This window comes from Streptomyces sp. NBC_00510 (assembly GCA_036013505.1).
Taxonomy (GTDB): domain Bacteria; phylum Actinomycetota; class Actinomycetes; order Streptomycetales; family Streptomycetaceae; genus Actinacidiphila.
This window is the reverse complement of sequence record CP107851.1, coordinates 8,832,936-8,943,020: the sequence shown is the minus strand read 5'-3', so window position 1 is coordinate 8,943,020 and position 110,085 is coordinate 8,832,936. Positions and strand designations below refer to the sequence as shown.

Sequence of the window (110,085 nt, the reverse complement as noted above, 5' to 3'; positions counted from 1 at the left end):
TTGGCCCCGGTCGACGATCATCGCGTACCGGGGGGAAGCATGCGCAGGCTGACGTATTTCGTGGCGTCCACGATCGACGGTTTCGTGGCCGGGCCGGAGGGCGAGTACGACTTCCTCGCGGCCGTGGGCGACCACATGGAGACGGTCCTCGCCGAGTACCCGGAGACCCTGCCGGCGCAGGCCCGCGGCCCGCTGGGCATCGCCGACGCGCCGAACCGGCGGTTCGACACGGTGCTGATGGGCCGGGCCACCTACGAGGTGGGGCTGCCCTTCGGGCTGACCAGTCCCTATCCGCACCTGCGGCAGTACGTGGTGTCCGGGAGCATGACGGCGAGCCCGGACCCCGCGGTGGAGCTGGTCTCCGGTGATCCGCTGGAGTTCGTGCGCGGGCTGAAGCGGCGGGACGGGGCGGGCATCTGGCTGTGCGGGGGCGGCCGGCTGGCGGCCTCGCTGCGCCCGGAGATCGACGAGCTGGTCGTCAAGCTCAACCCCGTGGTCGCGGGCGCCGGTGTCCCGCTGTTCGCGGGCGGTTTCGCCCCGCAGGCGTACGACGTGACCGAGGTGCGGACGCACAAGAGCGGCGTGCTGATGGTGACGTACGCCCGCCGGGAGGACTGAGCGGCGTCCGGGGCGCCGCCACCCGGGAATCCCGCGCCGCGGTGGGCGTTGGACCAAAGGTGATCGCACCGCAGCTCCCCCCGATTCCGTTCTCGATCCTCGACCGCTCCCCCGTCCGCGAGGGCGCCGAGCCCGCGCAGGCGTTGCGGGACACGGTGTGGCTGGCAAGGCACGCCGAGGAACTGGGCTACCGGCGCTTCTGGGTGTCGGAGCACCACGGGGTGCCGGGCGTGGCGGGGTCCTCGCCGGCGGTGCTGGCCGCGGCGGTCGCCGCAGCCACGTCCCGGATCCGGGTGGGCACGGGCGGGGTCATGCTGCCCAACCACCGGCCGCTGGTGGTGGCGGAGCAGTTCGGGGTGCTGGAGTCGCTGTTCCCCGGGCGGATCGACATGGGGCTGGGGCGGTCGGTGGGCTTCACGGACGGAGTGCGCCGGGCGCTGGGACGCGACGCCCACGCCGCCGGGGACTTCGAGGAACTGCTGACGGAGCTGCTCGGTTACTTCACCGGCACGGCGGGCCCCGGCGCGGTGCACGCGCGGCCGCCGGAGGGGATGCGCGTCCCGGCGTTCGTGCTCGCCACGAGCGCGGGAGCGGCCACGGCGGCGGCCTTCGGGCTGCCCCTGGTGATCGCGGCGGTGCGGGGCGAGGAGCGCATGCGGGAGGCGATCGAGGACTACCGCGCGGCGTTCCGGCCCTCGGCGTGGGCGGCGCGGCCGTACGTCGTGGTGTCGACGACCGTGTCCGTCGCGGAGACGACGGAGGCCGCGCGGCGGCTGCTGGTGTCGGAGGCCTGGTCGCTGGCGCACTCACGTACGCACGGCGAATTCCCGCCGCTGGCGCCGCCGGACGAGGTGCTGACGAGGCCCATGACGGCGCGCGAGCGCGACGTGTTCGAGGGGACGCTGTCGGGGGGCGTCCACGGCACCGAGGACGAGGTGACGGCCGCGCTGTCGGGCCTGGTCGGACGTACCGGGGCGGACGAGGTACTGGTCACCACGGCCGGCTACGACCGGTCGGCGCTGCTGGACTCCCACCGCCGTCTGGCGCGGCTCGCGGGGCTGGGCGCACAGGCCGTGGCGGCGCGCTGACCGGTGGCCGGAAGGTGCCTGTGGTGATCGCCGCCGTCACGGCAGCCGAGGGAAGCGCCCGCGCCCCCAACTCGGCATCCACGGGCCGGTCATGGTCCGCGATCACGCCGACTTCCATGGCCCGCTGGGAGAGTTGCCGCTACCGGCTGGGCAACTCGTCCCGGTGCGACGGCTGCCGAAGCGGCGTCACGGCCACGGGAGGGACGTCAGGCGGTGGGGCCCTCGTACACGTCGTCGTTGCGGCCCTCGGCGAACTCCCACCACGACAGCGGCAGCCAGTCGCCGTCCACGAAGGCGTCGACGGCGGAGCCCCGTCCGCTGATGGCCACGCGCGTGCCCACCGGGTACACCGTGCCGGACAGGCCGGGCACGGGGACGAGCAGCGTTCCTGAGCGGTGGGCCATTCTTCCCGCCTTTCCTCGCGGTCAATCACAATTCGCCATATTCCACGTGAAGAATAGCTGGCTTGTCTCGCACTGCCCAAGGGGGGAGCATGAGAAATAGGTCACGTAAGCCGCGAATCAGACACCAATCGGAGGTGTCCACGTGAAGGCCGTCGTCTACAAAGGACCGTTCGAAGTAGCCGTCGAGGAAGTCGACAATCCACGCCTGCAGCACCCCAACGACGTGATCGTCAGGGTGACGTCGACCGCGATCTGCGGCTCCGACCTGCACATGTACGAGGGCCGGACCGCCGCGGAGCCCGGCATCGTGTTCGGCCACGAGAACCTGGGGATCATCGACCAGGCCGGCGAGGGTGTCACCACCCTCAAGCAGGGCGACCGCGTGGTCATGCCCTTCAACGTCGCCTGCGGATTCTGCAAGAACTGCTCGGCGGGTTTCACCGGCTACTGCCTGACGGTCAATCCGGGGTTCGCCGGAGGCGCTTACGGCTATGTGGCCATGGGCCCCTGGCCGGGCGGTCAGGCGGAATACGTGCGCGTACCGTACGCGGACTTCAACTGTCTGAAACTGCCGGAGGGCACCGCCAACGAGTCGGACTTCGTGCTCCTCGCCGACATCTTCCCGACCGGGTACCACGGCTGTGAGCTCGCCCAGGTCTCCCCCGGCGAGAGCGTCTCGGTGTACGGCGGCGGCCCGGTCGGGCTGATGGCCGCGTACTCGGCGATGCTGCGCGGGGCGGCCAAGGTGTTCGTCGTGGACCGCGTGCCGGAGCGGCTGCAGAAGGCCGAGGAGATCGGCGCGGTCCCGATCGACTTCACCAAGGGCAGTCCGGTGGACCAGATCAAGGAGCACACGAAGGGCGAGGGCACCGACAAGGGCGTCGACGCGGTCGGCTACCAGGCCCAGGCCGGCGGCGCGGGCCGCGAGGAGCCCGCGGCGGTGCTGAACTCTCTGATCGACACCGTGCGCCCCACCGGTGCGCTGGGCATCCCCGGCCTGTACGTGCCGTCCGACCCGGGCGGCCCGGACGAGCAGGCCAAGAGCGGCCGGCTGCTGGTCGCCATCGGCCGGCTCTTCGAGAAGGGCCTGCGGCTGGGCACCGGGCAGTGCAACGTCAAGCGCTACAACCGGCAGCTGCGCGACATGATCATCGAGGGCCGCGCCCGCCCGAGCTTCGTGGTCTCCCACGAGCTGCCCCTGACGGACGCCCCGTCGGCCTACGAGAAGTTCGACAAGCGCATCGAGGGCTACACCAAGGTCGTCCTCCACCCGGGTCAGGGCTGATCCGGCCTGCAAGCGCGGCGCCCGGGGTCCGGTCAGCAGCTCTCCGGGCCCTGGGCGTCGTAGGGCCCGGAGGGGCTGACCTCCTCCAGGGTGTACGTGTACAGGTCGAACTCCACCAACCCGTCCGCATGCGTGGTGACCCGCGGCGGGCGGGTCCCCGGATACCGGGAGGCGATGACGTCGGCGACCCTGTGGGCGGTCGCCGCGTCGGCAGCGGCGATGCGCACGTAGGCCACTCCCGGTTCGTACAGCGGTCCGAGTTGTCCGGTCATGCTGCTCCCCTTGTCCCTTCCGTCCGGCGGATTACCGCTGGAGACAGCCCGTTGGTCGTCGCGGTTGCCCGCGCGGGCCGGGTTCACTCGAAGATGTCAATGCGGGGGCTCAGGACAGCAGGAAGTCGGCCTTCCCGTCCTTGGCGCCCTGGATGAACATCCTGATCTCGTGGTCGGTGTAGATGAGGGCCGGCCCGTCGGGGTCGGTGGACTGCCGCAGCGCGACCCTGCCGTCGGCCAGTTTCATGGCCTCCACGCAACTTCCCCCGTTGCCGCCGCTCCACGGCTTGTGCCAGCCCTCGGTACCGAGGTCGACGGCGCGCATGCCGTTGTATATGCGGTCGTCCATGTGTGTCAGATCTCCTTGCGGATGCCATCGAGGATGGCTGCGGTGCTGTGTGCCGGCGCGGCTTGCGCGCACATCCGGTCGAGGGCCTCGAGGAACGCCGAGACGTCGTCCACGTCGTCCAGGTAGGCGGCGCCCACCAGGCTCTCGGTGAACACGACGTCCGGCAGTTCGCGGATCTGGAACCGGAAGATGTGGAAAGGCCCGTACATCGCCGGGTGCGGCCCGGCGTCGAATGGCATGATCTGCAGTCTCACCTGCGGCAACTCGCATGCCTCGGCCAGCCGGTCCAGCTGGGCGCGCATGACGCCGGGACTGCCGATGGGGCGGCGCAGCACGGTCTCGTCCATCACCACCCACAGCAGTGGGGCCTCGGGCCGGGCGATCAGCGCCTGCCGTTCCCGGCGGAGCGCGACCAGGCGCTCGAGTTCCTCCGTGGAGGCGCCCGGGCGGCCGGCCCTCAGCACGGCGCGGGCGTAGTCCTCGGTCTGCAGCAGGCCGGGGACGTAGTGCGGCTCGTAGGCGCGGATGATGGCCGCCTCGCCCTCGAGGCTGACGAAGGCGCTGAACCAGGACGGCAGGACGTCACGGTAACGGTGCCACCAGCCGGGGCGGTTGCCCTGCCGGGCGAGGTCGATGAAGGTCGCCGCCTCGACGGCGTCGACGCCGTACAGCGCCAGCAGCTTCTCCACGTACGGGATGCGCAGGCCGACCTCGGCCTTCTCCATCCGGCGCACGGTGGCATGGGTGACGTCCAGCTCGCGCGCGGCCTGTTCGTACGAGCAACCCGCCTTCTCCCGCAGGTCGTGGAGGCGTTTGCCGAGGATCACGCGGAGGACGGTCGGCGCCCCGCTCGCCTTCGCCTCACCCACGTCGCAACTCACGCATGGCAGCAGTGTGCCATGTCAGGAATGGAACCCACACCCTGATACTGGCGATTGTGCAATTTGCAGAATGACCCTTGCCTTCTGTGCAAGCAGTGGCCATAGTTGCGTGTGTGCTCTTTGCCATCAGCGCCCGGGACACCTTCCGGCTCCGACTGCCGGCGCAGGCCTCGTCGGTCGGCGTCGCGCGGCGCCAGGTGCGTTCCGCGCTGAGCGGATGGGGCCTGGAGGAGCTGGGCGACGACGCCGGCCTCGTGGTGAGCGAACTCTTCACCAACGCGGTCGTGCACAGCGGCAGCGACCACGTCGCGTGCCTGCTCTGGACGGCGGGCGGCAAGCTGCACATCGAGGTCGTCGACGAAGGGCGCGGGACCGCGGGTCCCCAGGCGCGCGCGGCCGCCGACGGCGACGAGAACGGTCGCGGGCTCGCCCTCGTCGCCCATTTGGCCGAAGGCTGGGGCGTACGCCCGCCGGCGCACGGCACCGGTCGCGCGGTGTGGGCGACCCTCTCCTGCGCCCGTCCCGGGGCGGTCCGGCGCAGCGGTTGAACACCGGGTGACGACCGCTCGGCGTCCGCGGGAAGAGTGGCCGTCGCCGCGGCGCGCCGAATTGGGATGGTGGCACCCCGCGTCCGGGCATAGGCTTCTCCCGACGGAAAGGCCCTCGGGGGAGCACCGACACCCCCTGCCTCCGCCCCGGGAGGAACCGCCCACCGCGGTCCCCGCCCGGTTCCGCAACCGGCGCCACCGCGTCCGCTCAGCCATCAGCCCGACCGGGCGGTCGGCGTCCGGCAGCGGCCGGGCCGGCGTCCGGCTCACCCGACACGAAGGAGTGCGCGGTGACACCCGAGAAGTCAAAGCGGAACCAGCTCCCCAAGGAGCCTGACGATCAACCCGCGCAACAGCGGGAGGTGCGGAACCTGGACGTCTGGGCCAGGTCGGCACCGATCCGACTGGCCGGCTACGAGGACGATCTGAACGAACCGCACATCCTGCGGAGCATCGACTGACCCTCCGGCACGGCCGGTTCACGGGCCGTACGGGCAACGAAGCCCGTACGGCCCCTGCCGTGTCCCGGGTCTCGCGGCGGCGTTTTCGGCCCGCTCAGCCCGCCGCGTCCACGGCGCCCACGGCGCGGCCGCCCGGCGGTTCGATGGCGTAGAGGTCCAGGACGTCGGGCGGTACGGCGCGGCCCGGTCCCCCGGCGCGCACCCACGCGACGATGTCGTCGAGGGCACCGGGATCGTTGACCAGGCCGAGCCAGACCGGCCGGCCGCCGGCCGCGCGCCCCTCCGGCGAGGGCTGCACGACGACGACGTTGGCCTGTTCGCACACGTCGAGGCACTCGGTGACGCGTACCCGGCAGACGCCGGCGAGTTCCCGCCGGAGCAGGTCGAGTTGCACGTCGTGGTCGACGCCGGGGACCTTCTCCGTACCGCAGCAGCAGTCGCGGCAGACGCTCACCGTGCAGGCGCCCTGCCGCGGCACACCACCGCTCACGTGAGGGTGATCCGCACGCCCACCGTGCCCTCGCGGCCGCGGCGCAGCCGACTGCCGAACAGAGTCAGCCTGCCGAGCAGACCGTACTTGCGGGCGACCAGGGAACGGTAGCGCTCGGTCTCCTGCGGTCCGAGGATCTCGGCGCGCGCGGGCACCTGCTCCCCGGTGGGGTTGCCGCGTACGTCGCAGGGGCCGACCAGCACGTCGGCGCGGTTGCGGATCCGCTTGACCTTGCCGGAGTCCGCCGCGGTCCAGGCGCCGACCGCCTCACCGTCGCCGACCACCCAGACCGGGGTGGCAACGCTACGGCCGTCCCGCCGGTAGGTGGTCACCAGTAGGTACTTGCCCGCCGCGAGCCGGGCGGACGCGCTGTCCTCGATCATGGACCAAGGCTACGCGGGAACGGCCTCCTCGGCCGGTGCCCGGAGCGTTTTGCCCAGGCACACGCTGAGCGGACTGTCCTTGTAGTGGCCGAACTTGGTCACCGGCGTGTAGCCGCAGGAAGCGTAGAGGGCGATCGCCTCCGGCTGCATCCGCCCCGTCTCCAGCACCATCCGGGTGCGGCCCGCCGCGGCGGCGCCGGTCTCCAGCGCGGCGAGCATCCGGCGTGCGAAGCCCCGGCCCCGGGCCTGCGGCACCACGTACATGCGCTTGACCTCGGCGTCGCCGTCCTCGAAGCCCTCCGGGGAGGCGTCCTGACCGCGCCAGCCCCCGGTCGCCACGGGGGCGCCGTCGAGGTAGCCGACCATGAACTCGCCCTGCGGGCCGTCGAAGTGGTCGGGGTCCATCGCCGTCTCGTCGGGGCCGCCGTACCGCACGACGTACTCCTGCTGCACCTGCTCGGTCAGCACCACGGCGTCGGGGTGGTCGTAGCGCGTCTTCCGGATCTCCACTCGCACATCGTACGGGTGTGCGGCCTACGCCCCGGTACGGGCACCCTCCGGCGGGCCGGTATCGTCCCCGTCATGCTCACCGTGACCACCGTGAACGTGAACGGGCTGCGCGCCGCGGCCAAGAAGGGCTTCCTCCCCTGGCTGGAGGCGACCACGGCCGACGTGGTGTGCCTGCAGGAGGTCCGCGCCGAGGCCGCGCAGCTGCCCGAGGAGGTCCGTGCCCCCGAGGGCTGGCACGTGCTCCACGCCCCGGCGGCCGCGAAGGGCCGGGCCGGGGTGTCCCTCTACTCGCGGCAGGAACCGTCCGCGAGCCGGATCGGGTTCGGCTCGGAGGAGTTCGACGGCTCCGGCCGCTACGCGGAGGTCGACCTGCCCGGCGTGACGGTCGCCAGCCTCTACCTCCCCTCGGGCGAGGTCGGCACGGAGCGGCAGGAGGAGAAGGAGCGCTTCATGGCGGCGTTCCTGGAGCACATGGTCAAGCTGCGGGAGAAGGCCGCCGCCGCCGGCCGCGAGGTGCTGATCTGCGGTGACTGGAACATCGCGCACACCGAGCGCGACCTGAGGAACTGGCGGGCCAACCAGAAGAACGCCGGCTTCCTCCCCGAGGAGCGGGCGTGGCTCTCCCGCGTCTACGACGAGGCCGGGTACACCGACGTCGTGCGCCACCTCACCCCGGAGGGCGAGGGCCCGTACACGTGGTGGTCCTACCGCGGCCGCGCCTTCGACAACGACAGCGGCTGGCGCATCGACCTCCACGTCGCGACCCGCGGCCTGGCGGCCCGGGCGGCGCAGACCCGGGTCGAGCGCGCGGACACCCACCCCGAGCGCTGGTCCGACCACGCGCCGGTGACGGTCGCCTACGATCTCGGCCGGTAGATCCTCCGGGGGCAGAAGGAACATGCGGCGGCACTGGCCGCGGGACGTCGAGCGCGCGGACCGTCCGGGCTTCGCCCTGGTCCGGTCCGCGGACGACCTGCTGTGGGGCGTGTGCGCGCGGGTGTCGGGGCTGCTCGTGGACCCGTACCGGCGCTCGACGTCCTGGACGGGCCGGGCACCGGATTCCTCGGTGACCTCTGGCTGAGCCCGCGGGACTGCGGGCGGCACGCCGCGCCGGATCCGTTCGACCACCCGCACGCGCCGTGGCGGCTGGAGGACGCGCGGATCACGGGTCACCGCCATCGCCCCGGCGCGCCCGCCGCGTGGGACGTGTTCCTGGACGCCGTCGACGGGTGGCCCGAACCGCCCGGCGAACCCTGCCTCGCGGCGGGGCTGCTGATCCACGACGGACACCGGGTCCTCGGCGTCTGCCGGGACGCCTCGGACGTCGTCCCGCCGGACGGTGAGCCGTCCCGGACGCCGCTGCGGCTGCTCGGCTGCGCGCCCGGCGCGGAGCTGCGGGCCGCCCTCGAAACCGGCACCCGCCGCTCCCTGCGCCTGGACGAGGCCAGGCTGGAGGTCCTCGGCGGCAGGGGCGAGGCCGTCCTGGACCGGTACGTGACCGCCGGGATCGCCGGGTGGCGGCCGTCGGCACTCGGCCTCGGGCTCGTCGACGTCGATCTCACCGACGGCGTGCGGGAGCCCTTCCCGGCTCGTGCCTGGGCGCTGTGGGACCGGTGGCTCGCCGGGCCCCCGGCGGAGTCCGGTACCTGGTCCGGGTATGCCACCCGTGAGCGGTCGTTGTGGCTGGGCCTCGTCCGGGACCGCGGCTGCACGGGCCCGCGTCCGGCGCGGCCCGCCGGGCTCGTGTACGACCTGGACGGCCGGTACGTCACCGACGAGCCCGGCCTCTACCTCGCGCTGGGTGAGGCGATGAACGGTCCGGGCGGCTACCTCGGCTGCAATGCGGACGCCCTGGCCGACTGCCTCCGCGGCGGCTTCGGGGTCACCACCCCGTGCACCCTGGTGTGGCGGGATTCCGCGGTCGCCCGGCGGGCGCTGGGCGTGACGCTGGACTCCCGCGGGGAGCCGGACAGCCGCTTCGGCGCAGTCCTGGAGGTGCTGGCCGAGGGCGGCGTGGAAGTCGCCCTCGCCTGAGGGCGCGGCGGCACCCGGTGCCGCCGTACGGGACCGCCGGAGGGCGCCGTCGCCGTATCGTCTAGTCAGCTGCCCTTTTCCGGAGGAGTCCCCATGGCGCCGCCCGTCGTCCGCTCTCTGCGCGAGCAGATCCGCGAGTTCATCGTGGACGGCATCGTCAGCGGGCGGTGGAAGCCCGGGGAGCGGATCGTCGAGCGGGGCATCGCCACCGAGCTGGAGGTCAGCCAGACGCCCGTGCGGGAGGCGCTGCGGGAGCTGGAGGTCATGCGGCTCATCGAGTCCGCCCCGAACAAGGGGGTGCGGGTGCGCCGGCTGACCGCCGGGGACCTGGAGGAGATCTACCCGGTGCGGGCGGGCCTGGAGCAGATCGCCGCGGAGCTGGCGGCGCCGCGCCTGCGGCACGACCTGTCGGCGCTGGAGGCCGAGGTCGCGCTGCTGCACGAGGCGGACGAGGAGGGCGACGCCGGGGCTCAGGTGCGGCACACCGTGGCGTTCCACCGCGAGCTGGTGCGCGCCTCCGGCAACAGCGTGCTGCTGCACACCTGGGAGTCGCTGGGCATCGAGGTGTGGACGGCGCTGTCGATCCGCTGGCTGGGCACCCGGCAGCGGCTGTACGCCGAGGAGCACCAGGCGGTGGTGGAGGCCTTCCGCAGGGACGATCCGCGGGTCGGCGAGCTGGTCAAGGAGCATGTGCTGGGCTGTGCCCCGCAGGGCGGCTGACGCCGGCCCGGAACACCCCCGCCCGGACCATCGGAGCTCCCCCTTTGTGACCCTCATCACAAGGTATTTGATCGATCATCGATCAGTCTTACTCTGTGAGACACGGGGACACCCCTGCCCGCACGGAACCAACTGGGAGGCGTTCACCATGACCGACGCCACGCTGAGCGCGCTCGATCACCTGCCGGACCCGGACCCGGAAGAGACCGGCGAATGGGCCGCCTCACTCGACGCGGTCACCCACGCCGCCGGCCCTGATCGCGCGGCGTACCTGATGCGCCGTACCTTCGACCACGCGCAGGCGTCCGGTCTCGCGGTGCCGTCGCTGCTGGAGACCGAGCACATCAACACCATCCCGACCGCCGCGGAGCCCGAGCTCCCCGGTGACCTGGAGATGGAGCGGCGCATCGCCGGATGGAACCGCTGGAACGCCGCCGCCATGGTGACCCGCGGCAGCCGCCTGGGCCTGGGCGGCCACATCGCCACCTTCGCCTCCGCGGCCTGGCTGTACGAGACCGGCTTCAACCACTTCTTCCGCGGCAAGGAGGGCGACGGCTCCGGCGACCAGCTGTACGTCCAGGGCCACGCCTCCCCCGGCATCTACGCCCGCGCTTTCCTCGACGGCCGGCTGACCGAGCGGCAGCTGGACAACTTCCGCCAGGAGGCCGGCGGCGACGGCCTGCCGTCCTACCCGCACCCGCGGCGGCTGCCCTGGCTGTGGGAGTTCCCGACCGTGTCGATGGGCCTCGGCCCGCTCGCCGCGATCCAGCAGGCGCGCTTCAACCGCTACCTGACCCACCGCGGCATCAAGGACACCTCCGGCTCGCACGTGTGGGCCTTCCTCGGCGACGGCGAGATGGACGAACCCGAGTCGACCGCCGCCCTCGGCCTCGCCGGCCGTGAGGGGCTGGACAACCTCACCTTCGTGATCAACTGCAACCTGCAGCGCCTCGACGGGCCGGTCCGCGCCAACTTCAAGATCGTCCAGGAGCTGGAGGCGAAGTTCCGTGCCGCCGGCTGGAACGTCGTCAAGTCGCTGTGGGGCTCCGCCTGGGACGAGCTGTTCGCCCTCGACACCACGGGCGCGCTCGTGCGGCGGCTGCGCGAGGTACCGGACGGGCAGTTCCAGACCTACGCCACCCGCGACGCCGCGTACATCCGCGAGCACTTCTTCGGCGCCGACCCGGCCCTGGCCGAGATGGCGAAGCTGCTGACGGACGCCAAGATCGCCGAGTGCTTCCACACCTCCCGCGGCGGCCACGAGCCGCGCAAGGTGTACGCCGCCTACCGCGCGGCCACCACGCACAAGGGCGCGCCGACCGTGATCCTCGCGCAGACCGTCAAGGGCTGGACGCTGGGTCGCGGTTTCGAGTCGCGCAACGCCAACCACCAGATGAAGAAGCTCACCCTCCCCGAGTTCCGCGCCATGCGCGACCTGCTCGAACTGCCCATCGCGGACAGCACGCTCGCCGGGGACCTGGTGCCGTACGCCCACCCGGGCGCCGACTCCCCCGAGGTGCGCTACCTGCAGGAGCGCCGCGCCGAGCTCGGCGGCCCCGCCCCGGCCCGCCGGGTGCACCCGGTGGCGCTCCCCGAGCCGTCCGCGAAGCCCTTCGAGGCCCTGGCCAAGGGCTCCGGCAGCCAGGAGATCGCGACCACGATGGCCCTGGTCCGGCTGATGAAGGACCTCATGCGGGAGAAGGAGAGCGGACGCCGCTGGGTGCCGATCGTCCCCGACGAGGCGCGCACCTTCGGCATGGAGTCGCTCTTCCCGAGCGCGGGCATCTACTCGCCGCTCGGCCAGACCTACGACCCGGTCGACCGCGACATGCTCCTGTACTACCGGGAGGCGGAGAACGGGCAGATCCTCAACGAGGGCATCACCGAGGCCGGTTCGATGGCCTCCTTCACCGCCGCGGCGACCTCGTACGCCACGCACGGCGAGCCGATGATCCCGCTGTACATCTTCTACTCGATGTTCGGCTGGCAGCGGACCGCCGACCAGATGTGGGCCCTCGCCGACCAGCTCGGCCGCGGCTTCCTGGTCGGGGCGACCGCGGGCCGCACGACGATGACGGGTGAGGGCCTGCAGCACGCCGACGGCCACTCGCACCTGATCGCGTCCACCAACCCGGCGGCGGTCTCGTACGACCCGGCCTTCGCCTACGAGGTCGGCGTCATCGTCCGCGAAGGCCTGCGCCGCATGTTCGGCCCGGACGCGGAGGACGTCTTCTACTACCTGACGGTCTACAACGAGCCCAAGATCCAGCCGGCCATGCCCACGGAGCCGGGCGTCGAGGAAGGCATCGTCAAGGGCCTGTACCGATTCCGCACCGCCGACACCGCCGGGCTGTCCGCCGACGCGCCGCGGCTGCAGCTGATGGCCTCCGGCACGGCGATCCACTGGGCCCTGGAGGCGCAGCAGCTGCTGGCCGCGGAGTGGGGCGTGGCGGCGGACGTGTGGTCGGCGACCTCCTGGAGCGAGCTGCGGCGCGGTGGTCTGGCGTACGACGCGGCCCGGCTGCGCGGCGAGGACGCCCCGCTCCCCCATGTGGCCCGTGTCCTGGAGGGCGCGCCGGGCCCGGTGCTGGCGGTGAGCGACTGGATGCGCGGGGTGCCGGACCAGATCAGCCAGTGGGTGCCGCAGGAGTGGCACTCGATCGGCACCGACGGCTTCGGCCTGTCGGACACGCGCGATGCGGCGCGCCGCCACTTCGGTGTGGACCCGCAGTCGGTGGTCGTCGCCGCGCTGGCCGCGCTCGCCAGGCGCGGCGAGGTCAAGCGGGAGACCGTGCAGGAGGCCCGGGAACGTTACGGGCTCTGAGCTCCCCGCTCCGCCCCGGGCGGGGGCATGAGGGCCGGGCACGCCGTCACAGGCGTGCCCGGCCCTCTTCCGTGTCCGCCCCCTCCGCCCCCTCCCCAGATACATAAGGCAGTGATATAAATTCCTTATGCATCTTCCCGACGACGACCTGGACCACCGCCACGCCGTCGACGTGGCGCGGGCCCTGGAGCGGCTGTACCGCATGCTGCGCAGGCTCAGCCAGCCGAGCGAGCTGTCGCTGACCACCGTGGCGACGCTGTCCACGCTGGAGCAGTCCGGCCCGCTCCGGCTGACCGAGCTGGCGACCCTGGAGGGCGTCACGCAGCCGGCGATGACCCAGGTCGTGTCACGACTGGCGGAGGCGGGACTGGCCGGTCGCGCGGCGGACCCCGCGGACGGGCGCGTGGTGCTCGTCCACATCACCGACGCCGGCCGGGAGGCCATCGCCCGGCGTCGCGCCGTGCGCGCCGAGCGGCTCGGGGAGTTGCTGGAACAGCTGAGCCCGTCCGAGCGGGCGGCCCTGGTGGCCGCGCTGCCGGCCGTGGAGGCACTGACCCGGCTGGGGCCGCCCCCGGCCTCGTCGAGCCTCGCCCAGCGGAGCAGTTGATCAGGCATCGGTTTCTACGTCGGAGCACCTTCATGACCGCGCATGCGCAATCGTCCCGTTCCGTGAATCCGTTCAAACAGCCGAAGGCCGTGTTCGCGGTCGCCTTCGCCTGTGTGGTCTCGTTCATGGGGATCGGCCTGGTCGACCCCATCCTGCCCGCGATATCGCAGCAACTGGACGCCACTCCGAGCCAGGTGACGCTGCTGTTCACCAGCTACCTGGTGGTGACCGCGGTCGCCATGCTCATCACCAACTGGGTCTCCAGCCGGATCGGCGCCAAGCGGACGCTGATCGCGGGCCTCGCCCTGATCGTGGTGTTCGCCGCACTGGCCGGCACCTCGGGGAGCATCGGCGGCATCGTCGGCTACCGGGCGGGCTGGGGCATCGGCAACGCGTTGTTCATCGCCACCTCCCTGGCGGTGATCGTGGCCTCCGCGAGCGGCGGCTTCGTGGGCGCGATCATCCTCTACGAGACGGCACTGGGCGTCGGCATCGCGGTGGGCCCGCTGCTCGGCGGCCTGCTGGGCAACGTGAGCTGGCGCGGCCCGTTCTACGGAGTCGCCGTCCTGATGGCCATCGCGCTGGTCGCCACCGTCGTCCTCGTGGAGCCGATCCCGTTGCCGGCCCGCAAGACCGGGCTGAGCGAGCCGCTGCGCGCGCTGCGCCACCGCGGCCTGCTGACGATGTCGCTCACGGCCCTCTGCTACAACTGGGCCTTCTTCACCGTGCTCGGCTACGCGCCCTTCCCGATGGGGCTCGGCGCGGTCCAGCTCGGCCTGGTCTTCACCGGCTGGGGCGCCCTCGTCGCGGTCTTCGCCGTCTTCGGGGCGCCGCGGCTGCAGGCCCGGCTGGGCATCGCGCGGACGCTGTACGCCAACCTCGCGCTGTTCGCCCTCACCGTGCTGGCCATCGCGATCTGGACCGACGACCGGACCGTGCTGATCGTCTGCGTGATCGTCGCCGGCGTCTTCATCGGCGTGAACAACACGGTCACCACCCAGGCCGTCATGACCGTCGCGCCCGTCGACCGCGCCGTCGCCTCCGCCGCGTACGGCTTCGTCCGCTTCATCGGCGGCGGTCTGGCGCCGTTCGCCGCGGGCAAGCTGGTCGAGGCCTTCGGGATCCACGTGCCGTTCTACATCGGCGCCGGGGCGCTCGTGCTGGGCATCGTGATCCTCTCCACGGCCCACGGGCTGCTCACGGAGGCCGAGAAGGTCCAGGCCGAACAGGTCGACGCCGCCCCGGAGCCCATCCCCGGGGCCGATGCCGCCCCCTCGCTGGTGCCGGTCGAGCACGAGGCCGCCGCGCACGACGACGCCGGCCGCGGCGCCATCGTCGCCGCCGTGGACGGTTCCCCGCACGCCGAGCGGGTCACCGCGGCCGCCGGCCGCCTCGCGACGATCAACGGCCGTACGGTGCACGTCGTCCACGTCGAGGAGGCCGCGGTCGCGGGTGACGCGGCCGCCGACGCGGAGGACCTGGAGTCCGCCCGGATCGCCGTCCGCAAGCACCTGGACCGGCTCGCCGCCCTCGGCATCCCGGCCGTCGGTCACGTGCTGCGGAACGCCACCGGCCACGGGGAGGTGGGCCGTATGGTCGCGGAGCACGCGGAGCGCACCGGGGCCCGCGCCATCGTCGTCGGGGCGCCCGCCCACGGCGGGCTGTCCGCGCTGCTGGACGCCGGCGCCGGACAGGCCCTGATGCGGTACGCGACCTGCGACGTCGTACTGATCAACCCGCGTTCGGCGGAGCTGGAGGCCGCGGCCTGATCCCACGGCGGAAGATCACGGTGGCCGCGCCATCGAAATACCGACAAACCCGACGTATGGTGGCCTGACGGTGCCATGTGCCGGGGGACGCGGTCACCGTGCCTCCCCATGATCGTGACGGCGGCGCCGGAGGCGGCCATGGCCGATCCCAAGGGCTTTCTCACCACCCCTCGCCGCACCCCCGCGCGGCGCCCCGTCTGCGAGCGCGTCGAGGACTGGCAGGAGGTCTACACCGGCCAGGGCCTGCTGCCGATCATCTCCGCGCAGGCCGGCCGCTGCATGGACTGCGGCATCCCGTTCTGCCACGACGCCTGCCCGCTGGGGAACATGATCCCCGACTGGAACGACCTGGTGTACCGCGAGGACTGGGCCGCCGCCGCGGAACGGCTGCACGCCACCAACAACTTCCCCGAGTTCACCGGTCGGCTGTGCCCGGCGCCCTGCGAGAGCGCCTGCGTCCTGACCATCAACGCCGACCCCGTCACGATCAAGAACGTCGAGGTCGCCATCGCCGATCGCGCGTGGGAGGACGGCCTCGCCCTCCCCCGTCCCCCCGAGCGGCACTCCGGCCTCACCGTCGCGGTGGTCGGCTCGGGGCCCGCCGGACTCGCCGCTGCCCAGCAGCTCACCCGGGTCGGCCACACGGTGACGGTCTACGAACGGGCGGACCGGCTCGGCGGCCTCCTGCGCTACGGCATACCGGAGTTCAAGATGGAGAAGCACCATCTGGACCGGCGCCTGGCGCAGATGCGCGCCGAGGGCACCCTCTTCCGCACCGAGGTCGAAGTGGGTGCCGACCTCGACGCGGAACGGGTCGTCGCCGAGCACGACGCGGTGCTCCTGGCGGTGGGCGCAACGGCATGGCGCGAGCTGCCGGTGCCCGGACGGGAACTGGCGGGCATCCACCAGGCGATGGAGTACCTGCCGCTGGCGAACCGCGTGCAGGAGGGCGACCTGACCGAGTCACCGGTCAGCGCCGAGGGCAAGGACGTCGTCATCGTCGGCGGCGGCGACACCGGCGCCGACTGCCTGGGCACCGTGCTCCGGCAGCACGCGGCCTCCGTCGTGCAGCTCGACATCAACCCCCTGCCGGGCGAGTACCGCCCCGAGCAGGAGCCGTGGCCGGTGTACCCGCACGTCTACCGGGTCTCCCCCGCCCACGAGGAGGCGCGTGAACTGGCCCGGCGCGGCGTCTGGGACCCGGCGGAGCACGGCGGTGTGCCGCTGCCCGGCCCGGAGGGCGACATCCGGGTGTTCTCCGCCTCGACCTTCCGCTTCGAGGGCGACGACGAAGGGCACGTACGGTCGCTGCACCTGGTCGGGGTGGAGCCGCGGCACCGCCGCCCGCAGCACGGCACCGAGCGCGTCATCCCCGCCCAGCTGGTGCTGCTGGCGCTGGGGTTCTCGGGGGCCGAACGCGACTGCGGGCTGGTGAACCAGCTCGGCCTGGAACTCGACCGGCGCGGCCACGTCGTCCGCGACGCCTGCTTCGCCACCGGGGTGGAGAAGGTCTTCGTCGCGGGCGACGCGGGCCGCGGTCAGTCGCTGATCGTCTGGGCGATCGCCGAGGGCCGGTCGGCCGCGGCGGCGGTCGACCGGTGGCTCACCGGCAGCACGTGCCTGCTGGCACCGATCACGCCGACGACCCGGCCGCTGGTGGCGTGACGGCGGCGGAACGCGGGCGCGGCTCGAAGCCCGCGGCGCGGTAGCAGGCGTCGATCATGCGCATCGACTCCACGGCGTCGTCGGCGTCCGTGGGCAGCGGGGCGCCGTCGCGCAGGGTCGCCGCGAACGCCTCCAGCTGGTAGGTGTACGACAGGCGCCTGCCCAGCTCCTCGACCCGCTCGCCGTCCGGCGTACGGACCACGACCCGGTCGTCCTGGTGCGGCAGCACGAAGCACGGCGCGGTGGCCTCGCCGCGGCTGCCGACGATGCGCCAGCTCATCTCCAGCGCCTCGGCGTCCATGTGGCAGCGGGCCGAGGCGGTGGCGCCGCCGGGGTACTCCAGGTCGGCGTCCAGCCATTCGTCGACACCCGGCGCCTTGGCGCGCTCCCCGCCGCGCGCGGCCACCAGGCGCGGGGCGCCGCCGGCCCACGGGGCCAGGGACCCCGCCGCGTGCAGGGAGTAGCAGCCCAGGTCCATCACGGCGCCGCCGGCCAGCGGCAGCGACCAGCGGGGGTCCTCGTCCGCGGGCGCGGGGATGTTGACCACGGCCTCCACGTGCCGCAGCTCGCCGAGCTCACCGGACTCCAGCAGCTCGTGCAGGCGCCGGGTGACCGGGTGGTAGAGGTAGTGGAACGCCTCCATGACGACCACGCCCGCCTTGGCGGCCGCGTCGCGCACCTCGACGGCCTCCTCGAGGTTGCTCGCGGAGGGCTTCTCGCTGAGGACGTGCTTGCCCGCCGCGATGGCGGCCAGGTTCCAGGGGCCGTGGAGACCGTTGGCGAGCGGGTTGTAGACGGCCTCGACCTCGGGGTCGGCGATGACGTCGGCGTACGAGTCCAGCACGCGCTCGACGCCGTGCTCGGCGGCGAAGTCCGCCGCCCGGGAGCGGTCGCGGGCGGCCATGGCGACCAGCCGGTGACCGGTCGTGCGGGCGGGGGCGGCGATGGCGGTCCCGGCGATGCGGGCGGCGCCGAGCACGCCGATGCGCAACGGTTCGGTGGTCATGCGGTGCGTACCTCTTCCATGACTGCGGGTCGGTGGTCCCCGTGGAACAACGTGCAGGCCTCGGCGATACATCCGGCCTCGACCCCGCCGGCGACGCTACACCGCGTAGGCGAACGGCCCGCGACGGCCTCGGGGAAACCGGGCCCGGGGGACCCACGTGCCCGGGGGGCAGCGGCGGGCCCCTGGCCGCCACCGCCACCGCCGTCGCCGCTGTCGCCCGCAGTCGCCGCGCCTCAGTCGAAGACGGGACCGGCGGTGCGGGTGCGCTTCATCTCGTAGAAGTCCGGCATGGAGGCGAGGACGATCGCGGCGTCCCAGAGGCGCCCTGCCTCCTCGCCCTTCGGGGCGGGGCTGACCACCGGGCCGAAGAACGCGGCCCTGCCGGCGTCCTGACCGGGCAGGGCGACGACGGGGCTGCCGACGTCCTCGCCGACCAGGTCGACGGCTTCCTGGTGGGAGGCGCGCACCAAGGCGTCGAAGGTGTCGGTGTCGCCGGCGTCCGCGAGGCTCTCGGGCAAGCCGACGTCGCGCAGCGCGGCCGCGATCGTCGGCTTGGTCCGGGGCTGCTGGTGCAGGTGGAAGCGGGTGCCCATGGCGGTGTACAAGGGCCCCGTCACCTCGGGTCCGTAGGCCTGCGAGGCCGCGGTCAGGACCCGGACCGGCGCCCATGCCAGGCCCATCAGTTCGCGTATGCGCTCCGGCAGTTGGTCGAGACGGTCCTCGTTGAGCACGGCCAGGCTCATCACGCGCCAAGTGACGTCGACCGGCCGGATCCTCTCGACCTCGAGCATCCAGCGCGAGGTCAGCCAGGTCCAGGGACACACGGGGTCAAGCCAAAAGTCGACGGCCGTACGGGGGCGGGATTCGTTCACGGGAGGGTCCAAACTCGGTCGCAGGAACCCTGGCGGAGGGGCCAGGGAGACGTCGGGCTCGCCTTGTTCACCGGTCGGCGGGGAAATCGGTGGATGCCGTGAGGTCGGCCCAGGCGGCGAGGTCCTCGCGGAGCAGCCGCTGCCCCTCTTCGACCAGACGCAGAGCGTCCGTGCCGAGGACGAGGTGGACCGGGGGGTTGTCGGCATCCAGGACCCGCAGCAGCGCCCGGGCGGCACGGGCCGGATCACCGGCCTGGTTGCCGCTCTTGGCCTGCCGGGCGGACCTGATGGGGTCGAACAGCGTGTCGTAGTCGGGGATGCTGCGCGGAACGCGGGTCATCGAGCGGCCCGCCCAGTCGGTGCGGAACGAGCCGAGCGCGAGGGAGGTGACGTGGATGCCGAAGCCGGCGACCTCCTGGGCCAGGGACGCGGCGATGCCCTCCATGGCGAACTTGCTCGCGCCGTAGAACGCGACTCCGGGGAGGGCGGTGAGGCCGGCCATGGACGAGAGCGTCACGATGTGCCCGCCGCGGCGCCGGCGCATGTGGGGCAGGACCGCCTTGATGACGGCGACGCTGCCGAAGACGTTGACCTCGAACTGCCGGCGGAGGTCCGCCATCGTCGACTCCTCGACGGTGCCCTCGAGGCCGTAGCCGGCGTTGCTGATCAGCACGTCGACGGGGCCGATGTTCCGTTCCACCTCGTCGACGAGGGGGACGACGGCCTGTTCGTCCGTCACGTCCAGCAGTCTGGCGATGGCACGACCCGGGGCCAGGGCCTCGAACTCGGCGATCCGCTCCGGTGCGCGGACCGTGCCGACGACCCGGTGACCGACGGTGAGCGCTTCCTGGGCGAAGGCGCGGCCGAGGCCGCCGCTGACACCGGTGATCAGAAACGTCTTGCTCTGGCCCTGAACGCTCATGGTGTTCCTGCTCCGAGGGAGGTGATGGAGACGAAGTAGACGATCGGTCTACTACAAGATAGGCGACCGGTCGGGGTGCGTCAAAGGCGCGGGGCCCATCCACCCCCTTGGCCCTGTCTCGGATCTGGGATACCGTCCCGGATGTGAGAGAACCCGCCCCCACGTCCGTCGAAACCCGCCTCGCCGCGCGTCTCGCCGAGCTGCGCGACGAGCGCGGCTGGTCCCTCGACGACCTCGCGACGCGCACCGGCATCAGCCGCTCGACGCTCTCCCGCCTCGAACGCGCCGAGATCAGCCCCACGGCCGCCCTCCTCGGGCGCCTGTGCACCGCGTACGGACGCACCATGTCCCGGCTGCTCGCCGAGGTCGAGAGCGGCGGCGAGCCCGCGCAGCTCGTACGCGCCGCCGACCAGCGCGTCTGGACCGACACCCCGTCCGGCTTCGAGCGCCGCTCCGTCTCACCCCCGCACCCCGGACTGCGCGCCGAGATCATCGAGGGGGTGCTGCGCCCCGGCGCGGACATCGCCTACGAAGGCCCACCCGTGGCAGGGCTCGAACACCACGTATGGCTGCGCGAGGGCGCCCTCGAGGTCACCGTCCAGGACCGCTCACACCACCTCGCCCCCGGCGACTGCCTCCGCTACCGCCTGTGGGGCACCTCCCGCTTCCGCTGCCCCGGCCCGGACCCCGCCCGCTACGCCGTCGTGGTCGTACTGCCATGAAGGACACCCGCACCCCCGCCCCCGTGCACGCCATCGCCCCGCTCTCCGCCGAAGCCCTGCTGGACTCCGCCGACGACCTCGCCGCCCTCCTCGTGGACGCCGTCGAGGGCGGCGCGTCCCTCGGCTTCGTGACCCCCTTCACCCACGCCGAGGCGGCCGCCTGGTGGCGCAACCGCGCCCACGCCGTCGCGGACGGCGGTCTCACCGTCTGGGCCGCCCGCGACACCGCGGGCGTCACCGGTACCGTCAGCCTCGCCCACGAGGGCAAGCCCAACGGCCGCCACCGCGCCGAGGTCCTCAAGCTCATCGTCCACCGCCGCGCCCGCGGCCACGGCCTCGGCCGCGCCCTCCTCACCGTCGCCGAACGCGCCGCGGCGGCCGCGGGCGCGGCCCTCCTGCTGCTCGACACCGAGACCGACAGCCCCGCAGAACAGCTCTACCGCAGCGCCGGCTGGACCCCGTACGGCACCGTCCCCGCCCACGCCGCGAACCCGGCGGGAGTGCTGCGGCCGACGACCTTCTTCTTCAAGGCGCCGGCGTCCGCACAGGAGGGCACGTCGAGCCACCGGCCGTAGGCCCGCGCGCCTCGCGCGCCGGCGCTGCGAGCGCGGATCCGCCGGTACGCGACCTCGCGGTGAACGGAAGGGCAAGGACGGGCGGGCAGCCGGCGAAGAACGGCCGAACCCGGCCGATCGGACGCAACCCTGCCCGGTCATCGCGCGTCTGGTCAGCGGCGTCGCATGGTTCGGCGCCCATCCGTCAGGACCAGAGGAGACTCCGTGTCACGTGCGTCGTGGCCCGCGGCAACTGCGACGCAGGCACCCCCACCACCGGCGGCGAACCCGGGAGCAGCGGTCCGCCCGGCCGCCGGAGCACCGCTGCGCCTGGACATCCAGGGGCTGCGCGCCCTCGCGGTCTCGCTGGTGGTGCTCTCGCACGCCGGAGTCCGGCGGCTGGCGGGCGGCTACATCGGGGTCGACGTCTTCTTCGTGATCTCGGGCTTCCTCATCACCTCGTTGCTGTTGCGTGAGCTGACCCGGAACGACCGCGTGTCGGTGCGGAAGTTCTACGCCCGCCGGGCGCTGCGGTTGCTCCCCGCGTCGACCCTCGTCGGGGTCGTCACGCTGGGCGGCGCCTGGCTGTACCTGTCGAAGGTCCGCTTCGCGGAGTACGTCGGGGATGCGCTCGGCAGCACCTTCTACGTGGTGAACCTCCGGCTGGCGAACTCCGGCACCAACTACCTCAACGCGGACAGCCCGCCGTCGCCGTTCCAGCACTTCTGGTCACTGGCGGTCGAGGAGCAGTTCTACCTGGTCTGGCCGCTACTGCTCTGGGCGAGCTGGAAACTCGCCCGGCGCCGGACCGGACTGCTGGCGGCGCCGCTCGCGGTGCTGTGCGCGCTCTCCTTCGCCCTGAACGTGTGGGTGACGGGCACCTCGGTGTCCTGGGCGTACTTCGGCTCGCACACCCGCTTCTGGGAACTCGGGGCCGGCGCGCTGCTCGCGCTCTTCGCGGGCCGGCTGGAGCGGTTGCCGGCCCGGGTGGCCGGGCCGCTGAGCTGGGCCGGGCTGGTGTCGCTGCCGGTGGCCGCGGTCTGGTTCGACGACGCCACGCCCTTCCCCGGGCCCTATGCGCTCGCGCCCGTGCTCGGCACCGTGCTGGTGCTGGCGGGCGGCTGTTCCCCCGCGCGGTACGGGGCCGGCGCGCTGTTGTCGCTGCGGCCGGTCACATGGGTCGGCGGCCTGTCGTACGGCTGGTACCTGTGGCACTGGCCGATGCTGGTGATCCTGCCGATGGCGTGGGAGCGGCCGGCGACCGTCGGCTTCGGCCTGGTGTGTGCGGCGATCTCCCTGCTGCTGGCCTGGGGGACGCTGCGTCTGGTCGAGAACCCGGTGCGGTTCCACCACGTCTTCCGCGGGCGTCACGCGCGGGCACTGGGGCTGGGCGCGGGGCTGACGGCGTGCGCCACGGCGGCGGCGCTGGTCGCGACGGCCTTCCCGCCGCCGATCGGTTCGGGCGCGGCGGCCCCGGAGTTGCGGGGCACGCTCACCGGGGTGGCCGACCCGCAGACACGTCTGACCGAGCTGCTGGAGGCGCCCGAACGCAGTCTGCCGGTCAATCTCACGCCCGGAATCACCAAGATCAAGGGGACCTTGTCCGCGGTCTACCGGGACGGCTGCCACATCGGTTACCAGAGCGTGGCGACTCCGTCGTGCGTCTACGGCGACCGGTCCGCGACGAAGACGGTCGTCCTCTTCGGGGACTCGCACGCGGCCCAGTGGTTCCCCGCGCTCGACCGGCTGGCCCGCGAGCGCCACTGGAGACTGGTCTCGCTGACCAAGGCGTCGTGCAAGGTCGCCACGGTCACCACGGTCTACCAGGGCGAGCCGTACACGTCCTGCGACCGGTGGCGCACGAAGGCACTGGCCCGGATCAGGTCCCTGAAGCCCGCGCTGGTGATCGCCTCCTCCTCGGACTCGGCCGACCTGGCCCGGCCGTCCGCCGACCCGCGCCGGCAGTGGACCGACGGTTTCGAGCGGACCTACCGGGAACTGGCGAAGAGCGGCGCCCAGGTGCTGGCCATCGAGGACACCCCCTGGCCGAAGGGGGACGCGGTCGACTGCGCGGGGACCCATCCGCAGGAGCTGGAGCGGTGCGCGTCCGAGATCGGGCAGGCGGTCAAGGATCCCGACAAGAAGCGGGAGATCACCGAAGCGGCGGCGGCCACCGGCGTCTCGGTGGTCGACCCGGCCCCCTGGCTGTGCGGCACCGGCGGCGACTGTCCCGTGGTGGTGGCCGACACCTTCGTCTACCGCGACGACAGCCACCTCACCGAGTCCTACGCCGAGGCCATCGCACCGGTGCTGGACCACGAGATGACCGCCCTCTACGGCACCGACCTGAGCCGGCACCCCGTGCGCCCGACCGGCCTGTAGGCCCTGTCCCCGCTCGGGAGTCAGGCGGGCAGGGTGAAGAGCCGGTACTCGGCGACCGTGGTGAACCCGAAGCGGCGGTAGAGGGGTTCACCGGTCGGGCTCGCGATGAGGGCGGCCAGGTGGGTGCCCCGGTCGTGGGCGACGCGGAGGGCGGCCGAGGTCAGTGCGGCGCCGATGCCGCGGCGGCGGCGGGACGCGGCGACGTGGACGAGGAAGACGCCGGCCACGTCGTGCGCCGTGATGAGCACCGTCGTGCCGACGACGTCACCGTCCAGCACGGCGGCGAGGCGGACGATGTCCGCGTTGTCCGCGCGCCGGGCCTCGGACCGGACGAGGCCGGGCTGCAGCTCGGGCGCGATGCCCATGGAGGTGCGGTACGTGCGGACCAGTTCGGCCAGCCGGTCCGGGGTCTCCACCGCCTCGACGACCAGACCGGCGGGAGGGTCCTGGGGGGCCGGGAGGTCCGGGGCGCGGTCGAGGGGCCGCACCATCAGGGGCAGGGCGCCGAGCGGGACCGCGCCGTGCCGGGTCAGGGCGGCGGGGGTGCCTTCGGGGCTGTCCGGGCCGGCCCACCACCACCAGGGGACGCCCGCGAGTTCGGTGCGCGCGGCGGTCACGGCCTGCGCGACCGCGTCCAGGGACCGTACCCGGACCACGCCGTTGAACTGCGGCGTGGCGAGACCGCTGCGATAGCGGTCGAGGTCGCCGTCAGCTCGCTGTGTCCGGCCCCACCCCGTCAAGTACTGGCGGAAGTTGGCGGTGACCCGTGCCAGTGCCTCCGTGCTCGCCGCGCCCAAGGCGTCTCCTTCGTCTGCGCTCTCGCTCAGGCATGGTGTCACACGTGTCACACGCCACAGCAGTGCGGTGACGGCCCTTCCTTGTCGGCGGTGACCTCCCCTTATGCTGGCGGGCATGAGCGAGGGACTGCTGGAACGGCGTGAGGGCCCGGCGGGCGACGGGGCGGCCTCCGAGGCGATGGTCGTGGTCGAGGACCTGGTGCGCACCTTCGGCACCGGGGACACCGCGGTGCACGCCCTGGGCGGGGTGTCCTTCTCCGTGGCCCGGGGTGAACTGGTCGCGCTCAAGGGCCGCTCGGGCTCAGGCAAGACGACCCTGCTGAACATCATCGGCGGCCTGGACCGCGCCGACGCCGGCCGCGTCACCGTCGACGGCACCGTCCTGAACGGCCTGGGCGAACGCGACCTGCTGGCCCTGCGCCGCGACCGCATGGGCTTCGTCTTCCAGTCCTTCGGCCTGCTGCCCATCCTCACCGCCGCCGAGAACGTCGGCGTCCCCCTGCGACTGCGCAACACCCCCCGCCGCGAACGCGAAGAACGCGTCGCCCTCCTGCTCTCCCTGGTCGGCCTCCAAGGCCACGCCGGCCAGCGCCCCGGCGAGATGTCCGGCGGCCAGCAGCAACGCGTCGCCATCGCCCGCGCCCTGGCCAACCGCCCCGCCCTGATCATCGCCGACGAACCCACCGGCCAGCTCGACGCCGACACCGGCCGCGCCGTCATGGAACTCCTGCGCGCCGTCGTCCACAGCGAAGGCGTCACCGCCCTCGTCGCCACCCACGACCCCCAACTCCTCGCCCTCGCCGACCGCGTCCTGGAACTGCGCGACGGCCACATCACCCCCACCGACTGACCCACGGCTTCCCCGAAGAGTGGGGACATCACGCCCCTCGGCGCGTAAATTGGGATACGAACGGTGCCCATCGGTCGGCACCATGTGCATCCGTGTGAACGCGGAACGCACGGAGGTGAGGGGATCACATGGCTTCGGTGACCCGGACGGCGCGGAACGTCGAGCACACCGCGGAGAGCCTCCATGAGGATCTGGTCCGTCTCGAGGCCCAGAGGCAGGCCCTGGAGAGGGAGCTCGCCGCGGTCGTGGCGCACCTCGGTTCGGTGCAGCGGGCCCTGGGCGCCCTCCAGGCGGTCATCCGCACCCCTGAGGCCGCCGCCCCCGTTCCTTCGGACGTGACGGCCCCTGCCGACACCGGCACGACGTACGGCAGGCTCACCGAGCAGATCATGGACTTCTTCGAGCAGGCCGGTGACACCGAGGTGCGTGCCCGCGACGTCGCCGCGGCCCTCGGGCGTGACGGCGACAGTGGCAGCATCAACGCCGTCCGGAGCACACTGGACCGCCTCGTGGGGGCGTCGCGCGTGGACCGTGCGGGCCGTGGCCTGTACCGGGCGCGCCGGGGGTAGGCCGCCTCCGGTCGGGGTTCGACATTCTTCGAACATTCGGGTTATCGTGACCCCATGGCGGACCAGCATTCCCACGAGGCGAGCGAGATGAGCCTGCCGCGCGTCCTCGCCGCGCTCAGCGATCCGACACGGATCGGGATCGTGCGTGTGCTGGCCGACGGCAGGGAACGCGGGTGGGGCCAGTTGCGGGCGCCCGTCGCCAAGTCCACCTTGAGCCACCATCTGAAGATCCTGCGCGAGGCCGGCATCACACGGACCCGCCAGGAGGGGACGCGCTGCTACGTCACGCTGCGTCGTGCCGAGCTGGACGAGCGGTTCCCCGATCTGACCCGGGCGCTGCTCTCCGCGGCCGACGCCGAGGACGTCGGCGAGGTCACCGTGGTGGATCCGTAGTCCGGGGCACCGCCGTTGAAGCTCCAGGTGGTCACCGCGTGTGTTCGCCGTACTAATCTGTGTGCGCGGACGTTGGCCCCCAGGGGCCGGGAATGAGAGGACACATGGTCTCCACAGCGCACACGACCGAGGATCTCCAGGTCACGGCCGGAGCCCTGCAGGGAGAACTGCAGCGCCTCGAGCTGCAGAAGCAGGCACTCGAACGGGAGTTGGCGGCGGTCGTCGCCCACCTGGGATCGGTGCGAAGGGCTCTCGGCGCCCTCGGCCACCTGGCGGTCACGGCTCCCGCCGTCGCGGCCGCGAGCACCCAGACCGAGGAACGGCAGCCTCCCGTCGTGGAGGTCGAGGAAATCAGGGCCGAGGAGGCGAGGCCCGGGGAGGCCCAGGTCGGGGAGGCCGAGGACGGCACGGCGGAACGGAACGGCGCTTCCGCAGCGGGCGGCTACGGCAGGCTCACCGAGCAGATCCTCGACTACCTGGCCACAACGGGCGGGTCGGACGTGCGGGCGCGCGAGGTGGCGGCGGCTCTCGGCCGGGACGAGGACGCGGGCAGCATCAACGCGGTGCGCAGCACGCTCGACCGGCTGGTGGGCGGCTCCAGGGTCCAGCGCGCCGGGCGCGGCCTCTACCGGGCCGCCGGCTGACGGCCCGGGGCCACGAACCCCTGGCGCGTCGTTGTCACAATCCCGACGGCTGATCTGTCGAGAGTGTGCTTGACCGGCGCTCCGCGCCGGGTGAGCGGCCGGAGGAGGGGGTTTCCCCTGCCCCCCTCCTCCGGCCGTTCGCGTCTCGACGGCTGATCCGCCTGGAAGGACAACGATGCTCCCGAACACCGATGGCGCCCCCGACGTACGGGCGATCGTCATGTCACTGGCCGCCGAGGCCGCCGCCCTGGAGGCGCACGTCCATCGGCTGCAGGAGGAGATCACCGCGGTGGACGCCCGGCTGGAAGCCGTGAACGAGTCCCTGCGCGGCCTGCCCGGCCTGCCGGGCCTCACGCGCCCGGACGCGGACATAGACTGACACTGTGACACAACATGTGAACAGTGTGAACTCTTCCTCCGTGCCCGCTGCCCTCCCTCGCGCCGCCGACGGCACGGGCGGGCCACTCGCCCCGGGTACGCACACGATCACCATCGACCACAAGGGCGCCGCCGTCGCGCAGCGCTATCACGTGGCCGGCGCCGGGGGCCCGGTGTGCGTCGCCCTCTCGGGCGGGCCCGGCATCGGCTGGGAGTACCTGCGGATGCCGCTCCTGGAGCGTGCGTTCACGATGGTGTACGTCGAGCCCGTCGGCACCGGCGAGTCCGGGCGCCTGCCCGACCCGCGCGATTACACCTTGGCGACGTACACGCACTTCGTGAACGGTGTGATCGAGCACCTCGCGCAGCCCTCGGTGACGCTGCTCGGCCATTCGTACGGCGGTTTCGTCGCCCAGCAGTACGCGCTGGACCACCCGGAGCACCTCGCCTCCCTCGTCCTGTACGACACGTCCCCGGTGACCGGCGAGGAGTTCTGGGCCGACGCCGTGGCCAACATGGAGCGGTTCGCCCGCCGTCATGTGGCGGACCACCCCGAGGTGGCCACCTACGTGGAGGCCCTGACGGCGCCGCTCGGGCAGCTCGACGACGACGGCGCCACCGACTGCCTGCGGACGATCCTGCCGGCGTACGTCGTCGACTACTGGGGACGCGAGGACGAGTTCGGGCCCGCGCGCGGGTCGCTGCGCATGTACGCCGAACCCTCCCTCGGCGAGGGTCCCGCCTTCGACGTCCGGGAGCGGCTGTCCGGCATCACGACGCCCACCCTGGTGCTGGTCGGCGCGGACGACTTCATCTGCGGACCGCGGTGGGCGCGGATGATCCACGAGCGGATCCCCGGTGCGCAGCTTGCCGTCCTCGAGGACACAGGCCACCTGGCGCACTTCGAGCGCCCCGGGGAGTTCGCGGACGTCGTGGCCGGCTTCGTGCTGAAGCACGCCGTTCCGCAGGGGGCGTCGCGCTGACCGCCCCGCGCCGGAAATGACGCGCCGCCCCCGGCCGGTGATCCGGCCGGGGGCGGGGAAGGCGCGGAATGCGCCGGGCTCAACGCCGGGGCAGGTGGTACGGCTCGTGCGGCGTCCGGGAGGCGGGCACGACCAGGCCGTCCACGTACTGCCGGACCAGGCGCGGGCACCTGTCCTCGGTGGCCCGCCAGGTGGCGCCCGGCAGGGGGCGGCCGAGCTGCGCCACGACGGCGAGGACGTCCTCGGCGGTGATGTCTTCACGTACGCGTCCCGAACGCTGCGCGCGGGACAGCAGCCGCCGCGTCGCGCCGGCCACACGGGCCCGCGGCCCCTCGGCGGCCCCTTCGGGCAGGCAGTACAGGGCGGCCGGCCGCGCGGACGCCAGGGCTTCCAGGAAACCGCGGAACGCGACCAGGGGATCGCTCGTGGCCAGCCGTGCTTCGGCGGCCGCGGCCACGGCCGCGATCTGCTCGGCCACGTCGGTCAGCAGTTCCTCCCGGCTGGCGTAGTGGCGGTAGAGCGTCGCGTTGCTGACCCCGGCCAGGCGGGCTATCCGGTCAAGCGACACGCCCGCGCCCTGTTCGGCGAGCAGGTCGGCGGCGGCCGTACGGATCCTGCGGCGGTTGCGCACCGCGTCGGCCCGCAGCCCGCCGTAGCGCGGCCCGCACTCCTGCTGCGCTCCGCCGTCCGGTGCGGAAGTGGTCACGCGCCGGTCCGCGGCGGGCGCGGGGCGCGCAGGTGGGCGCGCTGGGCGAGTTCCCCGTCGTCGACCAGGGTGAGCATCGGCTGGCCGGGCGCGCACAGCATGGTCACGACGAACCGGGTCCGCGCGTCCGGCAGGGCGTTGCCGTCCTGGTAGTGGATGACGTCCCCGCCCGGCTCCCAGAAGGTCCCACCGGCCTCGACGATCCGTTCCGGCTCGCCTTCGAGCTCGAACCGGACCGCTCCTTCGAGCACGTACCCGAAGGCCGGCCCGGAGTGGCGGTGGGGCGGGGTCCCGGGGTCGCCGGGGGGCCACTCGACGGCGATCGTCATCCCCGAGGCGCCCTCGGGGATGAAGGGCGGCTTGGCGTCCTGCAGCATCGTCACCGCCGTCTTCCAGGCCTCCGACCGCGGCTGCTCGTTGCTGCTGCCCTGTGTCTCCGACACTGCGCTGCACCTCCATGGTTGTGCCCGAATTGTGCAGAAATGATGGTATGTCGCCGTCACGCGCGGCCGATGTACCGACATCGACCGGCGGTGGCCACCGTCGTCCTGTCCGGGCGGACGTAGCTGCTCCTCCATACGACCGGACAGCACCCGCTGGTGTGACGTCCCCCTCGTTCCCGCCTCCCCCACCGCTCGCAGGAGCGTCCGGTGGTGTCACAACCGCGGCGCGGGCGCGGTCACAGCAGGTGGAGCGGCCGGCTGCGCCGTCACGAGGACATCGGAGGGCCTACGGCCCCGCGGACGAAAGGGACCCGGATGAGAGTCGTTGTCGCAGGGGCCGGCGGTCTGCTCGGTTCCAGGACGGTCGCCAGGCTGCGGGACCACGGGGTGGAGGTCGTCCCCCTGCCCGACTGCGACCGGCCCGGAGCCGTCACGGACAGGGACCTCGCCGAAGCGCTGCGCGGCGCCGACATCGTGGTCGACGTCACCGACACGCCCTCGCCCGCCGAACCGGTCAGCCTGCAGTACTTCCGCACCGCCACCGCGCGCCTGCTGGCCGCGGCCGAGGCGGCGGGGGCCGAGCACCACGTGGTCCTCTCCTTCATGGGGGCCGAGCGGCTGCTGTCGGGCTACTTCCGCGCGAAGCTGCTGCTGGAGGAGCAGGTGCGGCGCTCCCCGGTCCCCCACTCGATCGTCCGTGCCGCCCTGTCCTTCGAGTGCGTCGAGGCGATGGCCGTGGCGGGCGCGGACCAGGGCGGCGAGGTGCGCGTCGCGCCCGCACTGGTGCGGCCCGTGTCGGCGGACGACATCGCGGCGGCGGTCGCGCGCGTGGCGGTGGGAGTGCCGCTGTTCGGCACCCTGGAGGTCGCCGGGCCGCAGGAGTTCGCGCTCGACGAGCTCACCGCCGAGCTGCTGACCGCCACGGGCGACGACCGGAAGGTCGTCACCGACGAGCACGCGTGGTTCTTCGGCGCCGAGCTGCAGCGACGGTCCCTGCTCCCCGGAGCGGACGCCCACGTGGGCCACACGACGTTCCGCGAGTGGCTCACGCAACGGTGACGCCCGCGGCACCCGCGGCACCGCCCGCGCCCGCCCCGCACCGCCCCCTCTCCGGCGGCCGCCGTCCGCGAGTCCCCCTCCGCGGCCGCCGCCCTCCCCTCCCCATGTCCCGACAGGAAGGCCGCCATGAGTGATCCGGCGCAGTCCGCGCAGTCCCCCTCGACCAGCCCGCTCGACCGGTTGCCCGACCGCGACGCCGAGGAGACCGCGGAATGGCGGGCGTCGTTCGACGCCGTCATCCGGCACGCCGGGCCCGACCGGGCCGCCTACCTGCTGCGGCGCGTCCACGAGTACGCGGCGGCGTCCGGGGTGCCGGTCCCCGGGCTGCTGTCCACGGAACCCGTCAACACGATCCCCGCGGCGGCCCAGCCGGCCTTCCCCGGCGACCTCGCCATGGAGTCCCGGATCACCGCGCTGAACCGGTGGAACGCGGCGGCCATGGTCACCCGCGCCTCCCGCCTGGGCCTGGGGGGCCACATCGCGACGTACGCGTCGGCGGCCTGGCTCTACGAGGTGGGCTTCCAGCACTTCTTCAAGGGCAAGGACTGGGGGTCCTCCCGGGCCGGAGGCTCCGGGGGAGGTTCGGGCGACCAGCTGTACGTGCAGGGGCACGCGTCACCCGGCATCTACGCCCGCGCGTTCCTGGAGGGCCGGCTGCGCGAGGAGCAACTGGACGGCTACCGCCGCGAGGCCGACGGCCACGGCCTGCCGTCCTACCCCCACCCCCGGCGCCTGCCGTGGCTGTGGGAGTTCCCCACGGTCTCCATGGGTCTCGGCCCTCTCGCGGCCGTCTACCAGGCCAGGTTCAACCGCTACCTCCACGCCCGCGGCATCAAGGACACGTCGGCGTCGCGGGTGTGGGCGTTCCTCGGGGACGGCGAGGTGGACGAGCCCGAGTCGCTGGCCGCGCTGGCGCTCGCCGCGCGCGAGGGTCTCGACAACCTGACCTTCGTCGTCAACTGCAACCTGCAGCGCCTGGACGGGCCGGTGCGGTCCAACTCCAGCATCGTGCGGGAACTCGAGGGACGGTTCCGCGGCGCGGGCTGGAACGTGGTCAAGTCCCTGTGGGGCGAGGCTTGGGACCCGCTGCTGGCGCAGGACACGGAGGGGGCCCTGGTGCGGCGGCTCGGCGAGGTGCCCGACGCCCAGATGCAGACGTACGCCGCGCGGGACGCGGCCTACGCACGCGAGCACTTCTTCACCGGCGACGCGCTGACCCGCATCGCGGCGGGCCTGACCGACGGACGGATAGCCGAGCTGTTCACCGAGTCCCGGGGCGGTCACGAGCCCCTGAAGGTGTACGCCGCCTACCGCGCCGCCGTGGAGCACCGGGGCGCGCCGACCGTCGTCCTCGCCCAGACCGTCAAGGGGCACACCCTGGGCTCCGACTTCGAGTCGCGCAACGCCAACCACCAGATGAAGAAGCTGACGATGGCGCAGTTCCGCCGGATGCGCGACACGCTGGAGCTGCCCATCCCGGACAGCGCGCTGAGCGGGGACCTGGTGCCGTACTGGCACCCCGGCGAGGACTCCGAGGAGGTGCGCTACCTGCGGGAGCGGCGGGCGGCCCTGGGCGGCCCCGCGCCGGTGCGCAGGGTGGTCGCCAAGCCGCTGGAGCAGCCGCCGGCCGCGCCCTTCGAGGCCCTGCGCAAGGGCTTCGGCAAGCAGGAGGTGGCCACCACCATGGCGCTCGTGCGGCTGGTCAAGGACCTCATGCGCGACCCCGACACGGGGCGGCGCTGGGTGCCGATCGTCCCCGACGAGGCGCGGACCTTCGGCATGGAGTCCCTCTTCCCGACGGCCGGGATCTACTCCCCCGACGGCCAGACCTACGAGCCCGTCGACGCCGACCAGTTGCTGCACTACCGCGAGGCCGAGAACGGGCAGCTGATCGACGAGGGGATCACCGAGGCCGGGTCGCTGGCGCAGTTCACGGCCGCCGCGACCGCCTACGCCACGCACGGCGAGCCCATGATCCCGTTCTACATCTTCTACGCGATGTTCGGGTTCCAGCGGACGGGCGACCAGTTCTGGGCCCTGGCCGACCAGTTGGGGCGGGGCTTCGTGGTCGGCGCGACCGCGGGGCGTACGACGATGACGGGCGAGGGCCTGCAGCACGCCGACGGGCACTCGCACCTGCTGGCCTCCACCAACCCCGCCGCCGTGAGCTACGACCCTGCGTTCGCCTTCGAGATCGCCGTGATCGTCAGGGAGGGGCTGCGGCGGATGTACGGCGACCGGCCCGAGGACGTCTTCTACTACCTGACGGTCTACAACGAGTCGAAGCGGCAGCCTGCGATGCCCGACGGGCCGTCGGTCGAGGAGGGGATCCTGCGGGGCATCTACCGCTTCCGGCAGGCGCAGTCCCCCGGCGCCGGGCCACGGATCCAGCTGCTGTCCTCCGGCACGGCGATCCACTGGGCGCTGGAGGCCCAGGAGCTCCTCGCGTCCGAGTGGGGGGTGCAGGCGGACGTCTGGTCGGTGACCTCCTGGACGGAGCTGCGCCGCGACGCGCTCGACGCCGACCGGCAGCGGATCGGTGGTGAGGAGCGCGTCCCGTACGTGACCTCGGCGCTGTCGGGGGCGCCCGGGCCCGTCCTGGCGGTCAGCGACTGGATGCGGCAGGTGCCCGACCAGATCAGCCAGTGGATCGAGCAGGACTACTCCTCCCTCGGCACGGACGGCTTCGGCCTGTCGGACACCCGGGAGGCGGCTCGCCGCTACTTCCGGGTGGACGCCGGGTCGATCGTGATGGCCGCCCTGGACCGGTTGGCGCGCGCCGGAGCGGTCACCCCGCAGACGGTGGAGCAGGCCCGCGGCCGATACGGCTGGCAGGCCTGACGCGCCCACCGGGGACACGGACGTCTCCGTGTCCCCGCGGGCCCTCGGTGTGAACGTCGCCGAGGGCCCGGCGCGGGGTTCACTCCCGCATCCCGGCGAGTGCCGCCGCCGGGCCCCGCACGGCCAGCGCGGCCGGGACGGTCGCGGCGGCGACCGCGAGCACCGCGCACGCGCCGACGGCCGCACCGACGGCCGTCCACGGCAGTGCGATCGGGCTGTCCACCGACAGCAGGGCCAGCGCGCAGCGCATCCCGGCGAGGTTGAGCGCGGCGACGGCCAGGCCGAGCAGCGCGCCGACCGCGACGACCACCAGGGACTCGGCGCCCACCAGCCGCAGCACCTGCCGCCGCGTGGCCCCGGCCAGCCGCAGCACGGCCAGCTCGCGCACCCGATCGGAGGTGGCCATCACCATGGTGTTGACCAGGGAGATGGCGGTGTAGAGCAGGGCGATGCCGAGGACGAGCAGGAAGCCGAGCCGGGTCGTGCGGTCGTTCTCCGGCCGGCCGGCCGCGAGCCACGCGTCCCGGGTGAGCACCCGGCCGCCGGACGGCTGCACCGCCTCGCGCAGCGCGGCGGCCACCGCGCCGGGGTCGGCGCCGTGGGCCAGGGCGACGTCCACCCGGTCGACGGGAGCGCCGGGGGCGTTGGCGGGGGTGACGTAGACGCCGTTCCCGCCCGTGCCGGTGGCCATCACCGCCGCGATGCGCAGCGTCCTGCCAGTGCCGTTCCCGAGCCACACCCGGACGCTCTGCCCGACGGAGTGGCGTTCCCATTCCTCGTTGACGACGATCGACCCGTCGTCCAGGTCGCTCACCTTCCCCGCGACGAGCGGCAGCCGGCTGGTGGCGGCGAGGGCCCGGGGGTCGGCGGCGTGCGCATCGGACCTGATCAGCGCCGGGCCGTCCTCCAGGACGTACACCGCGCTCGACGCGGTCGGTGACACCTGCGTCCTGGGGACGTCGCGCAGACGCTCCAGGGTCCGGGTGCCGAAGCCCGCGCCGTCCGGTGCGACGAGGACGAAGGCGGCGGTGGTCCGCTCGCGTGCCTCGGCGGCCTCGGCACGGCCGAGCGTGGCGGTGGCGCCGAGGAGTGAGCCCGTGAGGGCGACCATCACCAGCACGGGCGAGGCGACCGCGGCGGTACGGCGCACGCCGGCGGCGGCGTTCTCGCCCACCAGCATGCCGGCCGCGCCGGGCAGCAGGCCCGAGGCCCGCGCGAGCAGCCGGGTCAGCGGGCGCAGCACGACGGGTGCGAGCAGCGCGGTCGCGGTGATCAGCAGCATCGGCCGGCTCACGTACGTCTTGCGGTGCAGCAGGTCGCCGGGGTCGCCGTACAGCGTGACGCAGAGGGTCACCACGGCGGTCAGCAGCAGCCCGCCGCCGGACAGCCACCGGCCCCACGTCATCGCCCCGGTGTCCACGGAGGCCTCGCGCAGCGCCTGCGCCGGGCCGGTACGGCCGGCCCGCCACGAGGCCGCGGCCGCCCCGCCGAGGGCGACGAGCAGGCCCGTCCAGAACGCGGCGTGGTACGGCCAGGTGTGGTCGCCGATGGTGAACCAGCCCGGCGCCAGTCCGCCGTCGACCACCGACGCGGCCAGCCACGGCGCGGCGTACCCGCCGAGCGCGCAGCCCGCCGCCGAGGCGAGCACGCCGACCAGCAGGGACTCGGTCAGCACCATGCGGCGCAGCCGGCCCGGCGTGGCGCCCGCGGTGCGCAGCAGCCCGAACTCGCGGCGGCGCTGGGCGACCGCGAAGGCGAACGTGGACGCCACGACGAACACCGACACGAAGGCGGTGACGCCGCCGGCGGTGCCGAACAGGGCGTTCAGCGCGGTCACCGCCTCGGTGTCCCGGCCGGGGTCGGCGTCGGCGTGACGGCGGTCGTTCCCGGTGAGGACCCGGGCGCCGCTGCCGCGGACGGCGTCCCGTACCGCGGCGGCGTCCGCGGCGGCCACCAACTGCACGCTGACGGGGCACAGTCGGGCGGCGCGCGCGTCGGTGTAGAACACGGCGTGCTCGAACCCGCGGCCGGGCACGATGCCCACGACGCGGACGGTGCCCCGGTCGGTGCGCACGCGTGCGCCCGGCGTGGCCCAGCCGCCGGTCACGACGACCTCGTCGGCGGCGCGGGGCGCGCGTCCCGCACCGAGCCGGTACGGGGCGAACGCGGCGGTGGACCAGGGGTGGCCCACCAGGTCGCCGGGCCCGCCCTCGGCCCGTACGGGGAAGGACCGGTCCTCGACGACCGTGCCGAGCCGCCGCAGCCCGGCCACGGTCGCGGCGGGTACGGAACGCGGCTGCGCGAGCGGCTGCGTCCGCTCGCCCCTCGGCGTGGGCACGCGCAGGGTGTCCTGACCGCGGACCACGACCGGCGCCGCGGCGAAGCGCTCCGGCCCCCGTTCGGGCGCGTCCTGGGAGGAGGCGAGGACCAGTCCCATCACGGCCAGCAGCGCGACCCCCAGCGACAGCGCGACGAAGCTGCCGGCGAAGGTGACCCAGCGGGTGCGCAGGGTGTGCAGGGCGAGGCTCAGCACGGCACGGCCTCCAGCCCGGTCATGCGCGCGGCGATGGCGTCGGCGCCCGCCGCGGCCAGTTCGCCGTTGACGCGGCCGTCGACGAGGAACACGACGCGGTCGGCGTAGGAGGCGGCCACCGGGTCGTGGGTGACCATCACGACGGTCTGGCCCTCGTGGTCGGCCATGCCGCGCAGCAGGGTCAGCACCTCGCGGCTGGTCCGCGAGTCCAGGGCGCCGGTCGGTTCGTCGCCGAACAGCACCTCGGGGCGCGTGATCAACGCGCGTGCCAGGGCCACGCGTTGCTGCTGCCCGCCGGACAGCTCCGACGGCCGGTGCCCGGCGCGGTCACCGAGCCCCACCTGGCGCAGCACGTCACGCACCCGCGCCCGGGAGGGCCGGCGGCCGGCCAGGCGCAGCGGCAGCGCTGCGTTCTGCTCGGCGGTCAGCGACGGCAGCAGGTTGAACGACTGGAAGACGAACCCGATGCGTTCACGGCGCAGCAGGGTCAACTGCCTCTCACCGAGCCCGGTGAGATCGGTGTCGCCGAGGTGGACCGACCCCGACGTGGGCCGGTCCAGGCCCGCGGCGCACTGCAGGAGGGTCGACTTGCCCGAGCCGGAGGGCCCCATCACGGCGGTGAAGGATCCCCTGGGGAAGGCGAGGGAGACCTCGTCGAGGGCCGTCACGGCGCTGTCGCCGCAGCCGTGCCGCCTGCTGACGGAGCGCAATCGGATGGCGTCGTCGTTCATCTGTCCCCACTCCTTCGTTGCCGGTCCTCCGCCGCGCCCGGCGGGGCGGAGTGCTCCGGGACGCGGCGCCTCCCGGACGGCTCCACGAAATCCCGTGCGGCGGGTCCGGCGCAGTGCGGCAGGGGCGAGAGCCGGGGTAGGGCCAGGCATACCCCCGGTCCTCCCGCCGGCCCGATGGTCCGGGCCCGCGCCCGGGTCCTACGGTGATCCGCATGCAACCCAGGAATGTGTGGCAGGCGATGTCAGGACCGGGCTTCCTGCTGTCCGCGTGGCCGTGGCGCTCGCTGGCGTACCTGCTGACCGGGGTGGCCGCGGGCGCCGTCACCCTCGCGGGGATCGTGACCGCGGCGGCCGTCGGTGCCGCCCTCGCGGTCGTGCTGGTGGGCCTGCCGCTGCTCGTGCTCACCGCGCTGGCGGGCCTTCCCGTCGCCGTGCTGGAGCGGTGCCGGCTGCGCCTGGTCGACGGTGATCCCGCGCCGGGGCCCCATGTGCCGCCCGCCGAGGGAGGGTTGTGGGCCTGGCTGACCACCCGGCTGCGGGAGCGGGCGACCTGGCGGGAGCTCGGCTACGCCCTGCTGTTCGCGGGTCTGCTGTGGCCGGTGGACGCCCTCCTCGTCACCGTCGCGCTGGCCGTGCCGGTCTCCCTGGTCGCGACTCCGGTGCTGATGGCCACCGTCGGGCAGGGGCACGAGGCGAAGGTGCTCAAGCAGTGGACGGTCACCACGTGGCCCACGGCGTGGGGCACAGCCGTCCTGGGACTGCTGCTGCTCGCTCTCGGCGCCTATGTGCTGGGCGTCGCCGCGGGCGCCCGGGCCGGCCTCGCCCGGCTCCTCGTCGCCCCGCGCGACCGTGACCCGGGCGCCCGGATCGTCGAACTGACCCGCTCCCGCGTGCGCCTGGTGGACGCCTTCGAGGCGGAGCGGCGCAGGATCGAGCGCGACCTGCACGACGGGGCGCAGCAACGCCTCGTCGCCCTGTCCATGGCCCTGGGCCTGGCACGGCTGGACGCGCCGCCCGGTCCGCTGGCCGACCGGCTCGCCGAGGCCCACGAGGAGGCGGGCAGGGCCCTGGAGGAACTGCGCGAGCTCATCAACGGCATCCACCCCCGGGTCCTGGCCGACTTCGGCCTGGGCGCGGCCGTGGCCGACGCCGCCGACCGCTCGGCCGTCCCCGTCGACGTGGACCTGGAACTGCCCGGGCGGCTGCCCCGGGCGGTCGAGGCCGCCGCGTACTTCGTGGTCCGCGAGGCCCTCGCCAACGTCGCCCGGCACAGCGCCGCCGACCGCGCCGAGGTGAGCGGCGGGCACCGCGACGGGCGGCTCTTCCTCCAGGTGCGCGACGACGGCCGGGGCGGCGCCGAGCCCGCTGCGGGCAGCGGGCTGACCGGGCTCGCCGACCGGGTGTCCGTACTGGATGGCAGACTCTCCCTGTCCAGCCCCCGGGGCGGACCGACCCTGCTGCGTGTGGAGATTCCTTGCGAGTGGACCGAGCGCTCCGCGTAGTGCTGGCCGAGGACAGCGTCCTGCTGCGGGACGGGCTGACCGGCCTCCTCGACCGCTGCGGGCACGAGGTGGTGGCCGCCGTGGGCGACGCCGGCGCGCTGGTCGCGGCCGTCGACGAGCACTCCCCCGATGTGGTGGTGACGGACATCCGCATGCCGCCCGGATTCCAGGACGAGGGCCTGCGGGCCGCGGTGCTGCTGCGGCAGAAGCGGCCCACCCTGCCCGTCCTCGTCCTCAGCCAGTACGTGCAGCGCGCCTACGCCGCCGAGTTGCTGGACTCCGGCGACGGAACGGGCCTCGGATACCTGCTGAAGGACCGGGTCGGCCAGGTCGAGGAGTTCGTCGACGCGCTGTGCGAGGTCGCCGCGGGCGGCACGGTCGTCGACCCCGAGGTCGTACGGCAGTTGCTGCGCCGCCGCCGCGATCCGCTGGAGCGGCTCACCCCGCGTGAGCGGGAGGTGCTGGCGCTGGTCGCGGAGGGCAGGTCGAACGGCGCGATCGCGCGCCACCTGGTCGTCTCCGAGGCGGCCGTGGGCAAGCACATCGGCAGCATCCTCGCCAAGCTCGACCTCCCTCCGGCCGACGAGACCCACCGCCGCGTCCTGGCCGTCCTGGCCTACCTGCGGGCCTGATCCACGGGAAGCCCCGCAACAGCCGCTCGGCGGGTCAGCCCACCGCCGCATCGTGCTGCCGGCGCACCATCTCGGTGATCCAGACGGGCACGAACGGGGACGTGCACCCGGGGGAGGTCGGGTAGTCCTTGAGCACCTCCAGGCGCTCGCCGATGCCGACGGCGCGGGTGCGGTGCTCGGGGTGCTCGATCCCGATCTGGGCCAGGCAGTGGTTCATCGCCCACTGCAGGCGGTCCGGGGCGTCCTTCATGTCCGCCTCGATGGCGTCGAGCAGCCCCGGGAGGTCGAGGCCGTCGGGCTTCTTCGCCACGCGTTCGGTGGTCAGCGCCCATCCGGCGCTCGCCACCACGGGATCCGGGTCGGCCAGCCAGGCCACGCGCAGCTCTTCGGCGTGCGGGTTCTTCTTCACCACGTAGTTCACGAGCCAGTCGTGCACCTTGGGTGCGCGCGCCTCGCGCAGCATGACGTCCAGCTCGCCCCGCCCGAACACCTTGGGGCGGCAGATCAGGATCGCCAGCAGTCGCGCCGCGGTGTCGTCCGTCTCCCAGAGCCCGCACGCGAGTTCCTGCTGCGTCTTCAGGCGCTTCGCAAGGGCGCGCAGCTTGCCGAGGTTCACGCCGTGGTCGTCGCCGTGCCGCTCGTTCACCGCGCGGGCCTTCGGGTCCTCGAGCGCGTCCAGCTCGGCCATCACCTCAGCCGGCGTCGTCTGCGCCACATCGGTCTCCTGTCCCTCGCGAGCGGGGTTGGGCCTACGACGATGCCACATGCGGCCGGTGGTCGCGGCGGCCGGTCCCTACGCGGCCGAGGCGGCCACGTCCAGTTCTGCCCAGACGACCTTGCCGTTCAGCGCCGAGCGGGATCCCCAGCGACGGGACATCTGGGCGACCAGGAAGAGGCCGCGGCCGTTCTCGTCCATGGAGTCCACGCTGCGCAGGCGCGGGGCGCAGACGTCGGTGTCGGACACCTCGCAGGTCAGGGCCTGGTGCCGGATCAGGCGCAGGCCGATCGGGCCGGCGCCGTGGCGCACGGCGTTGGTGACCAGCTCGCTCACGAGCAGCTTCGTGGAGTGCTCGAGCCCGTCCAGGCCCCAGGCGGTCAGCTGGCCGGCGGCCAGCTTCCGGGCGCGGCGGACGGCGGTCTCGTCGGCGGGCAGCGTCCAGGAGGCGATGTGGGCCGAGTTGAGCGACCGGGTCCTGACCAGGAGCAGGGTGACGTCGTCGCACGGCACCTGCGCGGGGAGCGACTCCGTCGCGCGGGTGCAGAGCTCCTCCAGGGACCGGCCCGGATCCCCGAGGGCGGCGCCCAGGCGGTCCATCCCTTCCTCGATGTCGCCGCCGCGGCTCTCGATCAGGCCGTCGGTGTAGAGGGCGATCAGGCTTCCCTCGGGCAGTTCCAGCTCCACGGCCTCGAAGGGGTCCCCGAGGCCGATGCCCAGGGGCGCTCCGGTGGGGAGGTCGGGGAAGGTGACCCGGCCCCCGTGGTCGACGATGGCGGGCGGGGGGTGCCCGGCCCGGGCCATGGTGCACACCCGGGTGGCCGGGTCGTAGACGGCGTACAGGCAGGTGGCGCCCACGACGGCGGGTGTCTGGTCCGCGGGGTCGGTGTCCTCCTCGACCAGTCTCTGGACCGTGTCGTCGAGGCGGGTCAGCAGTTCGGCGGGGGGCAGTTCCATGTCGGCCAGCGTGCGGACGGCGGCGCGGAGCGTGCCCATCGTCGCGGCGGCGTGCAGACCGTGACCGACCACGTCACCGACGACGAGGGCGACGCGGGCGCCGGACAGCGGGATGACGTCGAACCAGTCGCCGCCCACCCCGTGGTCCATGTCGGCGGGCAGGTAGCGCGATGCCGCGTCGACGGCCATACCGCCCCTCAGCCGGCGCGGGAGCAGGTTGCGCTGGAGGGTGAGGGCCGCGGTGTGCTCGCGTGCGTACTGGCGCGCGTTGTCCAGTGCCAGTGCGGCACGCCCGACGAGTTCCTCGGCCAGCAGCAGGTCGACGTCCTGGAACGGCTCGGGGTCCGCGGTGCGGATGAACAACACCACGCCCAGCAGTGCGCGCCGGGCGCGGATCGGGACGACCATCAGCGAGTGGACCCCGTTCTTGCGGATCCTCGCGGCCAGGGCCGGGTCCTGGTCGATCCAGATCCCCGGGGCGACGTCCAGGATCGGCTCCAGGTGGGACCTGCCCGTGCTCAGGACGTGGGCGAACGGTGAGCCGGGCGGCACGTTGACCGGTTCGCCGCGCACCCACGCGGATTCGGGGGTTCCCTGGTGGATCGTGGCCAGGCCGGCACGTCGCAGAACGGGGAGGCGTTCGCCCGTCGGGTCGATGCGCACCGGCGGTCCCTCGCTGAACGGCACGGACTGCTCCAGGTCCACGGCGACGTAGTCCGCGAGCAGCGGTACGGCGAGCTCGGCCAGTTCCTGGCTGGTCTGCATCACGTCCAGGGTGCTGCCCAGACGCGTACTGGCCTCGCCGACGGCGGCGAGGCGCTCGCGCGCGAGCCGGCTCTCGACGACGTCGGCGCTGATGACGCAGACCCCCAGCGATTCGCCGTCGGCGCCCTGGAGGCAGTGGAACGACGCCGCGAACGGGTGCTCCCGGCCCCTGCTCACCGGCAGCCAGGTCCGGTACTCGTGCACCTTGGTGGTACCGCTCTTCAGGACCTGCCGCATCACGGCCTCGAGTGCGCCCGCCTTGGCGCCGGCCAGCACGTCGACGAACCGTCGTCCGAGTCGGTCGTCGCCGGGGATGCCGTCGTGGTCCTCCATGACGTCGTTGACGAAGGCGCACCGCAGCTGCGGGTCGCGGATGACGACTCCGATGGGCGCGCGTGCGAGGAGCGGCCCCCACACCGATCCGCTCAGCGCGTCCCCGGACAGCACGCCGGTGTCGGTCAGGGTCGCGAGCCAGCGTGTCGTGCCGTTCCGGCCCTGCAGCATCGTGATCCGCAGGGTGACGTCGATCGTGCGCCCGTCCTGGTGGGACACCGCCGTCGTGCCCGGCCAGCCGTTCTCGGCACGGCACTGCTTGACGAAGTCCGACATCGACGGGGTCTCCCCGAAGGACGGCAGCACCAGCGCGGCGGGCAGGCCGACCACGTCTCCGGCGGAGTGTCCGACCAGGCGCTCGGCGGCCGGCGTCCACGCGACGACCGTTCCCCGCTCGTCGAAGAGCGCGAACGCCGAGTCGGATATCCCGGGCGTGTTCACGTGCTTACCGAGTGTCACCGCGTCCGTGCAGGTCATCGAAGTCTCGTCCTCAGGCAGGCGGGGGTGGGCGGAATGACCGATTTGCGTCTTCCGGGGTTGTGACCGGACAACACCCGGATCTGTGACAGACAGCCCCGCATCCGGCACTCCCGCGGCGCCGGATCACCGCGCGCCCGCGTCGGTGGACGCCTCCGCGGCCGCTATGTCGCCGGTCTCCGCCCAGACGGTCGTCACGCCCTCCTCGTGCAGGGTGTGGAGGGGGACGGAGGTGTGCGACAGGATCGCGGGGATCTTCTCGTCGCCGGGCAGGACGAGGCCGTAGACCTCCTTCCACCCGGCGCCGACGGCACGGTGCCCGAGGTCGCGCAGCAGGCGGCTGCCGAGCCCGCTGTTCTGCCACGCGTCCTCGACGAGCAGCGCCGCCTCCGCGTTCCCGCGGTCCGGCATCAGGTGGCCCACGGCCACGATGTCGCCGGCCGGCTGCTGCACGGCCAGGTGCACGGCCCCGGGCCTGGACAGCAGGGTGCGCAGGTAGGTACGGGGATCGCCCATCGCGCGGTGGTACCGGCTCCACAGGGTGCGGGCCGAGCACCTGAGGTGCATGGCCACGGTGCGTTCGAGGTCCTGGGGGCCGACTTCGACCACGCGGGGGCCCTGCCGCGCGGGCCTTGCGTACCGCAGCCGGTCGCGAGCGAAGGGAATCACCGGCGCTCGCCGCCCGGGGCCGTCACGACGGGAACCACAGGTCGGCCTCCTCGGCCTCCTCCTTGCCGATGGCGAAGAGGGCGATGTCCTTCTTGCGGGACCGCTGCGGCGGCAACCGGGCCACGAAGGCGTGGTCCCCGTCGCCGACCAGCGGCCTGCCGTGCCCGCCGGAGCCCGAAGTGGGCTCGAAGTACTCGGCGTTGACCTCCCTGTAGTGAGCCCACTCCTCCGGGAGGTCGTCCGCGCGGAAGATCGCCTCGACCGGGCACACGGGCTCGCACGCACGGCAGTCCACGCATTCGACGGGGTTGATGTAGAGCGTCCGGCCGCCCTCGTAGATGCAGTCCACCGGACACTCGGCGACGCAGGCCCGGTCCTTGACGTCGACGCAGGGCTGCGCGATGACGTAGGCCACCTTCTGCTCCTCGGTCGCTGCGGGGACGGACCGGTGGGCCGGCTGCCCCGGGCGTCCTTCGATCAGCTGTATGACCGGAACACCCCTGACGTCGTGACAAGGCGCCCGCCCGGAGGCCGGGCGACACGACCGGCTGTGTCACACGACGGAGTGCCGAGCGGTCTGGTGGTTGACTCTCCGTACACGGTTCGCAGCATGCGACATCCGAGATGAGGTGCATTGTGTCCCCTGAGAACACTTTCGTGATCGTCGGAGGCGGTCTGGCCGCGGGCAAGGCGGCGGAGGCTCTGCGGGAGAACGGCTACGACGGCCGGCTCGTCCTCATCGGCGACGAACGGGACAAGCCCTACGTCCGCCCGCCGCTCTCGAAGGGCTATCTGCTCGGCAAGGAGACGCGCGACTCGATCTTCGTGCATCCCGACGAGTGGTACGACAAGCACGACGTCGACCTGATGCTCGGCACGACGGTGACCGGCCTCGACGCCGGCGCCAAGGAGGTGGAGCTCGACGGCGGGCGCCGCATGCCCTGGACGAAGCTGCTCCTGGCCACCGGTTCGACCCCGCGCCGCCTGCCCGTCCCCGGGGCGGACCTGGACAACGTGCTGTACCTGCGCCGTGTGGGCGACAGCGAGCGGCTCAAGGAGGCGTTCACCGCGGGCGCGCGGATCGTCGTCATCGGCGCCGGGTGGATCGGCCTGGAGACCGCCGCCGCCGCCAAGCAGGCCGGGGCGGAGGTGACGGTGCTGGAGCACGAGGAGCTGCCGCTGCTCAGGGTCCTCGGGCGCGAGGCCGCCGAGGTCTTCGCGGGCCTGCACACCGACCACGGCGTGGTGCTGCGCCACGGCGTGACGGTGGAGCGCATCACCGGCACCGGCGGCCGCGCCGACGGGGTGCAGCTCGCCGACGGCACCCACCTCCCCGCGGACGCCGTGGTCGTGGGTGTCGGCATCACCCCCAACGTCCAGCTCGCCGAGGCGGCCGGGCTGGAGGTGCGCAACGGCGTCGTCACCGACGCGCACCTGCGGACCTCGTCACCGGACGTCTTCGCCGCGGGCGACGTCGCCAACGCCTACCACCCGTTCCTCGATCGCCACATCCGCGTCGAGCACTGGGCCAACGCGCTCAACCAGCCGGCCACCGCCGCGCAGGCCATGCTCGGCAAGGACGCCGTCTACGACCGGCTGCCGTACTTCTACACCGACCAGTACGACCTGGGCATGGAGTACACCGGCTACGTGGAGCCCGGCGGCTACGACCGCGTCGTCTTCCGCGGCGACCGGGCGGCACGGGAGTTCATCGCCTTCTGGATGTCGGGGAACCGCATCCTGGCCGGCATGAACGTCAACGTGTGGGACGTCGTCGAGCCGGTCCGCGACCTGATCACCTCGCGCGCCGCGGTCGACGACGCGCGCCTCGCCGACCCGGACGTGCCCCTGGACCGCGTCGTCGCCTGACGACCCGGCCCCGTGGGCGTGGGACGGCCGGGTGCCCCGGTCGTCCCACGCCCTTTCGGACGCCCTGCCGCGCGTTGCCCGGCGGGCGGGAACCGGTGTCACAGATGGCTTGACCGCCCGGTCGTATGGGGTGACAACCAAGTCGATCGGAGCAGACCGTGGCCCTCACTGAACGACACATTTCCACCATGGTGCTGGTGATCGGCACCGGAGGAGCAGGACTGCGAGCGGCGATCGAACTGGCGGAGGCCGGTGTCGACGTCCTCGCGGTCGGCAAGCGGCCCAAGGACGACGCCCACACGGCCCTGGCGGCCGGAGGCATCAACGCCGCGCTCGCCACGATGGACCCCGAGGACAGCTGGCAGCAGCACGCCGCGGACACGCTCAAGGAGAGCTACCTGCTGGCCGACCCCCGCACCGTGGAGATCGTCACCCAGGGTGCGGCCCTGGGCATCGACGACCTGGAGCGGTACGGCATGGCCTTCGCCAGGGAGGAGGACGGCCGGATCTCGCAGCGCTTCTTCGGCGCGCACAAGTACCGCCGCACCGCCTTCGCCGGCGACTACACCGGCCTGGAGATCCAGCGCACGCTCGTGCGGCGGGCCGAGCAGCTCGACATCCCGGTGCTCGACGGCGTCTACATCACCCGCATCCTCGAACACGACGGCGCCGTGTTCGGCGCGTACGGCTTCGACCTCACCGACGGCACGCGCTACCTCATCCACGCCGACGCCGTCATCCTCGCGGCCGGCGGCCACACCCGGATCTGGCGGCGCACCTCCTCCCGGCGCGACGAGAACACCGGTGACTCGTTCCGTCTGGCCGTGGAGGCCGGCGCGCGGCTGCGCGACGCCGAGCTCGTCCAGTTCCACCCCTCCGGCATCATCGAGCCGGAGAACGCGGCCGGCACGCTCGTCAGCGAGGCCGCCCGCGGTGAGGGCGGCATCCTGCGCAACGCGCTCGGGGAGCGGTTCATGAGCCGCTACGACCCCGAGCGGATGGAGCTGTCCACCCGCGACCGCGTCGCCCTCGCCTCGTACACGGAGATCAAGGAGGGCCGCGGCACCCCCAAGGGAGCCGTGTGGCTGGACGTCTCCCACCTGCCGCGGCAGACCATCATGAACCGGCTCCCCCGGGTCTACCAGACGCTGCTGGACCTGCAGATGCTGGACATCACCCGCGACCCGATCGAGATCGCGCCCACCGCGCACTACTCGATGGGCGGCGTCTGGGTGCGGCCCGAGGACCACAGCACCGACGTCCGCGGCCTGTACGCCATCGGCGAGGCGTCCAGCGGCCTGCACGGCGCGAACCGCCTGGGCGGCAACAGCCTCATCGAGCTGCTGGTCTTCGGTCGCATCACGGGTCAGGCGGCCGCCGCCTACTCGCTGGGACTGACCTCGCAGCCGCGCTCGGCGGCGGCGGTGGCGCAGGCCCGCGCCGAGGTCGACGACCTGGTGGCGGCGGACGGGCCGGAGAACGTCCGCGCCCTGCAGCGCGCCATCCGCAACACCATGACCGAGCACGCGGGCGTGGTGCGCGACGAGGTGGGCCTGCGGGCCGGTCTGGCGGAACTCGACCTCATCGAGAAGCGGATGGAGTCCGTCGGTGTCCACCCCGACATCGCCGGCTTCCAGGACCTCGCGCACGCCTTCGACCTCAAGTCGGCGGCCCTGGCGGCGCGTGCCACGCTGGAATCGGCGCTGGAGCGGCGTGAGACCCGCGGCTGCCACAACCGCAGCGACTACCCGGCGCAGGATCCCGCGCTGCGGGTCAACCTCGTCTGGTCCCCGAAGACCGGCGTCACCCGGGAGAGCATCCCGGCCATCCCCGAGGAGATCACCGCGCTGATGCAGGAGGTCTCCACCGAAGGCAAGCTGGTCGAGTGACGACCGGACGCGTCCTGTGAGCGACCCGGGGCCCGGCGTGCCGGGCCCCTGTCACAAACGGCTCCGCTGCCCGGTCTTTCCCAGCGAAGAGACACCGGCCGGTGCCGGTGGGCGCCGCACCGCGCCTTGCGCGTCACGCACGAGAACATCCGAGAGGACCCCATCATGAAGGTCGTAGTCATCGGCGGAACCGGGCTGATCGGCTCGAAGGTCGTCAGCAAGCTCAACGCGCACGGGCACGAGGCCGTCGCGGCCTCCCCCAACACCGGCGTCAACACCCTGACCGGCGAGGGTCTCGCCGAGGTCCTGCAGGGCGCGCAGGTCGTGGTCGACGTCTCCAACTCGCCCTCGTGGGAGGACGACGCCGTGATGAACTTCTTCCGCACCTGCACCGGCAACCTCATGGAGGCGAACGCCAAGGCGGGTGTCGTCCACCACGTCGCGCTCTCCATCGTCGGCACCGACCGGCTCCCGGACAACGGCTACTTCCGCGCCAAGCTGGCGCAGGAGGAGCTGATCAAGGCGTCGGGCATGCCCTACTCCATCGTCCACGCCACGCAGTTCTTCGAGTTCGTGAACGGCATCGCGGACGCGGGGACCGAGGGCGACACGGTGCGCATCGCGCCCGTGAAGTTCCAGCCCATCTACTCCGACGACGTGGCCACGGCCGTCGCCCGCACCGCGGCCGGCACGCCCCTGAACGGCGTGGTGGAGATCGCCGGCCCGGACGTGTTCCGGTTCGACGAGCTGGTCCGTGACGTGCTCACCGCCCAGAACGACCCCCGCAAGGTCGTCGCGGACCCGCAGGCCCCGTACTACGGGTCCGTGCTGCAGGACGACTCGCTCGTCCCCGGCGCCGGCGCGCAGCTCGCCGCGACCCGCTTCGCCGACTGGTTCGCCCAGCAGCAGCGGTAATCCTCCGCGGGTGGCCCCTGCCCCCGGTGGGGGCCACCGCAGCCGTCCCCGACCCACCCGTACGAAGAGGTCGACCCGCCATGCCCAGGAATTGCGCGGAAACCACCGTCCCCGGCGCCCGTCCGCACGAGGAACTGACCGGTGCGTACGTCATCGACCCGGTCCACAGCGCGGTCGGCTTCTCCGTCCGGCACGCCATGGTCGCCAACGTGCGGGGCAGATTCACCGCGTTCGAGGGGTTCCTCCGGCTCGACGCGCTCCATCCGGCCCGTTCGGAGGCCCACGTGAGCGTGCAGACCGGCAGCCTGGACACCGGCGTCCGGGCGCGGGACTCCCACATCACCGGCCCCGACTTCCTGGACTCGGCGACGTTCCCCCTCATGGTCTTCCGCTCCACCGCGGTCGTCCCGCTGGACGAGGACCGCTTCCGCATGACGGGGAACCTCAGGATCAAGGACGTCGAACTGCCGCTGCACATCGACCTCGACTACGGCGGCACCGCCCGCGACACCGACGGGCAGCGGCGGGTCGGCTTCGAGGGCTCGGCCGTCCTCCGGCGTTCGGACTGGGGCCTCAACTGGAACGTCCCCCTGGAGACCGGAGGCGTGCTGCTCAGCGACAAGGCGCGGCTCGAACTCAGCGTCTCCGCGCTGCAACTCGGCCCGGAGGCCCTGTGATGACCCGATCCGCCGACCACCACCCCGACACTTCGGCCACCGCCGCGGCGCTCACCGCCCAGGCCGTGGCGCTGGAGCGGCGCGTCATAGAACTGCGCCGCGAACTCTCCGACGTCGCCGATCGCATGACCGCCGTCGCCGAGGCCCTGAGCGGCCTCCGCAGCTCCGGTCTCCTCCTCCCCGACCAGGCCATGGGCGACGACCACTGAGGGAACCTGCGGTCAGGCGGGCTGCCACAGCTCGATGCGGTTGCCCTCGGGATCGGTGACCCAGCCGAATCGGCCGACGCCGTCCATGTCCTGCGTCTCCTCGGCCACGTCGGCGCCCTTGGCACGCAGTTGCGCGAGCATGGCGTCCAGGTCGCGGACCCGGAAGTTCAGCATGGTCTGCTGGGTGCGGGACCCGAAGTAGTCGGTCCCGGACTCGAAGGTCGCGAACACCGTCGGCCCGGCCTCCGGACGCCACAGACCGTGCTCATCGACGTCCAGGCCCAGGCAGTCGCGGTACCACGCGTTCAGGGCCGCGGGGTCGGCCGCCCGCATGAAGTAACCACCGATTCCCAGCACACGTTCCATGCCGCCCATCCTGCCAGGACGGCGATCAGGACGCGCGGCACCACACCATCGCCCGGCAGGCGCCCGGGGGCGGCACCCGGGGACGGCCTTCAGCGTCGGCCCCGCAGGAGCGCTCCCAGGGCCAGACCGGTACCCAGGCCGATCAGGGTGCCGGACACGGCCGATCGCCGGCGCGGTACCCCAGGAGCCCGGGGAGCGGGCACGCCGGGCCCGGCGGCGACGGCCCGGGCGAGTTCCTCGCCGACGACTCCCAGGAAACGACGGCCCGCACGGCTCCCGGACGAGCGGGCGATCCACGAGGGGTGCGCCCTGCTCCAGTAGTCGCGCCCCGCTTCCCCGGTGAACATCCCGGCCAGCATGTCCCGCAGCAGGCCCTCGGGGATCGTCCCGATCTCGTAGCCCATCCACGCGTAGTTCATCATCAGGTCGGCGTAGACGTGCCGTTTCCGCCCGTCCGGATCGGCGATGTCCGTCGCACCCCAGACGGGCTGGAACAGTGCCATGTCGTCGAGCTCCAGCCGGGCCAGCTCCAGGTAGTAGCCGCGGATCCCCTGGATCTGCTCGGCCCTGGCCTGCCGGTTCTGGACGATCAGCGACACCGCGACACCGGCCAGCGCGAGCGCCGAGACGATCGCCGAGGTGAAGCCGTACGCGGCACCGACCTGGCCCAGCCGGTCCCAGTCCACGCCCCGCGAGCCGGAGATCCTCTCCAGCACGAACGGGGACAGCAGGACAGCCGCCAGCACGACCACCGCGGCCGCCAGCAGCCCCAGAAGCCCGGTGACGCGTCGGGCCATCGAGCGCCTCCCCACCGGACGATGACGAACCATCACAGCGCACCCTCCCCCAAGCCGGGCCCTCCCGGTTGCCACGGGCTGATTGTGCCGTGCCGACGCAGGGGCCGGGGTGTGACCCCACTTGCAGGAGGCTGCGCCTACCAGTTGGGAGGGACAGGCTCGTGGAGCGGGCCGTCGCTTGTCTGAAACACTCGGCGCGCCGGACGACTCCGATCATGAAGGAATGCTGGACATGAGCCATCCATCGCCCGTGGACACGGTCCGGAATTTCTGTGCGGAATTCGGACCCACCTATGACGATGCCGTGGCCACCTGTCAGCGGTTTCTCCATCCCGACGTCAACTGGCAGTCCGTCATCTTCAACGACCATCCCGTGGACGGCCTGGACGCCCTCCTCGAGGACCTGCGCCGTGCCCTCGAGACCTTCCGCGCGAGCGGCTTCCGTATGGATGTGCGTCACATCCAGGCCGACGGAGACGTCGTTTCCGTGCGCCGGACCGACGAACTCCTGGATGGAGAGGGAAATTCCCTGGAGGCTCACGACATCGTGTCGACCGTCTATCTCGAGGACGGCAAGATCCGGTGCACGAGGGACCGCTTCTTCGATTCGGGCAGGTCCGCAGACGCGTGGGCCGGCTGACGGCGGCGTCTACTCCTGGACCACCGCCGCGGTCTGCAGGCGAGCCGCGTCCTGGCCCGGCGGGGCGCCGAACATGCGGCGGTACTCGCGGCTGAACTGCGAGGGGCTGTCGTACCCGACGGCGTGACCGACCGCGGCGACCTCGTCCGGTGCCGCGATGAGTCGCAGGCGGGCCTTCTGCAACCGGAGTTGCTTCTGGAACTGCAACGGGCTCATGGCGGTCACCGCGCGGAAGTGCCGGTTCAGCGAGGAGACGCTCACGCCCACCTCCCGGGCGACGTCGTCGATCCGGATGACCTGGTCGTAGTGGGCCTTGATCCAGTCGATCGCGCGGGCCACGAGCGACATGCGGCTGTCGGCGCGTCCGATCTGCCGGATCAACGCTCCCTGCGGCCCGTTCAGCAGCCGCCAGTGGATCTCGCGTCGCACCCCGGGAGCCAGTACGGGCACGTCCCGGGGCTCGTCCAGCAGGCGCAGCAGCCGGAGGACCGCGTCCAGCAGCCGGTCGTCGGCATCGCTGGTCGCCAGGCCGGGCCCCTCGTACGAGCGGGCCGGGACAGGGGCGGCCTCCAGCAGCAGCTGCGCGATGATCGCCGGCCGCAGCGGAAGCCCGAACCCGAGGAACGGCTCGGTGGCCGAGGCGCGGCTGATCTGCGAGGTCAGGGGCAGCTCCACGGTCGCGACCAGGTACTGGCCCGCCCGGTAATCGAAGATGCGGTCACCCAGGACCGAGCGCTTCGCTCCCTGGACCGTCAGCGCCATCATCGGCTCGTTGACCGTGCCCATCGGTTCGGTGACGCGGTCGCTCGCGAACACAACCGTTCCCTCGACCCACCGCGGCCGCGGGCTCCCCGAGGCGAGACGCGTGATCCGCTCGCCGATCTCTTCCAAGTGACGCACCATCCCAGTGGACCACATCATGGCGACGGGCGCACGGACGATCTGGGCGAGGCTGAGCGGATCGTGCAACGATCCGCTCCGATCGGTCTAGGAGAACACCAGGTGGCGGGGTCGAATGGAGGAGCACCAGGGGACGGCCTGCGCGGTCTCCCCCACCCCGTTCTCCGTGAGGAAGCCCCGTCATGTCGCTCGATTCCTACGTCACGCTCGGCCGCTCGGGACTGCGCGTCAGCCCCTTCACCCTGGGCACGATGACCTTCGGTGAGGATCACGGATGGGGCTGCAGCCCCGAGGAGTCCGCGAACATCCTGGCCGCCTACCTCGACCGCGGCGGCAACTCGATCGACACCGCGAACATATACACCAACGGACACTCCGAGAAGATCGTCGGCGACTACTTCGCCGGCCGGTCCGCGCTGCGCGACCGGGTCGTGCTCGGCACCAAGTTCTTCGGCAACCTCTACGAGAACGACCCCAACGGCGGCGGACCCGGCCGCAAGGCGATCGTGCAACAGCTGGAGAACTCCCTGCGGCGCCTGCAGACCGACTACGTCGACATCTACTGGCTCCACAACTTCGACCCGGCCACGCCCGTCGAGGAGACCCTCCGCGCGCTGGACGACCTGGTCCGCGACGGCAAGGTGCGCTACATCGGGTTCTCCGACGTACCGGCGTGGGCGACGGCCGAGGCCGCCACCATCGCGCGCTTCCGCGGATGGGCCCCGGTCGTCGCGCTGCAACTGGAGTACTCCCTGCTCGAACGCACCTCGGAGGGCGAGCTGATCCCCATGGCCGAGGCCCTCGGCATGGGCGTGATGCCGTGGGGGCCGCTGCGCAGCGGGTTCCTGTCAGGCAAGTACTCGAGCTCCTCCACCGGGCCGGTGGACACCGCGCGCACGCAGCTCGTCGGCGCCCCCGGCGAGGCCGACTACAAGGTCATCGACGCGCTCCACGCCGTCGCCGCCGACGCGGGCGCCGACCCCGCCGCCGTCGCGCTGGCCTGGGTGCAGGGCCGCCCCGGGGTCACGTCCACCCTCATCGGCGCGCGGCGCATGGACCAGTTCGAGGCCAACCTGCGGGCCCTGGACGTCAGCCTCGCCCAGGCCCAGCGCGGTGTGCTCGACGACGTGTCCACGCCCACGTTGAACTTCCCCGCCCACAACAACGCGACGCTCGCGCCGATGCTCCAGTTCGCCGGGGCGAGCGTCGACGGCCGCCCGTCCATGCCCTCCCCGCTCCTGCGGGCCCACAGCGCCCGCTACTGAAGCGGCTCCCGCGGTGCGCGGGGTGCGTGACGACACGGGGGCCGGGGCGTGATCGCCCCGGCCCCCGCCGCGCGTCAGGCGCCGACGTAGGAGGCCAGGTGCCGGCCGGTGAGGGTGGAGCGGGCGGCGACGAGGTCCGCCGGGGTGCCCTCGAAGACGATCTGCCCACCGTCGTGGCCTGCGCCGGGGCCGAGGTCGATGATCCAGTCGGCGTGCGCCATGACCGCCTGGTGGTGCTCGACGACGATGACGGACTTGCCGGAGTCGACGAGACGGTCCAGCAGGCCGAGCAGTTGCTCGACGTCGGCGAGGTGCAGGCCGGCGGTCGGCTCGTCGAGGACGTAGACGCCGCCCTTGTCGCCCATGTGCGTGGCCAGCTTCAGCCGCTGCCGCTCACCGCCCGACAGCGTGGTGAGGGGCTGGCCGAGGCTGAGGTAGCCGAGCCCGACGTCGGCGAGCCGGCCGAGGATGCGGTGCGCGGCGGGCGTGTGCGCCTCGCCGGCGCCGAAGAACTCCTCGGCGTCGGTGACCGACATCGCGAGCACCTCGCTGATGTCGCGCCCGCCGAGGTGGTACTCCAGCACCGAGGCCTGGAACCGCTTGCCCTCGCACTCCTCGCAGGTGCTGGCGACGCCCGCCATCATGGCCAGGTCCGTGTAGACCACGCCTGCGCCGTTGCAGGTGGGGCAGGCGCCCTCTGAGTTGGCGCTGAACAGTGCGGGCTTCACGTCGTTGGCCTTGGCGAACGCCTTGCGGATCGGGTCGAGCAGTCCGGTGTACGTCGCCGGGTTGCTGCGGCGTGAGCCGCGGATGGGGCTCTGGTCGACCGACACGACCCCGGCACCGGCGGGGATCGACCCGTGCACGAGGGAGCTCTTGCCCGAGCCCGCGACGCCGGTGATGACGGTGAGCACCCCGAGCGGGACGTCGACGTCGACGTCGCGCAGGTTGTGCGCCGTGGCGCCGCGGACCTCCAGGTTGCCGGTGGGCTTGCGCACCGTCTCCTTCAGGGAGGCGCGGTCGTCGAAGTGGCGGCCGGTGATGGTGCCGCTGCTCCGCAGCCCCTCGATGTCGCCCTCGAAGCAGACGGTGCCGCCGGCCGTGCCGGCGCCGGGTCCGAGGTCGACGACGTGGTCCGCGATGGCGATCGTCTCCGGCTTGTGCTCCACGACGAGCACCGTGTTGCCCTTGTCTCGCAAGCGCAGCAGCAGGCCGTTCATCCGCTGGATGTCGTGCGGGTGCAGACCGGTGGTGGGCTCGTCGAAGACGTAGGTGGTGTCGGTGAGCGAGGAGCCGAGGTGGCGGATCATCTTGACGCGCTGCGCCTCACCGCCCGAGAGCGTGCCCGACGGCCGCTCCAGCGAGAGGTAGCCGAGTCCGATCTCCACGAACGACTCAAGGGTGTGCTGCAGCTTCGTGAGCAGCGGCGCCACCGAGGGCTCGTCCAGGGCGCGGACCCATGCGACCAGGTCGCTGATCTGCATCGCACAGGCGTCGGCGATGCTGATCCCGGCGATCTTCGACTCCCGAGCGCCCTCGCTGAGCCGCGTGCCGTCGCACTCGGGGCAGGTGGTGAAGGCGACGGCGCGGTCCACGAACTCGCGGATGTGCGGCTGCATCGCCTCCTTGTCCTTGGCGAGCATCGACTTCTGGACCCGCGGGATCAGTCCCTCGTAGGTCATGTTGATGCCCGCGATCTTCATGCGGGTCGGCTCGCGGTGCAGGAAGTCGTGCAGCTCCTGCTTGCTGAACGTGCGGATCGGCTTGTCGGGGTCGAAGAAGCCGGACTCGGCGTAGAGCCGGGCGTTCCAGCCGCCGCCCTTGTAGCCGGGGACGGTGATCGCACCCTCGTTGAGCGACTTGGAGTCGTCGAAGAGCTGGCTCAGGTCGATGTCGGAGACCGTGCCCCGGCCCTCGCAGCGCGGGCACATGCCGCCGGTGCGGGTGAAGGTGACCTTCTCGGCCTTGCTCGTGCCGCGCTCGACGGTGATCGCACCGCTGGCCCGGACGGAGGGGACGTTGAAGGCGTAGGCGCTGGGCGGGCCGATGTGCGGGGTGCCGAGCCGGCTGAAGAGGATGCGCAGCATGGCGTTGGCGTCGGTGACGGTGCCGACGGTGGAGCGGGGGTCGGCCCCCAGCCGCTGCTGGTCGACGGTGATCGCGGTCGTCAGCCCGTCGAGGACGTCGACCTCGGGGCGGGCCAGTGTCGGCATGAAGCCCTGGACGAAGGCGCTGTAGGTCTCGTTGATCAGCCGCTGCGACTCCGCGGCGATCGTGTTGAAGACCAGGGAGCTCTTGCCCGAGCCGGAGACTCCGGTGAACACCGTGAGTCGGCGCTTCGGGATCTCGATGCTGACGTCCTTCAGGTTGTTCTCGCGCGCACCGTGCACGCGGATCAGATCGTGGCTGTCGGCAACGTGCGGCGCAGGCGACTGCGCGTCCGCCTTCTTGGCCATGTGTGTCGTCTCTCCATCTGTCTCGTGCGTGCGCGGCCGCTCTCGCGGTCTCCGTCGGCGTCGCCTGGCTCGATCTGACCGGCTTCGGTCAAGTATGTCCGGTCCCCCCGCGTCGGCGGGGCGCGGCCACCGTAACCGTCCGCCGGGCCGCCCCGCTCCCGCTTCGGCCCGGTCCCCGCCGAACGGACCGGGTGGGGGCCGGGTTCCCGCCGGGGGGCGGCGCGGGAGCGGGGATCACGGGGCGGTCAGCGGACCTCGTTGAAGCGGATCGTGTTGCCCGCGGGGTCGCGGAAGGCGCAGTCGCGGATCCCGTACGGCTGCTCGGTCGGCTCCTGGACGACCTCGGCGCCGCCCGCCACGAGCCGCTCGAAGACGCCGTCGAGGTCGGGCGTCGCCAGGGTGAGACGGGCGTAGGTGCCCTTGGTCATCATCTCGGTGATGGTGCGGCGCTCGTCCTCGGTGATGGCCGGGTCGGCGGCCGGCGGCTCCAGGACGATCGACGTGCCGGGCTGGTCGGCGGGGCCGACGGTGATCCAGCGCATGTCGCCGTAGCCGACGTCGTTGCGGACCTTGAAGCCGAGGGTGTCGCGGTAGAAGGCCAGCGAGGCCTCGGGGTCGGTGTGCGGGAGGAAGGTCCAGTGAATGGTGATGTCCATGGCCGTCACGCTAGCCGCGGCCCGCTCGCGGAGGCTTCTCCATTCCTGACCGATCCTCCCGGGCGCGCACGGTGACCTCTGCGCACTCAGAGCGCGCGACCCGGCAGGGACGCGCTCGACTGGTCCGCGGTCATCCGCCAGACGACCTCGATCCCCACTTCGCCGGGAGCGGATGGGCCTTCCGGTTCCGGTACGCGTGCGATCTCGGTGAAGCCGAGGCGGCGGGCGACGGCTCCGCTGGCGGCGTTGGCGGCGTCGTGGTGGATCTCCAGCCGGTCGATGCCGGTCAGGGCGAAGCCCTGGCCGACGAGGGCGGCGGCGGCCGCCGTGGCGAGTCCCCGTCCGGTCCACCGGGGGTGGAGCCAGTACCCGATCTCCAGGCCGCCCGCACCGATGCGGCGGTGGAGGCCGCAGCTGCCGATCACCACGTCCTCCGACGTGATCGCGTAGGCGAACGCCTCCCCGCTCCCCCACTCGTCCTGGCTGCGGGCCAGGAAGCCCGCGGTGTCCTTTCTGCCGTGGCCGGCGGCCCAGGGCATCCAGGGCACCAGGTGGTCAAGGGACTCGTGGATGGCGTGGTCCAGGGCGTCGAGGTCGCCGTTGCGCCAGCGGCGCAGTTCGACCTGGTCGGAGTGGAGGATCTCGGCGGGCTCGTCCATGCCCGGATGCTCTCGCAGCCTCCTGGAAGCCGACAACGCAATATCGCTTGGCAGCGGCGGCGGGGGCACCGTGCTGCCCGTCGAGTCCGCTCTGATATGCCTGCCTGCATGAACGCCGATGCCGTCGCCCTGGTCGATGTCTCCGAGTGGGCCGCCGCGTGCCGCGGCCGCACCGGGGACCTCCTGGCCGGTCTCGGTCGTGCTCCCGATCTCCTGCGGACGGACCCGGGGACCGCGGTGCGCGTCCTCGACGCGCGCCTGGCCCGGGAGATCCCCGATCTCCTCGACCGGGAGGAGTGGGTCGAGCTCCACATGCTGCTGGTGGCCTGCCTCGCGGAGTTCCTGATCAGCGTGCACGGCGCACGCTGGGCGTGGTGCGAGGACTCGGCCTCACCCGTGGGCGGCCGCTGGGTCGTCACCGGGTTCACCCATCCGCTGGGCGGGCGGACGTCGGCGGTGGACGTGGGCGCGCTCGCGGGCGACGCGCTGGCGTCCGCGCCGGCCGTCAGCCTCACCGCACTGATCGACCGCGCGGAGCCGGCGGCCGGCATCCTCGTCGTACGCGGCTGAAGGTTCCCTCCCCTCAGTTCGCCGTCGGCTCCGCATGTGCCGGCTGTCCCTTCCGCGTCCGCAGGAGACGCAGGCCCGCGAGGCTCTGGAGGGTCATCGCGGCGGCGGCCGCGGTGGTGACCGCGAACCCGCCACGTGCGCCGGATGAGTCGATCGCCCAGCCGGAGACCGCCGCCGCGGCGGCCGAGCCCGCAGCGCCGGCGGAGCCGAGCCAGGAGAACGCCTGGGTCAGAACGGCCCGGTGGACGGTCGACTCGGTGAGCACGGAGAAGAGCACCAGAAGGGGCTGGATCGTGGCACCGGTCAGGAGGACGACCAAGCCGAGCCCGAACGGTGAGCCGGCCGTGGGCAGCAGCAGCGTGCCGAGCAGGAGCGCACTGGTCGCCGCCAGCAGTTGCACCGGGGGCGTGGCGCCCCACCGGCGCGACCCGTACACCCAACCGGCCAGCAGACCGCTGCAACTGGAGACGGTGAAGACCACGGCTGCGGCGCCCGGTGCGCCGTGCTCCACCGCGAAGGCGGTCACGGACACCTGCATGGCGCCGAAGAACACACCGAGAGCGAGGTTGAGGCCCATCAGTACGAAGACCGCGCCGCACAGCAACGACCGGCCCGCGCGGGCGTGTACGGCGCTGTCGGCGGCCGGCGGGGGCGCGCTGCGGCGCTGCGCCGCGAGGACCAGGCCGCCGGCCACCGACAAGGAGGCGGCCAGCACCGTGCCGACCGCGGGATGTCCGGCCGCGGCGAGTGCGCTGACCAGCACCGGGCCCACGAGGTAGGCCACCGCGTTGCCGATCGACTCCAGCGCGAAAGCGGTGGGCAGTTCCGCGGCCCGGTCGGTGCGCAGCAGTGCCGCCCAGCGTGCCGCGGACATCGCGCTGAGCTGGGGAAGGCTGGCCCCGACCAGCGCACCGCCCAGGGTCATGAGGGCGCCGGAGGCGTCGGCGGCGACCAGGGACACGAGGACGGCCACCGCGAGGGCGTGGGCGAGCAGTGCGGGCAGCAGGACCCGGGTCTGCCCGAACCGGTCCACGAGCCGGGCCAGTTGGGGCGCCACGAGCGCGTCGGTCACCGCGAATCCGCCGCCGACCAGGCCGGCCGCGGCGAAGGTGCCGGTGTGGCTGTGCACGAGCCAGACGATGCTGAGGCCGGTCATCGCGATGCCGACGCGTCCGAGCGATGCGGGCAGGAAGAAGGCTGCGGCCCCGGGGGTGCGCAGCAGGGAACGGTAGTTCGCCGAGGGCACGGCGATTCCCTTTCGCTGCCCGGCGGGACGGCCCACCTGGGACGTCGGTGCCCGGATGTGCCGTCCCGTGGAAGCCGCCTGAAACCGTCCAGTGGTGGCGCGGAGAGGGGGCACGCGCCCCGCACCGACTCCATCACCGGGCAGAAATCTTGACGTGTTGTGGGTGGCCATCCTCGACGCCGGCGCCCGTGATGTCCATGCTCCGCGCACCGACCGGCCGGGCCGGTGCGCGGAGCGGTCGGCGCCGCGACCCTAGGCCGTGGGACCCGCTGCCGCGTCGCGCGGAGGTGGTGGGGTGGCGGTGACGAAGAAGGTGAAGTCTCCGCGTGCCTTCGCGTCGACGGCCAGGGGCAGGCGTAGCCGCCCGGAGGCCACCATGGCTCTCACAGCGGATCGGCTCAGGCCGAGCCCGGTCATGAGCAGCTTCTCGACCCTGATGGGCGCAGGGAGGTCGAAACCGACGACGACCTCGAACGACGTCGGATCGTCCTGCTCGATGTCGTAGAACGGCATGTCGGTCTCCAGCTCCCATGTGCCGGTCCAGTCGAGCCGGTACCCGGCCCTTCCGGCCGTCGCCCCGTCCATCGTCTGACGCCGCACCATGGCCGGATCGTTGTTCTCGAACATCTGCAGCCGCTCATGGTCGAGTGCCTGTACGTGGACGCGCTCGTGGACGGGGATCTTCGACGTACGGCCGCACAGCTCGCAGCAGATCAGCATCCAGACGTCGAGGAGCTTGCCGCTCGCGTTCACGCGGAACTTGCCGCTGGGACGGTGGCGCGTGGACCTGCACGACACACATGCCGTGACGATGGCGGGCAGGCAGAGCTCCCTGATCACCCACAGCGCTTTCCGGTCGACGTCGGAACCGCCGCCTTCAGCGGACACACGGATACTGCGGACCTCGTTCATGGCTTCGGCGAACTCCAGGGCTGACGGAGGAGGCGTCAGGGAGCGCGTCGCGGCGCTGTGAACTCCCCCGGATCCAGTGGCGTGAGGCCGGCGTCCGAGAGCGGAGCACACCGGCCGGCGCGACGTGGCACATCACGTCGCGTGAAGGAAGCCCGCACTGATCACACGGTGCGGGCTTCGAACGGCACGCCGGAACCTGACGGGGAGTGACTCCAACCGTCTTCATTCCGCACGTGCGCCACTGGTTACAGATCCATGGCCGAGATGATGTTCGACCAGCGGGCCGTCAGGCAACCGAATTTCCGGGAGGCCACGAACGGCGGGCGGGGCGGCGCATCGTGCGCCGCCCCGCCCGCGGGGTCACCGGGCCGGCGGTCAGCGGACCGAGCGCGCGGCTTCCTCGATGATGCGCGCGGACTCCTTCGGGTGGGAGACGCTCACCGCGTGGGACGAACGGACCTCCTCCACGTGGGACTTGGCGCGCTTGGCCATGAAGACCTGGAGCTCGCGGGGGATGTTCCGGTCGTTGGAGGCCACCAGGGTCCAGGAGGGGATGGTCTTCCACGCGGGCTCGCCGGAGGGCTCGTACAGCGCGCCGCCGGACACGGGGCGCTGGGTGGCCGCCATGATCTCCGCGGTGTGCGCGGGGACGTCCGCGGCGAACTGGTGGTGGAACTTGGCCTGGTCGATGTAGAGGTCGACGCCCTTGGAACCGTCGGGCATCGTGACCGGCACCTGCTTCAGCGCGTCGCCGAGCGTGCTGCCCTCGAACTTCAGCGACAGGTCGAAGGCGTTCTCGCCCTTGTCGGGCATGAAGGCGGCCAGGTAGACGAGGGCCTTGACCTTGTCGGAGCCGTACGCGGCGTTGGAGATCACGGCGCCGCCGTAGGAGTGGGCGGCCAGGACCACGGGCCCGTCGATGCTGTCCACCAGCTCCCGGACGTACGCGGCGTCGCTGGCCAGCCCGCGCAGCGGGTTGGACGCCGCCACCACGGGGTAGCCGTCGTGCTTCAGCTTCTTGACGACGTCGTTCCAGCTGGAGGAGTCGGCGAACGCGCCGTGGACCAGGACCACGGTCGGCTTGCGGTGGTGCGAGGGTGCGCCGTGCCCGCCCTTCGTGGCGCTGGCGGGGGCCATGGTCGCGGCGAGCAGACCGGCGGCGACGGTCACCGTCGCCATGACGGTGAGCGGGGTGCGGAGGGTCCGGTAACGGGCATGACGGTTCACAGGAAGGCCCTTTCGAGGCGGGAGATGGTTGTGCGATCCGGGCCCCGGGAACGAGGTCCGGCGGAGGGTGCGGCGGGATGCGCCGCACGTCTGCGAGAGGTGGCTCGCGGCCGGCAACCGGGGACGTCCGGGTCCGGGACCACCAGGAATCACCGGTGCGGGCGCTTCTCGGGGAGGCCCCGCGGGCAGGGGCGGCGCAGTGGCCCGGCCCCGCGTCCGGCGGTGGGGTGACTCAGTTGGTGTGCAGCGCGGTGTGCAGCGCGCGGGTGGCCTGCTCCATGGCGGCGGTGGTCGCCTGCGTGGAACGGACGGGGTTGAGCATCATGAAGTCGTGCAGCGTGCCGTTGTAGCGGACGCTGGTGGTGGGCACGCCGGCCAGCGTGAGCTTGCGGGCGTAGGCCTCGCCCTCGTCGCGCAGCACGTCGTTCTCGTCGGTGATGACCAGCGCCGGCGGCAGGCCCTGGAGGTCCTCCAGGCTCGCCCGCAGCGGCGAGGCGGTGATCTCCGCCCGCTGCGCCGGGTCGGTGGTGTAGCAGTCCCAGAACCAGGCCATGGCCTTCGCGGTCAGGTACGGGCCGTCGGCGAACTCCCGGTAGCTGCCGGTGTCCTGGGCCGCGTCGGTCACGGGGTAGTAGAGCGACTGGTGGACGAAGGTCACGTCGCCGCGCCGCTTCGCCATGATCGTCAGCGCCGCGGTCATGTTGCCGCCGACCGAGTCGCCGGCGACGGCCATGCGCGAGGCGTCCAGGCCCTCGTCCGCGCCCTTCCCGATGACCCAGCGGGCCGTCGCGTAGGCCTGCTCGATCGCGACCGGGTACCGGACCTCGGGCGAGCGGTCGTACTCGACGAACACCACCGCGGCGTGCGCCATGACGGCCAGTTCGCGCACGAGACGGTCGTGCGTGCCCGCGTTGCCGAGCACCCACCCGCCACCGTGCACGTACAGCACGACGGGCAGGACCTCCTCCGCGCCCACGGGCTTGACGATGCGCACCCGCACGTCACCCACCTCGGCCGGCACGGTGATCCACTTTTCCCGGACGTCGTACTTCTCGACCGGCGCCGCCTGCAGGTCGTCGAGGACCTTGCGGGCGCCTTCCGCACCGAGCTCGTAGAGGAATGGCGGCGTCGCCGTGGCGTCCGCGATTTCCTGAGCCGCAGGCTCGAGGACGGGCTTGCTCATTGTCGAACTCCCAAGTTCGGCACTCTCGTGCACTTCCTTCGCCCTTATGACAAAGGACCGGATGAATATGTGACACCTCAGTGGATAATGTTCTTCTCAGCGTGGTCGTGGTTGATCTCCTCGAATTCCCGCACGGTGGGCTTGGGAATCTGCGTTCCCTTCCCGTACAGGCCCCGGCTGAGCAGGGCCCGCAGCCGCTCCACACGGCCGGCCCTGCCGTCCGGGGAGAGGCGGATGGGCGCGTACTGCTCGTGCTGTGTGAGGAGGTGGAGTTGCTCGCGGCCGAGCGGTTGGTGGACCTCGACGTACTCGCCGTCCGGCAGGCGCTTGATGATCCCGGTCTCGCGGCCGTGCAGCACTTTGTCGCGGTCGCTGCGCTGGAGGGCGAGCGCCCAGCGCTTGGTCACGACGTACACCACGAAGGGCACGACGAACAGGCCGATGCGGACGGCCCACGTCACGGCGTTGACCGACATGTGCAGGCGGATGGAGATCACGTCGTTCGCCGCGCCCAGCAGCGCCACCGCGTACACGCTGACCCACGCCGCGCCCAGGGCGGTGCGCACCGGCCGGTTGCGGGGCCGGTCGAGGAGGTGGTGGTCGCGGTTGCCGTCCTTGGTGACCCATGCCTCGACGAACGGGTAGGCGCCCAGGGCGAGGAAGAGCCCGGCGCCCGCCAGCAGCGGCACGAGGTTGTCCAGCGCCAGGGTGTGGCCCCGGAAGACGACCTCCCAGCCGGGCATGACGCGCAGCAGACCGTCGAGCACACCCATGTACCAGTCCGGCTGTGAACCGGCGGTGACCTGGTCGGGCCTATAGGGGCCGTACAGCCAGATGGGGTTGATCTGCGTGGTCGACGCGATGATGAGGACGACCCCGCTGACCAGGAGGAAGTACGCCCCCGACTTCACGGCGTACACCCGGAAGGGCAGGCCGACCACGTTCCGCTCGGTACGTCCGGGCCCCGGGTACTGCGCGCGCCGGTGACGGCGCGCCAGGACCAGGTGGGCGACGAGGATGCCGGCCATCAGGGCGGGGATCACCACGACGTGGAGCGTGTTGAAGTGCGCGATCAGGTCCTTGCCCGGGTACTCGCCCCCGAAGAGGTACATCGACAGGTAGGTCCCGACGACCGGTATCGAGAGGATGGTGCCGTTCACGACCATGAGTCCGGTCCCGGAGAGCAGGTCGTCCGGGAGGTCGTAGCCCGTCAGTCCCTCGAACATGCCCAGGACCAGCAGGGAGAAGCCGAGCACCCAGTTGAGCTCGCGCGGCTTGCGGAACGCACCGGTGAAGAACACCCGGAGCATGTGGGCGAACATGCTGGCGACGAAGATCAGCGCCGCCCAGTGATGGGCCTGGCGGATCAGCAGGCCGCCGCGCACCTCGAAGGAGATGCGCATCGTCGAGTCGAAGGCCTCGGACACCATTTGGCCCTGCAGCGGTGCGTAACTGCCGTGGTATTCCACCGGCGTCATCGACGGATGGAAGTACAGCGACAGGTACACCCCCGTCAGGACGAGGATGAAGAAGCTGTAGAGGGATATCTCCCCCAGCATGAAGGACCAATGGCTGGGGAATGCCTTCCGCATCCCGGACGATCTGGTACGTCTGTCGACGCCCAGTCGTTCGCCGACCCATTCGGCGACTTTCACCCCCCGGTCCGGCGGTCGTTCCGAATCGGCGGGCCGGCTGTCACCGTCCATGTTCCTGTCACCATTCATGTTTCACCCATGGCGGGTCGCGGGTCGGCACTCTCGTGCACCTTCCGGCAATACGACCGATCACGAGGCGAAAGTGTGACGTGTGCCGTCTGCGCGGTAATGCGGAAGGGAGTTTCGCACCCTGTTCACGGGGGGGGACCCGCGCGGGGACAGCTCCGCCGGCGGCCGGCGCGTGGGCTCAATGTCACAAGGTCCGCACGGACCTGGTCTCACCACTAGGACCGGAATTCGGTGCCATGTCGGTGTGGTGGGCGAGGGAGGTCGGGGGTCATGGATTTCTCCGGTGATGCGGTGCCGATCGCGGAGCTGCTGGACGAACGTCGGCACTTGCTGGACGTGGCGTTGTGGATGGTGGGCGGCACGGCGGAAGCCGAGGCGGTCGTCGACGAGGCCTACCGCCGGTGGTTCGAGCTGCCGGAGGCGGCCCGCCGGTCGATCGATCCGCCCGGGGCGTGGCTCGTGAAGACGGTCGGCGCGATCTGCCTGGCGCGGCTGGCCACGTCCGCCGGGGGAACCGTCCCGTCCGTGGCGGACACGGAACGGCCGGGCGTGGGCGCCGAGCTGGAGCAGGAGATCGGTGAGGTCCTGCTGACGGCCCTGGCCGCGCTGTCGCCCGTGGAGCGGGCGGCGTTCGTGCTCAACGACTGCTTCGGGATGACGCTGGGCGCCGTGGCGGACGTGGTGGGGCGGTCGGAGCCGGAATGCGCCGAGCTCGCCGATCGTGCGCGGCTGACGATCCGCGCCTGCCGGTCGCATCCGGTGACGCCGCAGGAGCAGGACGCGGTGGCGCGCGCGGTGCGCGCGGCCTGCGTGGGCAGCGACGTGGTGCGGCTGACGTCGCTGATGTGTCCGGACGCCACGGCGTTCTTCGACGGTGGCGGGAAGATCCGGGCACTGGTCCGGCCGGTGCACGGCGCCGAGGCGGTCGCGCGCAGTCTGCTGACCTTGCTCGCGCACCGCCAGCGGGTGGCCCTGTCCGCCCACTCCGTGAACGGCCGCACCGGTCTGGTGGCCCGCTACGAGGGCCAGGTGGTGGCGGTCATCAGCCTGGACGTCGCCGACCACCGCGTCTCGCAGGCCTGGGTCGTCCTCAACCCCGACAAGCTCCGGCCCTGGAACCATCCGGCCCGCCCCGTGGGCACCCTCGGACCCTGACGGCTCCGCGACCCTTCATGCGCCGGCGTCCGTCGTCCGCGACGGACCGGCGGCGCAGACCTCTTCGCGGACCGTGGGGGCCGCCCCGTGCCGGCCGCCGCGTTCCGCCAGGCGGTCCGCGACGTCCGGGGCGAGGAGCGCTTCCAGCGGGGCGAGGTTCCCCGTCCGGGCCGCCGAGACGAAGGTCTCCAGGAGGCGCTGGTGCTCCGCGGCGTCGACGGTCTCACGGGGCTTCTCCACCACGTGTTTGCGGGCCCGGCTGACGATCTTGCGGACGTTGACGATGCTGAGCTGGAGTATCTCGGCGATCTCCGGATAGGCGTAGTCGAACGCCTCACGCAGGACGTAGGCCGCGCGTTCCGTGGGGTTCAGCCGCTCCAGGACCAGCAGCAGGGCGAACTCCACGGCCTCCGTCCGCTGGACGCCCGCCTCGGGATCCGCGCTCGTGTCCACGGGCTCGGGCAGCCAGGGTCCGATGTAGGTCTCCCGGCGCACCCGGGCGGATTGTGCGACGTTGATGGCCAGCCGGGTCGTCGTGGTCGAGAGGAAGGCGGCCGGGCTGAGCACCGCGGAGCGGTCGGTCCGTTGCCAGCGCAGCCACACCTCCTGCACCACGTCCTCGGCCTCGGCGGCGCTGCCGAGCACGCGGTACGCGATGCCGAACAGGCGTGGCTGGAGTTCGACGAAGGCGGAGGCCGCCTCGTCGAGGCTCGGTGCGGAGGGGGACGGCTCGGCGTCCGCGTTCCGCCGGTCAGAGGTCATTTACGGGCAGCCCCCGGCCGTGTGACACAAAGGTGTCACACGATGCATTACATGGGTGGCCACTACACGATCTCCGATCACCGAGCGTCACGATCTCTCCATTCACGTCCGCTGAATAGACCGGAAAGGGCCCGATCATGTGACAGAAAAGGGCGGGAGAGAGTCGTCGCCGGCACCGGAACAACAGGCTTGCGGGGAGCGCATGGTGTGTTCCACGGGCTCACAACCCACCGTTGCCTCACATCATACGCTGGACAAACAGTACAAAAGGGATGTCGAGTCCGGCACTTCGCCAAAAACCACACAGATTCGACCCTCTGTTGCCAGAGAAAGAGTGACACGTTATTCATCCGTGGTGGAAAGTTCCGCATACACGCACGCCGATGTGACGGAAAGTGACGGGGCCGGTCAGGGCGCACGCGCCTCCAGGGGCTACGAGGGCCCCTGGAGGTAGCGGATCAGGTCGGCGTCGGTGTCGTCCGCGCGGAGGCCGGACACGACGTCGTGGACGGCGCGCTCCAGGAGCGGCACCCCGAGCCTCAGCACGTCCTGCGCGACCGGGGTGAGGTGCACGTCCACGCTCCGCCGGTCGTACGCCGAGGTGCGCGTCGTGATCAATCCCCGGTCGCGCAGCCGGGTCACCAGCCGACTGGTCGCGGACTGGGTCAGGCCGATCGCGTCGGCCAGTTCGTCGAAGTGGAGCTGGCCCTCGGCATCGCGGATGCTCTCCTGAAGGGCTCGCAGGGCGTGGAACTCCCGTGCGCTCACGCCCAGTTGCCCGTGTAGCGCCCGCTCGACGCAGTTCTCGATGCGGCGGTGGAGCCGGTCGAGCGCGCTCCACCGCCCGCTCGGCGTCATCTTCCCGGCGTTCACACTCCGGCGTGGTCGCCCGCCCGCGGCTCCGCGGGACGCCGGGGGGTGGCGCTCGTGACGAACGCGTCCCGCGGGTGCTGCACGGAGGCGAGGGAGACGAGGTCCCGGCCGAACAGGGCGGCGGTGAGCCAGACGGTGAGCACCCGGACCTTCCGCTCCCACGTGGGCACCGCGAGCACGTGGTAGCCGCGGTGCATCAGCCAGGCCGGGAACCCCTTGATGACGATGGCCTTGTACTGGAAGATGCCGCGTCCCAGGCCCAGCGTGGCGACCACGCCGAGGCTGCTGTGGCGGTAGTCCCGGACCCTGCCGCCGCGCAGGCTCGCGACGATGTTCTTGGCCAGACGCTTGCCCTGCCGGACCGCGTGCTGGGCGTTCGGCACCGTGTGCGCCCCCGGCACGGGCGAGGCCAGGTCGGGCACGGCCGCGTCGTCCCCGGCCGCCCACACGTCCGGCACCGGCTCGGCGTCCGTACCCACCCGGAGGTCCGGCCGCACGACGAGCAGGCCGCGCTCGTCGACCGGCAGGTCGGTGTGGTTGTGCACCACGGGGTTCGAGGCGTTGCCGGCGGTCCAGACGATGAGTTCCGAGTCGAACTCCTCCCCGCTGGACAGCACGACGTGCCCGTCCTCGGCGGAGACCAGTTGGGTGTTCAGGTGCACATGCCCGCCGCGGCGTTCCAGGTGGCGCACGACCCAGGCCCCGGGCCCGTCGCTCACCTCGGGCAGGATGCGCCCCCGCGCCTCCACCAGGTGGAACGACAGCTCCTCCAGGCTCAGTTCCGGGTAGGACTTGAGCATCGCGGTCGCCAGCGACAGCAGCTCACCGAAGCCCTCGACACCGGAGAACCCCCCGCCCACGAAGGTGACGGTGAGCAGCTTCCGCCGCTCGGGCCCCGGGGGCAGCGAGGCGGCCTGGTCGAACGCCGTCAGCAGCCGGTCGCGGATGGCGACCGCCTCCTCGACGTGCTTCAGGCCGATGGCGTGCCGGGCCAGGCCCGGGATGGGGAAGGTACGGGTCACGGCTCCCGCGGTGACGACGAGGGTGTCGTACCGGAGTTCGTACTCCTCCCCCTTCACGGGCCGGACGGTCACCGTGCGGTCGGCGTGGCGGATCCCGGTCACGCTGCCCGCGACCAGCCGGGACTTGTGCAGGTGCCGCCGCATCGACACGGCGGCGTGGCGTGCCTCCACCGAACCGGCGGTCACCTCCGGCAGGAACGGCTGGTACGTCATGTAGGGACGCGGGTCGACGACGGTGACCCGCGCCTCCCCGGGCCGCAGCGTCTTCTCGAGGCCCCAGGCCGTGTAGAAGCCCGCGTAGCCGCCGCCGACGATCAGGATCTCGCGCATGATTCCCTCTGTTTCTCTCCGTCACCAATAAGACAGCGCAGGCCCTGTCGGTGTGACAGAGCATGTCCGCTCAGTGGTGAACACTGTGATCACGGCAGGGATGTATCGGGGGATTTCCTACCAGAACGACCGTTTGGAGGGCCGTCCGCAGCCCCTCCGCTCGCCGGACGGATCAACACTGTCTGCTACGTTCCTGAGGACTCGACGTCAGCCGGCCCGGGCTGACGTCCACGGCGACGCCACGCGCGCCCCCCTCCGCCTTCCTTCTTCTGGAGCTCCACGTGCGCACAGCACTCCTGTCCGCCGTACTCGTCAGCACCGTCGCGCTCGCGCCGTTCGCCACGGCGTGCACGGACGACCCTCCCCCCGACGACGCCCACACCTCGCCGCCCGCGACGGCCCTGCGCGGGGGTGCCGTCTGCTCCGCCCACTTCAGCTTCGCCACCGACGTCTCCTGCGGCCTGACCGACTTCGGCGACGTGCGCTTCCATTGCGCCGACGAGCCCACCGGTACGTGTCCGAGGACCCGCTCCGTTACGCTGGAGAACATCGGGAGGACGTCGGTCAGGCTCGTGGCCGTCAGCGGATCGGAGCCCGGCGAGAGACACGAGATGGTCACCGGGACCCTGCCCTCCGGTGGCCGGCAGGTCCTCACGCCCCGCGCGGGCGACACCTACCTCTACGACATCCTCCTGCGCGCGGACAACGGCCTGGCCGCGGTGGGCGTCGTCGCCGTCTCCTGACGCCACGGAACTGTCACACACGCGCGGGCAACCCGGTCTCCCCGAGAGGGGCGTGGTCATGGACGGCCGACCGGAGCGGCCGGCACACGCCCCGCCGGTGCGCCACGGCGCACACGACGCGAGCGAGGGATGGTAGGCATGTCATACCCAAAGCAGGTGTACTTCGGGGACAGCGGGGAGGTCAACGCCAACTTCCGCCCGGCGAGCGCCCCTCCGAACGTCGGCCAGGCCGGGGACGGCATCCACTACCTGGCGACAACGGACATGACGCGGGGCGAGTACGGGCTCTACCGCGTCATGATGAGGGCGAACGCGGGCGGTCCCAAGACGCACTTCCACCGGACCATCTCGGAGTCCTTCTTCATCCTCAACGGCACCGTCCGCCTCTACAACGGCGAGAAGTGGGTGGACGCGCAGGAAGGCGACTTCCTGCACGTCCCGCAGGGCGGGCTGCACGCCTTCCGCAACGACTCGGACGCCCCGGCGGAGATGCTGCTGCTCTTCACGCCGGGCGCACCGCGTGAGGAGTACTTCGAGCAGATCTCGCAGATGGGCAACGCCACGGCGGAGGAACGCGCCGCGTTCCTGGACAAGCACGACTCGTACTTCGTCGACTGACCGGGCCGCTCCCCCGGCGCCGCACCCCCTGGGCGGTGCCGGGGGTCCGTGCACTCACTTGTCCAGGACGGCGAGTTTCGTCGGGCTCATCATCCACATCACCCGGTCGATGCCCTCCGGTGTGACGCTCAACGTCAGGACGGCGTAGACCGTGCCGTCGCGGGACAGCTTCATGGCGGGCCCGCCGTTCACCTGGACGGGCTCCACGGTGGCGCCGACCCAGAACCGGTCGGCGAAGGCGTGGATGTACTTGGCCACCCGCTGACGGCCGACGACGGGGAACTTCGAGGCACGGACCTCGCCTCCTCCGTCGGAGTACGAGACGACGTCCTCGGCGAACATGTCCTCCAGCACGCCCACCTCCCCGGCCTTCGCGGCCGCCACGAACGCCGTCAGGAAGCGCTGGCGGTCGGCGGTCACGACACTGGCCCGCTTCTCCGCCGCCAGGTGCTTGCGCGCCCGGCTCACCAGTTGGCGCGCGTTGGCGTTGGACTGTCCGATGATCTCCGCGATCTGCGCGTAGGGGTACTCGAAGGCCTCCCGGAGCACGTAGGCGGCGCGTTCGGCGGGCGTGAGCTTCTCCAGGAGCATCAGCACCGCGACCTCCAGCGCCTCCCCGTTCACGGCTCCCAGCGCGGGATCGCTCTCGGTGTCGACCGGCTCCGGCAGCCAGGGTCCGACGTAGGTCTCACGCCGGGCCCGGGCCGACTGCAGCACGTTGATGGCGAGCCTGGTGACCGTCGTCGCGAGGAACGCCGGGGGGTTCTCCACCTTGGAGCGGTCGTAGGTCTGCCAGCGGATCCACGCCTCCTGCAGGATGTCCTCGGCCTCGCTCACGCTGCCGAGCATCCGGTAGGCGATGCCGAACAGGCTGCCACGGGCGGCCTGGAACTCCTCCTGTGCTTCCTGGAGGTCGTCGGCTTCATCCACTGCGTCGTCCTCGGTCGGCGTCGTCCGCGGTCGGGACGCGCCCGTCGGTCAGGACAGCCAGTCCCGGTAGTGGGTGGGGGCGATGCGGGCGGCTCGCCCACCGACGAGGACGTCGCCCTGGGGGACGGCGAACATGCCCGCGGTGTCGTCGACGACGACGGAACGCCCGTCGCCCTTGGCGGCGATGGTGATCCGGCCGATCTCGTCGAGGGAGAAGACATCGGGCCCGGCGATGTCCACGGTCCCGTTGAGCGGGGGACCCGAGGCGACCTCGGCGACCATCCGCGCGACGTCGGCGGCGGCGATCGGCTGGAGCGGGGTGTGCGGCAGCCGGACGGTGTCGCCGTCGGTGGTCCAGGACATCGTCGCGTCCATGAACTCCATGAACTGCGTGGCACGGACGATGGAGTACGGGATCGAACTCGCCTTGAGGATGTCCTCCTGCAGCACCTTCGCCCGGTAGTAGTCCAGCTCCGGCACCTGGTCGACGCCCACGATGGAGAGGATGACCATGTGACCGACGCCGCCCTTCTCACAGGCGGCGATCAGGTTGTCCATCGACGTCTGGAAGAACGCGGGCGAGGCCTCGTCGAAGGTCGGCGAGTTCGTGAGGTTGACGACGACGTCCGCGCCCGCGACGGCCTCTACGACGCCCTCGCCGCTCAGGAGGTCCACGCCGGTGGACAGGGAGTGCGGCACGGCCTCCCGGCCGGCCGCATTGAGGTCCTTCACGACCTGCGAGCCGATGAGCCCGGTTCCGCCGATGACTGCGATTTTCATGGCTTTGCCCATCTCCCGATGCGTATGACCGGTGAATGCCCCTACGTGCTTAACGTACCTTCGCGGCACTCGACGCGCCTGGTCTGCCGCGGAGGCCGCCCGAGGGCACACCGGACCGCGCCGCACGGTGTGGCGGGCAGGCGGTGTCAGGGCGTGCAGGCCGCGATCACCCGAAGGGGCGGCGGACGGGAACTCCCCGCCGCGCCCGGCGGCGGTCCGCCCGGAACCCGCCCGGCCAACGCCCCGGGGGCGGTCGCCTGCGCGGGGACGGGAACCCGCTGGAGGGCGACGATGGCGACGTCGTCGCTCAGCGGGCCCCTGAGGTGCCGGCACAAGTCTTCCCGTACGTGCCGCACGAGGCCTCCGGGCCCGTCGCCCGCCCAGGAGGCGACCCGGTCCTGAAGGGGGTAGAAGGTGCCCGCCGGGTCCCGGGCTTCGGTGACGCCGTCGGTGTAGAGCAGGAGGACGTCCCCGGGGGCGAAGGGGAAGGTGTCCTCGTGGTGGTCGTGGGGAGCCAGGCCGCCCAGACCGAGGGGCGGCCCGCTGCGTCGGGGCGCCAGGAGGGTGACGCGCCCGCCACCGGAGACGAGGGGCGCGGGGTGGCCGCAGTTGACCGCGCGGATGACCCGCCGGTCGTCGGGTATCTCCAACACCAGCGCGGTGACGAAGCGTTCGGCGGCGTCGTGGTGGCTCTCCTCGAACTCCTCCAGGTGGGTGCGCATGCTGCCCTCCAGGTGCGCGGCCACTTCGCACAGGGTGGCGCAGCGGGGTGCCGCCTCCCTGAACGCGCCGACGGCGGCCGCCACTTCGTGGATCCCTTGCAGGCCCTTGCCGCGGACGTCGCCGATCAGCATCCGCGTCGCTCCGGGGACGCGGGCGGCCGCGTAGAGGTCGCCGCCGACGGTGGTGTGGGCGTCGGAGGCCTGGTAGGCGGCGGCGACGCGCAGCGGGCCGATCCGGTCGGGGAGCGGGCGCAGGACGACTCGCTGCGCGATCTCGGAGACCGCCCGTACGGCGGTCAGTTCCAGCTGGTGGTGCTCCTGCCGGACGCAGAACACGACGGCGACCACGGACAGCACGAGCACGGCGGCGTCCTGCGAGGTGGTGACCGGCGGAACCCCGGTGGGGCTGACGACCAGGCCGATCCCGGCCGCGGCGACGATGAGGGCGGCTCCTGCCGTCACCGATGCGCCGGCGAACGTCGCCGCCGCCGAGGCGGCCACGAGCGTCGTCGCCCAGCCGACGGCCGGTGCGCACAACCCGTCCAGGACGCTCACGGCGGCGAGGAGGAGGAGCGCGACGGCGGGCCGTATCCCCGGCCCCCGTGAGCGGGGGGCGAGGCGGGTGCGGAGCGGAAGGGAGGGGATCATGCGCTGCCTTTCCGTGCGGGGGCATTGCGTGGCCGCGCGGTCGCGCCCGTGTGCGGCGCTGCGCCACGTTCCGGCTTTCCGGGTACGACAGGACATCCACCGCATATGTGACATGGATCCCATCCGCCCCCGGGAGTGCCATCCATCCCCGACCCGTATTGTTCGACGTATGGCGAACATCGACGAAGGGAAGCCCATGAGCGGTTCTGCAGACCTGTGCCTCTCGGGGCGCGTCGCGATCGCCACCGCTGCCGGTACGGCCGTCGCCGCGGCCGCGGAGCGGTGGGGGCGCCTGGACGTCCCGGTCGGGGATCGTGCGGTTCGCCGACCCGGTGAGGACGCACCTCACCGGCCAGGTCGTCACGGTGGACGGCGGGCTGGAACTCGTCCGACCCGGATCAGACGGTGGCCTGCCGCGTCTTCCGCCAGCGCTCGACGTAGTCGCGGCGCTGCATCCTCCGCCGTTCGTCCTCCGTGGTGCCGCCCCAGATCCCGTCGAGACGGCCGGCCGCCAGCGCCGACCGCAGGCACTGCGCCGTGACGGGGCACCGCAGGCACACGGCCTTGGCCTCCTGGATCTGCGCCATTCCCGGGCCGCTGCCGCTGATGGGGAAGAACAGCTCCGGATCCTCCTCGCGGCACGCAGCGTCGTAACGCCAATTCATGAAGACCTCCTGGTGGGGACGGGCCGGGACTCTTCATGGAGACCAGTGGATCGAGGTGGCTGTGACGCCCGATATGCCGCGCTTGGGTGCCCGGCGGACCACCCGGGCGCCAATCGCTCGGGCCCGCGGGCGAGTTCACGCGGGATTCACCTCCGGCGTGTCACAAGTTGATCAGCTGATTGGTCAGAGTCGGTGATCGGGTCCGGGCCTCTCCCGGGATGACGAAGGGCGGACCATGCAGACCACAGTCATGTGCGGCGGAAAGGCGCCCGCACCGTGCGGGAGCCGGCTCCGGAGAGAGGCACCGCGGTGAGCGAGCCGGCCCAGTGGCCCGGGCTGTCCACGGCGAAGGACTACGACGGCACGGCCTTCTCCCCCATCTACACGACGTCCGTGACCGTCAGCGGCGGCGAGGTGAGCCACGGACGGGCATCGGGACGGGCCCGGTCGTCCGACGGGATGCTCGACCTCGTGCTGCGGCTGCCCCCCGAACTCGGCGGGGAGAGCGGCGGCACGAATCCGGAACAGCTGTTCGCCGCCGGGCTCGCGGCCTGCTTCCACGGCGCCCTCAGCCTGGTCGCCCGGCAGGCCGGCCGGAACCCCGCGACGATCGCGGTGGAGGCCTCCGTCGCCTTCGGCCGGGACCCCCTGGACGGAGGCTATCTGGTGCGGGCGGACTTGCTGATCACCTGGCCGGGGACGGACGCGGCGACCGCCGCTCCCCTGCTGAGGCGGGCGGACTCCCTGTGTCCCTACACCAAGATGCTGGCGAGGGGGACGCCGGCGACGCTCACGCTCGCCCCCTGAGCCTCACACGTAGTGCACGTCGCTGACGTCGATCGAGACGAGCAACGTGTCGCGCCGCGGGCTGCCGTCCTCGGCGCGGAGGTGCACCCGGCGCTTCGAGGGCATCCGCAGCCCCTGGGCCTCCACGTAGTCGTAGACGTACTGCGCGCACGCGAAGCCGCCCGCGATCTCCACGTGGTAGTCGTAGCGGCGCAGCCGGAGGGCGTCGTCGAAGTAGAAGTCCTGCTCGCGGGAGTGGGTGGCCACGTCCTCGGGGAACGTGGCGCGCAGGCCCCGCCATGTCTCGTCCTCCTCGCGCCACGTCCCGATGCCGGTGACGGTGACCCCCGGACCGGCGAGCAGGAAGGGGGTGGTCAGGTAGGTCCACAGGGCGTAGCCGTTGAAGTAGGCGCGGTCCAGCGCGTCCCAGGGGGTGGTCATCGTGTGCCCCGCGAAGTGGGACCGGGGGTCGCCGCGCTCGGCGACGACCGTGCCGTCGGGCTTCTCGATCGCGACACGGCCGGGGGTGAAGTCGGTCCGCTGGTCCGGCGCGCCATAGGGGCGCAGGGACGCCCGCTCCTCGTGGAGCCACACGGTCATGTCGCGGGGCGCCGGGTCCTGCGGGACGCCCTTCAGCGCCCACAGCTCGCCGCCGGTGACGATCGTCGCGCGGACCTCGCCGAACCGCGCGTAGCGGTCACCGCCGCCGTGCGCCCGAAGGATCTCCGCCAGGTACCGGTCCATGGCCGTTCGCTTCCGTCGCATGGCCCCGAGTACGTGGGACGAGTCTTCCAGGGAGCCGCCCGCGGGGCATCACGGCACTGCCGGTCGCTGAACCACGGCCCCGTCGGGTCCTCGCCGGAGTACGATGAGAGAACCAGGAGCATTTCGCACACGGGCCCTCATGCCGGTGTCGTTCCCGGCGAACGACCATCTCGGGCAAGCGGGAACGCTCCCCGGAGTCAGGTCCGTGTCATGAACACCGTCCTCGATCGCCCATTCATCGCTGATGGGCAGGACTCTTCACCACCGATACCGCCGCCTCGGCTGGCACTCAAGCCGGCCGATGCCGGCACCCGGGGACTGCTGGACGGAGCCTGGTGGCCTCGTTCTCGCGATCTCACGCGTGAACTCCCGGCCCTGATCGACACGCTGGACCGCTGCTGGGCGCGCGTGACCCGAGTCGCGGTGCACCCCTCGCTCTGGCCCGTGATCCCGCGCAAGGTGCCCGTCTCGGGACATGTCGTCCACGTCGGCTGGTTCACCGAACAGGACGCGAACAAACTGCTGTTGCTCTCCTACACCACCGGCCGCCTCGACTTGCTGGTCATTCCGCCGGAATGTGATCTGGCCGCAGCGACCCGGCTGATGGCAGCCGCGGCCGACCCTCGGTGCCGGCACACCGCGAGCGGCATCATGGCGGACGACGAACCCATCCGGGCCAGGGGAACCGACCGCGAAGAAGAAGCGGACTGGGAGTCGGAAGGCGGAGCCGCGTCGGCGGCCGACGCGGCCGCGGGGCCGGTCCGCACTGAGGGGATGTGGACGTGATGACCATCCTCGTCAGCCTGGCCGTGCTCCTCGCGATGATCGCCGTGGGCACCTTCCTGATCCATGCGCTCAACGACCGCCACGACCAGCGGATCGCCGCCTTCCGCTACGGCGATCTCCTTCCGTACCGTCGTCGCCGGACCGTCGCCGTCCCGGAGGAAAGCGCGGGCGATTCCGCGAACTCACCGGCAGGGACGATGCTGAAAGAGCCGCGAGACGGAAGCCGTCGTCTGCTGCGATCAACAGGTTCGACGGCAGCGAGTGCGGGCCGACCCGCACGGCTGCTGGCCTCGCCTCGTCGGGTCACCGTTGTGGACCGCCCGCCGTCCGCGGCGCACACCGTGCAGACGGCCACGCCGCCCCGGACCGCGCTCGCCGAGGTCCGCATCATCGCCGCGTCCCCCGAGGCCGCCCGCCGGGTCGCCGAAACGCTCCGGAGGCACTTCGCGGGGACGGAACAGCGCAGCTACCCGGCAACCCCCGAAGGCGGCACCCGCCTGCACCTCACGGTCGACACCACGCAGGGCCCCGGAACCGTGGAGTCGTTCCAGTCCGGAGCGGGCACGGGCCACCCGGCCCCCACCGGCCGTCCCCACGAGGGGGAGATTCCGGCTCGGCCGGCGTCGGGCCGCAATGACACAGGCGAAGCGGCGGAGACCCGCAGACGAGCGGACACCGCCCGGGCCCGCCGGGCCGACTGGCCGCCGGCAACCGCCTGGGGGTGATGTACCGGCCCGTACCCGTTCGGGCCGGCAGGCGGCTGGGGCGGGCGAACCCGTCCCGCCCGGCTTCACCGCGGGGCCCGGACCGGCGACATAGCGCCGGTCCGGGCCCTGTTGGGGGCTTTCCCCCTGGCGTCCGCGACGGCACCCCTCGTCCGCGGGAGATGGCTCTCCCGGTTTCCCTGCCTCAGCGTCGAGAGCCCGGCAGCAGTAGCATGGACAGTGAACTGGCGCACTCTCACGTGCGGCAGTTTGGAAGGGCGGCCCTGGCGTGTGAATGCGCCGGGGCCGTTGTGTTGGCGGTTGCGCGACGCTCCCGCACCAGGGTGCGGGAGCGCGGGTCATCGCGCGTGGGGCGGAGGGGACGCGCCGCTTCGCCGAGACCCCCGTCACGACCGGCGCGGAGGGGTGCCCGTCTCGATGAGGATCTGTTCGGCCCCCTGGACGTTGCCGGCCGCCACCGCCTTGGCCATCGCGGCGCGTGCCGCATCGGGGGTCGCCTGTGGCGGAACCACCAGCAGGGAGAAGTGGTCCCGGTCGCCGCGGGTGATCAGGACCGTGTCGTCACCGACGGCGAAAGAGTCGATGTGCACGACCCGGTCGTCGATGGTCAGGCGCGTGGGGAGTTCGTCCCAGGCGCTCGCGTCCAGGCCGACGCGCGTGATGGGACCCAGGTGGCGGACCAACTCGGTGATCAGGCTGGGAAGCTCCGAGGCGATGTCGCGGGAGCGCGGCCACCACGCACCGTCGAGGATGCCCTGGCGGTCGGGGGTCGTCTCCAGCCTCAGCACTGCCGTCCCGGGCTTCACTTCTCGCTGGATCTCATCCGCAAGGAGTTCGGGAGGGTGGGGGGTGTCCGAGTCGGCCATGGTGTTCTCGCTCGTCTTGTCGTCTTCAACGTACTCCCCGCACCGGCGTGGCGGCCCGGTGCGCCGGCCCCCACGCTGCGGGGCCGGGCCCTGCCGCCCGACGCCTCCCGGACACGAGGTCACCGTGCTCCGTCCCCGGCGATGCCGTCCCGCCGTTCCAAGGCGCCCATCGCGTGCCGGGCCCGCCAGGCGACCACGCCCGGCAGAAGCGTGCGCACCGCTTGGGCACCGCGCAGCCAGGGCTGTACGTAAACGGCGGGCGCGCGGCGTTCGATGCCCCGCACGAGCCGCTCCGCCGTGTCCTCGGCGGGGTAGGTACGGCTCGCCGGCCAGGGCATGAGGGCCCTCAGTTCGCGCAGGGGCGCGTCGTACCGGGCATCGCGGATCATCTCGGTGTCCGTCCAGCTCAGGTAGGCGACGCCCACGGCGACGCCACGGTGGGCCACCTCGGCGCGCAGGGAGTGCGTGAAGGCCTCGACTCCCGACTTGGAGGCGCAGTAGGCGGACATCAACGGGGCGGCGCCGATCGCCGCGAGCGAGGAGACCTGCAGGTAGTAGCCGCGGGTGGTCAGCAGTTGCGGGAGGAAGGCCCGCGCGGTCAGAGCACTTCCGACGAGGTTGACCTCGACGATCCTGCGCCAGGTCGCCATGGAGGACTCGCCGAAGGGGCCCACGGAGGCGATCCCGGCGTTCGCGACGACCACGGAGGCCGGCCCGAACTGCTCCGTCACCTCGTCGGCAGTGCGGCGCTGGGCGGCCTCGTCCGTGACATCGAGGGGCCAGGCCCGCGCCGGACCGGGCACGTCGGCGGCCGCCGACTCCAATTCCCCAGGTTCCAGTCCAAGCAGCGCGACACGGGCGCCGCGGGCCGCGAGGAGGTGCGCCACCGCCCGCCCGATGCCCCGGGCGGCGCCGGTGACCACGGCCGTACGTCCCAGCAAGGGCAGGGAGCCCGTCACCTTGGTCCTCCCGCTGCGACGAGGAAACTCCGCAAACACGCCTATAACGACCGTAACCGAGGGCAGAAGAACAGGCGGGCGGTGAACACGAAGGTCACCGGAGGTACTCATGGCAGTTCGGCACAGGCTGGTCCGCGGCGCGCCGGAGGACGTGTGGGCCGTCCTGGCCGACGGCACGCGTTACGGGGACTGGGTCGTAGGTCCGTCGTCGTCCCGGCGCGGCGAAGGAGACTGGCCGGCGGTCGGTTCCAGCATCGAGTACACCGTGCCGCTGGGCCCGGTGAAGCTGACCGGCGAGACGCTCGTACGGATCTGCCGGCCCCCGCGGCAGCTGGAACTGGAGGCCTTCAGCGGATGGCTCGGCTCCGCGCGGATCGCCATCGACCTGCGCCCCTGGGGCAAGGACACGCTGGTCATCGTCGACGAGCATCCGCTGCGTGGCCCCGGCGGCCTGTTCCACAATGCCGCGCTGGACGCGCTGCTCCAGGTCCGGCACCGCAGCATGCTCAGCCGGCTGGCCGACGCCGTGGAGGCCGACGCGGCACGCGAAGGCACGGACGGCGGCTGAACGGCGCCGACGACGGGAGGCACCCATGGCGGACGCGGTCGTGATCGGCGCGGGCCCCAACGGCCTGGTCGCCGCCAACCTGCTGGCCGACGCGGGATGGAGCGTGGAGGTACTCGAAGCCCAGGACGAGCCCGGCGGCGGAGTCCGCTCCGGGCGGGACGTCCATCCCGAGTACATCCACGACCTGTTCAGCTCCTTCTACCCGCTCACGGCCGCCTCGCCGGTCATCCGCGGGCTCGACCTGCACCGTGAAGGCCTGCGCTGGAGCCACGCGCCGGCCGTCGTCGCCCATCCGCTGCTCGACGGCCGCTGCGCGGTGCTGCACCGGCGTGCCATCGACACGGCCGCGGTCCTCGACGCGGAGACCGCCGGCGACGGCGCGGCATGGCACCGGCTGTGCGCGATCTGGGGGCGCCTCGGCGACGACCTCGTCGATGCCCTGTTCACGCCCTTCCCTCCGGTACGTCCGGGCCTGCGGCTCGCGGCACGGCTGCGCGCGGGCGGTGGGCTGCGCATGGCACGCACCCTGGTGCTTCCCGTGCGCCGTCTGGGCGAGGAGGAGTTCCGGGGCGAGTTGGGCCCCTTGCTGCTGGCCGGCTGCGCGCTCCACGCCGATCTCGCCCCGGAGGCCGCGGGAAGCGGAGGATTCGGCTGGCTCATGGCCATGCTGGGGCAGACGTACGGTTTCCCCGTGCCCGTCGGCGGCGCCGGATCGCTCACGGCCGCCCTCGTCGGGCGGCTCCGCAGACGCGGCGGGACGCTGCGGTGCGGAGCGCGGGTGACGGAGGTCGTGGTGCGCTCCGGCCGGGCGGTGGGGGTCCGTACGGCCGACGGCGACGCGGTGCCGGCACGCCGCGCCGTGCTGGCCGACGTGTCCGTGCCCGCGCTGTACGGACAGCTGCTCAACCGGGACGACCTCCCGGACCGGGTCCTGGAGGATCTGCGCCGCTTCCAGTGGGACTTCGCGACCTTCAAGGTGGACTGGGCCCTGGAGGGCGCGGTGCCGTGGTCGTCGTCCGCGGCGGCGCAGGCGGGCACCGTGCACCTGGCCGAAGGTGTCGACGAACTGACGCGGTTCGCCGCGCAGATCGCCATGGGGCAGGTGCCCGAGCGGCCCTTCCTCCTGTTCGGGCAGATGACCACGGCAGACGGGTCGCGTTCCCCGTCCGGTACGCAATCCGCGTGGGCGTACACCCACCTCCCCCACCGTGTCCGCGGCGACGCTGGCGGGGCGGGCATCACCGGCACCTGGACCCGCACCGACCAGGACCTGATGGCCGACCGGGTCGAAGCGCAGGTCGAGCGGTACGCACCCGGCTTCCGCTCACTCGTCGCCGCCCGCCGTGTACTCGCCCCGCCCCAGCTCGAGGCGAACGACGCCAACCTCCACGGCGGTGCCATCAACGGCGGCACCGCGGGCATGCACCAGCAATTGGTCTTCCGCCCCCTCCCGGGAACGGGACGTCCGGAGACACCGATCGCGGGACTCTTCCTGGCGTCCGCGGGGGCCCATCCGGGCGGCGGCGTGCACGGCGCCCCGGGCGCCAACGCCGCTCATGCCGCGCTGCGATCCCGTTCGCCGAGCCGCCTGCTGAGCAGGGCGCAGCGTGCCCTCACCCGCCGCGGCCGCACGGGGCGCTCCACCTGATCCGCCGTGTCCTTCAGGCCTTGGTGAGGCGGACGCAGGCCGGATTCGTCGTTTTCCCGGAACCAGATTCCCCGCCCTTGCGGAACTCGCTGACGCCCGACTTCTACAGAGAGATCATCACCCGGGCAGCGGCGCGGTCGCTGGCGTGGCCTTCGAGCGCCGCCCATTCCGCGACATCCAGGGGCCACAGTGAGTCGGAATACCCGATGACGACGTCGGCCCCGTCCTGCTTCACGGTGTGCTGCGGATCGCCGGGGCAACTGCCCACCGCCACCACGGCGGCTGCCGCTTCAGGACTGCGGCATGCAAGGCGCATCTCGGGCATGGTCAACGCTCCTGTTGTGGCTGCATCCCTGTCGACGGAGCGTACTCGCGGTGAAGATCGATCACAGTTGAGTGATGCATTCGGGTCAATCGCAATGGCTAAAATGTGGAGCTTTCAAGCAGAATTGCAGCCCTCGATATGATGGGGAAATGGCGAAGGGCAAGAGCGACGAATGGCTGACCGCTGACGAGCAGCGCGCCTGGCGCACCTATCTGGAGGTCGGCACGCTGCTGCTCCACCAGCTCGGACGCGACCTGGAGCCGTTCGACCTCACCATCAACGACTACGAGATCCTGGTGAACCTCTCGGAGTCGCCCGAGCACCGCATGCGGATGAGCGACCTGGCCCGCGCCACCCTGCAGTCCAAGAGCCGGCTGTCCCACCAGATCAGCCGGATGGAGACCGCGGGCCTGGTCCGCCGCGAGAACTGCGAGTCCGACCGGCGCGGGCTGTTCGCCGTCCTCACGGACGAAGGCTGGGAGACCATGCGCAAGGTCGCCCCGCACCACGTCGCCGCCGTACGGGAGCACTTCATCGACCTGCTCCCCGCCGAGGACCAGGCGGCCCTCCGCAAAGCCCTCACCCCGGTCGTCGAGCACTTGCGCGCGGAGCACGGTACGGCTTGAGGAGCCACTGGCGTCATACGTGACGAATGCCCGTACAAGTGGCGTTTTGGATACCGGCGCCAGGGCAGGCGTCAGCCTGAGGGGGGGTTCCCGTAAGTGCTAGGGAGTCGACCCCATGTCAACAGGGACACTTCTGGCGATCATCATCCCCGTGGTGGTGATACTCGCCCTGATCGCGGTGGCGTCCACCCTCTTCATGCGCCACCGGCGCCTGAAGGAACGGTTCGGCCCGGAGTACGACCGGACGGTGGAAGGCGCCGACAGCCGCAAGGACGCCGAGCGGGACCTCGCCGCACGCACCAAGCGTCACGACTCGCTGGACATCAAGCCGCTGCCGAGCGGTATCCGTGACCGCTACGCGCGGGAGTGGACCAGCGTCCAGGAGGAGTTCGTCGACCGGCCCGAGGACGCCGTCCACGACGCCGACAGCCTGGTGGGCTCCCTGATGCGCGACCGCGGCTACCCGACCGAGAACTTCGACCAGCAGGTCAAGGACCTGTCGGTGGAGCACGGCCGGACCCTGGACCACTACCGGGCGGCCCACGAGGTCAACGACCTCAGCACCCGGCACGAGGCCACGACCGAACAGCTGCGCGGCGCGATGGTCCACTACCGCGCCCTGTTCGACGAACTGCTCACCGACGGCGGTGGGCGGCGCCACGCCCGGGCCTGAACGAAGGACCCGTCCCGGAACACCCCATCTGGAGAGGCGGAGAACTATGGAACGCGAGCGTGCCTCCCGCGGAAGCGGTCTGGCCACCGAAGACCTCGCAGAGACCCACGCACCCGCCGGCCCCGAGCAGGACCGCCCGGAAGCGGCCTCCCGGGCACCGGAGTACCCAGGCGAGAGCACCGGAACCCGGGGCGGACCGCCCCCGGAGGACATGGCGGGCACTCCTGTCCAGGAGACCGCCTCGGATGAGGCCCCGCAGTTGCTGGGTTCTCAGGACCAGGAGAACTTCCGCGACCGTTGGCAGCGGATCCAGAGCGAGTTCGTCGACGACCCCCGCGATGCCGTGCACGCCGCCGATGAGTTGGTGGCCGACGTCATGCAGAAGCTGGCATCGACGTTCGCCCAGCACAAGGGGGACCTGGAAGGCCAGTGGACCCGTGGCGAGCAGGTGAACACGGAGGACCTGCGCACAGCGCTCCGGCGTTACCGGTCCTTCTTCAACCGCCTGCTGTCCACCTGAACCCGGCCCGGCGGGGCGCCGCGGCACGGCGCCCCGCCGAGGGCTGTCCGGGTGCCGGGGTGGGCCTGCGACCACGACGTCGCCGCGGCACGTTCAGGCCTTGACGAAGCGGCTCTCGACGCCGGGGAACCCCTTGTCCCACCAGTGTGCGTAACGCCGGTAGACGGCCGGGTCGCGGTCGGCGAGCAGAGTCCACAGCTTCGCCGCCTCCTCCACCAGCCCCTGCCAGGCGGCCTTGCCGAGCTTGCGGAAGGCGGTCAGCTCCAGGCCGTCGCCGGTCGCGCGCCACACGCCGGCGACCTGCCCGTCGACGAGCAGGCACGGCAGCGTGTCGCCGTTGCGCCGCGCGATCACCGGCCGGTACTCCTCGGGCACGACCCGCCCGGCGCCGGTGTGGGCCAGCAGGATGCTGTCCCACATGGGGAGCAGCCTGGGCGGCGCTGGTGTGTCCTCATCGGGGACGGTGGCGTCGGCGAGGTCGTACAGGGCGGCGCGGCCCGGTCCCGCCAACTGCACCACCTGGTCGCCGAGCCCGTCCAGCGCCCGGGTGATGACGGAGCGCTGCAGCAGGGTGAAGCGTGCGAAGTCCTGAGGCGAGGCGGGCCCGAACGCGCCCAGGTAGGCGAGGAGCAGTCGCCGCACCCCGGCGCCGGTCTGCTCGGGCTCGGGCGCGGGGACCGCCGCGGAGGCGCGGTAGGTGTTCGGCAGGGTGAACGACCAGGCACCGCCGGCCGGCGCGTGATGCACGGGCGCGTACGTGCGCAGCGCCCACCACACCCGGTGGGCGTGCTCGCCGAAGCGTCCGGTGACCTCGTCCTCGACCTCGGCGCCGGTGCGGGGCCGGTCGAGGAACCCGGCGAGTTCGGGAAGCAACGCGTCGGCGTCGGCGGGGTCCAGCCCGGTCGAGGTGAAGCGGCGGTCGTACAGCCGTGACGCCCGCAGCGTGCCCACCATCGCGGCGTGGTAGGCGGCATGGTCCTCGGCGTGGACGGCGTGCAGCGTGATCCGCATCAGGGTCGCCTTGACTATCCGCCGGTCCTCGAACGCCGCGTCGAGGTCCTCGGGCGCGAAGTCCCGCACCCGGTTCCACAGCGCCAGGTACGGGGAGGCCGGGGTCTGTGCCTGCAGCGCGCAGACCCGGCGGACCGCCTCGGCCACGTCGATGCGCCGGCGTTCGAGCAGGAGCTGACGGTCCAGGGTGGCGAGGGTCAGTTGGCGCGTGGTGAGGCTCATGGCCGGATTATGCCGCCCCGGTCCGACAGTCCTTCCGGGCGGCCGCCGCGGCACTGTGGGGCATGGTGACGGAACACCAGGGCAGACGCGGGGTCAGGAGGTTGACGACATGGTTCCTTTGCTTCTCGTCCTGCTGCTGGCCCTGATCCTGTTCGGCGCCGGGTTCGCCCTCAAGGCCCTGTGGTGGATCGCCATCATCGTGCTGGTGGTGTGGCTGCTCGGGTTCGTGTTCCGGGCCGCCGAGGGCGGCGGGCGCCGCCGCTGGTACCGATGGTGACCTGACGCTCGCCCGCAGCACGCCGGGGGCCCGCCGCGCATCGCGGCGGGGCCCCGTCCGTCGTGCGCCACCGGTCGTATCAGGTCATTCCTTCCACGGCGGCGGTCCCGGCCGCACAACGGGGTACACGCGGGGCAGAGATGGCCGGAGCAGCCCGGCCCACGCCTCCAGGAGACGCCGATGAGGGAGGACTGCCGGCCCACCGTCCGGGAACGCATGGCTCTCGACGGAATCGAGCGCCTGCTCCGCCATGAGGACCGGGCGCTCGCCCGGCGACTGCGCACCATGCGCGTCCATACGCCCCTGCGGGAGATCGCGGCGCGGTTCGCGCGGTGGCCGCGCGCCCTGCTGGTGACCTTCCTCGCCGGCACGACCCTGGCCCTGCTGCTGTCGGCGACGCTGACCAAGGACGCCCCACTGGTGTGGGTCGGTGCGGCCACGTGGGTCGTCACCTTGCTCGCCGCCGCGTGGCCGACCTCGCCCTTGCGGCGGACCGGTCGGCGCAGGCGGGTCGTGTAACGGTCCCTCAGCCGGCGGACGGTGAGCGCGGCGAGGGCCACGGCCGCGGTCACCTCGTCACGCCAGGGGCGTCGTGCACAGCGAGCCCCCGATCCCGGCATCATGCCGCCCCCCGACCGGGAAGTGGCAAGCTCGCCGCTGGAAACTCCCGCTCAGGGCTGGGCGGCGGCGACCTCCTCGGCCACGTGGCGGTCGAGCGCCGCCCGCACCAGGGCCGCAGCGAAGACCGCGTGGACGGCTTTGGGCACCAGGGCCGCCAGCTCTTCCGGCCGAGCCGGAAGGCCGAGCCGCTTGGCGCCCTGCAGGGCCTTGTCGTCGAACAGGGGGCCCGTCTCCGGCCAAACCGCCTGCACCTCCCGCAGGAAGATCTCCACGCCGACCGGTCCGAGCCCGGGAACCTGGCGCAGAGCGCGCCGGATCTCGTCCGGGTCGCCGTCCGCCTCGTCCCGCAACCGGCGCAGGTCGCCGCCGTAGCGGTCAAGGAGCAGCTCCGCCCCGTCCCCGAGCTGCGTCGCCGTCCGTTCGTCGTAGCGCCGGTAGTGTCCCCTGCCCAGCGCGTCGACCCGCTGCTGCCAGGTGGCGTCGCGCATCCGGCGCGGGTCGCGCATGCCCGCTGCAAAGAGCTCGTACGCCGCGTCGGTGGCCACGGACGCCTTGATCCGGGCGCTGAGCAGGCAGGCTGCCACCAGCGCCTGGTAGAGCGGCTGCGGGGTGTTCTTCAGCTTGATGCCGGCGTCCTCGGCATAGGTGTGACCCTCGCTGTCCAGCAAGGCCTTGACCGTCGCCTTGTCCTTCGTACGGTCCCGGGGTCCGGTGGTCCCGGCCATCACGCATCACCTTCTCCGGAAGCGAATCATCGCCCCAGTGCAGGCTGCTACCCGGCGACCCGCGCCCTACACGGCGTAGCGATCGATTGGCTGACAAAGGGGGCGTGTCCTCCGTGGGACCGGGAAGCAGCCCCGGAGAAGACCGTCGACCGCACACCGACCCGGAAGGGAGTCATGTGATGGGACACGGCGGAAACGTGATCGCAGAGCTCACAGCCGACCACCGCGAGGTGGAGGAGTACTTCGCCCGTCTGCGGGCCCTGCCCGCGGGTGACAAGGAACGCCGGAACGTGCTCGACGAGGTCACCATCGAGCTCGTACGCCACTCGGTGGCCGAGGAGATGTACCTCTACCCGGCCGTCCGGAAGCACCTGCCCGGCGGGGACGCCCTGGCCGACACGGAGATCCAGGAGCACGCCGAGGTCGAACAGGTCCTCAAGGACCTGGAGGACGTCGACATCGACGACGCCCGGTTCGACGAAATGGTGGGAAAGTTGATCACCGATGTCACCGAGCACGTCAGGGAGGAGGAGCAGCAGCTCTTCCCGGGCCTGGCGCAGGCCTGCACTCCCGAGCAGCTCAACGAGCTCGGGGACCAGGTCCGCCGGGCCAAGAAGGTCGCCCCGACCCGCCCGCACCCCAGCGCCCCGGACACCCCGCCCGGCAACAAGCTCCTGGCACCGGGGACCGGACTGGTGGACCGGGCACGCGACTTCATCACCGGCCGCGGCCGTTCCTGACGCGAGCCCGCCTCCCTGGGCCGTTCGGGCGGATGTCCGCCTGAGCGGCCCAGCGGGCTGTCGCCCCCCGCACCTGCACGGCGCGGCGGCCCCCAGCGGGGTGTGGGACGGCGAATCCGGGGCAGCCGGATCGTGCGGTGAGGCAGCCGCATGGTGGGTGAATGCCCCGGACGCCGGGTCCCCCCTCCCGGCGTCCGGGATCACCTCGCGTCACCCGGCCCGCCCGATCGTCAATCAGGGGGTTCCTGCGGCGTAAGGTCGCGCGGCGCGTCGGGAACGTCCTTGTCCGGCCGCCTCCGTTCCGCGGCGTCGGGTTCGCGCCCGCGGGCCTGCTGCAGATCCTGCTGGTCCTTCGGCGGCGGGGCCGTACGCTCCGCTTCGGGCGTCTCGTCGCGCTTCATGCGCGTCTCCTTTCGGGTGGGCGGTCTCGATCAGACCTGTCCATGGCCCTCGGCTGCCCTATGGGGGAGCACGCACACCTGCGGAGCCTGCCGGTACCTGCGCTACGAGTTGTAGCGGACGGGCACCTTGAGGGTTCGGGCAAGGCCCTGGATGCTCTCGTCCACGCGTTGCAGGTGCCGTACCACCCGCCGCGTCGCGTGGACGTCCTCGGCACGCGCCCCGGCGAAACCCTCTCCGAGGTGGGTGGGAACGCCGGAACCGCCCTCGATCGAGGTGTCCTCCTCGCATCGAGCAGCCACCTGGCCGATCAGCTTCGCGAGGTTCCGGTCGATCCGGCCGGCCTCGTCCACGAGGCACGGATCGGGGCTGACGCGGACACCGGCCGGCATGGCTTCCACGGTGGCGGCCAGGCTACGGGTGTGGAAGGCCGCCGTCTCCAGCAACCCCAGCACGCAGAGCGCGGTGCGCCGCCGGGACCGCAACGGGCTGATCGGGGTGATCAGCGGCTGCACCGACAGACGCAGGCTGTCCAGGGCCGAATCCAGCGCACGGGCCGGCACCAGCAGATCCCGGCCGGCCTCGCCGCCCAGACGGGCCAGCGACTGCGACAGCACCGCGCGAAGGCGTTCCAGCACGTCGCGCAGCAACTGGTCCGTGCGTTCGCGGGTCCGCACCGGCAGCACGAGCAGAGCGGCGGCCAGCCCGCACGCGATCCCGAACGCGGTCTCCTCGATGCGCACCACCAGCACGCCCGGGGTGAGGGCGTGGAGCAGCGTGTACAGCATGCCGATCATCGTGGTGACGAAGAAGGACATCAGCGTGTAGGACACCGCGGTCGTGTAGTACATGCCGAACACGCTGAGGACCACGAGCGCGAAGGCCAGCGGGGGGTCGTCGCCGATCAGGGCGGCGAGGGCGAGCCCGGCGACGACGCCCACCACCGTGCCGATCAGCCGCCGGTACCCTCTGACCAGGATCTCGCCGGTGGAGGCGGTGCTGATGAACACCACCCAGCACGTGAACACCGCCCAGTACCAGCGTTGCGGCGACAGCAGCTCACCGCCGACGACGGCCAGCGCCGATCCGGTCGCGACCTGCAGCGCGGTCCTGGTGGTGGGGCGGATGCGGGGGCCCTCCGGCTTCGGTACGACGTCCTTCGCCAGGCCGGAGTCCTCTGCCGTGAGCTCCTCCCTCGACCGTGCCGCCTCGGCGGTGTCCTGGGATGCCGAGGTGTCCCCGTCGACGGCCAGGCTCAGGCCGAACAGGGCGCGGGCGAAGTCCCCGGCGGAGCGGAAGACGTCCCGCATCGCCGGCGACGCGTCGGGCAGGTGCTCGTCGTTGCGGTAGCCGAGCAGGCGGTTGCGCACCTCGGCGGGATCGGCGCCCTCCGGCCGCGGCCGACCCGGTCCGATCACCACGCGCAGCGCACGCAGTTCCGAGACCAGCGCGGGCAGCATCGCCGCGTCGCGGGCGTCGATGGAGGATCCGGCGCGGCCGATCCTGGTCAGGTGCCGGGTCAGGGTGTCGACGTCGGCAGCGGGCCACAGGACCCGCAGCACGAGGACGGCCAGCCGTTCCACGGCCGTCTCCGCTTCCGCCACGCGGCGCTGGATCGCGGTGGCGGTGCGCTCGTCGGGCGTGCCGGTTGCCAGCCGGGTCTGGATCATCAACGCGGCCGTGTGCAGGCGGGCCGCGTACCGGCGCAGATCGTCGACCTGCCGCTCGGCCCGCGGCGCCTCCGGTCCGCCCTCGGCCACCTCGATCAGCGCGTCGAGCACCAGCACCAGACGCAGCCGGAAGGCCCGCTGCAGCCGTGCCAGCGTCCGCTCCGGCGGCGAGCGCAGGACGGCGAACCGGACCAGCGCCGAGCTGCCGAAGGCCACCAGCACGGCCAGGAACAGCTGCGGCAATTGCTCCACGCGGGTCTCGGCGAACTGGGTCACGAAGAAGAGTTGGAAGGCGATGATGCCCAGCGTGGTCGCACGCGAGCCCAGCCGCCGGATGTAGATGGCGGCAAAGATCAACAGCACGAACACCACGTCCGCCACGACCCGGTACGGCGTCAGCGCGCTGCCGACCGCCATGGTCGCCAGCGCGATGGGCAATCCGGCCGCGAGGGTCAGCAGCTGGTCGCGCGGCCGGGGCTCGGTGACCGCCACCGTGCTGACGATCGCGGTGAGGGCACCCGTCACCAGGACCGGTATGGGGGCACGCAGCGCCGCGAGGACACCGAGCGTCAACAGGACCGCGCAGACCGTGCTCAGCGCGGACAGCAGCCGGATCAGTCCGGGATCGGACGCCACGAGCCGATCCCGGACGTTCGCCGGCCCCGATCGGGCCCGCTGCATCCCGGCTGCTCTCCTCACCGCACGGATGGTGGAAGTGTCACGCGCCCAGGTCGTCGAGCGAGGCCAGGAAGTCGTCGACGCTGACCACGCTGTGCGAGATCATGTTCAGGCCGCGCATCATCGCCTGGTATGTGACCAGGCCGCCGGGAGCGGCGATCGCGTCGGTGAACGTCGTGACGTGGTGGGCGCGCTCCATCGCGCTGCGGGCCGTCGACTCCACGGCCATGATCCCGGAGACTCCGGCGATCGCCAGGTATTCGACGTCGCGCTGCCGCAACTGGAATTCGAGGTCGGTGTGGTGGAGCACGTCCAGGCCCTTGTGCGGCGCGAGGATCACCTCGCCCGGCTGGGGAGCCAGATCCTCGTAGAACTCGGTGTTCCAGGTTCCCGCCTCGAACAGCCGGTTGTCGAACATCTCCCGGTGCATCCCGGAGACGTGCTTCCACGTCGCATAGTCCTCGCCGGTGAAGGCGGTCGTCGAGTAGAAGACGGGGATGTCCTTGTGCCCTCGCACCCCGGCGACGAGCCTGCTCAGGTTGTCGATCGTGCCCAGCCTTTCGTATTCCGGCGCGTAGATGGCATAGGCCTTGCCGTCCTTCGAGAAGTTCTCATTGACGAGGTCGACGAGAAGCAATCCCACGCGGCCGCGTTCGTAGGTGCTCGGCATGACCAACCTCCGACGCAGAGGTCATCGATAGTCGGGTCCCGGACCATGGGCCCGCGGTTCCACCATGCGCCCCGACCGACCGCTGAGCGCGTCGAACGGGCCGTGCCGGGCCCCGACCTGTGCTGTCACCTGCACGTTTACGTATGCGAATACGAGTAGGTCTGAGGGAGAACCGCCACCGCGTCGCCCTTGCCCAGGTCGCGTGCGGCCATGGATTCCGCCTCGACGGAGCCATTCCAATTCCCGGGTGCCCCTGACCCGTACCGGTAAGGGCCCCGCGCGTCGCGGCAATGGACTGTAGCTAGGTGGAGAGTGCGACGATCATGGCGATCACTCCCGCGAGGAAGATGGCGACGACGCAGAAGATCAACACCAGCGGCGTGAATCCCCACGCCTTGCGAAGTTCCGGCCGCTCGGGGAGGGAGATCCCGTGAGTGGTGCTGCTTTCCGCCGGGGGTGTCTCCGTGGGCGGCACCTTGCGTTCGGCACTGCTGCTCGGGGCGGAACGGTCGGCTGCATGCGGCGTGCTCATGGCGCACCTCCCAGAGGGACGCGGTCAGTGCATCTGCTGAGGAGATGCCCGGGACCCGAGCCGGGAAACGGAATCGGGTCATCCGAGGGCGTCGGCCACCACGCGCAGGCCCGCCACCAGCCCGGCGTACATCTCCTCGCGGTTCTCGCCGGCGCGCAGCACCGCGGAGGGGTGGACGGTAACAAGGACGTGCGCCCCGTCGAGGGGCACGCCGGGCGTCAGGAGCTTTCCGCGCTGCCGGTTGACCCGGAACTCCGGCCCCACCAGGGCCTTGGCGGCGGTGACGCCGAGGTCGACCACGATGCGCGGGGCGATCCGTTCAAGCTCGGCCTCCAGCCCCGCCAGGGGGGTGCCTACCCCACGGCCCTGAAACGAAGCCGGTGGGGGGGCGGCAGCGGCGATGGCCGCCGTGGCGGTCGCGGCGGCCTCCGGAACGGCTGACGACCGGGATCCGCGCCTCCTACCAGTAGTGCTTGCGTCCGCCGACGCTGTGCCCCACCGCGCCCAGCACCCAGAGCACGAGGCCGATGATCACCAGGATGATCCCGATGGTCCACAGGATCGAGATCCCGGTGAGGAAGCCGATGATCAGCAGGATGATGCCGAGGATGAGCATGATGTCCTCCGCTGGTTGACCCGCGTGCGCTCAGCTGTCGCCGAGGGCTCGTTGGAGTTCCGCCTTGTTCATGTGCGAACGACCGTCGACGTTGCGGCGCTTGGCCTCGGCGTAGAGCTGGTCGCGTGTGGGCCCCTGGGAGCCCTTGCCGGAGCGCTGTCCGCCGCGCTTGCCCGAGGACATGTCCTCGACGGAGGAGCGGCTGGCGGTCTTGGACTCACCCGCCCTGGCGCGTTCCCTGTTGACCGTACGGGCGGCGATCTCCTTGGCCCGCTTCTCGCTCTCGCCCCGCTCCTGGGCGCTCTCCTTGATGTGCTCGTACTGCCGCTCACGCTTGCGGTTCGACCCTGCGGGCATGCAATTCACCCCATTTGCTGGTCTTGGTCCTACGTCACGGCTACCCCGAACCGGCGGATCATCACACGATTCACTCGGGCAGCCTGACGGCGAAAGATGTCACAGGCGGCGGCCAGGATCAGCCGAGACCGGCGCCGACGGCTTCGCGGCGCACCGTCTCCACCGTGTCGATCTGTTCCCGCGCGCGGTCCAGGAGGGTGCGCAGCCGGTCCTCGTCCAGGTCCTTCTTCGGCGTGAGCGACAGGAGCGACTGCCACAGCAGGCTCTTCCCCTCGATGCCCAGGCGCAGCGCCTCCAGTTCGATGACCGTGCTCAGGCCGGAGCGGCGGACGACCCGGCCGTTGAGCTTGAGCAGGCGCGCCTTCTCGGCGAGCCATCCCGCGTAGACCTTGTGACGCCGCGCCGGGACGTCGAGCGCGTCCATCAGGTCGAGGAGGCTCTGCCGGTCCTCGGCGATCTCGTCTGCCACACGCCGCAGTTCGTCGCCGTGCGGCATGGAGCGGTGGTGGTCGGCGAGGTGACGTGAGATCAGCTGCCCGGTGGTGGAACCCGCCAGATGGTCGTTCATGTAGATCTCGAGAGCCTGCTGACTCATGACAGTTCCTCCTCGTGGCTCAGGGTGGCTCAGGACCGCGCGAGCCGGACTTCGACCTGCCCGTCGGCGGCTATCCGGCACTCGAAGCGGGGCTGCGGCGCGGTCGCCGGCCCCTGGACGTTCGCGCCGTCCGAGAGGCGGAACTGGCTGCCGTGCCAGGGACATTCGAGGCAGCCCTCGATGACCTTGCCCTCGTGCAGGGGGCCGTCCATGTGGTTGCAGCGGTCGGCCAGGGCGTGGAACCGCCCGTCGTCCGCGCGGACCACGACCACGGCCGCCTCGTCGGCCATCCGCCGCACCGGCTCGCCGAACGGGAAGTCCTGCGGCACGCCGACGCGATGCCAGCCCGGCTCCACCAGCACCGGCACCGCCTCAGCGTGGTTCACGCCGGCGCCCTGCCGGTAGGCGAGGTGGCCGCCGAGCACCCCGCCCACCGTGGCTACGGTCATGCCGCCGAAGCCGAGGGCCCGGCCGAGGATCGGGCGGCCCTTGATCCGGGCCGCCAGTGAGCAGGCGTACGCGGTGACGGCGACGATGTTGGCGGTCGCGTGGACCAGACCCACGCGGGCCTGCCGGGGACGCTGCTCCGCCCAGTCCACCCATCCGGCGAGGGCCGCGGGCACCGCGGAGACCAGGCCCAGCGCCACCAGACGGCGGGCGGCACGGCTCTCGCCGGGGAGCAGGTCGAGCACCCCGGCGGAGGTCCAGGCACCGATCGGCACCTGGACGAGTACCGGGTGCACGGGGTGGCCGAGCCACAGCCCGCGCAGTGCGTCGCGCCCCCGGCCCAGCGGCAGGGCGCGCACGCCCTTGCGGACGACGGCGGCGAGCCCGTCGAGCCACTCCTGCCCTTCGAGGGTGTCCATCGCCGCAGGAAGGGCGGCGTTCGGGGACCCTTGCTTTTCGCTCGTAAGCCTCATAAGCCTCATGTGGAGCGGCTTTCCTCCTCGCTCCATGACAAACCCGGCATCCGGCCGTACGGCAGCCATGGCCTTCTAAGCGCGCCAGTCCAGGCAAACGATCGAGGCGTCGTCCTCCAGGTGGCCGTGGCAGGCGACGGACACGGCGGACGTCATCGTCTGGACCACTTCGCGGGGGTGCTCGGCGGCGGAGTCGCGGAGCATGACGGCCAGGTCCACGCCTCGGGCCCGGCGCTCCTGCATGCCGTCGGTGTAGAGCACGAGCCGGTCCCCGGCGCGCACGTCGAGGTCTTGAACGCGGTGGGGAGCCGGTGACGGGACTCCGAAGGGAAGGTCGACGGCGAGGCGCAGTTCCTCGACCGTTCCGTCGCGCAGGCGCAGAGGCCAGGGGTGCCCCGCGTTGACCAATTGGCAGCCGGTTCCGTCCAGGGCGACACGGACCAGCTGCCCGGTGGCCAGCCCGTGACTGCCGTGCTCCAGGATCGCCTCGTGCATCTGGCGGGCTTGCTCCGCCAGGTCGCACCCGGCACGGCGGGCGCGGCGGGAGGCGTTCACCAGGACGGTGGCCAGCATCGCCGACCTGATGTCGTGGCCCATCGCGTCGGTGATCGACAGGTGCAGCGTGTCGTAGTCCAGGGTGAAGTCGTAGGTGTCACCGCCGATGGAATCCGCGGGCACCAGCGCCCCGGCGACGGTGAACTCGTTCGCCGTGCAGCAGGAGGCCGTAGGCAGCAGCTGCCGCTGGATCTCGGCCGCCAAGGTCATCGGCGTCGTGCGCTTGCCCCAGTGGTAGACATCGGTGAACCGGCGATCGGTCACGACGATGTACGCCAGCGCGAGCGCCGCCTCGGCAACCTGCCCCAGCACGTCGTCGGTGGCGTCCGGCAAGGTCAGCTCCAGCACCCCGATCGTGTCACCCCGGTTGGTGACGGGCGCGATCACCCGCTCACCCGCCCCGTCGCCGGGTACCCGCGTCACCTGCTGGCTGCGCAGCACGTCCTGGTAGACGCTGCCGTGCAGCGGAACCTGATCGGCGCTCCTGACCTGCTGCGAGTCCGCGTCCTCGCTGACCCGCACCATCTTCTGGCCGATGACGTCGGGGAGCAGCAAGGACACCGAGCGGGCCCCGAACCGCTCCCGCAGGTTGCGCGCCACCACGTCCAGCGAGTTCACCGGCGAGGCTGCCTCCGCCGCCGTGAGTACGTCGTCGAGCCCGAGCTGGTCATGCGCCACGGCGGCCTCCCTTGCTCCCTGCACTTCTTCCCGCCCTGGCCGCTTCACTCACAGGGACCACCTCCGACGGCGGCCGACCCGGTCCTACGGGGCAGCGGGTGTGCGCAGGGCGAGGAAGGCGACGTCGTCGTCGTTGTCCGGGGGCCGGACCCGGTTCAGCAGCGAGTCGCTGAACGAGTCCAGGGGGCGCCGGGCCAGCGATGCCGCGTGCTTGCGGAGCTCGTCGAGGCCGACGTCGATGGAGTGCCGGGTCGACTCGACCAGTCCGTCCGTGTACAGCACGAGGGTGGCCTGCGGGGGCAGGGTGAAGACGGCGTCCTGGCGCGGCCTGTCGGTGCCCGTGCCGAGCAGGATGCCGTGGCCCTCGGTGAGGAAGCTCGTCTGCCCGTCGTAGGTCACCAGGAGCGGCGGCGGATGGCCCGCGTTGGTCCACTCCAGTCGCCACAGCCCGTCATCCACGCTGGTGAGTCGCGCGAAGATCATCGTCGCCATGGGCACTTCGGCGGTATGCATCACAGCCTGGTCGAGGCGCGTGACGATGGCGCTGGGCGACTCGGGATCCGACCAGGCGAAGGCGCGCAACATGTTCCGGACCTGTGCCATGCCGCCGGCGGCGTCGAGGTCGTGCCCGACGACGTCGCCTATGGCCAGTGCGGTGGCACCATCGACGAGCGGGAACGCGTCGTACCAGTCACCGCCGACTTGCGAGGCCTGAGGGGCCGGGACGTACCTGGCGGTCATCTGCAGCCCGGGGATCGTGGGCATCTGGGGCAGCAGGTGACGCTGCATGGTCTCGGCGACCTTGCGCTGCCTCTGGTAGAGGCGGGCGTTGTCCAGCGCCAGGCCCGCCCGGCGGGTCACGTCTTCCAGCAGCGGCAGGTCACGGGCGGTGAAGCCGTCCGGGCGTTCCGACCGGCCCAGCGTGAGCGCCCCGAGCACGTCCCGCAGCCCACGGATCGGGGCGATGGCCGCGGAGTGCATGCCCGTCCTCTCGAAGAGCCGGTGCTGCTCGACCGCGATTCCGGAATCCGGAGGGCCGTGGTAGGTCGAGGCGGTGGCGATGGTCGACGCGGCGCCGCGCAATGCGCGGGACAGCGGCATCGGGGATTCCTGCGGCACCGGCGGCATGGGCCCTTGCAGGTCCGCGCGCTCGATCAGGAGACCGTCCTTGTTCTGGACCACCAGGGCGCGCCGCACCTCGTCGTTCTCGGTGAGGAGGTCGACGACCGCCCAGTCCGCCAGCAACGGCACGGTCAGGGCGGCCAGTCGGTGCAGCGCCTCGTTCACGTCGAGTGTCGAGGTGAGCTGGGTGGTGGTCTCCGCGAGGAGGGCGAGACGGTCGAGCTCCGTCAGCGGCGTCGAGAACCCCTCTTCCTGCTCCTGGGGGGGTGTTGCTGCCTCCTGCCGCTGGTAGAGCATGACCAGGGCCCCCGGCCTTCCGGACCCCAGGGCGTACGGCGTCAGGAACCAGGACAGCCCGAGCAGGCTGCCGTCCCCGCGGGCGAACCACCCGACGTCGCTGTGCCGGGTGCGTTCCGTGAGCAGGGCGTCACGCATCTCGCAACGGGAGCGCGGCAGGGTGTGACCGTGGCTGTCACGGTGGAGCAGGTCATGTGCGTCCTGGCCGAGGAGATCCGCGGTGGACCTCTGCAGGAGGGTCCCTGCCGCCTCGTTGGCCGCGATGATCGACCCCTCGCCGTCCACCACGTAGGCGGGCGCCATGACGCCGTCCAGCAGGCCGTCGGGCATGCCCACACGCAGGGCCCGCGGTCCCTCCAGGAAGGGCGGTCCGGTGTCCGGTACGACGGCGTCCATGTTCCCCTGTCCTCCGGTGCAACCCAGCTGTCTCGGCTTACCCGCGCACCAGGATCCCATGCGGTCGGCTCACGCTCTCGCCGACGAAGGGGTGCGACGACAGCGCCCTGCACGGTGGCGCAGAACCTGGAGGAGGCCGCCATCACGGAGCGGCCGGTCCCGTACCTTGCCCATCACGTCGATGATAGTTCCGGGGCCGCGGGGTAGTCGTGCCCTATGTGGCTTTTGCTCCCACCAGGGGTGTACCGCCCCCAGGACGACACGCTCCTCCTCGAAGACGCGCTGAAGCGGGAGCCTCTCGCCGACGACACCGAAGTCCTCGATCTGGGGACGGGCAGCGGCGCGCTGGCCCTGACCGCCGCCGAGCGCGGCGCCGCGCAGGTGACCGCCGTGGACGCATCCTTGGGCGCGGTGTGCACCACGTGGCTCAACGCCCGCCTCAACGGCCTGCGCGTCAAGGTCCTGCGCGGCGACCTCACGGCACCCGTGACGGGCCGCCGTTTCGACCTGATCACGGCCAATCCGCCGTACGTGCCGTCTCCGCGAGCCGGACTTCCGGCCCGGGGGCCCGCCCGGGCGTGCGATGCCGGGTCCGACGGGCGCGCGCTACTCGACCGCGTCTGCTCGGACGCGCCGCCGTTGCTTGCCCCGGGAGGAGTCCTGCTCCTGGTCCACTCGGCTCTCTGCGGTGTCGAACGCACCCTGGGCCGGCTGCGTCACGCTGGTTTGCGCGCCGCGGTCGTCGAGCGCCGGTACATCCCCTTCGGTCCTGTGCTGCGTGACCGGTCGGCGTGGCTGGAGGCGCGCGGACTGATAGCGCACGGGGAAGAGAAGGAGGAGCTGGTGGTGATCCGTGCCGAACGCGAACGATGAACCGGCGCCGACACGCGTGACGATCACCAGGGACGGGCCGATCCTGATCGAAGGACCCGTCGAGGTGGTCCTGGACGACGGCCGCGTCGTCCGTTCCGACCGCTTCGTCGTGGCCGTCTGCGCCTGCCGCCGCAGCCGCACGTACCCGTGGTGCGACACCAGCCATCGCCGGCGCGCCCGTCGTGCCCCGGCTCCTGCGGATTAGGTGGCCGGAACGGCGGTTGCCCGGCTCGCGGCGGTGAGGACGGCATGCGGGCCTTCGATCACTGCCTGGCGTCGCCCGGCGCCACTTTTGTAGCGTCTTCCAGCGTCGGAAGCCGGACCTCAGCGGCGATTGTCCACGATCCGCGCCTCGGAATCGGTGCTCGGGGGACGCACGGTGAGCAGCCCGCGGGCGCACAGCTCCCGCACGACTTGCAGCAGCACATCGCTCTGGTCCAAGCCACGTACCCAAGCCGCTTCCGCGGCGGGCAGAGCTTCAACAGAGGGTGCGTCCCGGGGCTGCGGGACGTAGGGAGCCTGTCGATCGGATTCCTCAGCGCACTACCGCGGTATCGGCACCGCGGCATCCGCCTTGATGGGACAACCGGGTGAACTCAGCCGCCCACCAAGGCCGCCGCGGCATGGCACACGGACCCCTCCCGACGTGGGGAGACTTGCGGGATGCTCGGTGGGTTCCCCGGCGGGATCGGCCCCTCAGGGGTGCATGAGGACCTTGATGGCGCCGTCGGCCTTCTTCTGGAACATGTCGTAGGCCTGGGGGGCCTCCTCCAGCGAGACGTGGTCCGTGGCGAAGCCGTCCACACCGAGGGACTTCGCCCGCTCCATCGGCCTGGACGGCCTCCGCGTGGAGAAGCCGGGCGAGGTCGAGGGGGCCTGGCAGCGGGCGCGGGCCGCGGACCGGCCGTTCGTCCTGGACTTCCGCACCGACCCCGCCGTCCCGCCGATCCCGCCGCACGCCACGCTGGACCAGATCGAGGCGGCGGCCGCGTCCGTCCTCAAGGGGGACTCCGACCGCGCCGCCATGGTCCGGCAGGGCTTCAAGGCGATGGTGCGGGAGATGCTGCCCGGCCGGGGGCGCCACGGCCACGGCGAGCGGTGAGCCGGCCCCGCCGCGGCCGTGCGCCGGCTCAGGTGCCGGGCGCGCGCTCGCCGAGCACCGGGAGCAGTTGCAGCTTCTCGTGGGTCTCCGAGCCCGGGGTGGCGGTGTAGACGAGCAGGGACTGGGCCTGGTCGGCGTCGTACAGCACCTGGCAGTTCAGTTCGAGCAGCCCCAGCTCCGGGTGGAGCAGCCGCTTGACCTCGCCGCACCGCACGCCGATCTCGTGTGCCTGCCACAGGTCGCGGAACTCCGGGCTCTGCGCGAGCAAGGCCTCGACGATGGCCCCGGCCCGCGAGTCCGCGCCGAGGCGGGAGTAGACCGCGCGCAGGTCGGCGACGAAGCGGCGGCTCAGCCCGGGGCGGTCGTCCTCGTGGTAGGCATGCCTGGCGGCGGGGTCGGTGAACCAGCGGTAGACGAAGCTGCGGGCCGGTCCGGTGAAGCGTGTCTCGTCCCCGAGCAGCGCGACCGACAGGCGCGTCTGCAGCAAGGTCTCCCCCAGCGCGGTGATCACCTGGGCCGGGGTGTCCGCGAGCCGGTCCAGGATGCGCATCATGCCCGGGCTGACGTGGTCGCCGCGCAGCGCCCGGCTGGGGGTGTTGTGCCCGGCCAGCCGGAACAGGTGGTCGCGTTCGTCCAGGGACAGCCGCAGCCCCCGGGCGATGGCCGCGAGCATCGGCTCGGACGGCTGCGGGCCGCGCCGCTGCTCCAGCCGGGCGTAGTAGTCCGTGGACATGCCGCACAGCACGGCGGCTTCCTCCCTGCGCAGGCCGCGGGTGCGGCGGCGGGGCCCGCGTGGCAGGCCCACGTCCTCCGGCTGGAGCGCCTCCCGCCGGGTGTGCAGGAAGTCGGCCAGTTGTGCTCGGTCCATGCTGTTTCCTCGTCGCGACTGCCGCGGCCGGGTGCGCCCCGGCCGCTCGGTCCGAAGGGTACGCCCGGCCGCGGGCAGGCGGCCGGGCGTACGGGTGGACGAATGGGTGGGCGTACCGGCGGCTACAGGAGCGTGCCGCCGGAGGCCTCGACGCGCTGGCCGGTGATCCAACCGGTGCCCGGTGCCAGCAGCGCGGCCACCACCGGCCCGATGTCCTCCGGCTCCCCGACGCGGCCGAGCGCCGCCCGCTCGGCCATCGCCGTGCGCAGCCCCTCGTCGTCACGGATCATCCCGCCGCCGAAGTCGGTCGCGACGGGACCCGGCGCGACCGCGTTGACGCTGATGCGCCGCGGGCCCAGCTCCTTGGCCAGGTACCGGGTGTAGGTCTCGACGGCCGACTTGACCCCCGCGTACACCGACCAGCCCTCGCCCACGAACCGCGTCAGTCCGGTGGAGGTGTTGACGATGCGCCCGCCGTCCGCGAGCAGCGGGAGCAGCTCCTGGGTCAGGAAGAACACGCCCTTGAAGTGCACGTCGACCATCAGGTCGAAGACCTCGGCACTGGTGGCGCCCAGCGGGCTCACCGCCCCCACGCCCGCGTTGTTGACCAGGAAGTCGAACGACTCGCGCCCCCACGTGGCGCGTAGGGTGTCGCCCAGCGTCCGCGCGAAGGCCGGGAAGTCCGCGAACGCGGTGGTGTCCAGCCGCAGCGCGGCCGCCCGGCGCCCCATGGCGGTCAGTGCCTCCACCACCTCCTCGGCTTCCTTCTCGCTGCTCCGGTAGGTGAGGACGACGTCCGTCCCCGCGGCGCCCAGCGCGAGGGCGGTGGCCCGGCCCAGTCCCCGGTTGGCGCCGGTGATCACCGCGATCGTATTCACACTCATGTTCAGCTCTCCTGCATCCTCGGTCCGCGGTCGGGGCCCTGGCCGGGCCCCGAACCGCTCACCACCAGATTCGGCGGGGACGCCGCACGGATGAAGGCATCACCGATCCAGGGAGCGCCGATCCCTCTTTGGCGGGGTCGCCCCCGGAGCGCGGGTCGTCAGGCGGGGTTCCGGCGGATCCACCACACGGACAGGGCGACCAGCGCGGCGCCCATGGCCAGGCACAGGCCCGTGGCCGTCCATTGCAGCGGCCAGAAGTCCGACGCGGGGTGGTACTCCGCCCAGCGGCCGGTGATGCCGCGGGAGGCGAGGCACTGCTTCACGTTCCCGGCGGCGTAGCAGTCCCAGGCCTCGGGCACGCGCCGCCCGTCCTTGGACAGCGGGCCGTCCGCCAGCAGCCACGCGGTCCTGGGGGCCGGCGGTTCCGAGGTGTGCTGCGCGTACGCGGTGCTGACCGGCCAGATGCCGGGCCGGAGCGCCTCCAGCAGGGCGAACAGCCCGGCGCCGGTGACGAGGGTCGCGCCCATGGCCAGGACGGTACGGCGCAGGACGAGGCCGAGGGTCGTCCCGAGGAGGTAGAGCAGGACGCCGAGGCCGACGACGACCGGCCCGACCCCGTAGAACGGGTACCACATGTGCCAGTCGAACAGGGGGCCCATGGCCTTGGCGACGGGGTGCCACCACCAGGTCATGGCGGCGGCGATGACGCCGCTGACGACCGCGGTCATGGCGAGCGGCACACCCAGCTTCGCCGCGAACCAGCGCATGCGGGTCACGGACTGGGTGGCCACCGTGCGGTACGTGCCCGATTCCAGCTCCTGCGCGAGCTGCGGCCCGCCGAGGAACAGCCCGAACAGGAACGGCAGCAGCAGCATCGCCTGGAGCGGCCGCCGCATCGGGAACTGGTACCGCTGCCCGAACGTGTTGAGGCGGCCGAGGCACGAGTCGGAGTACTCGTGGCCGTGGCAGGCGTCGAGGTGCTGCGCGGCGACGGCCGCGGCGATGTGCTGGTGCTGTACGACGGCGTAGACGGCGACGGCTGCCGCGGCCGCCAGTCCGATCCAGAAGGCGGTGCGGTTCTGCCGCCAGATCAGCCAGGTCAGCCCGTGCAGTCGCGGCCTGCGGCGGAGGACGGTGCGCGTGCCGGTGGGCGTGCCGGTGCGGGTGCCGGTGCTCATGCCGCCACCACCTCGCGGCCGGTGGTGACCTGCGCGCTCGGGGTGAGCAGCGCGGGTGCGTCGGGCGTCCTGAGGTACCCGAGGACGAGCTCCTCCAGGGTGGGGGCGCGGTGGTCGGCGTCGGGGGGCGGTGCGTCGGGGGTCCGTACCAGCGAGGTGAACCCTCCGTCGCTGCCGGTGGTCGCGATGACCTGGTGGCCGTCCAGGTCCTCCCGTCGGCGCGTGGTGAGCTGCCGGTGCTCGGCGAGCAGGAGTTCCACCTCGCCGGCCAGCCGGACGGTGCCGTTGTTGACGAGCACGAGGTAGTCGCAGGCGTTCTCCAGCTCGGAGACCAGGTGCGAGGACATCACGACGGTCGAACCGTGCCGCCGGGCCTCGGCCTGGAGGATGTCGGTCATCTGGTGCCGGACCAGGGGGTCCAGATCGGCCATCGGCTCGTCCAGGAGCATCAGTTGGGGGCGCTTGCCCAGGGCGAGGGCGAAGGCCACGCGGGTGGCCTGTCCGCCGGAGAGGGTGCCCACCCGGGCGTTCAGGGGAACCCCGCCGGCCTCGATGACGGACTCGGCGGTCTCCTGGTGCCAGGTGGGGTTCAGCTCCTCGCCCATGCGCAGGACCTCGCTGACGCGGAACCGCGGGTAGAGGGCCTTCTGCTGGCTGAGGAACGCGGTGCTCTGGCGGGCCCACGCGCTGCCGGGACGGTGCCCGGACAGCGTGATCGTGCCGGTGGTCGGCGTGATCAGGTCGGCGGCCAGGGACAGCAGGGTCGTCTTGCCCGCGCCGTTGGGGCCGACGAGCGCGCAGACGCGGCCTGCGGGCAGGCGGAAGGAGGTGTCGCGCAGCGCCCACCCGCGGCGGTAGCGCCTGCCCAGCCCGATGGTCTCGATGGCGGGGACGTTGGGGGAATCGGTCATGACGTGGTGGCCCGTGTGGTCTTCCTGTGCGTCCTGGTCATTCACCGGCCGGAGAGGTGGCCGCGGCCGCGGCGTACCGGCGGCGCCAGAACAGGGTCAGCAGCGCGCCGCCCACGACGACGAGGGCCAGGTGAGGCAGTCCGGGGACGGTCAGGGCGGCGCCCCACAACGTCAGATGGGCGAGCAGCCGACCGGCCAGTGGCACACCGCCCAGCAGGAGGAGCGCCGCACCGAGCAGGCCGGCGGCGAGCAGTGCGGGGCGCTGGGCCAGGGGGACGGTATCCGTACGCGAAGTTCGGTTCATGGAAACGAAGTTATGGCGCGGGCCGGGCGCCGGACTTCGGCAGAAAGTCTGCGTTCCACGGGTGACGAAAGTCGCGACCGGCGGCGGCACCCATACCTTCGTCTATTGCTTCGCGCGGCCCGGGCCCGGCGACTCGCTCCCGGGCGGTTCGCCGGTGTCCGTGCGCCCCGAAGTGTCCCCGGCCGCTCCGGGGCGCACCCTGGAAATGCGGCCCCGCTCCCGCTTGCCGAATCCGCCCTCGGGGCGGGGCCGCCCGGCGTCCGTCCGCCGGCCTGGGCGCCCCGCCCCTCGTGCCCGGGTCAGGCCTCGACGCCGCGCAGGCTCCGGAGGTCGTCCGCCGCCTGCTGGCGCAGCACGGGCACGAGCGGCCGCACCGGCTCCGGGAGGGCGGCGAGCATGAGTGCGACCTCCTCGGCGGATCCCACCTCGTCGAGGAAGCCGATCATGAGGTGTCCGGCGACGGGCGGCGTGGTGGCGATCACCCGCTGTGAGAAGTCGGCCCAGTACTCGGGGGTGATGTGCTCCCTCAGTGCGGGGAAGAGGACGGGCTCTTCGTGGGCCAGGTGGCTGTGCACCGTGTCGCGTACGGCGACGGCCGCCTCGCGGAGCGTGGCCCGGGCCCCGTCGCCCTCGCCGTCGCCCAACTCGACGGCGGCGAGCCGGTCGAGGCCCTCGTCCAGGGCCTCGTGTTCAGCGCTCAGCTCCTTGAGCGCCTCCGCGGCCGCCGGTGCCGTCGTCAGGATCCGCGGCCACAGGTCCTCGTCCTCGGTCTCGTGGTGGTGGCGGAGGTTCACCACGAGGAAGTCACGCAGCTGGGCCAGCGTGCCCAGGGGTGCGGAAGGCCGAATGGCCGCCTCCGCCAGCAGTGTCGTGGCCACGCGGTGTACCTCGTGGGCGAGCCGGGTCTCGATGACGGCCATGGGCTCTTGGGAGGAGTGGTTCATGGATCGGAACATATTCATTAGAAGCAATTATTGTCAATATAGTCACTTACGGTGGAGGGGTACGATGCGTCGGTGACGAGCCGGAAGTACCACTCCCCCCTGCGCGCCCATTCGGCCGCGAGCACGCGCGAAGCGATCCTGAACAGCGCCCAGGCGCTCTTCCTCGCCCGCGGGTACGCCGGGGTGACCATCGGGGAGATCGCGGAGGCGGGGAAGGTCGCCGTGCCCACGGTGTACAGCAGCGTGGGGAACAAGCCGAAGATCCTGACGGCCTTGCTGGAGCCGGCCCTCACCGACCCCGCCATCGCCGACTCCCTCGCCGCCGTCGGCACCAGCGACGACCCGCGCGCCGTCATCGAGCTGACCGCCGCGGGCACCCGGCTCACGCACGAACGCCACTGGGAGCTGGTGTACGGGCTCTTCTACCGGGATCCGCCCGGGGAACCGGCCGTCAAGGCGGTGCTGGACAAGGGGGCGGACGACTACGTCCAGGCCCTGAATCGGGTCGCGGACCGCCTCGTGGCGCTCGACGCGCTCCGCTCCGAGGTGGGTCGCGCCGAGGCCGTCGACGTCCTGTGGTTCCTTCTCGGCCCGCACGCCTGGATCACGCTCGTCGGTGAACGGGGCTGGGCCTTCGACCGCGCCCAGACCTGGATCGCCCGTGCCGCCTGCCGGGAACTGCTCGAGCAGGCCTGAGGCGACTTCGGTCGTTCAGTCGGCGGCCGCCGCGGAGAGGTCCCGGTCCGCGGCCCAGGAGGCCAGGATGCGCAGCCCGTCGTAGGTGGGCGAACCGACCTCGGCGGTCCAGATCACGAGTTTCTGGTCGGGGTCGGTGGTGGCGGTCAGGGTGTCCCAGTCCAGGGACAGCTCACCGGCCACGGGGTGGTTCAGGACCTTGGTCCCGACACTGAGCGTCGCGACGTGGTGGGCGGCCCACCAGGTGCGGAAGTCCGCGTCCTGCACGGACAGTTCCCCGACGAGCGCGGTCAGCCGCGGGTCGTTGGGATACTTGGCGGCCTCCATGCGCAGCTGGGCCACGCAGGTGCGGGCCACGGTCTTCCAGTCGGCGTACAGGGTGCGCATGGCGGGGTCGGTGAACAGTATCCGGGGATAGTTGCGGTGCTTCTCAGGGATCCTCCCGAAGTCCGTGACGAGCGCCGCGGCGAGTGAATTCCAGGCGATGACGTCCATCCGCCGCCCCATCACGATGGCCGGGGTGGCGGTGAGGTCGTCCAGAAGGCGCCGCAATTGCGGCTGGACCTTCCGGCCGGCCCGGCGCCGGGGCCGCGCGGTCTCCTTCCCGGCGAGGCCGAAGAGGTAGTTCCGCTGGTCGTCGTCGAGGTGGAGGGCCTGGGAGAGCGCGTCCAGGACCGGAGCGGACGCCTGCATCCGGCCCTGCTCCAGGCGTGTGTAGTAGTCGGTGGAGATCGCCGCGAGCTGGGCGGCCTCTTCCCGGCGCAGCCCGCTGACGCGGCGGTTGCCCGCGCCCTCGGGCAGGCCCACGGTACGGGGGCTGAGCTCGCCCCGGCGGGCCTTGAGGAACTCACCCAACTCGTTGAGCTGTGCGTCGGGGGCCATGGCTCCAGTGTGGCACCCGCCCGGGAACCGTTGAGGGGGAGAGTTTCCTCCCAGGATGTTCTCCCCCGGGAGGGAACTCTCCCTGGGCGGGCCCGCGGGCGGGTGCCAGCCTGGAAAGCGCGGCACCGGACATGCTCCGCCGCCCGCCGGTTCCCACTCGCGGACACCGCCGACCGCAAGAACGCGAAGACGAAGGAAGACCGATGGAATTCGTGACGTCCCGGCCCACCGTCAAGGGTCCCGGGGAATGGTTCACCGGGGACGTGTGGTTCGACGTCATCCTCGCCGGCGTGGAGCCCTCGCGGATGCGCGCGAACATGGTCCGCTTCTCCCCCGGCGCCCGCACGGCCTGGCACCGTCACGCCGTCGGCCAGACCCTGCACGTCGTCGAGGGCGTCGCCCTGGTCGGCACCCGCGACGGGACGCTCTTCGAGGTCCACCCCGGTGAGACGGTCACCTGCCCGCCCGATGAGGACCACTGGCACGGCGCGACGCCGGAGAGGTTCATGCAGCACCTCGCGATGTGGGAGGGCCTGGGGGACGACCGCCCGGAGACCACGTGGCTGGAGCAGGTCGCCGACGAGCAGTACCGCGGTCCCCGCACCCGGAGCCACAGCCGCTGACCCCCGCCACCGCATCTTCCTGCCCCGCGCCCGCGCCGGCGTGGCAGGACCCGTTCTTCGATCACCCCCTTCCTCACGTCCATCCGTGGAAAGAGAGCCGTGCCCATGCGGGCGACCTTCCTGTACAAAGCCGGTGACGTGCGCGTCGAGGAGACGCGTGACCCGGTCGTCGAGCAGCCCACCGACGCCGTCGTGCGCATCGTGCGCAGTTGTGTGTGCGGCAGTGACCTGCACCCGTACCGCGGCATGCCCGCCGCCGACGGCCCCGTGCCGATGGGGCACGAGTTCCTCGGCGTCGTCGAGGAGACCGGCTCCGAGGTCTCCGGCCTCAGGCGCGGCGACCTGGTCGTCTCCCCCTTCGCCTTCGCGGACGGCACCTGCGCGTACTGCCGGGAGGGGCTGCAGACCTCGTGCCCGCGGGGCGGCTGGTACGGGGCCGGCGGTGTCGGAGGCGGTCAGGCCGAGGCCGTCCGCGTCCCGCAGGCACAGGGCACGCTGGTGAAGCTGCCGACGGGGGTGGACCAGGCGCTGCTCCCCTCGCTGCTGACCCTCGCCGACGTCTACGGGACGGGCTTCCACGCCGCCAGGCAGGCCCGTGTCCGATCCGGTGACGCGGTCACCGTCATCGGTGACGGCGCGGTCGGCCTGCTGGCCGTCCTGTCCGCGAAGCAACTCGGGGCGGAGCGGATTATCCTGATGGGCCGTCACCGGGACCGCACCGACCTGGGCCGCTTCTTCGGTGCCACCGATGTCGTCCCCGAGCGTGGCGAGGAGGGCGTCGCCAGGGTGCGCGACCTGACCGGCGGTCACGGAACCCGGGCGGTGCTGGAGGCCGTGGGGCACATGCCGGCGTACGAGACGGCCGTGGGTGTGGTGCGTCCCGGCGGTGTCATCAGCCGCGTCGGGGTACCGCAGTACACGGACGCCCCGGTCGGCTTCGGCAGCCTCTTCGGCCCGAACGTGACCCTGACCGGTGGCCCGGCACCGGTGCGGCCGTACGTCGACGAGCTGCTGCCCGCCGTCCTGGACGGCACAGTCGAGCCGGGCCGCGTCTTCGACCGCACCGTCTCCCTGGACCAGGTGCCCGAGGGCTACCGGGCGATGGACCGGCGCGATGCGCTGAAGGTGCTCATCACCGCGTGAACCGGGTGGCCCGCGCCCAGAGTGAGACGGTAACGGAGCTGCCGCTCCGGTGGCCGCCCACCCGCTGCCCCCGTCACTGCCCGTCGAGGTAATTGACGTAGAGGACGACGGCGGGAAACTTGACGTTGAGGGCGCCGGCATCGGTGGTCAACTGCTCGTCGCACGAGAGGAGTTCCCCACCCCGAGGGTCGAACACGAGGGTCTGCACCTTGGGAAGGCCGCCGTAGGTGGTCGCCACGGGCCCCGTCGTCGGACAAGAGATCATGAGCGCATGGCACACACGCGATCGGCCCTGCAACCGCTGCTCCTGTCGGCTCTGATGGCGCTGTCCGCCTGTGGGACGCAGTCCGCGAACGGGGCCGCGCTCGAGAGCAGGGCGCGGTCCCTGGGCATCGATCCGGCCATGGTGTACGTCACCGACGTCCCCGGTTACCGCGTCGCCCTCCAGTCCGTCGGCGTCATCGGCGACCACGGGTTCGGGGTCGCGTACAGCGGCCCGGGGGGAGGGACCATCGAACTGCGGGTCGACGAGCGCGCTTTCAGCGGCCCGGTCGGTTGCGCCGAGGACACCGGCGCGGCGGGGACCGGTCGGGCGACCTGCGAGCAGGAGGGGAACCACTGGTACCGGGCGACGAGTACGTCGCACTCGTACGTGCTGGAGGACGCGGGCCGCGTGATCCGGCTGTCCGCGGATCCGGGCACCGTGGGCCGCGACGTCCTGCGGCAGGCCGCCGAACACGTCCACCGGGCCTCCAACGCGGAGTCCGCCCGTGTCCTGCCGTCCGAGGACGGGGGCGGGGACGGCCAGGAGCGGCCCGAGCGCGGCGACCTCCCGGCGAACGGCGACGGCGCCCCGCAGGACCCGGCCGGTCTCTTCGCGGGGACCAGCGGCTGACGGGCACCCGCACCGTCCGGCGCTCCAGGCCCGTACGGCTAGTCTCTGTGCGGTCGGGCGCAGCCGGGTGGCACCGCCCAGGTGGCGGCCGGTGGGCCGGGGAAGGACGGATGTGGACTTCGAGCCGATCCTGCGCGCCGAACACGCGTTTCAGCAGGGCCTGTCAGCGCAGGAGATCCAGGCCATCGCCAGCCGCGCCTTCGGGGCCGCGGCCCGGGTCGACTCGGCCGTGGAGCTGGGCCTGGGGATGTACAACAACACCTACCGCCTCACACTCGCCGGGCAGCGGCGGCCGGTGATCCTGCGGGTCGCCCCGGAGCCACGCAGGCAGTTCGTCTCCGAGCGGGAGCTGATGCGCAACGAGTACGCGAGTGTGCCGTGGCTGTCGGTGGTCGCCCCGTTGATGCCGCGCGTGATCGCCGCCGACTGGTCGCACGAGGTGATCGGGCGGGACTGGATGGTGCAGAGCCTGCTCGACGGTGTGCCGGCTCCGGGCCATCTGGACACATACCCCCGATCGGCATGGCCGGGCTTCTTCCGCCAACTGGGCGCGGTGGCCAGGACGGTGCACGCGGTGCGGGGCCCGCACTTCGGGCCGGTCACCGGTCCCGGGTACGCCACGTGGAGCGAGGCGGTCGTCGCCTCGCTCGAGGACATCGCCACCGACCTCGACGGCGTCGGCCTGGACGCGGCGGATCTCCGCAAGGTGGCGGCCGTGGCCATCGACCACCGCGCGGTGCTCGACGAGGTCACCGAGCCGCGCATGCTCGCCGGCGACCTGTGGACCGTGAACGTCCTGATCGCCGAGGGTTCTCCCGAGCCCCGGATCACCGGGGTCCTGGACATGGACCGGACCTTGTGGGGCGATCCGGCGGCGGACTGGACGATCCACATGGCGCGGGCCAGGCCCGGCAGCGAGCGGGAGGCGTTCTGGGACGCCGACGGCTACGGCTCACCGGCGGACTCACCCGCCGCGGTGTGGCGCTCCCACGTGTACCGGGCGCGTCACATCGGTGCGATCCGGCTGGAACACCATCGCCTGGGCAACACCGATGGCGTCCGCGGCACATACGAAGACCTGGCGGCCGTGCGGGCGGAACTGGCCTGAGGCGTTGGGACCGGGCAGGCCCTACGGCCGGACGTGCCGGTCGGCGTCCTCGGCCGCGGGCACGTTCCAGCTGGCCAGGATGCGCAGCTTCTCCTCCGACGGCGAGCCCCGGTCGGCCCTGAAGACGATGACGCTCTGGCCCCTGCCGCCGGGCAGGGCCATCGTCTCGTAGTGCAGGCTCATCTCGCCGACGGTCTCGTTGAAGAACCGCTTCACGCCGTACGAGTGCTCGTACAGCCGGTACTCCGCCCAGTACCGCGCGAAGTCCGGCGAGGCCACCGCGATCTCCCCCACGAGCTGCTCCAGCACGGGGTCCGCCGCCCGGTCCGCGGCGACCTGGCGCAGTGCCGCCGCGACCTGGGGCGCGATCTTGTTCCACTCGGGGTAGACGGTCCTGGCCCGGGGGTTGAGGAACGTCCAGCGGGCGAGGTTGCGTTCCTTGACGGGCATGGCGTCGAAGTCGTCGATGAGGAGCCCCGCGGTGTGGTTGACCGCCAGCACCTCCAGTCGCGGCCCGTGCACCATGGCGGGCAGGTCGAGGGCGTGCACCATGGCGACGACGCCCGGCCTGGCCTTCACCGGGGGCGGCGCCGAGGGGGTGGGCCGGCTTCCCGCGTTCCGTACCAGCGTGCGGAAGTGCGCGCACTCCAGCTGGTCGAGGTGGAGTGCCTTCTCCACCGCTCCGAGGACCTCCTCGGAGATGCGGCCGATCCGCCCCTGTTCCAGCTTCGTGTAGTAGGCCACGCTCACGCCGGCGAGGGCCGCGACCTCCTCGCGCCGTAGTCCCGGGACCCGTCGGCTGCCGTAGCCGACCGGCAGTCCCGTCTGCCCGGGGTCGATCGCCGCCCGCCGGGAGACGAGGAAGTCCCGCAAGGCCCTCTCAGCGTCCATACCCCCAGGTATAGCCGAGCCCCGCCGCCGCGGGGCCCCGAAGGTGGCTCTGCGAGTAGCACCCTCAGCACGGTCACGCTCCCTCTTCGCCGGGGGCCCCGCACCTGGTGGAGTCGAAGACGGAAGTTCTCCCCGTCCGACGTCGCCCCACCAGGAGACAGGCATGCCTTTCGTCGTTCCCGCCCTCGCCGCAGCCGGCCCCGACGCGCCGGTCGAGCTCACGACCATCGAGCGCCGTGACCCGGGCCCTCACGACGTCGTCATCGACATCGCGTACACCGGCATCTGCCACACCGACATCGCCCTTCTGCGCAACCACTGGATGGAAGGCCTCTTCCCCATGGTCCCGGGCCACGAGATCACCGGGACCGTCGTCGCGACCGGCCCGGACGTCACCCGGTACACCGTCGGGGACCGGGTGGGCGTCGGCTGCTACGTCGACTCCTGCCGCACGTGCGTGAACTGCCTCAAGGGCGAGGAGCAGCACTGCCTCAAGGGCGAGGTCATCACCTACGGCGCGCTCGACTACGACAAGCAGCCCACCTTCGGTGGTTACAGCCGGAGGATCGTCGTGGACGAGAACTACGTCCTCCGCATCCCCGACGGGCTCGCCCTGGACGTCGCCGCCCCGCTGCTCTGCGCGGGGGTCACGATGTACGCGCCGCTGCGCCGCTGGGGCGCGGCGGCGGGCAGGAAGGTCGCCGTCGTCGGCATGGGCGGCCTCGGCCACATCGGGGTGAAGATGGCACACGCGATGGGCGCGGAGGTCACCGTGCTCAGCCGGAGCCTGTCCAAGCGCGAGGACGGTCTGCGGTTCGGAGCGGACGGCTACGTGTCCACCGAGGACGGTTCCTACGTCCGGGATCACGGGCAGAGCTTCGACCTGATCGTCAACACGGTGTCGGGCGCCATCGACACCAACGCCTACCTCGGACTGCTGCGCCTGGACGGCGTGCTGGTCAACGCGGGTGTCACCGCCGAGGCCGCCACCTTCCAGGGCATGCTGCTCGGCAGCCCGCGCCGGATCATCACCTCGACGAAGAACGGCAGCATCCGCGAGAACCAGGAGATGCTCGACTTCTGCGCGAGCCACGGCATCGCCGCGGACATCGAGACCGTGCCCGCGGACCGGGTCAACACCGCTCTGGAGCGGCTGGACCGCGGCGACGTGCGCTACCGCTTCGTCATCGACGTCTCCACCCTCGGGGCGTCGCGGTGATCACCCGGCGGGGCCGGGGCCCGGCGTGATCCGGGTGTTGGTGATGTGCTCGTAGACGATCGAGGAGCGCACGTCCGCGATCTCGGGGCGCTGGGTGAGCTGGTCGATGACGAACGCGTAGAGCGCGTTGTTGTCGGGGACCGCGACATGGATGAGGAAGTCCTCCGTGCCTGAGGTCACGTAGACGCCGAGCGTGTCGGGCAGCGCGCTGACCCAGGTGCGGAAGCTCTCGATGACCGTGCGGGACGGAGGCCGGACCCGCACCGCGATGAGGGCCTGGACCGGGCGGCCGATCGCCGCGAGGTCGACGTCGAGGATCGCGCCGCGGATGATGCCGCGGCGGCGCAGGGCCCGGGTGCGGTCGAGGGCGGTGGTGGGAGAGACCCCGACCGCCGCGGCCACCTCCCTGTTGGTCTTCCGTGCATCCGACTGCAGTTCCCGCAGGATCGCCGTATCAATCTCGTCCAGTGCCACCGAAATCGACCCTTCTCCGATACATATACGGATGCTTTGCATCTGCTTCGTATGAGTGCCTAGCATTTCAGCAATCCACCCGTATTTGATACCCCGAGGAGATCGCAGATGGGTGAGCTGCACGAGGCCCGCCAGGACATGCCCGGCCCGGCGGTCGGCTTCGCACCGGAGGAGGTGGACCTGGACCGGTCGACCCGCGACGCCCGGCTGAAGTGGGTGGTGGTGGTCGACGAGGCGCTGCCGGCGGGCCGGGCGTCGAACGCCGCCGTCTGTGTGGCGGCCCCGACGGCGGCCCGGGTTCCCGGGCTGCTCGGCGTGGACGTCACCGACGCCGAGGGCAACGTCCATCCGGCCCTGCCCTGGGTGGGCTGCACCGTCCTGACCGCCGACGCCGCCGCACTGCGCGCGATCCGCGCCAAGGCCGGCGCCTCCCCCGAGGTGTTCGTCGCCGACATGCCGGCCGCCGCCCAGCGCACGCTGGTCTACACCGACTACCGGGACGCCGTGGGCAGGACGTCGGCCGAGGCGATGGAGTACTGCGCGGTGAGCATCGTCGGCCCGCGCAACCGCGTCAACAAGATCGTCGGCAGACTCCCGTTGATGGCCTGAGCCCACCCGTGCGGCGGTGACCCCCGCTCGGGCCGGAAGGCCCTGGCCCTTGATGGGATGCGTGCTGCGGCTACGCTCCCGCCATGACCAGCGAGAAGGGGACCGCCCCGGTAAGGCACCAGCCGTGGGCTGTGGCCGCCGAGACACTCCGGAACATGCTCTTCTGCCTCGTTCCCCTGGGGCTCCTGGCGTTGGCCGCGTGGCCTCTGGGCTGGCTGCCGGACAGTCCCGGACCGGTCTTCGCCGCCGCTATCGCTGGTGGAAGCCGGCCCATCGCCGACCTGTACCGGGCCCGGCCTGCGGGCCGGCGTTCCGCGGTTGCCATGACGCTCTTCGCCGTGGTGGGACTGCCGGTGGCGGGCGGTGCGATCGCCTCGTGGATGTCGCCCAGCGCCGAGGACC

Annotated in this window: 120 protein-coding genes and 3 pseudogenes (1 of these 123 cut by a window edge); 58 read left to right on the top strand and 65 right to left on the bottom strand. The window is 72.2% G+C overall.

Features of this window, described 5'->3' with window-relative positions:
• Positions 1-39 precede the first annotated feature (39 nt).
• Both OG937_40785 and OG937_40780 read left to right on the top strand, forming a co-directional pair.
• Positions 40-618 carry a dihydrofolate reductase family protein gene (locus OG937_40785; protein WUD77599.1) on the top strand — a complete coding sequence of 193 codons (579 nt, stop codon included), beginning with the start codon at positions 40-42 and terminating at the stop codon, positions 616-618.
• 59 nt (positions 619-677) lie between these two features.
• The gene (locus tag OG937_40780; protein WUD77598.1) at positions 678-1,706 is read left to right on the top strand and encodes an MsnO8 family LLM class oxidoreductase; all 1,029 of its coding nucleotides are present in this window, start codon (positions 678-680) and stop codon (positions 1,704-1,706) included.
• 206 nt (positions 1,707-1,912) lie between these two features.
• Here OG937_40780 and OG937_40775 read toward each other — a convergent pair whose 3' ends face one another.
• Positions 1,913-2,110, bottom strand: a complete 198-nt coding sequence (locus OG937_40775; GenBank protein WUD77597.1) for a hypothetical protein — start codon at positions 2,108-2,110, stop codon at positions 1,913-1,915.
• 142 nt (positions 2,111-2,252) lie between these two features.
• Between OG937_40775 and OG937_40770 the strand changes: the two genes are divergently transcribed.
• Entirely contained in the window at positions 2,253-3,395 is a 1,143-nt protein-coding gene (locus tag OG937_40770) for a glutathione-independent formaldehyde dehydrogenase (protein WUD77596.1), read from the top strand.
• A 32-nt stretch (positions 3,396-3,427) separates the two neighbouring features.
• On the opposite strand, the gene OG937_40765 is transcribed toward OG937_40770, so the two are convergent.
• The 3 genes from OG937_40765 to OG937_40755 form a co-directional block, all read right to left on the bottom strand.
• A complete protein-coding gene (locus OG937_40765) occupies positions 3,428-3,667 on the bottom strand; it encodes a hypothetical protein (protein ID WUD77595.1) in 240 nt (79 codons plus the stop codon).
• 109 nt (positions 3,668-3,776) lie between these two features.
• Positions 3,777-4,016, bottom strand: coding sequence for a DUF397 domain-containing protein (locus tag OG937_40760; protein ID WUD77594.1), 240 nt, complete (start codon positions 4,014-4,016; stop codon positions 3,777-3,779).
• Between the two features lie 5 nt (positions 4,017-4,021).
• Positions 4,022-4,885 (bottom strand): helix-turn-helix transcriptional regulator, encoded by an 864-nt coding sequence (locus OG937_40755; GenBank protein WUD79035.1) that lies wholly within the window; start codon positions 4,883-4,885, stop codon positions 4,022-4,024.
• Between the two features lie 125 nt (positions 4,886-5,010).
• On the opposite strand from OG937_40755, the gene OG937_40750 reads away from it, so the two are divergent.
• Together OG937_40750 and OG937_40745 are read left to right on the top strand one after the other, a co-directional pair.
• On the top strand, positions 5,011-5,445 hold the full coding sequence (locus OG937_40750) for an ATP-binding protein (protein ID WUD77593.1): 435 nt from the start codon (positions 5,011-5,013) through the stop codon (positions 5,443-5,445).
• A 290-nt stretch (positions 5,446-5,735) separates the two neighbouring features.
• On the top strand, positions 5,736-5,906 hold the full coding sequence (locus OG937_40745; GenBank protein ID WUD77592.1) for a hypothetical protein: 171 nt from the start codon (positions 5,736-5,738) through the stop codon (positions 5,904-5,906).
• 94 nt (positions 5,907-6,000) lie between these two features.
• Here OG937_40745 and OG937_40740 read toward each other — a convergent pair whose 3' ends face one another.
• From OG937_40740 to OG937_40730, 3 genes are read right to left on the bottom strand one after another with little or no spacing between them, the layout of a single operon-like run.
• On the bottom strand, positions 6,001-6,396 hold the full coding sequence (locus OG937_40740; GenBank protein WUD77591.1) for a (2Fe-2S) ferredoxin domain-containing protein: 396 nt from the start codon (positions 6,394-6,396) through the stop codon (positions 6,001-6,003).
• Positions 6,393-6,779 carry a PPOX class F420-dependent oxidoreductase gene (locus OG937_40735; protein ID WUD77590.1) on the bottom strand — a complete coding sequence of 129 codons (387 nt, stop codon included), beginning with the start codon at positions 6,777-6,779 and terminating at the stop codon, positions 6,393-6,395. The genes OG937_40740 and OG937_40735 overlap by 4 nt, the downstream gene beginning before the upstream one ends.
• Positions 6,780-6,788: 9 nt before the next feature.
• Positions 6,789-7,289, bottom strand: a complete 501-nt coding sequence (locus OG937_40730; protein ID WUD77589.1) for a GNAT family N-acetyltransferase — start codon at positions 7,287-7,289, stop codon at positions 6,789-6,791.
• 72 nt (positions 7,290-7,361) lie between these two features.
• Between OG937_40730 and OG937_40725 the strand changes: the two genes are divergently transcribed.
• The 7 genes from OG937_40725 (at position 7,362) to OG937_40695 (ending at position 16,908) form a co-directional block, all read left to right on the top strand.
• Positions 7,362-8,165: an exodeoxyribonuclease III gene (locus OG937_40725; GenBank protein WUD77588.1), complete on the top strand. Its 804-nt coding sequence runs from the start codon at positions 7,362-7,364 to the stop codon at positions 8,163-8,165.
• Between the two features lie 111 nt (positions 8,166-8,276).
• The gene (locus OG937_40720) at positions 8,277-9,323 is read left to right on the top strand and encodes a barstar family protein (GenBank protein WUD77587.1); all 1,047 of its coding nucleotides are present in this window, start codon (positions 8,277-8,279) and stop codon (positions 9,321-9,323) included.
• A gap of 93 nt (positions 9,324-9,416) precedes the next feature.
• The gene (locus tag OG937_40715; GenBank protein ID WUD77586.1) at positions 9,417-10,043 is read left to right on the top strand and encodes a GntR family transcriptional regulator; all 627 of its coding nucleotides are present in this window, start codon (positions 9,417-9,419) and stop codon (positions 10,041-10,043) included.
• A gap of 148 nt (positions 10,044-10,191) precedes the next feature.
• Complete coding sequence (gene aceE, locus OG937_40710) at positions 10,192-12,867, top strand: pyruvate dehydrogenase (acetyl-transferring), homodimeric type (protein WUD77585.1); 2,676 nt, start codon at positions 10,192-10,194, stop codon at positions 12,865-12,867.
• Between the two features lie 127 nt (positions 12,868-12,994).
• Positions 12,995-13,474 (top strand): MarR family transcriptional regulator, encoded by a 480-nt coding sequence (locus OG937_40705; GenBank protein ID WUD77584.1) that lies wholly within the window; start codon positions 12,995-12,997, stop codon positions 13,472-13,474.
• Positions 13,475-13,506: 32 nt separating this feature from the next.
• Positions 13,507-15,243 (top strand): MFS transporter, encoded by a 1,737-nt coding sequence (locus tag OG937_40700; protein ID WUD77583.1) that lies wholly within the window; start codon positions 13,507-13,509, stop codon positions 15,241-15,243.
• Positions 15,244-15,381: 138 nt separating this feature from the next.
• The gene (locus OG937_40695) at positions 15,382-16,908 is read left to right on the top strand and encodes a glutamate synthase subunit beta (protein ID WUD79034.1); all 1,527 of its coding nucleotides are present in this window, start codon (positions 15,382-15,384) and stop codon (positions 16,906-16,908) included.
• Here the strand turns inward: OG937_40695 and OG937_40690 are convergent.
• The 3 genes from OG937_40690 to OG937_40680 all read right to left on the bottom strand — a co-directional run bounded on the left by OG937_40690 (position 16,877) and on the right by OG937_40680 (position 19,708).
• Positions 16,877-17,914, bottom strand: coding sequence for a Gfo/Idh/MocA family oxidoreductase (locus OG937_40690; protein ID WUD77582.1), 1,038 nt, complete (start codon positions 17,912-17,914; stop codon positions 16,877-16,879). The two genes, OG937_40695 and OG937_40690, sit on opposite strands and share 32 nt — an antisense overlap.
• Positions 17,915-18,147: 233 nt before the next feature.
• The gene (locus tag OG937_40685) at positions 18,148-18,786 is read right to left on the bottom strand and encodes a DsbA family protein (protein WUD77581.1); all 639 of its coding nucleotides are present in this window, start codon (positions 18,784-18,786) and stop codon (positions 18,148-18,150) included.
• A gap of 67 nt (positions 18,787-18,853) precedes the next feature.
• Positions 18,854-19,708 carry an oxidoreductase gene (locus OG937_40680; protein WUD77580.1) on the bottom strand — a complete coding sequence of 285 codons (855 nt, stop codon included), beginning with the start codon at positions 19,706-19,708 and terminating at the stop codon, positions 18,854-18,856.
• Positions 19,709-19,851: 143 nt separating this feature from the next.
• Here OG937_40680 and OG937_40675 point away from each other — a divergent pair, with 143 nt between their 5' ends.
• The 3 genes from OG937_40675 (at position 19,852) to OG937_40665 (ending at position 23,366) form a co-directional block, all read left to right on the top strand.
• Complete coding sequence (locus OG937_40675; GenBank protein ID WUD77579.1) at positions 19,852-20,430, top strand: XRE family transcriptional regulator; 579 nt, start codon at positions 19,852-19,854, stop codon at positions 20,428-20,430.
• On the top strand, positions 20,427-21,005 hold the full coding sequence (locus OG937_40670; GenBank protein WUD77578.1) for a GNAT family N-acetyltransferase: 579 nt from the start codon (positions 20,427-20,429) through the stop codon (positions 21,003-21,005). The genes OG937_40675 and OG937_40670 overlap by 4 nt, the downstream gene beginning before the upstream one ends.
• A 204-nt stretch (positions 21,006-21,209) precedes the next feature.
• Complete coding sequence (locus OG937_40665) at positions 21,210-23,366, top strand: acyltransferase (GenBank protein ID WUD77577.1); 2,157 nt, start codon at positions 21,210-21,212, stop codon at positions 23,364-23,366.
• Between the two features lie 20 nt (positions 23,367-23,386).
• On the opposite strand, the gene OG937_40660 is transcribed toward OG937_40665, so the two are convergent.
• Complete coding sequence (locus tag OG937_40660) at positions 23,387-24,163, bottom strand: GNAT family N-acetyltransferase (protein ID WUD77576.1); 777 nt, start codon at positions 24,161-24,163, stop codon at positions 23,387-23,389.
• Positions 24,164-24,341: 178 nt separating this feature from the next.
• Between OG937_40660 and OG937_40655 the strand changes: the two genes are divergently transcribed.
• The 6 genes from OG937_40655 to OG937_40630 all read left to right on the top strand — a co-directional run bounded on the left by OG937_40655 (position 24,342) and on the right by OG937_40630 (position 27,980).
• Positions 24,342-25,013, top strand: a complete 672-nt coding sequence (locus OG937_40655) for an ABC transporter ATP-binding protein (protein WUD79033.1) — start codon at positions 24,342-24,344, stop codon at positions 25,011-25,013.
• Positions 25,014-25,141: 128 nt separating this feature from the next.
• Positions 25,142-25,582: a hypothetical protein gene (locus OG937_40650; protein WUD77575.1), complete on the top strand. Its 441-nt coding sequence runs from the start codon at positions 25,142-25,144 to the stop codon at positions 25,580-25,582.
• 54 nt (positions 25,583-25,636) lie between these two features.
• Positions 25,637-25,975, top strand: coding sequence for a metalloregulator ArsR/SmtB family transcription factor (locus tag OG937_40645; GenBank protein WUD77574.1), 339 nt, complete (start codon positions 25,637-25,639; stop codon positions 25,973-25,975).
• Positions 25,976-26,079: 104 nt separating this feature from the next.
• On the top strand, positions 26,080-26,619 hold the full coding sequence (locus tag OG937_40640) for a hypothetical protein (protein WUD77573.1): 540 nt from the start codon (positions 26,080-26,082) through the stop codon (positions 26,617-26,619).
• A gap of 175 nt (positions 26,620-26,794) precedes the next feature.
• Positions 26,795-26,998: a hypothetical protein gene (locus OG937_40635; GenBank protein ID WUD77572.1), complete on the top strand. Its 204-nt coding sequence runs from the start codon at positions 26,795-26,797 to the stop codon at positions 26,996-26,998.
• A 40-nt stretch (positions 26,999-27,038) separates the two neighbouring features.
• Positions 27,039-27,980, top strand: a complete 942-nt coding sequence (locus tag OG937_40630; protein WUD77571.1) for an alpha/beta hydrolase — start codon at positions 27,039-27,041, stop codon at positions 27,978-27,980.
• Positions 27,981-28,059: 79 nt separating this feature from the next.
• Here the strand turns inward: OG937_40630 and OG937_40625 are convergent, their stop codons facing one another.
• The gene (locus OG937_40625; protein WUD77570.1) at positions 28,060-28,686 is read right to left on the bottom strand and encodes a TetR/AcrR family transcriptional regulator; all 627 of its coding nucleotides are present in this window, start codon (positions 28,684-28,686) and stop codon (positions 28,060-28,062) included.
• Positions 28,683-29,063: a cupin domain-containing protein gene (locus OG937_40620; protein WUD79032.1), complete on the bottom strand. Its 381-nt coding sequence runs from the start codon at positions 29,061-29,063 to the stop codon at positions 28,683-28,685. Before OG937_40620 ends, OG937_40625 begins: the two co-directional genes overlap by 4 nt.
• A 381-nt stretch (positions 29,064-29,444) precedes the next feature.
• Here OG937_40620 and OG937_40615 point away from each other — a divergent pair, with 381 nt between their 5' ends.
• Both OG937_40615 and aceE (OG937_40610) read left to right on the top strand, forming a co-directional pair.
• On the top strand, positions 29,445-30,188 hold the full coding sequence (locus OG937_40615) for an NAD(P)H-binding protein (protein WUD77569.1): 744 nt from the start codon (positions 29,445-29,447) through the stop codon (positions 30,186-30,188).
• Between the two features lie 126 nt (positions 30,189-30,314).
• Positions 30,315-33,029 (top strand): pyruvate dehydrogenase (acetyl-transferring), homodimeric type, encoded by a 2,715-nt coding sequence (aceE, locus tag OG937_40610; GenBank protein WUD77568.1) that lies wholly within the window; start codon positions 30,315-30,317, stop codon positions 33,027-33,029.
• 79 nt (positions 33,030-33,108) lie between these two features.
• Here aceE (OG937_40610) and OG937_40605 read toward each other — a convergent pair whose 3' ends face one another.
• Positions 33,109-35,562 carry an FtsX-like permease family protein gene (locus OG937_40605; protein ID WUD77567.1) on the bottom strand — a complete coding sequence of 818 codons (2,454 nt, stop codon included), beginning with the start codon at positions 35,560-35,562 and terminating at the stop codon, positions 33,109-33,111.
• The gene (locus OG937_40600) at positions 35,556-36,293 is read right to left on the bottom strand and encodes an ABC transporter ATP-binding protein (GenBank protein WUD77566.1); all 738 of its coding nucleotides are present in this window, start codon (positions 36,291-36,293) and stop codon (positions 35,556-35,558) included. Before OG937_40600 ends, OG937_40605 begins: the two co-directional genes overlap by 7 nt.
• A 212-nt stretch (positions 36,294-36,505) precedes the next feature.
• Between OG937_40600 and OG937_40595 the strand changes: the two genes are divergently transcribed.
• Both OG937_40595 and OG937_40590 read left to right on the top strand, forming a co-directional pair.
• The gene (locus OG937_40595; GenBank protein ID WUD77565.1) at positions 36,506-37,795 is read left to right on the top strand and encodes a sensor domain-containing protein; all 1,290 of its coding nucleotides are present in this window, start codon (positions 36,506-36,508) and stop codon (positions 37,793-37,795) included.
• The gene (locus tag OG937_40590) at positions 37,795-38,427 is read left to right on the top strand and encodes a response regulator transcription factor (protein WUD79031.1); all 633 of its coding nucleotides are present in this window, start codon (positions 37,795-37,797) and stop codon (positions 38,425-38,427) included. Before OG937_40595 ends, OG937_40590 begins: the two co-directional genes overlap by 1 nt.
• Positions 38,428-38,461: 34 nt before the next feature.
• Here the strand turns inward: OG937_40590 and OG937_40585 are convergent, their stop codons facing one another.
• The 4 genes from OG937_40585 to OG937_40570 form a co-directional block, all read right to left on the bottom strand.
• Entirely contained in the window at positions 38,462-39,115 is a 654-nt protein-coding gene (locus OG937_40585) for a DNA alkylation repair protein (GenBank protein ID WUD79030.1), read from the bottom strand.
• A 105-nt stretch (positions 39,116-39,220) separates the two neighbouring features.
• Positions 39,221-41,674 carry a PAS domain-containing SpoIIE family protein phosphatase/ATP-binding protein gene (locus tag OG937_40580; GenBank protein ID WUD77564.1) on the bottom strand — a complete coding sequence of 818 codons (2,454 nt, stop codon included), beginning with the start codon at positions 41,672-41,674 and terminating at the stop codon, positions 39,221-39,223.
• A 126-nt stretch (positions 41,675-41,800) separates the two neighbouring features.
• Positions 41,801-42,283, bottom strand: coding sequence for an N-acetyltransferase (locus OG937_40575; GenBank protein WUD77563.1), 483 nt, complete (start codon positions 42,281-42,283; stop codon positions 41,801-41,803).
• An 82-nt stretch (positions 42,284-42,365) separates the two neighbouring features.
• Complete coding sequence (locus tag OG937_40570) at positions 42,366-42,758, bottom strand: 4Fe-4S binding protein (GenBank protein ID WUD77562.1); 393 nt, start codon at positions 42,756-42,758, stop codon at positions 42,366-42,368.
• Positions 42,759-42,967: 209 nt separating this feature from the next.
• On the opposite strand from OG937_40570, the gene OG937_40565 reads away from it, so the two are divergent.
• From OG937_40565 to OG937_40545, 5 genes are all read left to right on the top strand, one after another.
• The gene (locus OG937_40565) at positions 42,968-44,212 is read left to right on the top strand and encodes an FAD-dependent oxidoreductase (GenBank protein WUD77561.1); all 1,245 of its coding nucleotides are present in this window, start codon (positions 42,968-42,970) and stop codon (positions 44,210-44,212) included.
• A 188-nt stretch (positions 44,213-44,400) separates the two neighbouring features.
• Positions 44,401-46,101, top strand: coding sequence for an FAD-binding protein (locus tag OG937_40560; protein ID WUD77560.1), 1,701 nt, complete (start codon positions 44,401-44,403; stop codon positions 46,099-46,101).
• 165 nt (positions 46,102-46,266) lie between these two features.
• Positions 46,267-47,016 carry an SDR family oxidoreductase gene (locus tag OG937_40555; GenBank protein WUD77559.1) on the top strand — a complete coding sequence of 250 codons (750 nt, stop codon included), beginning with the start codon at positions 46,267-46,269 and terminating at the stop codon, positions 47,014-47,016.
• 80 nt (positions 47,017-47,096) lie between these two features.
• Complete coding sequence (locus tag OG937_40550; protein WUD77558.1) at positions 47,097-47,693, top strand: YceI family protein; 597 nt, start codon at positions 47,097-47,099, stop codon at positions 47,691-47,693.
• Positions 47,693-47,902 carry a hypothetical protein gene (locus tag OG937_40545; protein WUD77557.1) on the top strand — a complete coding sequence of 70 codons (210 nt, stop codon included), beginning with the start codon at positions 47,693-47,695 and terminating at the stop codon, positions 47,900-47,902. Before OG937_40550 ends, OG937_40545 begins: the two co-directional genes overlap by 1 nt.
• Positions 47,903-47,914: 12 nt before the next feature.
• Here OG937_40545 and OG937_40540 read toward each other — a convergent pair whose 3' ends face one another.
• Positions 47,915-48,268: a VOC family protein gene (locus OG937_40540; protein ID WUD77556.1), complete on the bottom strand. Its 354-nt coding sequence runs from the start codon at positions 48,266-48,268 to the stop codon at positions 47,915-47,917.
• Positions 48,269-48,357: 89 nt separating this feature from the next.
• Positions 48,358-49,065: a DUF6082 family protein gene (locus OG937_40535; GenBank protein WUD77555.1), complete on the bottom strand. Its 708-nt coding sequence runs from the start codon at positions 49,063-49,065 to the stop codon at positions 48,358-48,360.
• A 178-nt stretch (positions 49,066-49,243) separates the two neighbouring features.
• Between OG937_40535 and OG937_40530 the strand changes: the two genes are divergently transcribed.
• The gene (locus OG937_40530) at positions 49,244-49,705 is read left to right on the top strand and encodes a nuclear transport factor 2 family protein (GenBank protein ID WUD77554.1); all 462 of its coding nucleotides are present in this window, start codon (positions 49,244-49,246) and stop codon (positions 49,703-49,705) included.
• A 9-nt stretch (positions 49,706-49,714) separates the two neighbouring features.
• Here the strand turns inward: OG937_40530 and OG937_40525 are convergent, their stop codons facing one another.
• On the bottom strand, positions 49,715-50,674 hold the full coding sequence (locus tag OG937_40525) for an AraC family transcriptional regulator (protein WUD77553.1): 960 nt from the start codon (positions 50,672-50,674) through the stop codon (positions 49,715-49,717).
• A 113-nt stretch (positions 50,675-50,787) separates the two neighbouring features.
• On the opposite strand from OG937_40525, the gene OG937_40520 reads away from it, so the two are divergent.
• A complete protein-coding gene (locus OG937_40520) occupies positions 50,788-51,870 on the top strand; it encodes an aldo/keto reductase (protein WUD77552.1) in 1,083 nt (360 codons plus the stop codon).
• 74 nt (positions 51,871-51,944) lie between these two features.
• Here OG937_40520 and OG937_40515 read toward each other — a convergent pair whose 3' ends face one another.
• The 3 genes from OG937_40515 to OG937_40505 form a co-directional block, all read right to left on the bottom strand.
• Positions 51,945-54,326 carry an excinuclease ABC subunit UvrA gene (locus tag OG937_40515; GenBank protein WUD77551.1) on the bottom strand — a complete coding sequence of 794 codons (2,382 nt, stop codon included), beginning with the start codon at positions 54,324-54,326 and terminating at the stop codon, positions 51,945-51,947.
• Positions 54,327-54,571: 245 nt separating this feature from the next.
• Positions 54,572-54,982 (bottom strand): VOC family protein, encoded by a 411-nt coding sequence (locus OG937_40510; protein ID WUD77550.1) that lies wholly within the window; start codon positions 54,980-54,982, stop codon positions 54,572-54,574.
• Positions 54,983-55,068: 86 nt separating this feature from the next.
• The gene (locus OG937_40505) at positions 55,069-55,641 is read right to left on the bottom strand and encodes a GNAT family N-acetyltransferase (GenBank protein WUD77549.1); all 573 of its coding nucleotides are present in this window, start codon (positions 55,639-55,641) and stop codon (positions 55,069-55,071) included.
• Between the two features lie 108 nt (positions 55,642-55,749).
• Here OG937_40505 and OG937_40500 point away from each other — a divergent pair, with 108 nt between their 5' ends.
• Positions 55,750-56,211, top strand: a complete 462-nt coding sequence (locus OG937_40500; protein WUD77548.1) for a hypothetical protein — start codon at positions 55,750-55,752, stop codon at positions 56,209-56,211.
• 13 nt (positions 56,212-56,224) lie between these two features.
• On the opposite strand, the gene OG937_40495 is transcribed toward OG937_40500, so the two are convergent.
• From OG937_40495 to OG937_40475, 5 genes are all read right to left on the bottom strand, one after another.
• On the bottom strand, positions 56,225-57,457 hold the full coding sequence (locus tag OG937_40495) for an MFS transporter (protein WUD77547.1): 1,233 nt from the start codon (positions 57,455-57,457) through the stop codon (positions 56,225-56,227).
• A gap of 252 nt (positions 57,458-57,709) precedes the next feature.
• Positions 57,710-58,345 (bottom strand): DUF1062 domain-containing protein, encoded by a 636-nt coding sequence (locus OG937_40490; protein WUD77546.1) that lies wholly within the window; start codon positions 58,343-58,345, stop codon positions 57,710-57,712.
• 399 nt (positions 58,346-58,744) lie between these two features.
• The gene (locus OG937_40485; GenBank protein WUD79029.1) at positions 58,745-59,506 is read right to left on the bottom strand and encodes an alpha/beta hydrolase; all 762 of its coding nucleotides are present in this window, start codon (positions 59,504-59,506) and stop codon (positions 58,745-58,747) included.
• A 322-nt stretch (positions 59,507-59,828) separates the two neighbouring features.
• Positions 59,829-60,779 (bottom strand): alpha/beta hydrolase, encoded by a 951-nt coding sequence (locus OG937_40480; protein ID WUD77545.1) that lies wholly within the window; start codon positions 60,777-60,779, stop codon positions 59,829-59,831.
• 77 nt (positions 60,780-60,856) lie between these two features.
• Positions 60,857-62,485 carry a ubiquinol-cytochrome c reductase cytochrome b subunit gene (locus tag OG937_40475; protein WUD77544.1) on the bottom strand — a complete coding sequence of 543 codons (1,629 nt, stop codon included), beginning with the start codon at positions 62,483-62,485 and terminating at the stop codon, positions 60,857-60,859.
• A 288-nt stretch (positions 62,486-62,773) separates the two neighbouring features.
• Here OG937_40475 and OG937_40470 point away from each other — a divergent pair, with 288 nt between their 5' ends.
• Positions 62,774-63,658 (top strand): RNA polymerase subunit sigma, encoded by an 885-nt coding sequence (locus OG937_40470; protein WUD77543.1) that lies wholly within the window; start codon positions 62,774-62,776, stop codon positions 63,656-63,658.
• 78 nt (positions 63,659-63,736) lie between these two features.
• Here OG937_40470 and OG937_40465 read toward each other — a convergent pair.
• The 3 genes and pseudogenes from OG937_40465 to OG937_40455 all read right to left on the bottom strand — a co-directional run bounded on the left by OG937_40465 (position 63,737) and on the right by OG937_40455 (position 66,645).
• Positions 63,737-64,420 (bottom strand): annotated as a pseudogene (locus tag OG937_40465) (sigma-70 family RNA polymerase sigma factor).
• Between the two features lie 432 nt (positions 64,421-64,852).
• Entirely contained in the window at positions 64,853-65,278 is a 426-nt protein-coding gene (locus tag OG937_40460; protein WUD77542.1) for a MarR family transcriptional regulator, read from the bottom strand.
• Between the two features lie 11 nt (positions 65,279-65,289).
• Complete coding sequence (locus OG937_40455; GenBank protein ID WUD77541.1) at positions 65,290-66,645, bottom strand: NAD(P)/FAD-dependent oxidoreductase; 1,356 nt, start codon at positions 66,643-66,645, stop codon at positions 65,290-65,292.
• Between the two features lie 281 nt (positions 66,646-66,926).
• Here OG937_40455 and OG937_40450 point away from each other — a divergent pair, with 281 nt between their 5' ends.
• Positions 66,927-67,388: a hypothetical protein gene (locus OG937_40450; GenBank protein ID WUD77540.1), complete on the top strand. Its 462-nt coding sequence runs from the start codon at positions 66,927-66,929 to the stop codon at positions 67,386-67,388.
• A 138-nt stretch (positions 67,389-67,526) separates the two neighbouring features.
• Entirely contained in the window at positions 67,527-68,006 is a 480-nt protein-coding gene (locus tag OG937_40445; protein WUD77539.1) for a cupin domain-containing protein, read from the top strand.
• A 54-nt stretch (positions 68,007-68,060) separates the two neighbouring features.
• Here the strand turns inward: OG937_40445 and OG937_40440 are convergent, their stop codons facing one another.
• From OG937_40440 to OG937_40425, 4 genes are all read right to left on the bottom strand, one after another.
• Positions 68,061-68,936, bottom strand: coding sequence for an RNA polymerase sigma-70 factor (locus tag OG937_40440; protein ID WUD77538.1), 876 nt, complete (start codon positions 68,934-68,936; stop codon positions 68,061-68,063).
• 48 nt (positions 68,937-68,984) lie between these two features.
• Positions 68,985-69,716 carry an NAD(P)H-binding protein gene (locus OG937_40435; GenBank protein WUD77537.1) on the bottom strand — a complete coding sequence of 244 codons (732 nt, stop codon included), beginning with the start codon at positions 69,714-69,716 and terminating at the stop codon, positions 68,985-68,987.
• Positions 69,717-69,862: 146 nt separating this feature from the next.
• Positions 69,863-71,086: a serine/threonine-protein phosphatase gene (locus OG937_40430; protein WUD77536.1), complete on the bottom strand. Its 1,224-nt coding sequence runs from the start codon at positions 71,084-71,086 to the stop codon at positions 69,863-69,865.
• Positions 71,087-71,484: 398 nt separating this feature from the next.
• Entirely contained in the window at positions 71,485-71,751 is a 267-nt protein-coding gene (locus OG937_40425) for a WhiB family transcriptional regulator (protein WUD77535.1), read from the bottom strand.
• Positions 71,752-72,060: 309 nt separating this feature from the next.
• Between OG937_40425 and OG937_40420 the strand changes: the two genes are divergently transcribed.
• On the top strand, positions 72,061-72,558 hold the full coding sequence (locus OG937_40420; GenBank protein WUD77534.1) for an Ohr family peroxiredoxin: 498 nt from the start codon (positions 72,061-72,063) through the stop codon (positions 72,556-72,558).
• Positions 72,559-72,561: 3 nt separating this feature from the next.
• Here the strand turns inward: OG937_40420 and OG937_40415 are convergent, their stop codons facing one another.
• Complete coding sequence (locus tag OG937_40415) at positions 72,562-73,302, bottom strand: hypothetical protein (protein WUD77533.1); 741 nt, start codon at positions 73,300-73,302, stop codon at positions 72,562-72,564.
• A 210-nt stretch (positions 73,303-73,512) separates the two neighbouring features.
• Here OG937_40415 and OG937_40410 point away from each other — a divergent pair, with 210 nt between their 5' ends.
• Together OG937_40410 and OG937_40405 are read left to right on the top strand one after the other, a co-directional pair.
• On the top strand, positions 73,513-74,088 hold the full coding sequence (locus OG937_40410) for a DUF5994 family protein (protein WUD77532.1): 576 nt from the start codon (positions 73,513-73,515) through the stop codon (positions 74,086-74,088).
• Between the two features lie 341 nt (positions 74,089-74,429).
• A pseudogene (locus tag OG937_40405) lies at positions 74,430-74,609 on the top strand (hypothetical protein).
• Between the two features lie 590 nt (positions 74,610-75,199).
• Here OG937_40405 and OG937_40400 read toward each other — a convergent pair.
• Positions 75,200-75,679: a DUF5994 family protein gene (locus tag OG937_40400; GenBank protein WUD77531.1), complete on the bottom strand. Its 480-nt coding sequence runs from the start codon at positions 75,677-75,679 to the stop codon at positions 75,200-75,202.
• A 119-nt stretch (positions 75,680-75,798) separates the two neighbouring features.
• Positions 75,799-76,638, bottom strand: a complete 840-nt coding sequence (locus OG937_40395; protein ID WUD77530.1) for an SDR family oxidoreductase — start codon at positions 76,636-76,638, stop codon at positions 75,799-75,801.
• Positions 76,639-76,747: 109 nt separating this feature from the next.
• Between OG937_40395 and OG937_40390 the strand changes: the two genes are divergently transcribed.
• Together OG937_40390 and OG937_40385 are read left to right on the top strand one after the other, a co-directional pair.
• Positions 76,748-77,206 (top strand): SRPBCC family protein, encoded by a 459-nt coding sequence (locus OG937_40390; protein ID WUD77529.1) that lies wholly within the window; start codon positions 76,748-76,750, stop codon positions 77,204-77,206.
• A 25-nt stretch (positions 77,207-77,231) separates the two neighbouring features.
• Positions 77,232-78,854, top strand: coding sequence for an NAD(P)/FAD-dependent oxidoreductase (locus OG937_40385; GenBank protein ID WUD77528.1), 1,623 nt, complete (start codon positions 77,232-77,234; stop codon positions 78,852-78,854).
• A 103-nt stretch (positions 78,855-78,957) separates the two neighbouring features.
• Here OG937_40385 and OG937_40380 read toward each other — a convergent pair whose 3' ends face one another.
• A complete protein-coding gene (locus OG937_40380; GenBank protein WUD77527.1) occupies positions 78,958-79,179 on the bottom strand; it encodes a hypothetical protein in 222 nt (73 codons plus the stop codon).
• Positions 79,180-79,328: 149 nt separating this feature from the next.
• On the opposite strand from OG937_40380, the gene OG937_40375 reads away from it, so the two are divergent.
• The 3 genes from OG937_40375 to OG937_40365 all read left to right on the top strand — a co-directional run bounded on the left by OG937_40375 (position 79,329) and on the right by OG937_40365 (position 80,998).
• Positions 79,329-79,805 (top strand): MarR family transcriptional regulator, encoded by a 477-nt coding sequence (locus OG937_40375; protein WUD77526.1) that lies wholly within the window; start codon positions 79,329-79,331, stop codon positions 79,803-79,805.
• Between the two features lie 115 nt (positions 79,806-79,920).
• A complete protein-coding gene (locus OG937_40370) occupies positions 79,921-80,478 on the top strand; it encodes a hypothetical protein (GenBank protein ID WUD77525.1) in 558 nt (185 codons plus the stop codon).
• 46 nt (positions 80,479-80,524) lie between these two features.
• Positions 80,525-80,998, top strand: a complete 474-nt coding sequence (locus tag OG937_40365; GenBank protein ID WUD77524.1) for a hypothetical protein — start codon at positions 80,525-80,527, stop codon at positions 80,996-80,998.
• 93 nt (positions 80,999-81,091) lie between these two features.
• On the opposite strand, the gene OG937_40360 is transcribed toward OG937_40365, so the two are convergent.
• A complete protein-coding gene (locus OG937_40360) occupies positions 81,092-82,231 on the bottom strand; it encodes a winged helix DNA-binding domain-containing protein (GenBank protein ID WUD77523.1) in 1,140 nt (379 codons plus the stop codon).
• 109 nt (positions 82,232-82,340) lie between these two features.
• On the opposite strand from OG937_40360, the gene OG937_40355 reads away from it, so the two are divergent.
• Complete coding sequence (locus OG937_40355) at positions 82,341-82,508, top strand: hydrophobic protein (protein ID WUD77522.1); 168 nt, start codon at positions 82,341-82,343, stop codon at positions 82,506-82,508.
• Between the two features lie 216 nt (positions 82,509-82,724).
• Positions 82,725-83,027, top strand: coding sequence for a DUF3040 domain-containing protein (locus OG937_40350; GenBank protein WUD77521.1), 303 nt, complete (start codon positions 82,725-82,727; stop codon positions 83,025-83,027).
• 152 nt (positions 83,028-83,179) lie between these two features.
• Here OG937_40350 and OG937_40345 read toward each other — a convergent pair whose 3' ends face one another.
• The gene (locus OG937_40345) at positions 83,180-83,854 is read right to left on the bottom strand and encodes an endonuclease (protein WUD77520.1); all 675 of its coding nucleotides are present in this window, start codon (positions 83,852-83,854) and stop codon (positions 83,180-83,182) included.
• A 179-nt stretch (positions 83,855-84,033) separates the two neighbouring features.
• Here OG937_40345 and OG937_40340 point away from each other — a divergent pair, with 179 nt between their 5' ends.
• A complete protein-coding gene (locus OG937_40340) occupies positions 84,034-84,594 on the top strand; it encodes a hemerythrin domain-containing protein (protein WUD77519.1) in 561 nt (186 codons plus the stop codon).
• 230 nt (positions 84,595-84,824) lie between these two features.
• Here OG937_40340 and OG937_40335 read toward each other — a convergent pair whose 3' ends face one another.
• From OG937_40335 to OG937_40285, 11 genes are all read right to left on the bottom strand, one after another.
• The gene (locus OG937_40335; GenBank protein WUD77518.1) at positions 84,825-84,995 is read right to left on the bottom strand and encodes a hypothetical protein; all 171 of its coding nucleotides are present in this window, start codon (positions 84,993-84,995) and stop codon (positions 84,825-84,827) included.
• A 102-nt stretch (positions 84,996-85,097) separates the two neighbouring features.
• Positions 85,098-87,344 carry an FUSC family protein gene (locus tag OG937_40330; GenBank protein WUD79028.1) on the bottom strand — a complete coding sequence of 749 codons (2,247 nt, stop codon included), beginning with the start codon at positions 87,342-87,344 and terminating at the stop codon, positions 85,098-85,100.
• Positions 87,345-87,381: 37 nt separating this feature from the next.
• A complete protein-coding gene (locus OG937_40325) occupies positions 87,382-88,011 on the bottom strand; it encodes a cysteine hydrolase (protein ID WUD77517.1) in 630 nt (209 codons plus the stop codon).
• 301 nt (positions 88,012-88,312) lie between these two features.
• The gene (locus OG937_40320; GenBank protein ID WUD77516.1) at positions 88,313-88,543 is read right to left on the bottom strand and encodes a DUF6480 family protein; all 231 of its coding nucleotides are present in this window, start codon (positions 88,541-88,543) and stop codon (positions 88,313-88,315) included.
• A gap of 78 nt (positions 88,544-88,621) precedes the next feature.
• A complete protein-coding gene (locus tag OG937_40315) occupies positions 88,622-88,843 on the bottom strand; it encodes a hypothetical protein (GenBank protein ID WUD77515.1) in 222 nt (73 codons plus the stop codon).
• Between the two features lie 160 nt (positions 88,844-89,003).
• Positions 89,004-89,159, bottom strand: coding sequence for a DUF6131 family protein (locus OG937_40310; protein ID WUD77514.1), 156 nt, complete (start codon positions 89,157-89,159; stop codon positions 89,004-89,006).
• A gap of 30 nt (positions 89,160-89,189) precedes the next feature.
• Positions 89,190-89,516 (bottom strand): plasmid stabilization protein, encoded by a 327-nt coding sequence (locus OG937_40305; protein ID WUD77513.1) that lies wholly within the window; start codon positions 89,514-89,516, stop codon positions 89,190-89,192.
• Between the two features lie 118 nt (positions 89,517-89,634).
• A complete protein-coding gene (locus OG937_40300) occupies positions 89,635-90,111 on the bottom strand; it encodes a hypothetical protein (protein WUD77512.1) in 477 nt (158 codons plus the stop codon).
• A 29-nt stretch (positions 90,112-90,140) separates the two neighbouring features.
• Complete coding sequence (locus OG937_40295) at positions 90,141-90,977, bottom strand: Rieske 2Fe-2S domain-containing protein (GenBank protein WUD77511.1); 837 nt, start codon at positions 90,975-90,977, stop codon at positions 90,141-90,143.
• A gap of 129 nt (positions 90,978-91,106) precedes the next feature.
• Complete coding sequence (locus OG937_40290; protein WUD77510.1) at positions 91,107-92,264, bottom strand: serine/threonine-protein phosphatase; 1,158 nt, start codon at positions 92,262-92,264, stop codon at positions 91,107-91,109.
• An 84-nt stretch (positions 92,265-92,348) separates the two neighbouring features.
• A complete protein-coding gene (locus OG937_40285) occupies positions 92,349-94,013 on the bottom strand; it encodes a SpoIIE family protein phosphatase (protein WUD79027.1) in 1,665 nt (554 codons plus the stop codon).
• A gap of 282 nt (positions 94,014-94,295) precedes the next feature.
• Between OG937_40285 and OG937_40280 the strand changes: the two genes are divergently transcribed.
• Both OG937_40280 and OG937_40275 read left to right on the top strand, forming a co-directional pair.
• Positions 94,296-94,952, top strand: a complete 657-nt coding sequence (locus OG937_40280; GenBank protein WUD77509.1) for a class I SAM-dependent methyltransferase — start codon at positions 94,296-94,298, stop codon at positions 94,950-94,952.
• Complete coding sequence (locus OG937_40275; GenBank protein ID WUD77508.1) at positions 94,933-95,157, top strand: CDGSH iron-sulfur domain-containing protein; 225 nt, start codon at positions 94,933-94,935, stop codon at positions 95,155-95,157. The genes OG937_40280 and OG937_40275 overlap by 20 nt, the downstream gene beginning before the upstream one ends.
• A 491-nt stretch (positions 95,158-95,648) precedes the next feature.
• Here OG937_40275 and OG937_40270 read toward each other — a convergent pair whose 3' ends face one another.
• Complete coding sequence (locus tag OG937_40270; protein WUD79101.1) at positions 95,649-95,780, bottom strand: hypothetical protein; 132 nt, start codon at positions 95,778-95,780, stop codon at positions 95,649-95,651.
• Here OG937_40270 and OG937_40265 point away from each other — a divergent pair.
• Positions 95,764-96,054: pseudogene (locus OG937_40265) on the top strand (thiamine pyrophosphate-requiring protein). The gene OG937_40270 and the pseudogene OG937_40265 sit on opposite strands and share 17 nt — an antisense overlap.
• 28 nt (positions 96,055-96,082) lie before the next feature.
• Here OG937_40265 and OG937_40260 read toward each other — a convergent pair.
• The 6 genes from OG937_40260 to OG937_40235 all read right to left on the bottom strand — a co-directional run bounded on the left by OG937_40260 (position 96,083) and on the right by OG937_40235 (position 101,143).
• The gene (locus tag OG937_40260) at positions 96,083-96,922 is read right to left on the bottom strand and encodes a helix-turn-helix transcriptional regulator (protein ID WUD77507.1); all 840 of its coding nucleotides are present in this window, start codon (positions 96,920-96,922) and stop codon (positions 96,083-96,085) included.
• Positions 96,923-97,044: 122 nt separating this feature from the next.
• Positions 97,045-97,800, bottom strand: coding sequence for an SDR family oxidoreductase (locus tag OG937_40255; protein WUD79026.1), 756 nt, complete (start codon positions 97,798-97,800; stop codon positions 97,045-97,047).
• Positions 97,801-97,964: 164 nt separating this feature from the next.
• On the bottom strand, positions 97,965-98,984 hold the full coding sequence (locus tag OG937_40250; GenBank protein WUD77506.1) for an ABC transporter permease: 1,020 nt from the start codon (positions 98,982-98,984) through the stop codon (positions 97,965-97,967).
• Positions 98,981-99,895, bottom strand: coding sequence for an ABC transporter ATP-binding protein (locus OG937_40245; GenBank protein WUD77505.1), 915 nt, complete (start codon positions 99,893-99,895; stop codon positions 98,981-98,983). Before OG937_40245 ends, OG937_40250 begins: the two co-directional genes overlap by 4 nt.
• A 37-nt stretch (positions 99,896-99,932) precedes the next feature.
• On the bottom strand, positions 99,933-100,199 hold the full coding sequence (locus tag OG937_40240) for a hypothetical protein (protein WUD77504.1): 267 nt from the start codon (positions 100,197-100,199) through the stop codon (positions 99,933-99,935).
• 299 nt (positions 100,200-100,498) lie between these two features.
• A complete protein-coding gene (locus OG937_40235) occupies positions 100,499-101,143 on the bottom strand; it encodes a hemerythrin domain-containing protein (GenBank protein WUD77503.1) in 645 nt (214 codons plus the stop codon).
• Between the two features lie 72 nt (positions 101,144-101,215).
• Between OG937_40235 and OG937_40230 the strand changes: the two genes are divergently transcribed.
• Positions 101,216-101,839, top strand: a complete 624-nt coding sequence (locus tag OG937_40230; GenBank protein WUD77502.1) for a TetR/AcrR family transcriptional regulator — start codon at positions 101,216-101,218, stop codon at positions 101,837-101,839.
• Positions 101,840-101,854: 15 nt separating this feature from the next.
• Here the strand turns inward: OG937_40230 and OG937_40225 are convergent, their stop codons facing one another.
• A complete protein-coding gene (locus OG937_40225; GenBank protein ID WUD77501.1) occupies positions 101,855-102,721 on the bottom strand; it encodes a helix-turn-helix transcriptional regulator in 867 nt (288 codons plus the stop codon).
• Between the two features lie 203 nt (positions 102,722-102,924).
• On the opposite strand from OG937_40225, the gene OG937_40220 reads away from it, so the two are divergent.
• Positions 102,925-103,344, top strand: coding sequence for a cupin domain-containing protein (locus OG937_40220; protein WUD77500.1), 420 nt, complete (start codon positions 102,925-102,927; stop codon positions 103,342-103,344).
• Positions 103,345-103,449: 105 nt separating this feature from the next.
• Entirely contained in the window at positions 103,450-104,487 is a 1,038-nt protein-coding gene (locus OG937_40215) for an alcohol dehydrogenase catalytic domain-containing protein (GenBank protein ID WUD77499.1), read from the top strand.
• A gap of 73 nt (positions 104,488-104,560) precedes the next feature.
• On the opposite strand, the gene OG937_40210 is transcribed toward OG937_40215, so the two are convergent.
• Positions 104,561-104,752 carry a hypothetical protein gene (locus tag OG937_40210; protein WUD77498.1) on the bottom strand — a complete coding sequence of 64 codons (192 nt, stop codon included), beginning with the start codon at positions 104,750-104,752 and terminating at the stop codon, positions 104,561-104,563.
• A gap of 6 nt (positions 104,753-104,758) precedes the next feature.
• Between OG937_40210 and OG937_40205 the strand changes: the two genes are divergently transcribed.
• Together OG937_40205 and OG937_40200 are read left to right on the top strand one after the other, a co-directional pair.
• Complete coding sequence (locus OG937_40205; GenBank protein ID WUD77497.1) at positions 104,759-105,382, top strand: hypothetical protein; 624 nt, start codon at positions 104,759-104,761, stop codon at positions 105,380-105,382.
• A gap of 112 nt (positions 105,383-105,494) precedes the next feature.
• Positions 105,495-106,490 carry an aminoglycoside phosphotransferase family protein gene (locus tag OG937_40200; protein ID WUD77496.1) on the top strand — a complete coding sequence of 332 codons (996 nt, stop codon included), beginning with the start codon at positions 105,495-105,497 and terminating at the stop codon, positions 106,488-106,490.
• Between the two features lie 21 nt (positions 106,491-106,511).
• On the opposite strand, the gene OG937_40195 is transcribed toward OG937_40200, so the two are convergent.
• Positions 106,512-107,381 carry a helix-turn-helix transcriptional regulator gene (locus OG937_40195; GenBank protein WUD77495.1) on the bottom strand — a complete coding sequence of 290 codons (870 nt, stop codon included), beginning with the start codon at positions 107,379-107,381 and terminating at the stop codon, positions 106,512-106,514.
• A 163-nt stretch (positions 107,382-107,544) separates the two neighbouring features.
• Between OG937_40195 and OG937_40190 the strand changes: the two genes are divergently transcribed.
• Positions 107,545-108,600 (top strand): NAD(P)-dependent alcohol dehydrogenase, encoded by a 1,056-nt coding sequence (locus OG937_40190; GenBank protein WUD77494.1) that lies wholly within the window; start codon positions 107,545-107,547, stop codon positions 108,598-108,600.
• Here the strand turns inward: OG937_40190 and OG937_40185 are convergent, their stop codons facing one another.
• On the bottom strand, positions 108,601-109,068 hold the full coding sequence (locus tag OG937_40185) for an Lrp/AsnC family transcriptional regulator (GenBank protein ID WUD79025.1): 468 nt from the start codon (positions 109,066-109,068) through the stop codon (positions 108,601-108,603).
• A gap of 114 nt (positions 109,069-109,182) precedes the next feature.
• Between OG937_40185 and OG937_40180 the strand changes: the two genes are divergently transcribed.
• Positions 109,183-109,683 (top strand): DUF2000 domain-containing protein, encoded by a 501-nt coding sequence (locus OG937_40180; GenBank protein ID WUD77493.1) that lies wholly within the window; start codon positions 109,183-109,185, stop codon positions 109,681-109,683.
• A gap of 83 nt (positions 109,684-109,766) precedes the next feature.
• Positions 109,767-110,085: the 5' portion of a hypothetical protein gene (locus tag OG937_40175; GenBank protein ID WUD77492.1), read on the top strand. 128 nt of this gene lie beyond the right edge of the window; the window shows 319 of its 447 coding nt (coding positions 1-319); the start codon lies at positions 109,767-109,769; its stop codon lies off the right edge, out of view.

Excerpts from the sequence above, each read along its gene's own strand:
- OG937_40415 (WUD77533.1), bottom strand. The coding sequence starts at position 73,302 with ATGCGACGGAAGCGAACGGCCATGGACCGGTACCTGGCGGAGATCCTT.
- OG937_40300 (WUD77512.1), bottom strand. The coding sequence starts at position 90,111 with ATGAGTCAGCAGGCTCTCGAGATCTACATGAACGACCATCTGGCGGGT.
- OG937_40310 (WUD77514.1), bottom strand. The coding sequence starts at position 89,159 with ATGCTCATCCTCGGCATCATCCTGCTGATCATCGGCTTCCTCACCGGG.
- OG937_40445 (WUD77539.1), top strand. The coding sequence starts at position 67,527 with ATGTCATACCCAAAGCAGGTGTACTTCGGGGACAGCGGGGAGGTCAAC.
- OG937_40765 (WUD77595.1), bottom strand. The coding sequence starts at position 3,667 with ATGACCGGACAACTCGGACCGCTGTACGAACCGGGAGTGGCCTACGTG.
- OG937_40735 (WUD77590.1), bottom strand. The coding sequence starts at position 6,779 with ATGATCGAGGACAGCGCGTCCGCCCGGCTCGCGGCGGGCAAGTACCTA.
- OG937_40400 (WUD77531.1), bottom strand. The coding sequence starts at position 75,679 with ATGGCCGACTCGGACACCCCCCACCCTCCCGAACTCCTTGCGGATGAG.
- OG937_40650 (WUD77575.1), top strand. The coding sequence starts at position 25,142 with ATGGCTTCGGTGACCCGGACGGCGCGGAACGTCGAGCACACCGCGGAG.
- OG937_40375 (WUD77526.1), top strand. The coding sequence starts at position 79,329 with ATGGCGAAGGGCAAGAGCGACGAATGGCTGACCGCTGACGAGCAGCGC.
- OG937_40295 (WUD77511.1), bottom strand. The coding sequence starts at position 90,977 with ATGGACACCCTCGAAGGGCAGGAGTGGCTCGACGGGCTCGCCGCCGTC.
- OG937_40340 (WUD77519.1), top strand. The coding sequence starts at position 84,034 with ATGGGACACGGCGGAAACGTGATCGCAGAGCTCACAGCCGACCACCGC.
- OG937_40640 (WUD77573.1), top strand. The coding sequence starts at position 26,080 with ATGGTCTCCACAGCGCACACGACCGAGGATCTCCAGGTCACGGCCGGA.
- OG937_40775 (WUD77597.1), bottom strand. The coding sequence starts at position 2,110 with ATGGCCCACCGCTCAGGAACGCTGCTCGTCCCCGTGCCCGGCCTGTCC.
- OG937_40615 (WUD77569.1), top strand. The coding sequence starts at position 29,445 with ATGAGAGTCGTTGTCGCAGGGGCCGGCGGTCTGCTCGGTTCCAGGACG.
- OG937_40285 (WUD79027.1), bottom strand. The coding sequence starts at position 94,013 with ATGCCCGACGGCCTGCTGGACGGCGTCATGGCGCCCGCCTACGTGGTG.
- aceE (WUD77585.1), top strand. The coding sequence starts at position 10,192 with ATGACCGACGCCACGCTGAGCGCGCTCGATCACCTGCCGGACCCGGAC.
- OG937_40240 (WUD77504.1), bottom strand. The coding sequence starts at position 100,199 with ATGAACCGAACTTCGCGTACGGATACCGTCCCCCTGGCCCAGCGCCCC.
- OG937_40580 (WUD77564.1), bottom strand. The coding sequence starts at position 41,674 with ATGACCTGCACGGACGCGGTGACACTCGGTAAGCACGTGAACACGCCC.
- OG937_40220 (WUD77500.1), top strand. The coding sequence starts at position 102,925 with ATGGAATTCGTGACGTCCCGGCCCACCGTCAAGGGTCCCGGGGAATGG.
- OG937_40545 (WUD77557.1), top strand. The coding sequence starts at position 47,693 with ATGACCCGATCCGCCGACCACCACCCCGACACTTCGGCCACCGCCGCG.
- OG937_40480 (WUD77545.1), bottom strand. The coding sequence starts at position 60,779 with ATGAGCAAGCCCGTCCTCGAGCCTGCGGCTCAGGAAATCGCGGACGCC.
- OG937_40470 (WUD77543.1), top strand. The coding sequence starts at position 62,774 with ATGGATTTCTCCGGTGATGCGGTGCCGATCGCGGAGCTGCTGGACGAA.
- OG937_40585 (WUD79030.1), bottom strand. The coding sequence starts at position 39,115 with ATGGCCGAGCTGGACGCGCTCGAGGACCCGAAGGCCCGCGCGGTGAAC.
- OG937_40500 (WUD77548.1), top strand. The coding sequence starts at position 55,750 with ATGAACGCCGATGCCGTCGCCCTGGTCGATGTCTCCGAGTGGGCCGCC.
- OG937_40540 (WUD77556.1), bottom strand. The coding sequence starts at position 48,268 with ATGGAACGTGTGCTGGGAATCGGTGGTTACTTCATGCGGGCGGCCGAC.
- OG937_40680 (WUD77580.1), bottom strand. The coding sequence starts at position 19,708 with ATGAGCGTTCAGGGCCAGAGCAAGACGTTTCTGATCACCGGTGTCAGC.
- OG937_40460 (WUD77542.1), bottom strand. The coding sequence starts at position 65,278 with ATGACGCCGAGCGGGCGGTGGAGCGCGCTCGACCGGCTCCACCGCCGC.
- OG937_40215 (WUD77499.1), top strand. The coding sequence starts at position 103,450 with ATGCGGGCGACCTTCCTGTACAAAGCCGGTGACGTGCGCGTCGAGGAG.
- OG937_40505 (WUD77549.1), bottom strand. The coding sequence starts at position 55,641 with ATGGACGAGCCCGCCGAGATCCTCCACTCCGACCAGGTCGAACTGCGC.
- OG937_40355 (WUD77522.1), top strand. The coding sequence starts at position 82,341 with ATGGTTCCTTTGCTTCTCGTCCTGCTGCTGGCCCTGATCCTGTTCGGC.
- OG937_40410 (WUD77532.1), top strand. The coding sequence starts at position 73,513 with ATGAACACCGTCCTCGATCGCCCATTCATCGCTGATGGGCAGGACTCT.
- OG937_40260 (WUD77507.1), bottom strand. The coding sequence starts at position 96,922 with ATGGACCGAGCACAACTGGCCGACTTCCTGCACACCCGGCGGGAGGCG.
- OG937_40555 (WUD77559.1), top strand. The coding sequence starts at position 46,267 with ATGAAGGTCGTAGTCATCGGCGGAACCGGGCTGATCGGCTCGAAGGTC.
- OG937_40225 (WUD77501.1), bottom strand. The coding sequence starts at position 102,721 with ATGGCCCCCGACGCACAGCTCAACGAGTTGGGTGAGTTCCTCAAGGCC.
- OG937_40345 (WUD77520.1), bottom strand. The coding sequence starts at position 83,854 with ATGGCCGGGACCACCGGACCCCGGGACCGTACGAAGGACAAGGCGACG.
- OG937_40725 (WUD77588.1), top strand. The coding sequence starts at position 7,362 with ATGCTCACCGTGACCACCGTGAACGTGAACGGGCTGCGCGCCGCGGCC.
- OG937_40670 (WUD77578.1), top strand. The coding sequence starts at position 20,427 with ATGAAGGACACCCGCACCCCCGCCCCCGTGCACGCCATCGCCCCGCTC.
- OG937_40695 (WUD79034.1), top strand. The coding sequence starts at position 15,382 with ATGGCCGATCCCAAGGGCTTTCTCACCACCCCTCGCCGCACCCCCGCG.
- OG937_40485 (WUD79029.1), bottom strand. The coding sequence starts at position 59,506 with ATGGCCCCCGCCAGCGCCACGAAGGGCGGGCACGGCGCACCCTCGCAC.
- OG937_40430 (WUD77536.1), bottom strand. The coding sequence starts at position 71,086 with ATGATCCCCTCCCTTCCGCTCCGCACCCGCCTCGCCCCCCGCTCACGG.
- OG937_40705 (WUD77584.1), top strand. The coding sequence starts at position 12,995 with ATGCATCTTCCCGACGACGACCTGGACCACCGCCACGCCGTCGACGTG.
- OG937_40390 (WUD77529.1), top strand. The coding sequence starts at position 76,748 with ATGGCAGTTCGGCACAGGCTGGTCCGCGGCGCGCCGGAGGACGTGTGG.
- OG937_40195 (WUD77495.1), bottom strand. The coding sequence starts at position 107,381 with ATGGACGCTGAGAGGGCCTTGCGGGACTTCCTCGTCTCCCGGCGGGCG.
- OG937_40635 (WUD77572.1), top strand. The coding sequence starts at position 26,795 with ATGCTCCCGAACACCGATGGCGCCCCCGACGTACGGGCGATCGTCATG.
- OG937_40380 (WUD77527.1), bottom strand. The coding sequence starts at position 79,179 with ATGCCCGAGATGCGCCTTGCATGCCGCAGTCCTGAAGCGGCAGCCGCC.
- OG937_40655 (WUD79033.1), top strand. The coding sequence starts at position 24,342 with ATGGTCGTGGTCGAGGACCTGGTGCGCACCTTCGGCACCGGGGACACC.
- OG937_40335 (WUD77518.1), bottom strand. The coding sequence starts at position 84,995 with ATGAAGCGCGACGAGACGCCCGAAGCGGAGCGTACGGCCCCGCCGCCG.
- OG937_40760 (WUD77594.1), bottom strand. The coding sequence starts at position 4,016 with ATGGACGACCGCATATACAACGGCATGCGCGCCGTCGACCTCGGTACC.
- OG937_40425 (WUD77535.1), bottom strand. The coding sequence starts at position 71,751 with ATGAATTGGCGTTACGACGCTGCGTGCCGCGAGGAGGATCCGGAGCTG.
- OG937_40535 (WUD77555.1), bottom strand. The coding sequence starts at position 49,065 with ATGGCCCGACGCGTCACCGGGCTTCTGGGGCTGCTGGCGGCCGCGGTG.
- OG937_40550 (WUD77558.1), top strand. The coding sequence starts at position 47,097 with ATGCCCAGGAATTGCGCGGAAACCACCGTCCCCGGCGCCCGTCCGCAC.
- OG937_40455 (WUD77541.1), bottom strand. The coding sequence starts at position 66,645 with ATGCGCGAGATCCTGATCGTCGGCGGCGGCTACGCGGGCTTCTACACG.
- OG937_40280 (WUD77509.1), top strand. The coding sequence starts at position 94,296 with ATGTGGCTTTTGCTCCCACCAGGGGTGTACCGCCCCCAGGACGACACG.
- OG937_40475 (WUD77544.1), bottom strand. The coding sequence starts at position 62,485 with ATGGACGGTGACAGCCGGCCCGCCGATTCGGAACGACCGCCGGACCGG.
- OG937_40235 (WUD77503.1), bottom strand. The coding sequence starts at position 101,143 with ATGAACCACTCCTCCCAAGAGCCCATGGCCGTCATCGAGACCCGGCTC.
- OG937_40370 (WUD77525.1), top strand. The coding sequence starts at position 79,921 with ATGTCAACAGGGACACTTCTGGCGATCATCATCCCCGTGGTGGTGATA.
- OG937_40205 (WUD77497.1), top strand. The coding sequence starts at position 104,759 with ATGGCACACACGCGATCGGCCCTGCAACCGCTGCTCCTGTCGGCTCTG.
- OG937_40600 (WUD77566.1), bottom strand. The coding sequence starts at position 36,293 with ATGAACGACGACGCCATCCGATTGCGCTCCGTCAGCAGGCGGCACGGC.
- OG937_40325 (WUD77517.1), bottom strand. The coding sequence starts at position 88,011 with ATGCCGAGCACCTACGAACGCGGCCGCGTGGGATTGCTTCTCGTCGAC.
- OG937_40560 (WUD77560.1), top strand. The coding sequence starts at position 44,401 with ATGGTGCTGGTGATCGGCACCGGAGGAGCAGGACTGCGAGCGGCGATC.
- OG937_40565 (WUD77561.1), top strand. The coding sequence starts at position 42,968 with ATGAGGTGCATTGTGTCCCCTGAGAACACTTTCGTGATCGTCGGAGGC.
- OG937_40645 (WUD77574.1), top strand. The coding sequence starts at position 25,637 with ATGGCGGACCAGCATTCCCACGAGGCGAGCGAGATGAGCCTGCCGCGC.
- OG937_40715 (WUD77586.1), top strand. The coding sequence starts at position 9,417 with ATGGCGCCGCCCGTCGTCCGCTCTCTGCGCGAGCAGATCCGCGAGTTC.
- OG937_40700 (WUD77583.1), top strand. The coding sequence starts at position 13,507 with ATGACCGCGCATGCGCAATCGTCCCGTTCCGTGAATCCGTTCAAACAG.
- OG937_40180 (WUD77493.1), top strand. The coding sequence starts at position 109,183 with ATGGGTGAGCTGCACGAGGCCCGCCAGGACATGCCCGGCCCGGCGGTC.
- OG937_40305 (WUD77513.1), bottom strand. The coding sequence starts at position 89,516 with ATGCCCGCAGGGTCGAACCGCAAGCGTGAGCGGCAGTACGAGCACATC.
- OG937_40320 (WUD77516.1), bottom strand. The coding sequence starts at position 88,543 with ATGAGCACGCCGCATGCAGCCGACCGTTCCGCCCCGAGCAGCAGTGCC.
- OG937_40435 (WUD77537.1), bottom strand. The coding sequence starts at position 69,716 with ATGAAAATCGCAGTCATCGGCGGAACCGGGCTCATCGGCTCGCAGGTC.
- aceE (WUD77568.1), top strand. The coding sequence starts at position 30,315 with ATGAGTGATCCGGCGCAGTCCGCGCAGTCCCCCTCGACCAGCCCGCTC.
- OG937_40515 (WUD77551.1), bottom strand. The coding sequence starts at position 54,326 with ATGGCCAAGAAGGCGGACGCGCAGTCGCCTGCGCCGCACGTTGCCGAC.
- OG937_40360 (WUD77523.1), bottom strand. The coding sequence starts at position 82,231 with ATGAGCCTCACCACGCGCCAACTGACCCTCGCCACCCTGGACCGTCAG.
- OG937_40350 (WUD77521.1), top strand. The coding sequence starts at position 82,725 with ATGGCTCTCGACGGAATCGAGCGCCTGCTCCGCCATGAGGACCGGGCG.
- OG937_40250 (WUD77506.1), bottom strand. The coding sequence starts at position 98,984 with ATGAGCACCGGCACCCGCACCGGCACGCCCACCGGCACGCGCACCGTC.
- OG937_40385 (WUD77528.1), top strand. The coding sequence starts at position 77,232 with ATGGCGGACGCGGTCGTGATCGGCGCGGGCCCCAACGGCCTGGTCGCC.
- OG937_40620 (WUD79032.1), bottom strand. The coding sequence starts at position 29,063 with ATGCTGCAGGACGCCAAGCCGCCCTTCATCCCCGAGGGCGCCTCGGGG.
- OG937_40690 (WUD77582.1), bottom strand. The coding sequence starts at position 17,914 with ATGACCACCGAACCGTTGCGCATCGGCGTGCTCGGCGCCGCCCGCATC.
- OG937_40270 (WUD79101.1), bottom strand. The coding sequence starts at position 95,780 with ATGGAGCGGGCGAAGTCCCTCGGTGTGGACGGCTTCGCCACGGACCAC.
- OG937_40595 (WUD77565.1), top strand. The coding sequence starts at position 36,506 with ATGCAACCCAGGAATGTGTGGCAGGCGATGTCAGGACCGGGCTTCCTG.
- OG937_40210 (WUD77498.1), bottom strand. The coding sequence starts at position 104,752 with ATGATCTCTTGTCCGACGACGGGGCCCGTGGCGACCACCTACGGCGGC.
- OG937_40245 (WUD77505.1), bottom strand. The coding sequence starts at position 99,895 with ATGACCGATTCCCCCAACGTCCCCGCCATCGAGACCATCGGGCTGGGC.
- OG937_40365 (WUD77524.1), top strand. The coding sequence starts at position 80,525 with ATGGAACGCGAGCGTGCCTCCCGCGGAAGCGGTCTGGCCACCGAAGAC.
- OG937_40785 (WUD77599.1), top strand. The coding sequence starts at position 40 with ATGCGCAGGCTGACGTATTTCGTGGCGTCCACGATCGACGGTTTCGTG.
- OG937_40330 (WUD79028.1), bottom strand. The coding sequence starts at position 87,344 with ATGCAGCGGGCCCGATCGGGGCCGGCGAACGTCCGGGATCGGCTCGTG.
- OG937_40190 (WUD77494.1), top strand. The coding sequence starts at position 107,545 with ATGCCTTTCGTCGTTCCCGCCCTCGCCGCAGCCGGCCCCGACGCGCCG.
- OG937_40520 (WUD77552.1), top strand. The coding sequence starts at position 50,788 with ATGTCGCTCGATTCCTACGTCACGCTCGGCCGCTCGGGACTGCGCGTC.
- OG937_40510 (WUD77550.1), bottom strand. The coding sequence starts at position 54,982 with ATGGACATCACCATTCACTGGACCTTCCTCCCGCACACCGACCCCGAG.